Origin of the sequence: Pseudomonas brassicacearum, from assembly GCF_003732225.1 — a bacterium.
GTDB lineage: Bacteria > Pseudomonadota > Gammaproteobacteria > Pseudomonadales > Pseudomonadaceae > Aquipseudomonas > Aquipseudomonas brassicacearum_E.
Genome location: NZ_MOBJ01000011.1, coordinates 1 through 83,639, shown reverse-complemented (window position 1 = coordinate 83,639; position 83,639 = coordinate 1). Strand labels below are relative to the sequence as shown.

Annotated in this window: 75 protein-coding genes, 4 tRNA genes and 3 pseudogenes; 34 read left to right on the top strand and 48 right to left on the bottom strand. The window is 59.1% G+C overall.

Features of this window, described 5'->3' with window-relative positions; translation table 11 throughout:
• Nucleotides 1–484: 484 nt before the first annotated feature.
• Nucleotides 485–1,144, top strand: a complete 660-nt coding sequence (locus BK659_RS18345; RefSeq protein ID WP_123426404.1) for a methyltransferase family protein — start codon at nt 485–487, stop codon at nt 1,142–1,144.
• Between the two features lie 37 nt (nt 1,145–1,181).
• On the opposite strand, the gene BK659_RS18340 is transcribed toward BK659_RS18345, so the two are convergent.
• Nucleotides 1,182–2,279 (bottom strand): DUF1615 domain-containing protein, encoded by a 1,098-nt coding sequence (locus BK659_RS18340; protein WP_123426403.1) that lies wholly within the window; start codon nt 2,277–2,279, stop codon nt 1,182–1,184.
• A gap of 336 nt (nt 2,280–2,615) precedes the next feature.
• Between BK659_RS18340 and BK659_RS18335 the strand changes: the two genes are divergently transcribed.
• A complete protein-coding gene (locus BK659_RS18335) occupies nt 2,616–4,145 on the top strand; it encodes an FAD-dependent oxidoreductase (RefSeq protein WP_123426402.1) in 1,530 nt (509 codons plus the stop codon).
• An 18-nt stretch (nt 4,146–4,163) separates the two neighbouring features.
• Here the strand turns inward: BK659_RS18335 and hemB are convergent, their stop codons facing one another.
• From hemB to BK659_RS18320, 3 genes are all read right to left on the bottom strand, one after another.
• The gene (gene hemB / locus BK659_RS18330; RefSeq protein WP_123426401.1) at nt 4,164–5,138 is read right to left on the bottom strand and encodes a porphobilinogen synthase; all 975 of its coding nucleotides are present in this window, start codon (nt 5,136–5,138) and stop codon (nt 4,164–4,166) included.
• 215 nt (nt 5,139–5,353) lie between these two features.
• Nucleotides 5,354–6,196, bottom strand: coding sequence for a PhzF family phenazine biosynthesis protein (locus BK659_RS18325; RefSeq protein WP_123426400.1), 843 nt, complete (start codon nt 6,194–6,196; stop codon nt 5,354–5,356).
• A gap of 48 nt (nt 6,197–6,244) precedes the next feature.
• On the bottom strand, nt 6,245–6,943 hold the full coding sequence (locus tag BK659_RS18320) for a glutathione binding-like protein (RefSeq protein WP_123426399.1): 699 nt from the start codon (nt 6,941–6,943) through the stop codon (nt 6,245–6,247).
• Between the two features lie 324 nt (nt 6,944–7,267).
• Here BK659_RS18320 and BK659_RS18315 point away from each other — a divergent pair, with 324 nt between their 5' ends.
• Together BK659_RS18315 and BK659_RS18310 are read left to right on the top strand one after the other, a co-directional pair.
• Complete coding sequence (locus BK659_RS18315; RefSeq protein ID WP_123426398.1) at nt 7,268–7,942, top strand: histidine phosphatase family protein; 675 nt, start codon at nt 7,268–7,270, stop codon at nt 7,940–7,942.
• A gap of 94 nt (nt 7,943–8,036) precedes the next feature.
• Nucleotides 8,037–9,092 (top strand): permease, encoded by a 1,056-nt coding sequence (locus tag BK659_RS18310; protein ID WP_123426397.1) that lies wholly within the window; start codon nt 8,037–8,039, stop codon nt 9,090–9,092.
• Nucleotides 9,093–9,262: 170 nt separating this feature from the next.
• On the opposite strand, the gene mnmH is transcribed toward BK659_RS18310, so the two are convergent.
• Nucleotides 9,263–10,366 (bottom strand): tRNA 2-selenouridine(34) synthase MnmH, encoded by a 1,104-nt coding sequence (mnmH, locus tag BK659_RS18305; RefSeq protein WP_123426396.1) that lies wholly within the window; start codon nt 10,364–10,366, stop codon nt 9,263–9,265.
• A complete protein-coding gene (gene selD, locus BK659_RS18300; RefSeq protein WP_123426395.1) occupies nt 10,366–11,400 on the bottom strand; it encodes a selenide, water dikinase SelD in 1,035 nt (344 codons plus the stop codon). Before selD ends, mnmH begins: the two co-directional genes overlap by 1 nt.
• A gap of 267 nt (nt 11,401–11,667) precedes the next feature.
• Here selD and BK659_RS18295 point away from each other — a divergent pair, with 267 nt between their 5' ends.
• Complete coding sequence (locus tag BK659_RS18295) at nt 11,668–12,624, top strand: nucleoside-specific channel-forming protein Tsx (protein ID WP_123426394.1); 957 nt, start codon at nt 11,668–11,670, stop codon at nt 12,622–12,624.
• Between the two features lie 237 nt (nt 12,625–12,861).
• Nucleotides 12,862–13,896 carry a purine-nucleoside phosphorylase gene (locus BK659_RS18290; protein ID WP_123426393.1) on the top strand — a complete coding sequence of 345 codons (1,035 nt, stop codon included), beginning with the start codon at nt 12,862–12,864 and terminating at the stop codon, nt 13,894–13,896.
• Between the two features lie 150 nt (nt 13,897–14,046).
• On the opposite strand, the gene BK659_RS18285 is transcribed toward BK659_RS18290, so the two are convergent.
• The 4 genes from BK659_RS18285 to BK659_RS18270 form a co-directional block, all read right to left on the bottom strand.
• Complete coding sequence (locus BK659_RS18285) at nt 14,047–15,003, bottom strand: quinone oxidoreductase family protein (RefSeq protein WP_123426392.1); 957 nt, start codon at nt 15,001–15,003, stop codon at nt 14,047–14,049.
• A 30-nt stretch (nt 15,004–15,033) separates the two neighbouring features.
• Nucleotides 15,034–15,207, bottom strand: coding sequence for a DUF1427 family protein (locus BK659_RS18280; protein ID WP_123426391.1), 174 nt, complete (start codon nt 15,205–15,207; stop codon nt 15,034–15,036).
• Nucleotides 15,208–15,299: 92 nt separating this feature from the next.
• Nucleotides 15,300–16,088 (bottom strand): AraC family transcriptional regulator, encoded by a 789-nt coding sequence (locus BK659_RS18275; protein ID WP_123426390.1) that lies wholly within the window; start codon nt 16,086–16,088, stop codon nt 15,300–15,302.
• A gap of 117 nt (nt 16,089–16,205) precedes the next feature.
• Nucleotides 16,206–16,373 (bottom strand): metallothionein, encoded by a 168-nt coding sequence (locus BK659_RS18270; protein WP_019689605.1) that lies wholly within the window; start codon nt 16,371–16,373, stop codon nt 16,206–16,208.
• Nucleotides 16,374–16,541: 168 nt separating this feature from the next.
• Here BK659_RS18270 and BK659_RS28320 point away from each other — a divergent pair.
• Both BK659_RS28320 and BK659_RS18260 read left to right on the top strand, forming a co-directional pair.
• A pseudogene (locus BK659_RS28320) lies at nt 16,542–16,762 on the top strand (hypothetical protein); the annotation flags it as partial.
• Nucleotides 16,763–16,947: 185 nt separating this feature from the next.
• Nucleotides 16,948–17,526, top strand: a complete 579-nt coding sequence (locus BK659_RS18260) for a DcrB/PsbP domain-containing protein (protein ID WP_123426388.1) — start codon at nt 16,948–16,950, stop codon at nt 17,524–17,526.
• Between the two features lie 8 nt (nt 17,527–17,534).
• Here BK659_RS18260 and BK659_RS18255 read toward each other — a convergent pair whose 3' ends face one another.
• From BK659_RS18255 to BK659_RS18245, 3 genes and pseudogenes are all read right to left on the bottom strand, one after another.
• Nucleotides 17,535–18,245 carry an alpha/beta hydrolase gene (locus tag BK659_RS18255; RefSeq protein ID WP_123426387.1) on the bottom strand — a complete coding sequence of 237 codons (711 nt, stop codon included), beginning with the start codon at nt 18,243–18,245 and terminating at the stop codon, nt 17,535–17,537.
• A 715-nt stretch (nt 18,246–18,960) separates the two neighbouring features.
• Nucleotides 18,961–20,073 (bottom strand): succinylglutamate desuccinylase/aspartoacylase family protein, encoded by a 1,113-nt coding sequence (locus BK659_RS18250; protein WP_123426386.1) that lies wholly within the window; start codon nt 20,071–20,073, stop codon nt 18,961–18,963.
• Nucleotides 20,074–20,260: 187 nt separating this feature from the next.
• Nucleotides 20,261–20,524 (bottom strand): annotated as a pseudogene (locus tag BK659_RS18245) (transporter substrate-binding domain-containing protein); the annotation flags it as partial.
• 204 nt (nt 20,525–20,728) lie between these two features.
• On the opposite strand from BK659_RS18245, the gene BK659_RS18240 reads away from it, so the two are divergent.
• Entirely contained in the window at nt 20,729–21,376 is a 648-nt protein-coding gene (locus BK659_RS18240) for a type 1 glutamine amidotransferase (protein ID WP_123426385.1), read from the top strand.
• A gap of 170 nt (nt 21,377–21,546) precedes the next feature.
• Here BK659_RS18240 and BK659_RS18235 read toward each other — a convergent pair whose 3' ends face one another.
• The gene (locus tag BK659_RS18235) at nt 21,547–21,981 is read right to left on the bottom strand and encodes a rhodanese-like domain-containing protein (protein ID WP_123426384.1); all 435 of its coding nucleotides are present in this window, start codon (nt 21,979–21,981) and stop codon (nt 21,547–21,549) included.
• 100 nt (nt 21,982–22,081) lie between these two features.
• Here BK659_RS18235 and ftrA point away from each other — a divergent pair, with 100 nt between their 5' ends.
• Nucleotides 22,082–23,059 carry a transcriptional regulator FtrA gene (gene ftrA / locus BK659_RS18230; protein WP_123426383.1) on the top strand — a complete coding sequence of 326 codons (978 nt, stop codon included), beginning with the start codon at nt 22,082–22,084 and terminating at the stop codon, nt 23,057–23,059.
• 87 nt (nt 23,060–23,146) lie between these two features.
• Here ftrA and BK659_RS18225 read toward each other — a convergent pair whose 3' ends face one another.
• Nucleotides 23,147–24,376: an acyl-CoA dehydrogenase gene (locus BK659_RS18225; protein ID WP_123426382.1), complete on the bottom strand. Its 1,230-nt coding sequence runs from the start codon at nt 24,374–24,376 to the stop codon at nt 23,147–23,149.
• A gap of 174 nt (nt 24,377–24,550) precedes the next feature.
• On the opposite strand from BK659_RS18225, the gene BK659_RS18220 reads away from it, so the two are divergent.
• The 3 genes from BK659_RS18220 to BK659_RS18210 all read left to right on the top strand — a co-directional run bounded on the left by BK659_RS18220 (nt 24,551) and on the right by BK659_RS18210 (nt 26,994).
• On the top strand, nt 24,551–25,486 hold the full coding sequence (locus BK659_RS18220) for a LysR family transcriptional regulator (RefSeq protein ID WP_123426381.1): 936 nt from the start codon (nt 24,551–24,553) through the stop codon (nt 25,484–25,486).
• A gap of 148 nt (nt 25,487–25,634) precedes the next feature.
• A complete protein-coding gene (locus BK659_RS18215; protein ID WP_123426380.1) occupies nt 25,635–26,033 on the top strand; it encodes a MerR family transcriptional regulator in 399 nt (132 codons plus the stop codon).
• A gap of 61 nt (nt 26,034–26,094) precedes the next feature.
• Nucleotides 26,095–26,994, top strand: coding sequence for a hydroxymethylglutaryl-CoA lyase (locus BK659_RS18210; RefSeq protein WP_123426379.1), 900 nt, complete (start codon nt 26,095–26,097; stop codon nt 26,992–26,994).
• 617 nt (nt 26,995–27,611) lie between these two features.
• Here the strand turns inward: BK659_RS18210 and BK659_RS18205 are convergent.
• Nucleotides 27,612–29,306, bottom strand: coding sequence for an AMP-binding protein (locus BK659_RS18205; RefSeq protein WP_123426378.1), 1,695 nt, complete (start codon nt 29,304–29,306; stop codon nt 27,612–27,614).
• A 251-nt stretch (nt 29,307–29,557) separates the two neighbouring features.
• On the opposite strand from BK659_RS18205, the gene BK659_RS18200 reads away from it, so the two are divergent.
• Genes BK659_RS18200 through BK659_RS18185 form a run of 4 tightly spaced genes read left to right on the top strand, consistent with a single transcriptional unit; the run spans nt 29,558 to nt 35,118 of the window.
• Nucleotides 29,558–30,721 carry an isovaleryl-CoA dehydrogenase gene (locus BK659_RS18200; RefSeq protein WP_123426377.1) on the top strand — a complete coding sequence of 388 codons (1,164 nt, stop codon included), beginning with the start codon at nt 29,558–29,560 and terminating at the stop codon, nt 30,719–30,721.
• 11 nt (nt 30,722–30,732) lie between these two features.
• Entirely contained in the window at nt 30,733–32,340 is a 1,608-nt protein-coding gene (locus tag BK659_RS18195) for a carboxyl transferase domain-containing protein (RefSeq protein WP_123426376.1), read from the top strand.
• A 13-nt stretch (nt 32,341–32,353) separates the two neighbouring features.
• The gene (locus tag BK659_RS18190; protein ID WP_123426375.1) at nt 32,354–33,169 is read left to right on the top strand and encodes a gamma-carboxygeranoyl-CoA hydratase; all 816 of its coding nucleotides are present in this window, start codon (nt 32,354–32,356) and stop codon (nt 33,167–33,169) included.
• Nucleotides 33,169–35,118, top strand: a complete 1,950-nt coding sequence (locus tag BK659_RS18185) for an acetyl/propionyl/methylcrotonyl-CoA carboxylase subunit alpha (protein ID WP_123426374.1) — start codon at nt 33,169–33,171, stop codon at nt 35,116–35,118. The genes BK659_RS18190 and BK659_RS18185 overlap by 1 nt, the downstream gene beginning before the upstream one ends.
• Nucleotides 35,119–35,216: 98 nt before the next feature.
• On the opposite strand, the gene BK659_RS18180 is transcribed toward BK659_RS18185, so the two are convergent.
• Nucleotides 35,217–35,882: a LexA family protein gene (locus tag BK659_RS18180; protein WP_123426373.1), complete on the bottom strand. Its 666-nt coding sequence runs from the start codon at nt 35,880–35,882 to the stop codon at nt 35,217–35,219.
• A gap of 129 nt (nt 35,883–36,011) precedes the next feature.
• Here BK659_RS18180 and BK659_RS18175 point away from each other — a divergent pair, with 129 nt between their 5' ends.
• Nucleotides 36,012–36,353, top strand: coding sequence for a DUF6124 family protein (locus tag BK659_RS18175; RefSeq protein ID WP_123426372.1), 342 nt, complete (start codon nt 36,012–36,014; stop codon nt 36,351–36,353).
• 517 nt (nt 36,354–36,870) lie between these two features.
• On the top strand, nt 36,871–38,022 hold the full coding sequence (locus BK659_RS18170) for a M14 family metallopeptidase (protein ID WP_123426371.1): 1,152 nt from the start codon (nt 36,871–36,873) through the stop codon (nt 38,020–38,022).
• Between the two features lie 42 nt (nt 38,023–38,064).
• Here BK659_RS18170 and BK659_RS18165 read toward each other — a convergent pair whose 3' ends face one another.
• On the bottom strand, nt 38,065–38,511 hold the full coding sequence (locus tag BK659_RS18165) for a winged helix-turn-helix transcriptional regulator (protein ID WP_123426370.1): 447 nt from the start codon (nt 38,509–38,511) through the stop codon (nt 38,065–38,067).
• Between the two features lie 101 nt (nt 38,512–38,612).
• Here BK659_RS18165 and BK659_RS18160 point away from each other — a divergent pair, with 101 nt between their 5' ends.
• Nucleotides 38,613–39,827 (top strand): MFS transporter, encoded by a 1,215-nt coding sequence (locus BK659_RS18160; RefSeq protein ID WP_123426369.1) that lies wholly within the window; start codon nt 38,613–38,615, stop codon nt 39,825–39,827.
• Here BK659_RS18160 and BK659_RS18155 read toward each other — a convergent pair.
• Nucleotides 39,821–40,363 (bottom strand): cytochrome b, encoded by a 543-nt coding sequence (locus tag BK659_RS18155; protein WP_123426368.1) that lies wholly within the window; start codon nt 40,361–40,363, stop codon nt 39,821–39,823. The two genes, BK659_RS18160 and BK659_RS18155, sit on opposite strands and share 7 nt — an antisense overlap.
• On the bottom strand, nt 40,360–41,454 hold the full coding sequence (locus BK659_RS18150; protein ID WP_123426367.1) for a catalase family peroxidase: 1,095 nt from the start codon (nt 41,452–41,454) through the stop codon (nt 40,360–40,362). Before BK659_RS18150 ends, BK659_RS18155 begins: the two co-directional genes overlap by 4 nt.
• A gap of 158 nt (nt 41,455–41,612) precedes the next feature.
• On the opposite strand from BK659_RS18150, the gene BK659_RS18145 reads away from it, so the two are divergent.
• On the top strand, nt 41,613–42,119 hold the full coding sequence (locus BK659_RS18145; protein WP_123426366.1) for an RNA polymerase sigma factor: 507 nt from the start codon (nt 41,613–41,615) through the stop codon (nt 42,117–42,119).
• A complete protein-coding gene (locus tag BK659_RS18140; protein ID WP_123426365.1) occupies nt 42,116–42,868 on the top strand; it encodes an anti-sigma factor family protein in 753 nt (250 codons plus the stop codon). Before BK659_RS18145 ends, BK659_RS18140 begins: the two co-directional genes overlap by 4 nt.
• A gap of 36 nt (nt 42,869–42,904) precedes the next feature.
• Here the strand turns inward: BK659_RS18140 and BK659_RS18135 are convergent, their stop codons facing one another.
• The 7 genes from BK659_RS18135 to BK659_RS18105 form a co-directional block, all read right to left on the bottom strand.
• Nucleotides 42,905–43,849 (bottom strand): Csu type fimbrial protein, encoded by a 945-nt coding sequence (locus tag BK659_RS18135; protein ID WP_123426364.1) that lies wholly within the window; start codon nt 43,847–43,849, stop codon nt 42,905–42,907.
• A gap of 75 nt (nt 43,850–43,924) precedes the next feature.
• Entirely contained in the window at nt 43,925–46,282 is a 2,358-nt protein-coding gene (locus BK659_RS18130) for a fimbria/pilus outer membrane usher protein (protein WP_123426363.1), read from the bottom strand.
• An 87-nt stretch (nt 46,283–46,369) separates the two neighbouring features.
• Nucleotides 46,370–47,158, bottom strand: coding sequence for a fimbrial biogenesis chaperone (locus tag BK659_RS18125; RefSeq protein WP_123426362.1), 789 nt, complete (start codon nt 47,156–47,158; stop codon nt 46,370–46,372).
• Nucleotides 47,159–47,202: 44 nt separating this feature from the next.
• Nucleotides 47,203–47,700 carry a Csu type fimbrial protein gene (locus tag BK659_RS18120; RefSeq protein WP_123426361.1) on the bottom strand — a complete coding sequence of 166 codons (498 nt, stop codon included), beginning with the start codon at nt 47,698–47,700 and terminating at the stop codon, nt 47,203–47,205.
• Between the two features lie 4 nt (nt 47,701–47,704).
• Nucleotides 47,705–48,247, bottom strand: coding sequence for a Csu type fimbrial protein (locus tag BK659_RS18115; RefSeq protein ID WP_123426360.1), 543 nt, complete (start codon nt 48,245–48,247; stop codon nt 47,705–47,707).
• Between the two features lie 20 nt (nt 48,248–48,267).
• On the bottom strand, nt 48,268–48,804 hold the full coding sequence (locus BK659_RS18110; protein WP_123426359.1) for a Csu type fimbrial protein: 537 nt from the start codon (nt 48,802–48,804) through the stop codon (nt 48,268–48,270).
• Between the two features lie 106 nt (nt 48,805–48,910).
• Nucleotides 48,911–49,411, bottom strand: coding sequence for a Csu type fimbrial protein (locus BK659_RS18105; protein WP_123426358.1), 501 nt, complete (start codon nt 49,409–49,411; stop codon nt 48,911–48,913).
• 343 nt (nt 49,412–49,754) lie between these two features.
• Between BK659_RS18105 and BK659_RS18100 the strand changes: the two genes are divergently transcribed.
• Nucleotides 49,755–51,068 (top strand): leucine-rich repeat-containing protein kinase family protein, encoded by a 1,314-nt coding sequence (locus tag BK659_RS18100; protein ID WP_123426357.1) that lies wholly within the window; start codon nt 49,755–49,757, stop codon nt 51,066–51,068.
• Between the two features lie 64 nt (nt 51,069–51,132).
• On the opposite strand, the gene BK659_RS18095 is transcribed toward BK659_RS18100, so the two are convergent.
• Nucleotides 51,133–51,837: a YebC/PmpR family DNA-binding transcriptional regulator gene (locus BK659_RS18095; protein WP_123426356.1), complete on the bottom strand. Its 705-nt coding sequence runs from the start codon at nt 51,835–51,837 to the stop codon at nt 51,133–51,135.
• A gap of 219 nt (nt 51,838–52,056) precedes the next feature.
• On the opposite strand from BK659_RS18095, the gene BK659_RS18090 reads away from it, so the two are divergent.
• Nucleotides 52,057–53,940, top strand: coding sequence for a type VI secretion system Vgr family protein (locus BK659_RS18090; RefSeq protein ID WP_123426355.1), 1,884 nt, complete (start codon nt 52,057–52,059; stop codon nt 53,938–53,940).
• A gap of 553 nt (nt 53,941–54,493) precedes the next feature.
• Nucleotides 54,494–54,865, top strand: a complete 372-nt coding sequence (locus tag BK659_RS18085; RefSeq protein WP_123426354.1) for a DUF6124 family protein — start codon at nt 54,494–54,496, stop codon at nt 54,863–54,865.
• Nucleotides 54,866–54,934: 69 nt separating this feature from the next.
• Here the strand turns inward: BK659_RS18085 and BK659_RS18080 are convergent, their stop codons facing one another.
• On the bottom strand, nt 54,935–55,801 hold the full coding sequence (locus BK659_RS18080; RefSeq protein ID WP_123426353.1) for a LysR substrate-binding domain-containing protein: 867 nt from the start codon (nt 55,799–55,801) through the stop codon (nt 54,935–54,937).
• A 111-nt stretch (nt 55,802–55,912) separates the two neighbouring features.
• On the opposite strand from BK659_RS18080, the gene BK659_RS18075 reads away from it, so the two are divergent.
• The 3 genes from BK659_RS18075 to BK659_RS18065 all read left to right on the top strand — a co-directional run bounded on the left by BK659_RS18075 (nt 55,913) and on the right by BK659_RS18065 (nt 58,756).
• Nucleotides 55,913–57,022: a 2-aminoethylphosphonate--pyruvate transaminase gene (locus BK659_RS18075; RefSeq protein WP_123426352.1), complete on the top strand. Its 1,110-nt coding sequence runs from the start codon at nt 55,913–55,915 to the stop codon at nt 57,020–57,022.
• A gap of 149 nt (nt 57,023–57,171) precedes the next feature.
• The gene (gene phnX, locus BK659_RS18070; protein WP_123426351.1) at nt 57,172–57,999 is read left to right on the top strand and encodes a phosphonoacetaldehyde hydrolase; all 828 of its coding nucleotides are present in this window, start codon (nt 57,172–57,174) and stop codon (nt 57,997–57,999) included.
• Nucleotides 58,000–58,198: 199 nt separating this feature from the next.
• The gene (locus BK659_RS18065) at nt 58,199–58,756 is read left to right on the top strand and encodes a cytochrome b (protein WP_123426350.1); all 558 of its coding nucleotides are present in this window, start codon (nt 58,199–58,201) and stop codon (nt 58,754–58,756) included.
• Here BK659_RS18065 and BK659_RS18060 read toward each other — a convergent pair.
• Both BK659_RS18060 and BK659_RS18055 read right to left on the bottom strand, forming a co-directional pair.
• Nucleotides 58,743–59,675 (bottom strand): 1-aminocyclopropane-1-carboxylate deaminase/D-cysteine desulfhydrase, encoded by a 933-nt coding sequence (locus tag BK659_RS18060; protein ID WP_123426349.1) that lies wholly within the window; start codon nt 59,673–59,675, stop codon nt 58,743–58,745. The two genes, BK659_RS18065 and BK659_RS18060, sit on opposite strands and share 14 nt — an antisense overlap.
• Nucleotides 59,676–59,849: 174 nt before the next feature.
• A complete protein-coding gene (locus tag BK659_RS18055; RefSeq protein WP_123426348.1) occupies nt 59,850–61,889 on the bottom strand; it encodes an NADPH-dependent 2,4-dienoyl-CoA reductase in 2,040 nt (679 codons plus the stop codon).
• Between the two features lie 210 nt (nt 61,890–62,099).
• Here BK659_RS18055 and BK659_RS18050 point away from each other — a divergent pair, with 210 nt between their 5' ends.
• Nucleotides 62,100–63,230, top strand: coding sequence for a nitrilase-related carbon-nitrogen hydrolase (locus tag BK659_RS18050; protein WP_123426347.1), 1,131 nt, complete (start codon nt 62,100–62,102; stop codon nt 63,228–63,230).
• A gap of 3 nt (nt 63,231–63,233) precedes the next feature.
• Nucleotides 63,234–64,274 carry an AraC family transcriptional regulator gene (locus tag BK659_RS18045; RefSeq protein WP_123426346.1) on the top strand — a complete coding sequence of 347 codons (1,041 nt, stop codon included), beginning with the start codon at nt 63,234–63,236 and terminating at the stop codon, nt 64,272–64,274.
• A gap of 24 nt (nt 64,275–64,298) precedes the next feature.
• On the opposite strand, the gene BK659_RS18040 is transcribed toward BK659_RS18045, so the two are convergent.
• The 13 genes and pseudogenes from BK659_RS18040 to BK659_RS17980 form a co-directional block, all read right to left on the bottom strand.
• Nucleotides 64,299–64,481, bottom strand: coding sequence for a hypothetical protein (locus BK659_RS18040; RefSeq protein ID WP_123426345.1), 183 nt, complete (start codon nt 64,479–64,481; stop codon nt 64,299–64,301).
• Nucleotides 64,482–64,628: 147 nt separating this feature from the next.
• Nucleotides 64,629–65,507: a DUF2242 domain-containing protein gene (locus BK659_RS18035; RefSeq protein WP_123426344.1), complete on the bottom strand. Its 879-nt coding sequence runs from the start codon at nt 65,505–65,507 to the stop codon at nt 64,629–64,631.
• A gap of 91 nt (nt 65,508–65,598) precedes the next feature.
• A pseudogene (locus BK659_RS28055) lies at nt 65,599–65,697 on the bottom strand (LysR family transcriptional regulator); the annotation flags it as partial.
• 83 nt (nt 65,698–65,780) lie between these two features.
• Nucleotides 65,781–67,640 (bottom strand): SurA N-terminal domain-containing protein, encoded by a 1,860-nt coding sequence (locus BK659_RS18025; RefSeq protein WP_123426343.1) that lies wholly within the window; start codon nt 67,638–67,640, stop codon nt 65,781–65,783.
• A 101-nt stretch (nt 67,641–67,741) separates the two neighbouring features.
• Nucleotides 67,742–67,819, bottom strand: a tRNA-Asp gene (locus tag BK659_RS18020).
• Nucleotides 67,820–67,872: 53 nt separating this feature from the next.
• Nucleotides 67,873–68,145, bottom strand: a complete 273-nt coding sequence (locus tag BK659_RS18015; RefSeq protein ID WP_002552737.1) for an HU family DNA-binding protein — start codon at nt 68,143–68,145, stop codon at nt 67,873–67,875.
• Between the two features lie 147 nt (nt 68,146–68,292).
• Nucleotides 68,293–70,689, bottom strand: coding sequence for an endopeptidase La (gene lon, locus BK659_RS18010; protein ID WP_123426342.1), 2,397 nt, complete (start codon nt 70,687–70,689; stop codon nt 68,293–68,295).
• A gap of 183 nt (nt 70,690–70,872) precedes the next feature.
• Nucleotides 70,873–72,156: an ATP-dependent Clp protease ATP-binding subunit ClpX gene (clpX, locus tag BK659_RS18005; protein ID WP_054596541.1), complete on the bottom strand. Its 1,284-nt coding sequence runs from the start codon at nt 72,154–72,156 to the stop codon at nt 70,873–70,875.
• Between the two features lie 106 nt (nt 72,157–72,262).
• Nucleotides 72,263–72,904, bottom strand: a complete 642-nt coding sequence (gene clpP / locus BK659_RS18000; protein WP_019692758.1) for an ATP-dependent Clp endopeptidase proteolytic subunit ClpP — start codon at nt 72,902–72,904, stop codon at nt 72,263–72,265.
• A 92-nt stretch (nt 72,905–72,996) separates the two neighbouring features.
• The gene (tig, locus tag BK659_RS17995) at nt 72,997–74,307 is read right to left on the bottom strand and encodes a trigger factor (protein WP_123426341.1); all 1,311 of its coding nucleotides are present in this window, start codon (nt 74,305–74,307) and stop codon (nt 72,997–72,999) included.
• Nucleotides 74,308–74,762: 455 nt separating this feature from the next.
• Nucleotides 74,763–74,847, bottom strand: a tRNA-Leu gene (locus BK659_RS17990).
• 56 nt (nt 74,848–74,903) lie between these two features.
• Nucleotides 74,904–74,979, bottom strand: a tRNA-His gene (locus BK659_RS17985).
• A 40-nt stretch (nt 74,980–75,019) separates the two neighbouring features.
• A tRNA-Arg gene (locus BK659_RS17980) sits at nt 75,020–75,096 on the bottom strand.
• A gap of 280 nt (nt 75,097–75,376) precedes the next feature.
• Between BK659_RS17980 and folD the strand changes: the two genes are divergently transcribed.
• Nucleotides 75,377–76,231, top strand: coding sequence for a bifunctional methylenetetrahydrofolate dehydrogenase/methenyltetrahydrofolate cyclohydrolase FolD (folD, locus tag BK659_RS17975; protein ID WP_123426340.1), 855 nt, complete (start codon nt 75,377–75,379; stop codon nt 76,229–76,231).
• A gap of 260 nt (nt 76,232–76,491) precedes the next feature.
• Nucleotides 76,492–77,433: a D-alanyl-D-alanine endopeptidase gene (gene pbpG, locus BK659_RS17970; protein WP_123426339.1), complete on the top strand. Its 942-nt coding sequence runs from the start codon at nt 76,492–76,494 to the stop codon at nt 77,431–77,433.
• Between the two features lie 82 nt (nt 77,434–77,515).
• Here pbpG and BK659_RS17965 read toward each other — a convergent pair whose 3' ends face one another.
• From BK659_RS17965 to BK659_RS17955, 3 genes are all read right to left on the bottom strand, one after another.
• The gene (locus tag BK659_RS17965) at nt 77,516–78,193 is read right to left on the bottom strand and encodes a peptidase C39 family protein (protein WP_123426338.1); all 678 of its coding nucleotides are present in this window, start codon (nt 78,191–78,193) and stop codon (nt 77,516–77,518) included.
• Between the two features lie 466 nt (nt 78,194–78,659).
• Complete coding sequence (locus tag BK659_RS17960; protein WP_123426337.1) at nt 78,660–79,415, bottom strand: TerC family protein; 756 nt, start codon at nt 79,413–79,415, stop codon at nt 78,660–78,662.
• A gap of 29 nt (nt 79,416–79,444) precedes the next feature.
• Nucleotides 79,445–79,699: a hypothetical protein gene (locus BK659_RS17955; protein ID WP_123426336.1), complete on the bottom strand. Its 255-nt coding sequence runs from the start codon at nt 79,697–79,699 to the stop codon at nt 79,445–79,447.
• A gap of 135 nt (nt 79,700–79,834) precedes the next feature.
• On the opposite strand from BK659_RS17955, the gene nhaR reads away from it, so the two are divergent.
• Nucleotides 79,835–80,734: a transcriptional activator NhaR gene (gene nhaR / locus BK659_RS17950; protein WP_123426335.1), complete on the top strand. Its 900-nt coding sequence runs from the start codon at nt 79,835–79,837 to the stop codon at nt 80,732–80,734.
• A 4-nt stretch (nt 80,735–80,738) separates the two neighbouring features.
• On the opposite strand, the gene BK659_RS17945 is transcribed toward nhaR, so the two are convergent.
• Nucleotides 80,739–81,893: an MFS transporter gene (locus BK659_RS17945; RefSeq protein WP_123426334.1), complete on the bottom strand. Its 1,155-nt coding sequence runs from the start codon at nt 81,891–81,893 to the stop codon at nt 80,739–80,741.
• Nucleotides 81,894–82,218: 325 nt separating this feature from the next.
• On the opposite strand from BK659_RS17945, the gene sstT reads away from it, so the two are divergent.
• Nucleotides 82,219–83,451, top strand: coding sequence for a serine/threonine transporter SstT (sstT, locus tag BK659_RS17940; protein ID WP_123426333.1), 1,233 nt, complete (start codon nt 82,219–82,221; stop codon nt 83,449–83,451).
• Nucleotides 83,452–83,639 lie beyond the last annotated feature (188 nt).

Genomic DNA, 83,639 nt, shown 5'->3' with positions numbered 1-83,639 from the left:
GGTTGGTTAAGATCTTTCGTCTCAACCGAGGCGCGCATTCTACAGCAGCCTCTGTTGCTGTCAAGCGGTTATTTTCAGAAGTTTTCAAAGTTTCCTTTGCAACTTCAACCACTTGCGCTTCCGATCTCTCGTTAGCGGGAGGCGAATTCTACAGCGTTACTCGCTGCTGTCAACACCTCTTTTTCTCCGCTTTCGACCGAGAAGATCGAACCGTCAACAAGGCGAAAACACACTGCCTTATCAACTCCTTCGGACTTCGATGAACTGAAGCGTAACCGCTGTCGAAAACTGCATAACTCTTTGTTTACCAAGGAGTTTTCCGTTTCGACTGCGCCGGAAGTGGGGCGAATTATAGACAGATTTAATTCGCCGTCAACACCTAATTCGGTCTTTCTATACTAAAAGGCGAAAATGGTAGATCAAGCATCGCAATCAGCCTGATCCCACTACGCTTAATTGAGTCTGCCCAACGAACCCCACCACCATGAAGATCTCCCTGAAGCTGGCCGCGTTCAGCATTGCAGCAACCTTGTTCTATCTTGGACTCGCAATTCTGGGACTGGGCGGCTTTGCTGCGTTTTTCTCTCATCCGGCCCTGGTGGTCATTGTCCTTGCGACGCTGGTGATGACGGGACTGGCGCTGCTGACAGAAGGCAATTTGAGTTCCGGGGTACGTGAAGACCGGGCCAACCGCTGGGTGCTGCCGGTATTTGGTGTGATTGGTCTGTTGTCCGCGTTTGTACCGGCCTATACCGACCGAGTGGACTTCTGGACCTTCGGTGGCGAAGGCATGCGCTGGGTTGGCGCGCTTCTATTCATTGCCGGTGGTGCGTTGCGGATGTGGCCAGTGTTCGTACTCGGCAAGCGCTTCAGTGGGCTGGTCGCCATTCAGCCTGGGCATACGCTGGTGACTGACGGCATCTACCGAACGCTGCGCAACCCAAGTTATCTCGGGATGCTGGTTAACGCGCTGGGCTGGGCGCTGGCCTTTCGCTCCAGTGTCGGGGTCGTGCTCACCGCCCTGCTGCTCCCCGCCCTGATTGCCCGTATAAATGCAGAGGAAGCCTTGCTGCGCAGTCAGTTTGGTGCTGAGTACGAGGCTTACTGCGCGAGGACCTGGCGGCTCATCCCCGGGCTCTATTGAGATCAGAGCTCGGTATTCGTACAGCCAACGCTTACCTCTACCCCGCCGACGCACGCGTCATACAACGCTGATAGCGCTCGTCGACTCGCTTGGCGAACCAGGCCGTGGTGAGCTTTCGGGTGATTTTCGGGCTTTGCAACTGGATACCCGGCAGGACCGCTCTGGGCAGTGGTTTACCTTCAGCCTTTTCCGCCAGTTCGAACACCCGCTTATATAGCTTGCTGTCTTCAAATTTGAGGCTGTTACCCAGCTCCAGTTGATCCCTGATGGTTGTATTGCGCATGTCCAGCTGTTTACCCAGCGCGCGCACTGCCTGTTCCGTCGAACCCGGCATGATCGAATCGTAGCGAATCAGGTCGCCATCCAGTGCCAAAGTGCTACCCGAGATGCGGTTGAGCGCTCTCTGAAACGCGGCATTGCGGCTGGCGTACCAGCCTGCGTTGAAATCCGCGAAGCGGTACAACGGCTGGCGGTAACTCACCGGGTAGCCGAGTAAATGCGCAATCCCGAAATACATGCCGCCACGTCGGCTGAACACCTCGTGGCGAATCGAGCCGTCTACAGGATAGGGATAGTTACGGGCCTGCTTCTCGGCAAATGCGACGCTGACCTGCATCGGTCCACCGGTGTGCACCGGATTGAAGCCACCGAACAGGGTGTTGCCCATCGGCACCCTACCGATGAAATCGTCGAAAATCGCGCTGAGTTCTTTCTCGCTGCGAGCCGCATTCAAGCGGTCGCTGTAACTTTTGCCAGTGGTTGAACTGACCTGCAACGCACCGCGCACCAACAGATTGGGGATGTGAGCCCTGGCAGCACGTCGATCGATTTCATCTCTGGCGATTTTACCCAACCCCGGAACCGTCGGGTCAGCCTGAAAGGTCGACTCCTGTTCGGTCACCGCTAGCACCGAACACAGGTTCTGCGTAGTGGCCGGGATCGCTTGCGCCGAAAACGCTACATAAATGTCGGCGGCCCAGCCTTCACGGTCTGTGATGCTGGCCGGCAACAAATGGACGATCTGCGCTTTCACCTGTGCGGGCGTAGGTTGAGCCGCCTGCCGAGTGGCCTGATTCGCGCAGCCGGCCAGTATCAGCAGCACCGCAACACTCATGATCAATAGATGGGATCGCATTTTCACATGGGTCCTTTTGAGTTCCCTGACCGCCGGGGATATCGCCCCTTGAGCCGATGCACCGGGGGAGCAAGCACCTCGCCCAATCGGATCTAAACTGGATACACCCTGGTTCGCAATGTTTTGTCGAGCTGCTCTGAGCCTTCATGAACGCTTTGCAACCATGATAAGAGTTTCTTTCCTCCATTCACGGCGACGTGGCCGCCGGATTGTTGGGTACCCGAATTCGATTCAGTCAACCGACCGGAAGGTAACGGCCTCAGCGTTAATCTGACATTGGCGTTCTTCTAAGCGCAACATCACCGTTGCGCGGGACTCTCGACCGAGGGCAATGACATGAACCGTAGCGATGTACTGATCATCGGCGCCGGCCCCACGGGACTGGTCCTGGCGCTTTGGCTCAGCAAGCTGGGAATCCGCGTGCGCATCCTCGACAAGACCAGCGCACCCGGCACCACTTCGCGCGCCCTGGCGGTTCAGGCGCGCACGCTGGAGTTGTACCGCCAGCTCGACCTCAGCCAGGCCGTGGTGCAGAACGGTCATAAGGTGCCGGCGGTGAATCTGTGGGTCAAAGGCGAACCGGTTGCGCGGTTACCCTTCGAAGATATCGGCAAAGACCTCACCCCTTACTCGTTCCTGGAAATGTACCCGCAGGACCAGCATGAACGGTTGTTGATCGAACGCCTGGAACAATTCGGCGTGGTGGTCGAACGCGACACCGAACTGACCGGGTTCAGCGAACATGGCGGCACCATCACCGCGCTGTTACTCATGCCCGACGGGCAGGAGCAAACCTGTCAGACCTGCTACCTGGCGGGTTGTGACGGCGCTCGCTCGGCCGTGCGCAAGACACTCGATATCGGTTTTCCTGGCGGCACCTACCAGCAGGTGTTTTACGTTGCCGATGTCGAAGCCTCCGGCCCGGCGCTCAATGGCGAGTTGCACGCAGACCTCGATGAAGCAGACTTTCTGGCAGTCTTTCCATTAGCCGGCGAAGGCCGGGCGCGCCTGATAGGAGTCGTGCGCGACGAACGCGCGGAACAGGCCGAAACCCTCAAGTTTGAAGACGTCAGCAGCCGGGCCATCGAACACCTGAAGGTTCAGGTACACAAGGTCAACTGGTTCTCGACCTACCGGGTCCATCACCGGGTAGCGGACACCTTCCGCTTCGGGCGCGCTTTTTTGCTGGGCGATGCCGCACACGTGCATAGCCCCGCAGGCGGCCAGGGCATGAACACCGGCATTGGCGATGCGATCAATCTGGCCTGGAAACTCGCCGCGGTACTCAACGGCGCAGCCAACGACAAACTGCTCGACAGTTATGAAGTCGAACGCATGGCCTTTGCCCGGCGACTGGTGGCAACCACCGACCGGGTGTTCAATTTCGTCTCTGCTGAAGGCCCAATGGCCGATCTGATACGCACCCGCGTTGCACCGTTTCTGTTGCCGAAAATGGTCTCATTTGAATTGGCGCGCGAGTATCTGTTTCGTACGGTGTCGCAAATCACCCTGAACTATCGCGGGATGCCCCTGAGCGAGGGTCACGCGGGCCATGTTTTCGGCGGTGATCGCCTGCCCTGGGCGCATGACAGTGAGACCGATAATTTCGACAGCCTGGCCAGCCTGGACTGGCAGGTTCATGTGTACGGCGACACCAGCGAAGAAATGCTCGCGTGGTGCGCCGAACATCATCTGGCCCTGCATATTTTCGACTGGCATCCAACCCACGAAGCCGCCGGGCTGGCGCGCAACGGCTTCTATCTATTAAGGCCCGACAGTTACGTGGCCGTCGCCGACCTGACCGCCGACCCGAAAGTCATCGAGCGTTACTTCCGGGACCATGGGATCAAACCGTTTCTCTGGTAACAACGGCACGCCAACGACTTAAATCCCGCTCAACGCCAGGTCCATCGCAAAGTAGGTGAAGATCAGGTCCGCACCCGCACGCTTGATCGCACCTAAACTCTCGCGTACCACGCGGTCTTCATCGATGGCACCGGCGGCGGCGCCAAACTTGATCATCGCGTACTCACCGCTCACCTGATAAGCCGCCAACGGCAAACGTGACGCTTCGCGGATATCTCGGATGATGTCCAGGTACGCACCGGCCGGTTTGACCATCAGCGCATCGGCGCCCTCCTGCTCGTCGAGCAACGATTCGCGCACCGCTTCGCGGCGGTTCATCGGGTTCATCTGGTAACTTTTGCGATCACCTTTGAGCGCACTGCCGCCGGCTTCACGGAACGGACCGTAGAGCGCCGAGGCAAATTTGGTCGAATAGGCCATGATTGAGGTCTGGCTGAAACCGGCTTCATCAAGCGCCCGGCGAATAGCCTGGACCTGCCCGTCCATCGCTGCTGAAGGTGCAATCACGTCGGCCCCGGCACGTGCAGCGGCGACGGCTTGCCTGCCGAGGTTGATCAGGGTTTTGTCGTTGTCCACCTCCCCCGCGTGTATCACCCCGCAGTGGCCATGATCGGTGTACTCGCAAAAACAGGTGTCGGACATCACGATCATCTCCGGCACCGCGTCCTTGCAGATCCGCGCCATGCGCGACACCAGACCGTTTTCATTCCAGGTATCGCTGCCGCTGCCGTCCAGGTGATGAGAAACCCCGAAGGTCATTACCGACTTGATGCCCGCCCGTGCATAGCGCTCGATTTCGCCTGCCAGTTTCGACTCTGGAATCCGCCGCACGCCGGGCATGCTGGTAATCGGCACAAAATCGTCGATTTCTTCTTCGACAAAGATCGGCAGCACCAGATCATTGAGGGTGAACTCGGTTTCCTGGAACAGGTTGCGCAACTGCGGATTGCGGCGCAAACGGCGTGGACGGGCTTCGGGGAACTGGCTGGACATGGGATTTCCTGACAGGAGGCCAACGGCCTGGACAAGGCAAAAGTCGTAAAGGAAGGGAGCTTATGCCCCTCTCCCCCAACGATACAAACGTAACTTCGGGAAGAGTTTATTTCCGATTCGGTAACAGTCTGGCGCTTGTCAGCGAAACACCCCACTGTTAAGCCGGTAGACACTCAATCGCCAACCCGTTGCTGTTTCAGAAGGGCTCGCCAGCGTTACAGATTCAAACTGCCGTCGATACAGGTCACGACCGAACCGCCGATCCAGATATCATCGCCGATCCGCTCGACCTGAATTCTCCCGGCGCGCCCCATGGTCAGCCCCTGGCTGACCACGTAAACATCCGGCGCCAGCCCCTCGGCCAACAACCATTGGGCAACGCCGGCATTCAGGCTGCCGGTGGCCGGGTCTTCGGGCATGCCGTCCCCGGAAATGAACGCGCGCACCTCAAACTGCGCCTCGTCACCATCACGTTCAGGGCACCACGGCGCGATAACGCCGACCGCCAGCCCGAGCATCTGTGAATGATCAGGCTGCAGCGCCAACACTTGCTCGCGTTCAGCGAGCATCACGGCCAACCAGCCTGCGCCGTTATCAACCCATTGCGCGTCAACAATTGCGCCTTCTTCCAGCCCAAGCCCAAGGCGCACCCGCTCCACCAGTGCAGCGTCCAGCGGACCGGACTTGAGCAACGGTGGCGCGAGGAACGCAAGGTCGGTGCCACGGCGACGAATGCGCACCAGACCAACGCCACATTCCTGAATGATCTCTTCGCCCTTGGGAATACCACCGGCCTCCAGCCAGGCATGACAACTGCCCAGGGTCGGATGACCGGCGAACGGCAGTTCCTGCAAGGTGGTGAAGATTCGTACCCGATAATCTGCTCGCGAATCGCCTGGCTCCAGCAAAAAGGTGGTTTCGCTGAGGTTGGTCCAGGTCGCGAAGGCCGCCATGCGTTCGTCGCTCAGCTCGTCGGCACCCAAGACCACGGCCAACGGGTTGCCCTTCAGTGCAACACGGCTGAAGACGTCCACTTGTTTGAAGTCAAATCGAGGCATTGCTCTTCCTTAAGCCTGGCTAAATCGAGGGAGTAGCATTATTTGCCGTTACTTGGGGATTTCGAGGCCGCGAATCACTGCCGGCCGTGCCAGGAAGCGCTCCAGCACACGCAATACATTCGGGAAGTTCTTGATCCCGACCAGGTCCCCCGCCTCGTAGAAGCCGATCAGGTTGCGCACCCAAGGGAAAGTCGCGATATCGGCAATGGTGTAACGCTCGCCCATGATCCAGTCGCGGTTTTCCAGGCGGCCGTCGAGGACTTTCAGCAAGCGCTTGCTCTCGTCGACGTAGCGATCACGCGGGCGCTTGTCCTCATAGTCCTTGCCGGCAAATTTATTGAAGAAGCCCAACTGGCCAAACATCGGTCCGATGCCGCCCATCTGGAACATCAGCCACTGAATCGTCTCGTAACGCGCGGCTGATTCCTGCGCCAGCAGTTGCCCGCTTTTGTCGGCGAGGTAGATCAGAATCGCCCCTGACTCGAACAACGCCAGTGGCCGATCATCCGGCCCGTGGGGGTCCAGGATCGCCGGAATCTTGTTGTTGGGGTTCAGCGACAAAAACGCTGTAGACAGCTGATCATTGGTGTCGAAACCCACCCGGTGCGGCTCGTAAGGCAAACCGGTCTCTTCGAGCATGATCGAGACTTTGACACCATTGGGCGTCGGCAAGGAATAGAGCTGTATCCACTCGGGAAACTGCGCGGGCCATTTTTCAGTGATCGGGAATGCAGACAGATCGGTCATGGTGAACATCCAGTGACAATTGAATGGCGATGATGGGTCTAGGTCGCGGCAGATGCCCGGCCGGCGGCTAGATTATAAGCACGGCGCTGATCGGGACAGGTTAAATCAGAAACATTCTGTCGATAACTTCCCGGCAGCCAGCCCGGTCCCGCAGATAAAGTAATGCGCGCCGTTTCGAATCGAACCAAAGGCTGCCAACGGACTCTCAAGGCTGCCCTTGTGTTAGACAAATCGGCCCCACGACATGAAAAGCACTTGAAGCCGAGAGCGCTCAATGTGATGTTTTGTCAGCCTTAATCAAATGAGCTGAAGAATAATAACTCAATGAAAAAGCACCTGAATTTCGTTAAAAACCTGAAGCCGCGCGCCATTGTATTCTGTGCGGCCTTACTCATGGCTTGCGTCCTGTTCCTGTCGCTGGAAGTCAGCAAGCGTTTCGCTCGACCGGCTGACGGCACCCAAACCCTGGTGTTTTTACGTCACGCAGAAAAACCAGCCGGTGGTCTAGGCCAGTTGAACTGCCAAGGCCTGAACCGTGCGATCAACCTGGCACAGCTACTGCCTGAGAAGTTCGGCAAGGCCAATTACGTGTTTGCCGCCAATCCGACACGCAATGTAGAGGAAGGCGAGTTCGACAACTCCTACAGCTACCTCCGACCACTGCTGACCATCAGTCCCACCGCGATCAAACTCGGGCTGCCGGTGAACATCGAGTTTTCGGCCAACGACATCAGCGAACTGGCCAACGAGCTGCTTCACGACAAGTACCACAACTCGATTATCTACACGGCCTGGTCCCACGGCTATCTGCCGGATCTGATTAACAAGGTGGCTGAAAAGGCCTCCGGTGAAACACGCCCCCTCATTGATGACTGGCCATCCAACGATTTCGACTCGCTGTACGTACTGACTCTGACCTGGCACAACGGCAAGGTCACCTTGCTCAGCCACAGCTACAAGCAGGAACTGAACAACGGCCCGCAGACATGTCCGACATAACGGGTCGACTTGTGGCCATCGTTTCCGGGTCTCTGGACTAGACTGCACTGGAGTATGATGCCCCACTGTCCCCTATGTCCGGAGCCTCTTCTGTATGTCCAACTCCTTAGCGGCCCCCAACCGGGGCCTGGTGCTCTGGTGGAAACCCGCGCTGTTCCTGCTGGTCGCCTGTATCGGCCTCTACTACGTCAAGTGGTCGCCCTACTACCTCAAGGCTTTCGTGGCCGCCGACAGCCACAGTATCGGCGCCTCGATCCTCAACGATGAACAAACCGCGCCGCTCGCAGCTGCACTGACGTACGCCAAGGTGTACTTCCTGGCGATCTGGAAAGCAGCCGTACTGGCGGTAATTCTGGGTTCGCTGTTGCAGGTGTTGATTCCGCGAGACTGGCTGCTGCGCCTGTTCGGTCGTGCCGGTTTTGCTTCGACCTTGCGCGGCGGGTTGTTCGCCCTGCCGGGCATGATGTGCACCTGCTGCGCCGCGCCCGTGGTGTCAGGCATGCGCCGTCAAAACGTCTCGGTGGGTGCCGCGTTGGCGTTCTGGATTGCCAACCCGGTACTCAACCCGGCAACGCTGGTGTTCATGGGTTTCGTACTCGGCTGGGGCTTTACCGCTCTGCGGCTGGTGGCGGGGATTGTGCTGGTGCTGGGTGTTTCGTTGGTCGCCCAACGCATCTCACGCCCCGAGTACATGCCGGAGGCGGCGCTGGAAGCGGTAGCCGAAGCCACCCGCACAACCGACGCACAACCCTTCCTGAGCCGTTGGGCGCGGACCTTGTGGCAACTGTTCTGGACCACTATTCCAATCTACGTGCTGGCAGTACTGGTTCTGGGCGCCGCTCGGGTCTGGCTGTTCCCTCACGTTGACGGCGCGATGGCTGACAGCTTGCTATGGCTGATACCGCTGGCCATCGTCGGCACGCTGTTCATGATCCCCACCGCCGCGGAAATCCCCATCGTGCAAACCATGATGTCCCTGGGTTTGGGGACCGCACCGGCCGTGGCGCTGCTCATGACCTTGCCGAGCATCAGCCTGCCGTCACTGCTGATGCTGCGTAAGGATTTCGACACCCGAGTACTGGTGACAGTCGCCGGGCTGACCATGTTGATTGGCGTGATTTGCGGGCTGGTCGGGACTGTACTCCTGTAGGAATACCGATCCGTAGCAGCTGCCGCAGGCTGCGTTCGGGCGCGAAGCGAACGTAATCCGGCTGACGGGTTCTATCATGAGAACGCGGTTGCAGGATTTACGACTGCTACGCAGCCGAACGCAGCCTGCGGCAGCTGCTACGGGGAATGTGGCGAGCCTGCCCCCTGAAATCAGCCGCGCCGGTTACCGCGCTCACGCAAATACTCGAGCACCGCAGCCTGCTCACCGACGAACTCGATTCGGGCGCCTTTCTTCTCGCGCTGGAAGGCGTACATCGGGTCGTAATACTCGCTCAACAACAGCTCAGTCCAATGACGGAACAATTCCACCTGGCCAGTACGGGCCATCTGTGCCAGAGCCTCTTCCATCAGTGTCATCAGTCGCTGATAGCGCTCGCCCCCCAAGCGTCTATGGATGTTGCTCAGACTCGATAGCAAACGTTCTGAAAACAGCGCAAAACCCTGCTCTGCGTACTCGGCAACAAACTCCGCATGCAAGTCGATCACGTAATCCTGAAGAATGCGCTCGACCCTGTTATCCATGCTGTCTTCCAGCCAAACCATCGGAAACCGTTGCATGCCTTGATACAGCGGGAGCGGTAAGGCACAGCTGCCGACCATGCGGCTTTCATCTTCCAGCACGAACTGCTCGATGCCCTTGGCGCGCTTCTTCAGCACATCCACCGCAAGACGGTTTTCGAAATCGATATTGGTGGGCTGCCCGGTTGCGCGTTTGCCAAAGCTGGAGCCACGGTGATTAGCATGACCTTCCAGGTCAAGACCGTTGTTCAGCTGGACGAGCACTTCGGTTTTTCCCGAGCCAGTCATACCGCCCAGCAAAACGAAGTCGCACTGTTCGACCGCCTGATCAACTGTCTCCAGCAAAAAAGTACGCATCGCTTTGTAACCGCCGCCGACCCGCGGGTAATCGATGCCGGCTGCTTCCTTGAGCCACTGCTGGACGATCTGCGAACGCAAGCCACCTCGAAAACAGTAGAGAGCGCCCTGCGGATGGGCGTGGGCAAATTCAGTCCAGGCCTGAATGCGAGCATCTTTGACGTCACCGGACACCAGCTGCTGCCCCAAGGCAATCGCCGCCTGCTGGCCTTGTTGTTTGTAGCAAGTACCAATGCGCTCCCGCTCGTTGTCGTTCATCAGCGGCAGGTTGATCACCCCAGGGAACGAACCCTTGCTGAACTCGACTGGCGCACGGGTATCCATCATCGGCCGATCATTGAGGAAGATGTCGCGGTAATCAGTGATATAGACGGGCATCAAATCACCTCTACCGCGTTGCTCTGTCGCTCAACCAATTCACCGATTGGCGCAAGGTTCAGCCCCAGCTCGGCGGCAAGCGCCAGGAACTGCTCGTTACCCTCGGGCGTCACGGCGACCAGCAAACCGCCGCTGGTCTGCGGATCGCACAGCACGCGCTTGTGCAGCTCCTGCACACGTCCGACCTTGTCGGCATAGCTGTCGAAGTTACGCAGAGTACCGCCTGGCACGCAGCCTTGATCGAGGTAGTACTCGACGCCCGGCAGACGTGGCACCCGGTCGTAATAAATACGTGCGGTCACAGTACTGCCATCGGCCATTTCCACCAGATGCCCCAGCAACCCGAAACCGGTGACGTCGGTCATCGCGGTCACCCCGTCGAGTTTGCCGAAGCGGCTACCGGGCTTGTTCAGGGTGCACATCCAGTCACGGGCCAGTCCCACGTCGCTGGCGCGCAGCTTGCCCTTCTTCTCGGCGGTAGTGAGGATGCCGATGCCCAGCGGTTTGGTGAGGTACAGCAAGCAACCGGCGGTGGCAGTGTCGTTGCGCTTCATGTGGCGCTTTTGCACGAGCCCGGTGACCGCCAGGCCAAAGATCGGCTCCGGCGCATCGATCGAATGCCCGCCGGCCAACGGAATACCCGCCTCATCGCAGACCGAACGGCCGCCGCGAATCACTTCCCGGGCAATCTCCGGCGCCAGCACGTTGACCGGCCAGCCAAGGATCGCAATCGCCATCAACGGATCACCGCCCATGGCGTAGATATCACTGATGGCATTGGTGGCAGCGATGCGGCCGAAATCGAACGGATCATCGACAATCGGCATAAAGAAGTCAGTGGTCGATACCACGCCTCGCTCGTCGTCGATGGCGTACACCGCCGCGTCGTCGCGCGATGCATTGCCCACCCAGAGTTTTGGATCGAGATTCTGCGCACCGCTACCGGCCAGAATCACCTCCAGCACCTGAGGCGAAATTTTGCAGCCACAGCCTGCGCCGTGGCTGTACTGGGTCAGGCGGATCGGCTCACTCATGGGGGCACCTCTGGAATTCAGTTTGAACGATTCTATCAGAGCACGGTGCATGCGCTGACAGAGCCTGCCCCACTTTCGAACAGACGCGCTCGCTGAGGGGGCAAATTGCTAACCAAAACGTCAGCTAATTCACAAAATTTCCCTTTATTTCAATCGCCTGTTCCAAGTTGGTCCGCAACATGCAAACGTTTGCGCCAGTAACGTGAACGCTTCATCGATGCATGAGCGCTCACGTTCGGCCAACTACTGCACGAACAGGGATTTTCAATGCACGCTACTTCCAGACGCACCGCGTCCTGCCCCACTGTTGCTGTTTCCTTGCTACTAAGCGCCGTTACGGGACTACTCAGCCCGTTTGCCCTGGCGCAGGAAAAAACCATTGATGAATCCGCCCAGGGCGAGACCCTGAGCGCTGAAGCCAGCCCACCGAAAAAGGGCGCGTACCTGTCGGACTGGTTCAATCAAGACCTGACGCTGATCGGCAGCAAGGACATCAGCTTCGGCCCCCGGCCGGCCGATGACGTTTACCTGGAGTACGAGTATTTCGGGCGCAAGGGGCCGTTCGAACTGTATGGCTACATTGACGCGCCGAAGATCCTCGGCATCGGCAACAGCCACGACAGAGGCGCCTGGGATCACGGTTCGCCGTTGTTCATGGAGCACGAGCCACGTATTTCCATCGACTACCTGGCCGGTCGCAGCCTGGCGGTCGGGCCGTTCAAGGAATGGTATGTCGCGTTCGACTGGATCTACGACCACGGCAGCAGCACCGCCAATCGCGCCAACACGCTTTACAGTGGCCTGGGCACCGACATCGACACCCATTCGCGGGTCAACCTGTCGGCCAACTTCTACGGGCGCTACCAGTGGGAAAACTACGGCGCCAGCAACGAATACTCGTGGGATGGTTATCGCGCCCAGTTGAAGTACATCGTGCCCATCGACCACTTCAGCAATGGCGCATCACTGACCTACATCGGTTTCACCAACTTCGACTTTGGTTCGGACCTGCATAAAGACAATCCGGCGCGCACGGCCAACGCCACCGTGGCCACCAACGTATTGCTCTATTCATTCACACACCTGCGCTTCACGCTGGTCGGGCGTTATTTCCATAACGGCGGTAACTGGGAGGATGGCAGCGAGTTGAACTTCGGTGACGGCAACTTCCGCGCTCGCTCCAATGGCTGGGGTTACTACGCGGGTGTCGGGTATCAGTTCTAGGCTCCGTACGAAAACTGCCTGCGCGTCGACCAGGCTGCGTTAAAAACAGGCTCGGACGAGCGGAGTGAGAACGTCCGAAGGACGGCCCGAAGGGGCCGCGCAGCGGATAATGCTCATTTAGGGGCCTAAACTCCGCTTCCTCGCCTGTTTTTGCCTTGCCTGATCGCCGCTCGGCGAGTTTTCGTACGGACCCAGGTGGCAAGCGGGTTCGTTATCAACATCTACCAAGGAGGTTCCATGCACACAGTTATACGTCTTTCTCTGTCAGCCGGTCTGGCCTGCAGCGCCCTGCTCTCTTTCAGCGGTTGGGCGGCCGAGGCGCCGATCACGCCGAAAGTCATGCTGATCAGCATGTTCGCCCCGGAAGCGCAAAACTGGATTGATCGCCTGGAACTCAAGCAGGAAATCCGCGTGCCGGGGCTTTCTGCCGAGTACCCAAGCATTCGCTGCAATACGCAGCAGGTGTGCCTGATGGTCACCGGCATGGGCCAGACCAACGCCGCGGCCTCCACGCTGGCATTGGCCCTGTCGCCGAAATTCGACCTGCGCAAAAGCTATTTCCTGATCGCCGGAATTGCCGGCATCAACCCGCACCACGGCACCATTGGCACTGCCGCCTGGGCGCATTATCTGGTGGAGTTCGGCACGCAATGGGAACTGGACTCGCGGGACGCCCCCAAAGAGTGGCCAACCGGTTACATCGGCATCAACACCAAAGGTCCGAACGAAAAGCCACCGCTGGACTACAAGACCGAAGTCTTCGAACTCAATCCGAAACTGCAAGCCAAGGCCTTCGCCCTGAGCGCGAACGTTGCACTGAGCGAAAGCAAAGAGTCCGCCGCGTGGCGGGTGAAATACCCCTACGCCCCGGCCAATCAGCCGCCGGCGGTCACGCAATGCGACACGCTGGCAGGCAATACCTGGTTTTCCGGAACACGCCTGAGCGAACGCGCCGAAGTCTGGACCCGCTTGCTGACAGACAACAAAGGCGTTTACTGCACGACTCAGCAGGAAGACAACTCGACGTATGAAGCGCTGTTGCGCGCCAGCCGTGAAGGTCTGGTGGATATACAGCGCCTGGCGGTAGTGCGCGCCGGTTCCGACTTCGACCGTCCGTATCCGGGTTACAGCGAAGTAGACAACCTGCTCAAGTACGCCGATCAGGGCGGGTTCGTGCCGGCCCTGGAAAACCTCTTCCGTACCGGCAACCCGCTGGTGCAGGAGATTCTGAAGAACTGGTCGGCGTGGGAGAACGGTGTGCCTGAGGCGTAACGCTACGCCGCCCGTGTACACCCGGGTCTTACGGATGCACATCGCCCCTCCGTAGGAGCTGCCGCAGGCTGCGATTTGTTGATCCTGCTCCTCGGCATTTTCTGGCACCGCCAAAAGATCGCAGGCTTCGCCAGCTCCTACGGGGCAGGGTCAGGGCAACAAAATCACCTTGTCGCCGCTACCCTGATTCACCTCGGCATAACGCTCAAGACCCTCGGCCAGTGGCGACTCCACCAGCCCTTCCGGCAACGGCAACAATCCGTCATCGAAGAATCGACCAAACTGCTCAAGCATCGCCGCGCAGGCTTCAACGCCGTACAGCAGCGAGTTGATTCCGACCACCGAGCCACCTCGGCGATACAACGCCAGCGCCGGCAGTTGCACATGCCCGTCGAGCGGAGCCGCAATAATTGCGATACGGCCGAAGGTGGCCAACGCCGCGACAGCCGCCGGCAGCCAGAAACCTGTGGTGTCGAAAATCACGTCGGCACCGCCCGCGAAAACCGCATTGACCTGAGCGCCCAGCGCTTCCGGGGTTTCCAGTTGAATTGTGTTAAAGCCCTGCGCCTGCAAGGCCTTGACCTGCTCCGGACGTCGCGCCGCCGCCAATACCTGGGCGCCGCGAATTTTCGCCAGCGCCAGCGCCGCGCTCCCTACCGCACCACCACCGATCACCAGTAAACGGGTTTGCGCGGTCACCAGGCTGCGCTCCAGCGCATCCCACGCCGTGGTGTATGGCACGCCAAGGCTGGCAGCCTGGGCAAAGCTCAAATGCGTCGGTTTGAGGGCGACGCCCTTGGCCGGTAGCTTCACGTATTGCGCATGAGAGCCATCGGCGAAAAAACCCAACTCGCGCCCCGTGCCCCAGACTGCCTGACCGATCAGCGCCTGCGGCCCTTCAATCACCACGCCGGCGAAGTCGCGGCCGGGAATCCGTGGCAGCGTGGTGTAGGGGAAACGTCCGAGCACGTTCTTCACATCGCTGGGATTCAGACCAGCAGCCTTGATTTGCACCAACACCTCATTGGCGCCCGGAACCGGGGTCGGTACCTCAACGTAACGCAGGGCCGCCAGATCACCGGTTTTATCGAATTGCAGTGCTTTCATGGGAATGTCCATCTGACAAATGAAGGGATTTCAGGAGATCCAGCTAGCGACCAGTTGCCGCCCCATCGGCCACAGCTGCTCGCCGGCCAACATGCCCAGCAACCCCACCAGCGCAATGGCCGGTGGTGCGGGCGAGCGAAAATCCAGCGCGCCGTAGAGCAGGCCGACGCCAAGACCAATCGCCAGTGAAATGAGGTAGTTCATGCTGAACTCCGTGCAATGGGGATGCATGGAGTCTAGAGAGTCGCCGCTAAAGCGATCGGCCAAGTACTTCAGGATTTCGGCCAAAAGCCCTGCTACGGAGCTGAGTTGAAATCGCCTTCGCGGGCAAACTGCGAGGGCGCAACGCCCAGCTCGCGGCGAAACATGTCGCTGAAACTGCTCGGCGAATAGCCCAGTTCGCGGGCGATTGCGCTGACTGGCACGCCCTGGATCAGCTCGGCGACCGCAATCGCCAATTGCACCTGACGTCGCCACTCGGCAAAGCCCATGCCCAATCCATCCTTGAACAACCGCGCCAGGGTGCGCACGCTGGCGCCGGCATTTTCGGCGTGCTGCTCGAAGGGGATATCCAGCGACGGTGCAGCCATGACCGCCTGACAGAGATTGACCAAACGCCGCTCGCTGTTGCCCGGCATAGGAATTTTCAGCAACGAACGTTTCGCCCGTTTCAGCTCCAGCAACGCCAGTCCTACCAGCGCCTCGTAGTACTCCGCCGGCCCACTGTCGCCCTGCTCCACCAACCCGAGAATCAACTCGCGCAGCAAACCGCCCACCTCGATCACCTGAACGCTGCTGTCCAGAGTCGCGGCCAACGCCGGACGCAGGTAGATATTGCGCATCTGCAAGTCCGACACTACGCGAATCCCGTGCACCACCCCCGGCGGCAACCAGACCGCCCGTTGCGGCGGTACCACCAGCGCTTCAGCGGGTGTCTCGACCCACATCACCCCGCTCATCGCATACAGCAACTGCCCCCAGACGTGTTCGTGCGGCTCGATATACAAGCCACGCGGATAGGTGCGCGCCAACGGCTGCACCGGCACATCGGTGTCGCTGAGATCAGGCGGAGCGGCAAGGGCCATGGGCGTGAATCGCGATAGAGGGCGAAGACCTCATGGTAACGATGCACTGTGATTGCCGCCAGTTGACGCGCCGCCTGAACGTGGAGCGCAACAGGCTCCACGTTCAGGCAGGGGTTTTCAGCCGTGAGCCCCCTTGGCGCATTGGCAACCCGCCGAGGTGCAGGCTTCGCCGTGTTCGTGATGTTTGGCGCAGCCCTCACAGCAATAGTGTTTACCGTGGCGGACGATAGAGTGCTCACCCAGTTTGCAGTTGCAGTTGGGGCAGGCGCAGGTCGTTGCTTTCATCAATCTGACTCCATACGTGTGGTCGTCCAGACGCGGCACCAATGCCGCACCTGAGCAGTGACCGCACCCGACGACGTGATACGCGGCCCTCGCTCACCCTTTAGGGTAGTCGATGGCGAGACGAAGCCGGGTATGCTGTGGCGACTGCCATTGACCAAGGATTTGTCTGTGCTGCTTCTGAAACTGTCGCTGATCCCGGGTTTTCTCTTGTTGATTTCTCTCGCAGGTAAACGCTGGGGACCCAGCGTTGCCGGCTGGCTGTCAGGATTGCCAGTGGTGGTTGGGCCGATTCTGTTTTTTCTCGCGGTTGAGCAAGGTCCACATTCACCGCCGCGTTACTGCGGGCCACAGCCACCGGCATGTACTCGTTCACCGCGTTCTGCCTGACGTTATAGAACGAACCAACCCTGAGTCACGGTAACCAGCGAACGCCCAGTCCATCACACTGGACGAGGATCTTCGCCCCACATGACCTCACGTCGCCTCTCCCGCCATGACTCAAGATCGCGCTGGAGTGTTCAAGGTTGGCCGTGGGATGATCGCGCCCACAGCGCGATTACCCCGGAGAGTTTGCATGTCGTTCAGTAAAAAAGCCGTTGTCCTGTTCCTGACAGCGGTGACCAGCTTCGCCGCCGTCAGCGTATACGCCGCCAAGCAACCGACCGCGAAAACCGCACCCGCGCAAAAAATCTCGGCGCTGGGCGGGAAATTCGCTTTCACCCTGCCCCAGGGCTTTATCGCCAACCCACTGTCTGGTGGGGATGCCGCCAAGGGCACCGCTGGCGCAACGGGCACCATGTACACCAATCAGGCGAGCAAAACCGTACTGATCATTGCTGAAAACACGCTACCCAATGGCCTGAACGTCAAAGACAACGACACTGCGTTTCTGGACGAATCAGTGTCCGGTTTCGCCACTCAGCAACGCGAAGCCTTGCCTGACTTCAACAAGCAAAGCGAGAAAAGCCTGACCGTCAAAGGCCTTGGCCTGCGCCAGATCGACAGCACCGCCACCCAGGGCGGCGGTCTGACGCTCGACACCAGCCTGCTGGCCGGCTCCGGCACGCACATGATGCTGATCCAGATCATCTCCCGCGCCGACGACAAGACTGGGCATGCGGCACTGGTCAAACAGATCCTTGGCGATAAATAAGCCCCCTGCTACTGATTGATCCGCAGCAGCCAAGCGTTCAAATCCTGCATTTCGGCCGCACTGATGGTGTGGCCGACGCCCGGATAAGCATGAAACTCCGGCATGAGCGCAATGCTCTGCAACAGACTGTTGGCCTCGCTGCCATCGCTGTAGGGCAGTTTCATGTCGGCCGTCCCGTGACCGATGAAAATCGCCAGTGGCTCAAGCGCCTTGTCGACCTTGAGCTGCGACCTCAATACCGGCAGAACCTTGCCACTCAATGCGGCAATCCCGCGCACCGTCTCGGGATGACGTAACGCGACTTCATACGACATGATCGCGCCCTGACTGAAGCCCACCAGAAACACCTTGTCGGCCTCGGTGTGATACTTCTTCGCCGCCTGCGCCACGAAATCGACAATCAGCGCGCTGCTGCTGTTCAGGTCATCGATATCACCGTCATAAGCGCCTTCGCCCTTCTTGCGAAACCACTGATAACTGTCCGCCTCCACCGCCTGCGGCGCCCGCACCGAGAGGTATGTGTACTGCGCCGGCAACTCATCCTTGATGTCGAACAGGTCCTCTTCGTTACTGCCGGAACCGTGGAGAAAAATCACCAACGGCTGATTACGCGAATCAGGATTGGACTGCTCAAGATACGGCAACGGCAAATCATCGTTGAGCGCCGCATGGGCAACGGAAGACACCAGCAACATCAACACAGCAAAAAAACGGAACATGGACCTTCCCAGAAATACGGCGAATTCGCCCCAGAGCCTAACACCACAAGAAGCACACCCGAAAACCGCCCCTCAACCACTCAGGCCGACTGTCAGACCGCCAAGATCAAAAGATCGCAGCCTGCGGCAGCTCCTACGAAGATCACCAGTGGCGCGCCCCTACCACTCAACAGGCCGAGCGTTAGCTCGCCTGCCGTTGTTGATCTTGATCCACCCGCCCCATCGGGAGGCCGAGTGGAGGTGTTCATCAGGGGGTTGGCGCGCAGCGCCGTACGGCGCAGCCGAACACATCGAGAGGAGGTCGTCGCGCAGCAGACCGTAGGCGATGCCCCCTGATGGACACCGGAGCGAGGGAACGCCGAGCCTAGGCGAGGGGCCGGACGCTTGGGGCGAGCGTTTTTTTGCTTACTTTTTTTAGGCGCTTGTAAAAAAAGTGAGTCGCCGTCAGGCGAAACCCCAAGTGGCCGTTACCGCAGGAATGGATATGTACACCTGCAAGAGATTAGTCGGCTATCAGGCCGCTATCGCGAGCAAGCTCGCTCCCACAGTTGAACTGTGTACACCTGCGGGAGATTGGTCAGCTGTCAGGCTGCCTTCGCGAGCAGGCTCACTCCCACAATTTTGATTGGTGTACGTCTGCGAGAGTTTGGCCGGCTGTCAGGCCGCCATCGCGAGCAGGCTCACACGCAGGAGATGGATCGGCCAGACCAAAAGCTCAATCGTTGACCAACTTCCCAACCCGAATCGCCTCCCGCCCCGCCACTTTCGCCTGCCAGGTACCCGGCTGCGTATAGCGCCCACGGTCCAGCGCAAACAACACCCCACTGGTCCCGGCACACACCACCGTGACCCGATCACTCAACGGATCGACCACCTCGAACAACGCATCCCCCTTCTCGACCCACTCACCCGCCTCACGCAGAAAACTCACCACCCCATGATGCGGCGCAAACAGATACTCCGTCCCCTCGAACGGCATCCCCTCGCAACACTCGCTCGGCGCCTGCGGCCACTGCCCGACAATAAACCCCTGCTCCGCCAAAAACCCGAGTATCGCCTCACAATTGGCTTGAGCCTGATCGACCCGCGTGTCGCCCATGCTCCCCAGTTCCAGCGTCGTCGCCAGGTTGGCCGGTGGAATCGCCGCCTCTGGAAACGCCTTGGCCAGCCGCAACCACGGCGACGAACAGGACTCATCGAACGAACTGCCACCGGAGTCTTCGCACAACAACGCAACGCCAGCCTTCAATCGCGCCGCCAAAGACTGCCACCGCGGCCAGTGCTGCGGCAGCGCATAAAGATGGATCGCAGCCTCGAAATCGCAATGCAAATCCAGGGTGATGTCGGCTTCACAGGCATGACGCAACAGCAACCGGTGCAAGGCATCCAACTGCGAAGCAGGTGCTGGCAACCGATCGAGAACCTGGCCCATGGTCTTACGGATCAACGCAATGTTAGCGTCGGCGTCGCTACCCAACTGCGAACCGATCAACTCACCCACCGGCCCGCTGAGTTCGTAGAAAGCCCGGTTGAAATTCTTCCCGCTGCCCAGCTCGAAACGGCCCATGTGGGCACTTTGCAGATGCTGGTCAAGGCCAATCGGATTGGCCACCGGCACCAGCTCGATAACGCCCTTGAGCTGACCCTGGGCTTCGAGTTCGGTGAGACGCTTTTTCAGCTCCCAGGCCGTGCGCATGCCCGGCAGCTCATCGGCGTGCAGGCTGGCCTGTATGTAGACCTTGCGCGAACCCGCGCCAAAACGAAACACACTGAGGCTGCGCTCGGTGCCGAGGTGGCTCCAGGGCAATTGATGGTCGATACGTTGCATGGCAGGCTCCTGTGTTGAACCTCGTAGGCGCTGCCGCAGGCTCGGGCCGCGTTCGGACGATCTTTTCAATTCAAAGGATCGCAGCCTGCGGCAGCTCCTACAGAAAATGTGTCAGGCAGGGTAAATCAAAGGTGCATAAAAAAGGTGGCCACCGCATCAACGGTAGCCACCTGTTTGAACAGTGAAATTACTTGCCGTAAACGTCGAACTTGAAGTACTTGTCCTGCACTTGCTTGCACTTGCCGTTGGCGCGAATTTCGTTGATGGCGGTGTTGAATTTGTCCGCCAGCTCTTTATCGCCTTTGCGCACCGCAATACCGGCACCACCGCCGAAGTACTTGGCGTCTTCGTATTCCGGGCCGACGAACGCGAAGCCTTTGCCGGCGTCGGTTTTCAGGAAGCCGTCGTCGAGGTTGACCGAGTCAGCCAGCATCGCATCGAGGCGGCCCGAGGTACGGCAGCCTAGAGCTGCACTCGGGACGCGAATTGTGTTTATGCGACAAATAGTTATAAAAAAGTAATCAAGGTATTTCACCCGGTAATTACCTGCGCCAGCGCGGTGCAGTGACCTTCAGAAACGCCTGGTTTTCCGTCAAGATGCCGCACGATCCGACGGAAAAGACCGACCGTCCCCCCTCCACCAGAGAGCAGCGCCATGCCCGAGCATTCGACTTCGTTGAACCTGATCCAGCACCACCCCGCCGAAGGTCCGGGTGCGATTGACGATTGGGCCGAGTCCCGGGGGCTGACGCTTAAGGTGTTTCGCGCTGACCTTGGTCAGCTTCCACCCGCAGGCGCTGCGCCAGTGATCATTCTGGGCGGGCCCTATGAAGCCAACGCAGGTCCCGAGTGGCTGGCCGAGGAACGTCGGTGGCTGGCCGCCAGCCTCGCGCAGGGTGCACCGGTGTTCGCGATTTGCCTGGGCGCACAGTTGCTGGCGTTGAGCCTGGGTGGGAAGGTGCGGCGAATGGCCCGGACCGAAACCGGCTGGACCCAGGTTACGTTCGCCAACGGACACGCACTGAACGTAATGGAATGGCATGAGGATGCGATTGATCTGCCGCCAGATGCGCAATTGCTGGCCAGCAGCGCCTTGTGTGAGCAACAGATGTACGCAGTGGGCTCGACCCACGTGGGATTGCAGTTTCATCCGGAATGGAACGCCGAGTCAGTAGCGCTACTCAACGCCCACTTTGGCGAAGAGTCGCCCCTGCCCCGGGATCAGGACGACAGCGCCGCTTACCGCCAGGTGTTCGACTGGTTGCAAGCGACGCTGGATGAGTGGCACGCAAAAAACCCGTAGCAGCTGTCGAGCCCGCGAGGCTGCGTTCGAGGACGAAGTCCTCGTAAATCCTGAACTCGCGGTTTGCCTGGATGAGCGCATTGCCTGATTCAACGACTGCTTCGCCCGAGCACGGACCGAGCCGAACGCAGCCTCGCGGGCTCGACAGCTGCTACGGGGGCATCAAAGGCTCAGCACTCGCATCCGATTGCGGCACTGACAGGCCGTTCAACCGCACGGCTCAACTCAAAGCCTTCATCCAGCCATCCGGTCACTCCACCGATCATTTCCTTGACCGGGTATTCCAGCGCCGCGAGCTTCACCGCAGCCTTGTTCGCGCCGTTGCAATGCGGACCGGCGCAATACACCACAAACAGCGTGGTTTTCGGGTAAGCCGCCAGTACCTCAGCGCTGATCAAGCGCCCAGGAATGTTGATCGCGCCCGGCACATGACCACGCTCGAAAGCCAGTGGACCACGCACATCCACCAGAACGAAGTCCACATCACCGGCCTGCTGACTGCCAAATACGTCGGAACAGTCGGTTTCAAAGGTCAGACGGTTGCTGAAGTGCATCAGGGCAACGGCGGATGGGGCAGCAGGAATTTCGCGAACCAGACTGGTCATGGGTGTTCTCCAAAGCGTTTGTGGGCGTGAGAGGACTGTATCCAATTCGCCGATACCGCTACAGTGGCGCACAAGACACTCACTGGGAACTTTCCGCCAAATGCACACTGAACCCGGATTAGTCGCGGTTCTGGCCTACGACGGTCTCTGCACCTTCGAGTTCGGGATTGCCGTGGAGATCTTCGGGCTGGCGCGGCCGGAGTTCGATTTTCCCTGGTACGAACACCGGATCGTCGGCGTCGATCAGGGACCGATGCGCGCCATGGGCGGTATTCAGGTATTGGCCGACGGCGGCATGGAGCTGCTGGAAACCGCGCGGACCATCATCATCCCCGGTTGGCGCAGCCGCAGCGAGCCGGTGCCGCAAGCGCTGCTTATCGCTCTGCGCCAGGCCCATGCCCGAGGCGCGCGGCTGCTGTCGATCTGCTCCGGGGTATTTGTACTCGCGGCCACGGGGCTGCTCGACGGGCTGAGCGCAACGACACACTGGCGTTATACCGAGGAACTGGCCGAGCGCTTCCCGAACATTCTGGTCGACCCCGACGTGCTGTACGTCGACGCGGGCCAGGTGATCACCTCCGCCGGGAGTGCCGCGGGTATTGATGCGTGCCTGCATTTGGTGGCGCGGGACTTCGGCACTCAAGTCGCCAACTCGGTGGCACGCCGACTGGTGATGTCGCCGCAACGCACCGGCGGCCAGGCACAGTTCATTCCCGCCCCCGTCAGTCGCACGCCACGCAGTGATCTGTCGCGAGTCATGCAGTGGGCACGCGAACGCCTGCATGAACCGCTGGGCGTACGCGAACTGGCGAGCCAGGCAGCGATGAGCGAGCGAACTTTTTTACGACGGTTCAGCGAAGCCACCGGTGCCTCGCCCAAATCCTGGCTGCAACAACAACGGCTGGCGCGCGCGCGGGAATTGCTGGAAAGCAGTGCCCACAACACCGAGTCCATCGCGTTGCAATGCGGTTACCGTTCGGTGGAGAGTTTCCGCGTGGCGTTTCGCAGCGTGGTCGGGCTACCGCCGTCAGTGTATCGGGAGCGGTTTGGCCGCGAGGTGAAAGCGCTGTCGATCTGATCGCGCTCGATTGAGGGGGAAGCGGAAAATGCGATCACCCGCAAATGGCGCAGCACGCCGTTTGCGGGTGAGGTACAGCACCAGGACTTAGTGCCCGCTGCGCAGCATTTCTTTCGGCACGTATTTACCGATTTCGAACTTGCCGATCGCCGCACGGTGCACTTCGTCCGGGCCATCGGCCAGGCGCAGCGTACGTTGCATGGCGTACATGTAGGCCAGCGGGAAATCGTTGGAGACACCCGCGCCACCGTGGATCTGAATCGCCCGGTCGATGACCTTCAAGGCGACGTTCGGCGCCACCACCTTGATCTGCGCGATTTCGCTTTTCGCCACTTTATTGCCCACGTTGTCCATCATGTAGGCGGCTTTGAGGGTCAGCAGCCGCGCCATGTCGATTTCCATCCGCGAGTCGGCGATCTTGTCGATATTGCCGCCCAAGCGCGCCAGCGGTTTACCGAAGGCGGTGCGGTTGATAGAACGCTTGCACATCAATTCCAGTGCCCGCTCCGCCATGCCGATCGAGCGCATGCAATGGTGAATCCGGCCTGGGCCAAGGCGCCCCTGGGCAATCTCGAAGCCACGGCCCTCACCCAACAGTACGTTCTCGTAAGGTACGCGGACGTTCTCGAACAGCACTTCAGCGTGACCGTGAGGCGCGTCGTCGTAACCGAACACCGGCAGCGGACGGACGATCTTCACGCCAGGCGTATCCACCGGCACCAGAATCATCGAGTGCTGCTGGTGGCGCGGTGCGTCGGGGTTGCTCAGGCCCATGAAAATCAGGATTTTGCAGCGTGGATCGCACGCGCCGGAGGTCCACCACTTCTTGCCGTTGATCACCCACTCGTCGCCATCGCGCACCGCACGGGCGGCCATGTTGGTGGCGTCGGAAGAAGCTACGTCCGGCTCGGTCATGGCGAACGCCGAACGGATCTCGCCGCGCAGCAGAGGTTCCAGCCAGCGTTGCTTTTGCTCTTCATTGGCGTAGCGCACCAGCACTTCCATGTTGCCGGTGTCCGGTGCCGAGCAGTTGAACGGCTCAGGCCCGAGCAAGGAGCGACCCATGATTTCCGCCAATGGCGCGTATTCCAGGTTCGTCAGGCCGGCGCCCAGTTCGGACTCCGGTAAAAACAGGTTCCACAAGCCTTCAGCCTTGGCCTTGCTTTTCAGCTCTTCCATGATTGCGGTCGGCTGCCAGCGATCGCCTTCGGCGACCTGGCGTTCGAACACCGCTTCGGCTGGATAAACGTAAGCATCCATGAACGCAGTCACGCGTTCACGCAGTTCCTGGACCTTGGGGGAATAAGCGAAATCCATGGGCAGCTACCTTTTTTGACGAGGTGTTGGAGACGTTGTTGAGGTCATGAATCGATGCTAGATCAGCGTTGATAATTTACCTAGCCTATTCTCGGCGTGTATTAACATTCATCACCGATATATGATCGACTGATCGAGCCCCCTCCCTATAACAAGAGCCAAGAGCGAATCGCCATGAATCTGAGCAAGGTCGACCTCAACCTTTTCATCGTCTTTGACGCGATCTACACCGAAGCCAACCTGACTCGCGCCGGGCAGATTGTCGGCATTACCCAGCCGGCGGTGTCGAACGCTCTGGCCCGCCTGCGCGAGACCTTCAACGACCCGTTGTTCGTGCGTACCGCCCAGGGCATGGTGCCGACGCCCATGGCGCAAAACATCATCGGCCCGGTGCGCAATGCCCTGTCGCTGCTGCGGGTATCGGTGCAGGAAAGCCGGATTTTCAACCCGTTGCAGGCGGTCAAGACCTACCGCATCAGCATGACCGACCTCACCGAAGCGGTGATCCTGCCGCCGCTGTTCCAGCGCCTGCGACGTCTGGCGCCGACGGTGATCATCGAAAGTTTTCTGTCCAAACGCCGCGAGACCACCAAGGAGCTCGCCGCTGGCCGCCTGGACTTTGCCGTCGATGCACCGCTCAACACCGACCCGCAAGTACGCCACGTCAAGCTGATGGAAGACCGTTACGTGTGCGCCATGCGTAAGGGTCATCCTCTGGCGAGCAAGGAAAAATTCACCCTCGACGACTACCTGTCACTGACCCATGTGCACATTTCCAGCCGTCGCAGTGGCCTCGGCTATGTCGATCTGGCGCTCGGCAAAATGGGCATCCAGCGCAAGATCGCCCTGCGTTCGCAGCATTACCTGATGGCCTCCCAGGTGTTGCAGCAGACCGACATGGTGATGACCGTGCCGGAACGTTTCGCCCGCCGTCATGACCTGCACGCCTTCCATCTGCCGGTCAATGATGTGCCGCCGGTGGAAACCCACCTTTACTGGCACGAAAGCACCGACCAGGACCCGGCCAACCGCTGGATGCGCGAGCAGATGATCGAGTTGTGCCAGCAAGTGACTGCGCATGAGAAGAAGCTGGATAAGCCGTTGGCTTGAGAAGATCAAAAGATCGCAGCCTGCGGCGGCTCCCACGTTGGAATACGATCCCCTGTAGGAGCTGCCGCAGGCTGCGATCTTTTCCTCCTTGACGTTCACGTCAACCTGACATTAGCTTAACGCCATGACCTCTTTTTCGAGCGCGCCCATGAGCAGCCAGACCTACAGCATTTCCGACCTCGCCCGCGAGCTCGACATCACTACCCGCGCCATTCGCTTTTACGAAGAGCAAGGCCTGCTCAGCCCCGAGCGTCGCGGCCAGGAACGCATCTATTCGCCACGCGACAAAGTCAGCCTGAAGCTGATCCTGCGTGGCAAGCGCATCGGCTTTTCCCTGGCCGAATGCCGCGAACTGATCGAACTCTACGACCCCACCAGCGGCAATCAGAAACAGCTGCACAGCATGCTGGCGAAAATCACCGAACGCCGTGAACAGCTCGAGCAGCAACTGCTGGACATCGAACAGATGAAACTGGAACTCGATACCGCCGAAGAACGCTGCGTCCAGGCGCTGGAACAGACGATCAAGAGCCAGCAGGTCGTTTAGCAGGTATACCCAATCCACAAGGTTCTCTGAACATTCAAGCAATCACAACAGGTCCATTGCCATGCCCCTCCCCACCCACGTACGCCTGATCGAAGTCGGCCCACGCGATGGTCTGCAGAACGAAGCCCAACCCATCAGCGTCGCGGACAAGGTGCAGTTGGTCGATGCACTGAGTGCCGCTGGCCTTGGCTATATAGAAGTCGGCAGTTTCGTATCGCCCAAATGGGTGCCGCAAATGGCCGGTTCGGCCGAGGTTTTCGCGCAGATCCAGCGCAAGCCCGGAGTGACTTACGGCGCACTGGCACCGAACCTGCGCGGGTTCGAAGATGCGATCGCTGCCGGGGTCAAGGAGGTCGCGGTGTTCGCCGCAGCGTCCGAAGCCTTCTCGCAACGCAACATCAATTGCTCGATCAGCGAAAGTCTGGAGCGTTTCGTACCGATCATGGACGCCGCCAGACAACACGGTGTCAGCGTGCGCGGTTACGTGTCCTGTGTACTCGGCTGCCCTTACGAGGGTGACGTGGCGCCTGCGCAAGTCGCCTTGGTCGCGCGCGAGTTGTACGCCATGGGCTGTTACGAGGTCTCCCTCGGCGACACCATCGGCACCGGCACCGCTGGCGCAACGCGCAAGATGTTCGAAGTGGTTTCAGCCGACGTGCCACGGGACAAACTGGCCGGGCACTTCCACGACACCTACGGTCAGGCCATGGCCAACATCTATGCCAGCCTGCTGGAAGGGATCGCGGTGTTCGACAGTTCCATCGCCGGCCTCGGCGGCTGCCCGTACGCCAAGGGCGCCAGCGGTAACGTTGCCACCGAAGACGTCTTGTACCTGCTCAACGGCCTGGGCATCGAGACCGGCGTCGACATGGAGCGCTTGATCCTCGCCGGCCAACAGATCTGCAACGTGCTTGGCCGGCCGACCGGTTCACGCGTGGCCAAGGCCCGTAGCGCTAAATGATGTATCCGGGTGTTACCGCGCCCGCAACAAAACGAGTAACACGGAAACAACCTGACCGAATTTTTCTGAACGAATTGTCCGACAAAATACTAAATGCTTGATTTTAAAGGGCTTTAAAAAGTTGGCATGGCTTCTGCTATCGCTATGGCATAACAAGAATAAAAAGCAGCAAACCTAATAAAAATAAGACGTAACGACTCTGACATAACAAAAACAACACGGCAGAGACGCAGCTAACAGATTTTTTTGGAGAAGGTGTGCTTTTCAGGGTGCTGCTTGCAGTAACCCGCAACCGGGCAGAGAACAATAAAACTACCTTCAGGTAGCTCCCGAACTGGTTGGATCGCTTGGCGAAAAAGCAGATCAGCGCTCAAAAAAATACGTTTGCTCTTGACCCCGGATGGGGGTCGCCCAAAACAGCTGTAAAGGGCCACGGTTGCCAAAAACAACAACAGACCGCCCCTTAATAATAAAAAAAGAGCACGCAACGACAAATTAAAGGGGAGCTTCGGCTCCCCTTTGTGCTTTCTGGCGTTTGGGTTTCCCCTAAAAGATCGCAGCCTTCGGTGTTTTGTGTACACCTGTAGGAGCCGCCGCAGGCTGCGATCTTTTGATCGTCAACGCGTCGCTTTCAACTCCTCGATACTGATCTCGCGCATCCGGAATTTCTGGATCTTGCCGGTCACGGTCATCGGAAATTCCTCGACGAACTTGAAGTAGCGCGGCGTCTTGAAGTGCGCGATGCGTTCCTTGCACCAGGCTTGCAGCTCTTGCTCAGTGGCGCTGTGGCCCGGATGAAATTTGATCCAGGCGACGATCTCTTCACCGTACTTCTCGCAGGGAATGCCGATGATCTGCACATCGGCTACTGCTGGATGGGTGAAGAAGAACTCTTCCAGCTCTCGCGGGTAAATATTCTCGCCACCGCGAATGATCATGTCCTTGTTACGTCCGGCGATGCAGACATAACCGTCTTCGCTCATGGTCGCCAGATCGCCGGTGTGCATCCAGCCCGCCTGATCGATCGCCTCGGCCGTGCCTTGCGGGTTGTTCCAGTAACCGAGCATCACGCTGTAACCGCGAGTGCACAACTCACCGATAGTCCCACGGGGCACCGGATTGCCCGCTTCATCGATGATTTTGCTTTCCAGCTGCGGCTGGGTACGGCCGACGGTGGTGACGCGCAGTTCCAGATCATCTGACGGACCAGTCTGTAACGACACCGGACTGGTCTCCGTCATGCCGTAGGCAATCTGAACTTCGCTCATGTGCATCTCGCTGATGACCCGGCGCATGACTTCAATCGGACAGGTCGCCCCTGCCATGATCCCGGTACGCAGCGTCGACAGGTCGAACTCGGCACGGCGCGGTTGATCGAGCATGGCGATGAACATGGTCGGCACACCGTACAACGCGGTGGCTTGCTCTTGTGCAACGGTGGTCAGCGTCAGCAATGGGTCGAACGCATCGTTGGGGTAAATCATGGTACTGCCATGGGTAACGCAACCCAAATTGCCCATGACCATGCCGAAGCAGTGATACAGCGGCACCGGAATCACCAGACGATCGTTGGCGGTCAGCCCAAGGCTTTCGCCGACCATGTAACCGTTGTTGAGGATGTTGTAGTGACTGAGGGTCGCGCCCTTGGGAAAACCGGTGGTGCCCGAGGTGTATTGAATGTTCACCGCCTGATCGAAATGCAGGCTGTTTTGGCGCGCCTTGAGCTGCTCGACCGGCACCCCGGCGCCGAGATCCGCCAGTTGCGACCACGGCAGGAAACCTGATGGCGGCTGCGCGTCGAGGCTGATCACACCGCGCAAATCCGGCAGGCGTTCGGACTGCAAGCGACCAATGGATTGCTCGGCCAGTTCCGGCACCAGGCCTTGCAGCATCGCGTGGTAATCGGACGTCTTGAACGAGCCGGCACACACCAGCCATTGGCAGCCGGATTGCTTCAGCACGTATTCAAGTTCGGAGCTGCGATAGGCCGGATTGATGTTGACCAGAATCACCCCGACCTTCGCGCTGGCGAACTGGCTGATACACCACTGCGCACAGTTTGGCGCCCAGATGCCTAGACGGTCACCGGTCTGCAAGCCCAGCGCCAGTAACGCTCTGGCGTGCAAATCGACCGCTTCGGCCAATTGCGCCCAGCTGTAGCGAAGTTGCTGATGACGCACCACCAATGCATCGCCCTGAGGGTACTTCGCGACTGTGTTATCGAACGCCTGACCAATGGTCATCGCCAGCAAGGCTTTGTCCTGCGAACCGCGGCTATAGCTGTGCTGTGGGTGAGCACTGTGTTGATCCATGACGACCCCTATTGTCTTTTTTAGTGGGTGAGACGGTTGAACCTTTGCCGGTGACAGACTTAGCTGTTCCTACGCAAACGGTTCGATTTTCAACCTCGAAACTGCCTCTACTCTCTCTCAAGTTGACGTTAACGTAAAGGGTGATTGACAGCCATTCGTCACAGGCTTACGTTAACGTAAAGGTGACAGCCGATTCGGCGTACTTTGCAGGCCGATTCTCCATTTATAAAAACAAGTTTGAAGGTGCCCCCATGAGCTATCCGACCCTGAACTTTGCCCTCGGCGAAACCATCGACATGCTGCGTGACCAGGTGCGCGCCTTCGTCACCAAAGAGATCGCCCCGCGCGCAGCACAGATCGATATCGACAACCTGTTCCCTGCTGACCTGTGGCGTAAATTCGGCGACATGGGGTTGCTGGGGATTACCGTTCCAGAAGAATACGGCGGTGCCGGCCTGGGCTATCTGGCGCACGTGGTGGCCATGGAAGAAATCAGCCGTGGCTCGGCCTCGGTTGCCCTTTCCTACGGCGCGCATTCCAATCTCTGCGTCAACCAGATCAACCGCAATGGCACCCACGAACAGAAAACCAAATACCTGCCCAAGCTGATCAGCGGCGAACACATCGGCGCTTTGGCCATGAGCGAGCCGAACGCCGGCTCCGACGTGGTATCGATGAAACTGCGCGCCGACAAACGTGGCGACCATTACGTGCTCAACGGCAGCAAGACCTGGATCACCAACGGTCCGGACGCTAACACTTACGTGATCTACGCCAAGACCGACCTGGAAAAAGGTCCGCACGGCATCACCGCATTTATTGTCGAACGCGACTCGAAAGGCTTCAGCCGCAGCAACAAATTCGACAAGCTGGGCATGCGCGGTTCGAACACGTGCGAGCTGTTTTTCGACGACGTTGAAGTCCCGGAGGAGAACATCCTCGGCGTGCTCAACGGTGGCGTGAAAGTGCTGATGAGCGGCCTCGACTACGAGCGCGTGGTGCTCTCCGGCGGACCAACCGGGATCATGCAGGCCTGCATGGACCTCATCGTTCCGTACATCCACGACCGCAAACAGTTCGGCCAAAGCATCGGCGAATTCCAGCTGATCCAGGGCAAGGTCGCCGACATGTACACCCAACTCAACGCCAGCCGCGCGTATCTGTACGCCGTGGCCCAGGCCTGCGAGCGTGGCGAAACCACCCGCAAGGACGCTGCCGGTGTGATCCTCTACAGCGCCGAACGCGCTACGCAAATGGCCCTCGATGCGATCCAGATTCTGGGCGGTAACGGCTACATCAACGAATTCCCGGCAGGCCGTCTGCTGCGTGACGCCAAGTTGTATGAAATCGGCGCGGGCACCAGTGAGATCCGTCGCATGCTGATCGGTCGCGAACTGTTCAACGAAACCCGCTAACGGAGCTGTCCATGGCAATCCTGCACACCCAGCTCAATCCCCGTTCGGCGGAGTTCGCCAGCAACAGCGCGGCGATGCTTGCTCAGGTCGACGCGCTGCACACCCTGCTCGCTCAGGTCCAGCAAGGCGGCGGCGCCAAGGCCCAGGAACGGCATACCTCACGCGGCAAACTGCTGCCCCGTGAGCGAATCAATCGCCTCCTCGACCCAGGCTCACCCTTTCTGGAAATCAGCCAACTGGCGGCTTACGAGGTCTACGGTGAAGATGTTCCCGCCGCCGGAGTGATTGCCGGCATTGGCCGGGTCGAAGGCGTCGAATGCATGATCGTTGCCAACGACGCGACGGTAAAAGGCGGTTCGTACTACCCGCTGACGGTGAAAAAACACCTGCGCGCCCAGACCATCGCCCAACAAAATCGCCTGCCGTGCATCTACCTGGTCGACTCGGGCGGTGCAAATCTGCCGCGTCAGGATGAAGTGTTCCCGGACCGCGAACACTTTGGTCGAATCTTCTTCAACCAGGCCAATATGAGCGCAATGGGCATCCCGCAGATCGCTGTGGTCATGGGCTCCTGCACCGCCGGTGGCGCTTATGTGCCAGCCATGGCCGATGAAGCGATCATGGTCCGTCAACAGGCGACGATTTTCCTCGCCGGCCCGCCGCTGGTGAAAGCCGCGACCGGTGAAGTGGTCAGCGCCGAAGACCTTGGCGGTGCCGATGTGCACTGCAAGATTTCCGGCGTGGCCGACCACTATGCCGACAGCGACGAACACGCGCTGGCCCTGGCTCGACGCAGCGTTGCCAACCTCAACTGGCGCAAACTCGGTGAACTGCAGCAACGCACACCGATCGCCCCGCTGTTCGCCAGCGATGAGCTGTACGGCGTAGTGCCGGCCGACGCCAAGCAGCCGTTCGATGTACGTGAGGTCATCGCGCGCCTGGTCGACGGCTCGGTGTTCGATGAATTCAAAGCACTGTTTGGTACGACGCTGGTTTGTGGTTTTGCGCATCTGCACGGCTACCCGATCGCGATTCTCGCCAACAACGGCATCCTCTTCGCCGAAGCCGCGCAGAAAGGCGCGCACTTCATCGAACTGGCTTGCCAGCGCGGGATTCCACTGTTGTTCCTGCAAAACATCACCGGCTTCATGGTCGGTCAGAAATACGAAGCTGGCGGCATTGCCAAGCACGGCGCAAAACTGGTCACCGCCGTGGCCTGCGCCAAGGTGCCGAAATTCACCGTGATCATCGGCGGCAGCTTCGGCGCCGGTAACTACGGCATGTGCGGGCGGGCCTACGATCCGCGGTTCCTGTGGATGTGGCCGAACGCGCGAATCGGCGTGATGGGCGCCGAGCAAGCTGCGGGCGTGCTGGTACAGGTCAAGCGCGAGCAGGCCGAGCGCAGTGGTCAGGGCTTCAGCGCCGAGCAGGAAGCCGAGATCAAGCAACCGATCCTCGACCAGTACGAAGAACAGGGCCACCCCTACTACTCCAGCGCGCGGTTGTGGGACGACGGCGTCATTGACCCGGCGCAAACCCGCGACGTACTGGCCCTGGCCTTGTCCGCATCGTTGAATGCACCTATCGAACCGAGCCGCTTCGGCGTGTTCCGGATGTGATCTGGAGAAAACCATGAGCGACTTCAACACCCTGGAACTGCTGACCGACCCGCGTGGTTTCGCCACGCTGTGGTTGAGTCGCGAGGCAAAAAACAACGCCTTCAACGCCGAAATGATCCGCGAACTGATCCTTGCACTGGACAAGGTCCAGAGCGACCCGAGCCTGCGTTTTCTGCTGGTGCGCGGGCGTGGCAAGCATTTCAGCGCTGGCGCTGACCTTGCGTGGATGCAGCAATCGGCCGAACTCGATTACCACACCAACCTCGACGACGCCCGCGAGCTGGCAGAACTGATGTACAACCTGGCCAAGCTGAAGATCCCGACGCTGGCGGTAGTCCAAGGCGCGGCCTATGGCGGCGCACTGGGCTTGATCAGTTGCTGCGACATGGCGATTGGTGCCGATGACGCGCAATTCTGCCTGTCGGAAGTGCGCATCGGCCTGGCGCCAGCAGTGATCAGCCCGTTCGTTGTGCAAGCCATCGGTGAACGGGCCGCACGTCGTTATGCGTTGACTGCTGAACGTTTCAGCGGCCAACGCGCTCAAGAAATCGGCCTGCTCAGCGAAAGTTATCCGAGCACTGAGCTTGAACCGCAGATCGAGCGCTGGATCAGCAATCTGTTGCTCAACAGCCCCCAGGCCATGCGTGCCAGCAAGGACTTGCTACGCGAAGTCGGCAACGGTGAGCTGACCCCGGCGCTGCGGCGCTATACCGAAAACGCCATTGCCCGAATTCGCGTCAGCCCTGAAGGGCAAGAAGGCCTGCGGGCGTTCCTGCAAAAACGTCCGCCAAGCTGGCAGCCCGAAACTACCACCAAGGAGCCGCGTTGATGAGCGCCCCAGTTCTCACCACCCTGCTGGTGGCCAACCGTGGCGAAATCGCCTGCCGAGTGATGCGCACCGCCAAGGCATTGGGCCTGACCACCGTGGCCGTGCACAGCGCCACCGATCGCGATGCGCGGCACAGTCGCGAGGCAGACATCCGTGTCGACCTGGGTGGCAGCAAAGCGGCTGACAGCTACCTGCAAATCGACAAACTGCTCGCTGCCGCCAAGGCCAGCGGCGCCCAGGCAATTCACCCAGGTTATGGCTTTCTCTCGGAGAACGCCGGATTCGCCCGCGCGATTGAAGCCGCTGGTTTGATTTTCCTCGGCCCACCCGCTTCGGCCATCGACGCCATGGGCAGCAAATCCGCCGCCAAAGCCTTGATGGAAACCGCAGGTGTACCGCTGGTGCCGGGTTACCACGGCGAAGCCCAGGACCTGGAAACCTTCCGCGACGCCGCCGAGCGCATCGGCTATCCCGTGCTGCTCAAGGCGACTGCCGGCGGCGGCGGTAAAGGCATGAAAGTGGTCGAGGAGGTCAGCCAGTTGGCCGAAGCTCTGGCGTCGGCGCAGCGTGAAGCGCAATCCTCGTTCGGCGACTCGCGGATGCTGGTGGAGAAGTACCTGCTCAAACCGCGCCATGTGGAAATCCAGGTCTTCGCTGATCAGCACGGTAACTGCCTGTACCTCAACGAACGTGATTGCTCGATTCAACGTCGCCACCAGAAAGTCGTCGAAGAAGCCCCGGCGCCCGGCCTGAGCACGGAACTGCGCAAAGCCATGGGTGAAGCGGCAGTCCGTGCGGCGCAGGCTATCGGTTATGTCGGCGCAGGTACCGTTGAGTTTCTGCTGGACTCGCGCGGCGAGTTCTTCTTCATGGAAATGAATACGCGGTTGCAGGTCGAGCACCCTGTCACGGAAGCCATCACCGGCCTCGATCTGGTCGCCTGGCAGATTCGCGTCGCCCAAGGTGAGCCGCTGCCAATGACTCAGGCGCAGGTGCCGTTGCTCGGCCATGCGATTGAAGTGCGCTTGTACGCCGAAGACCCGAGCAATGATTTCCTGCCGGCCACCGGACACCTGGCGTTGTACCGCGAGTCAGCGGCAGGCCCGGGCCGACGCGTCGACAGCGGTGTCGAGGAAGGCGACAGCATTTCGCCATTCTACGATCCGATGCTTGGCAAACTCATCGCCTGGGGCGAGGACCGCGAGCAAGCACGCCTGCGGCTGCTGAGCATGCTCGATGAATTCGCTATTGGCGGGTTGAAGACCAACATCAGCTTTCTGCGAAGAATCGTCGGTCACCCAGCCTTCGCTGCAGCTGAACTGGATACCGGATTCATCCCACGCTATCAGGAACAATTACTGCCAGCGCCAAACGAATTCAGCGATGAGTTCTGGCAAGCCGCCGCCCAAGCCTTCGCGCAAAGCCAGGCACACACCGTACGCACTGATGACCCAAGTTCGCCATGGGCCGTTGGTAACGGTTTCCGTGCCGGGTTGCCGGCAGAAATCACGCTGCACTTGAGTTGCGAAGGGCAAGACCGGGCAATCACCCTGGCCCCGGCCGACACGCGCAACGCCGAGCTCATCGGTGAGCAATTGCTGGTCGAGCATCACGGTTTGCGCCGTCAGCATCGCGCGATCCGTCATGGCGAAAGCCTCTACCTGCAATGGGAAGGTGAGCTGCGCTGCATCAAGCCTTACGACCCTATCGCCGAAGTGGAAGCCAGCCATAGTCATCACGGCGGCCTGACGGCTCCGATGAATGGCAGCATCGTGCGAGTACTGGTGGAACCGGGGCAAACGGTCGAAGCCGGCGCGCAACTGGTGGTACTGGAGGCGATGAAAATGGAGCACAGCATTCGTGCGCCCCATGCTGGCGTGGTCAAAGCCTTGTATTGCCAGGAAGGCGAGATGGTCAACGAAGGCAGCGCGCTGGTGGAGTTGGAATAGCCGCGGCCTGATGACAGGTCCTACGCCGTAGGACCTGTCTGACTTGGGGTCTGTACGAAAACTCGCCGAGCGGCGATCAGGCAGTTTTCGTACAGAGCCTAGAACTTGGCCGTTGCCTGCACCACCACACCAATGATTCGGCACTCGTCGGTAAACAGGGCCTTCGGGTACGTCGGATTCAGCGGCACGAGATAGCGTTGCCCGCCCTCTTCGATCAGCATGCGGAAAGTCGCTTCGGCGCTGTCAGACCATTGTGCAATCACCAGTTTGCCGGGCACGGCTTCAACCGCCGGGTCGACCAGAATGAGCATGTCTTGCGCAATACTGATACCGCTCGGTGCAGTCATCGCATCGCCGACCACGACCAGCCAGAACGCCGGACCTTGAGCGTGATAATCCGATAACTCGTAGCGACCCTTGGCGTAAGCGGTCGGTGCAGGCTCGCGCACTTCGCCAATGCCACGCCAATCACTGACCGGGTAGCGGAAGTACGGGTTGTACTTTTGCGCTAGCGACACTTCGTAATCGCCCTCTTGTGCATCGTCCTCCGCAATCTCGGGCTCCCTGATCACCAGGGCGACTTCGAGAAACCCCAACCCCAACTCCTGAAGCACCCGGTTCATGTCCTCAAGGCTGGGCTGACGACGTTTGTTCAGCCAATGGCCGATGCCGCCCTGAGACATTGCGAGGCGCTCTGCGAGCTTTTCCTGAGTGATTTTGAGTTCACTCATCTTGGCTTTGACCAACTCAATCCATTTATCCATGGGCGGAACAATACTTCGCGTGGCCGGACCCTCAACACACACATTGTAGTATTTAATTTTTCGTCATGAATACATTTAGTACTAGGATTCAGTTTATTCATTCGCCCCACCCACGGAGCAATACCCAGCATGGATATCACCCGCAAAGACACGACAGAACCGGAAATCGACGCGAACTTCACCTCACTCAAAGGCTGCGCGGCAGCCCAACGCGCCCTCGACTATTACTTGAAACCAACTGTTTCAGAATTCGAAGTCGCAGAACGATTCTTCGATGTAAACCGTAACATCAGCAGCGAGGAAGCCCTGGTCCATGCATCGGACTTGCTGCGTTGTGCAGCAGCGACCGCTTATGAGTCGGCGGATAACCTGCATGGCGCAAGCCGTGATCTGGCGTTTTCAGTGGTACACATGATCGATATGGCCAAGGCCATGGTGGACAGATCCCTGGACGGTGACCAGAAAGACTGAACAGGGAAAATCGAAGTGAACGCTGCGATTCGACTCAAGCCGCAGACGTTTGGGAAAGCCACAGGAAAAATTTTCCAATAAGGCGGATGAAAACATTTGACTTGCAAATGATAATGATTATTATTGCAAGCAACTGATCGCGAGATCAGTGATAGACCAAGAGACCTTAGGTCGGACTCCTGGAATATCTCCTCATCAGGCTAATCACGGTTTTTGACCCGGCTTTTTGCCGGGTCTTTTTTTTGCCAGTTATTCTGGCTATGGCTTCAGGCTAATGAAGACTGGTGTTGCTAAATTCGATGGCGCGGATGATATCAAAAGAGCATCTTTTTGCAACAGACCGCTCAAGCACGGGCTTGAGGCAACAAAATAGCACTTGAGAATCAATCGCATAAACACTAAGCTGCGGCTGCGTCAAGGACGACGCCCCCCCTGTTTTATCCCCCGCAAATTGCCCTCGGTTTCCCCCCCTTGCGTGTAAAGTAGCAGCCATAAAAATCATACTCAGGAATAGATTATGACCGTGGCTCACCGCTCCTTTGAAATCACCGCCAACTTCGACAGCGGCAACATCGAGGTGCTGGACCTCAGCAATCCGTTGCAGGCCTTGCTGGCCATCAAACCAGACACCCGCAGTCAGCATTTCCAGTGGTTTCACTTCAAGGCCAGTGGTCTGCACGTCGGCCAGGAACATTGGTTTCGACTGAACAACGCCAGTAAATCTTCCTACAGCAAGGCATGGGACGGTTACCAGGCGGTGGCCTCATATGACCACGTGAACTGGTTCCGCGTACCGACGATCTTTGAAGGTGACTGCCTGCGCTTCAGCCTGGAAGCCACCGAGACTCACGCCTGGTTCGCCTACTTTGAACCCTACAGCCGCGGACGCCATGACTGGCTGATCGAGCAAGCGCTGAGCAAAGCCGGCACCGAACTGCTGGCCACCGGCAAAAGCGTCGAAGGTCGCGATATTCAACTGCTGCGCAAAGGTAGCGGCGCCGAAGGCCAGCGCAAGGTCTGGATCATCGCCCAGCAGCATCCTGGCGAACACATGGCCGAATGGTTCATGGAAGGTGTCATCGAGCGCCTGCAACAGCACATTGACCCTGAATTGAACAAACTGCTGGCCAGTGCCGATCTGTACCTGGTCCCGAACATGAACCCGGATGGCGCCTTCCATGGCCACTTGCGCACCAACGCCATGGGCCAGGACCTCAACCGCGCCTGGCAGAGCGCGAGCCAGGAAGTCAGCCCGGAAGTATTCTTCGTTCAGCAGCAGATGGAGAAGTACGGCGTCGACCTGTTCCTCGATATCCACGGCGATGAAGAAATCCCCTACGTATTCGCCGCTGGCTGCGAAGGCAACCCGGGTTACACGCCACGGATCGCGAAACTCGAAGAGCAGTTCCGCAGTCATCTGAAACACCTGACCCGCGACTTCCAGACCACCCACGGCTACACCCGTGACCTCCCGGGCCAGGCCAACATGAAACTGGCTTGCAATAGCGTCGGGCAGAAGTTCGATTGCCTGTCGTTGACTCTGGAGATGCCCTTCAAAGACAACAATGATGCACCGAATGCGCGCACCGGCTGGTCCGGCAAACGTTCGATGCAGTTGGGTAAGGATGTGTTATCGACGGTGGCGGAGATGGTTGGCATGCTGCGCTGATGCCGCTCAATGGCTGCATGCCCATAGGCGTGCAGCCATTTTTCACTCGACGGCGATACGCCGACAATCCTCTGGCCCGAGCAAACGCCCATCCTCGGAACGCAACTCCAAAAGCCTGATTGGCTGACCCTTCTCGCGATCCACCATCCGCGAATGCGGCTCCCCCGCCTCAAAGAAAAACGCCTCGCCCCACTGTCGCAAGCCGATGATCAGGGTGAACAGGCCCTGCCCCTTTTCCGTCAGCACATATTCCTGATAGGCGCTACCGTCCGATGCCGGGACCACTTCAAAAATCCCGTGGGCCACCAGCGAGCGCAGGCGCGCAGACAGGATGTTCTTGGCCATGCCGAGGCTGCGCTGGAACTCGCCGAAACGCCGAATGCCGTCGAAGGCATCGCGCACGATCAGTAATGACCACCAGTCGCCGATGGCGTCCAGCGAACGCGCGACCGGGCACTCGGCATCGGTAAAGGTTGTGCGTTTAACCATGATTGAACTCGCAGGCTGACAGCAAAAATGTGGTTGCAATATAAAACCAGCCTCTCTACCGTACAACTGGTTTTAATTTGAAACCACATTCGGAGCCCGGCATGAAATCCTCTCATCCCTCTACGCACCTCAGCAGCGGCGTCGTTCTACTGTTTGCCATCGCCTGCGGGCTGGCGGTCGGCAATGTCTATTACGCCCAGCCATTACTGGACGCCATGGCCCAAGCGTTTGACATGGATCCGGCGACTATCGGCATCGTCGTGACACTGACCCAAATCGGTTACGGTCTTGGCCTGCTGTTGCTGGTGCCGCTGGGCGACTTGCTTAACCGCCGACAGTTGATCGTGACTCAGACGCTGCTCTCCTCCATCGCCTTGCTGATGATCGCCCTGGCCCCGAGCAGCCTCTGGCTGTTGATCGGCATGGCCCTGACCGGTCTGTTGGCGGTGGTCACTCAGGTGTTGGTGGCTTACGCAGCCACACTGGCGGTGCCTGATGAGCGCGGCCGGGTGGTGGGCGTGGTGACCAGCGGGATCGTGGTCGGTATTCTGCTGGCCCGAACGGTTTCCGGTGCGATGGCGGATCTGGCCGGCTGGCGCTCGATCTATGTGTTGTCGGCCGCTCTGACACTGCTGATGGCGCTGCTGTTGTTTCAGGTGCTGCCCAAACACGAACAAACCCAACCGGCCAGTCGCTATTGGAAGCTGATCGGCTCAGTGTTCGTACTGTTTAAAGAAGAAGCCGTGTTGCGCCAGCGCGCCACTCTCGCCCTGTTGACGTTCGCCAGCGCCATGGTCCTGTGGACCCCGATGGTGCTGCCGCTGAGCGAAGCGCCGCTGTCACTGTCCCACAGTGAAATCGGCTTGTTTGGACTGGCCGGTGCCGCCGGTGCCCTGGCCGCCGCCCGCGCCGGGCATCTGGCCGATCGCGGCCTGGGCCACTGGACCAGTGGACTGTCGCTGTTGTTGATGCTCGCCTCATGGCTGCCGATCGGTCTGACCCAGTCGTCACTCTGGGCATTGCTGCTGGGAGTGATCACCTTCGATCTCGGCTTGCAGGCCGTGCACGTGACCAGCCAAAGCATGATCTACAGCGTACGGCCCGAAGCCCAAAGTCGGCTGACCGCAGGCTATATGCTGTTCTACTCGATAGGCAGCGCACTGGGTTCCATCGGTTCGACAGCGATCTATGCCTGGGGTGGCTGGCTGGGCGTCTGCTGGCTCGGCGCGGGGATCAACGCCGTGGCGCTGGTCTATTGGCTGCTGACACTGAAAAGCGGCGCACCCGAGCGCTGCGCCGTGCCGGCCGATCAGTGATCCTTGCCATGCAGCATGCTGTCCAACACCCCGTCACGCCGCACCCAACCATGGAACAGCGCCGCCGCCAGGTGCAACAGAACGGTCAGAAACAGCAGGTACGCCAGATAACCATGAGCCGTGCGCAGGAAGGCGAACAGCAGCGCATTCGCCGGCACAATCGCGGGTAATTGCCACGAACTGCCGAGCATCACCGGATCCCCCGCTGCCGAAATCATCGCCCAACCCAGCAACGGCAGGATCAGCATCAAGGCGTAAAGCAGCACATGCGACGCCTTGGCCGCCAGCACTTGCCAGCCCGGCAAGTCTGTCGGCAACGGCGGTTGGCGGGTCGAGAAGCGCACGAACAGCCGCGCAATCACCAACAACAAAATCGCTATCCCCAATGGTTTGTGCAGATGGATCAGCCATTCATGGCGCTCGGACACTGACGCGACCATGCCGGCACCGATAAACAGCATGGCGATAATCATCACGGCCATCAGCCAGTGCAGCAGCCGCGCCAGTGGAGCGAAATGATGAGGGTGCGCGCTCATTGTGGCGACTCCTGTTTGGCGGTGGGCAACTGCTCGACTTCATGGGTACGACGCAGGTAAGAACTGGCATAAGCTGCTGAACGTGCGGCCAGCAACGGGTCATCGGATCCCTCGATACCACTTGGCAGTACCAACGGGTCGTAGTTGATGTCGCGGCATTCGCCAGCGTTTTGCGCCTGGGTGCTTTCCAGCACCAGCGTCCCGGCGTTCAAGACCTTGCGCTCACCCAGCCAGGCCTTGCTGGCATCATTGGTCGGGTCAACAGGAGCCGCCAGCGTGATACTCAGCTGCCAACGCAACGGCCCGCTCTTCAACAAGCGCTGGAGCAGGTCCTTTTCGAGAAAGTCCGCACCTTCAGGGGCACTGGCGCCGGCCGCATCTTGCGCCACGGGCACCACGCTCCAGCGCACCGCCTGACGCTGGCCTGCCGCGTTGACCAGATAAAAAGCATTGATGCCGTTGTAGGTCTCGGTCGCGTAACTCGCCGACGGCTTGGCGGTCTTCACCCATTGCAGAAAAGGCGCGGTTTCCGGGTGTGCGGCAAAAAACGCCGGGACGCTGGCGGGATTGGGTTTGCCGGTGGCCGGATCGGGTGTCTGGGCTTGTTGCAACTGATAGAACGCCTCGGGTGTGCCCACCGGGAACACCGGCATGCTGTTCATCCCCGTGCGCCATTGCTGACCGTTGGCCTGCTTGAAGCGCAACGCCAGGCTGCGAATCGGTACGCTATTGTCCGGCGCGTAGGGGTTGCCACTGGGCAGCGCAAAACGCCCCACGACCGGCGTTCGCGCCGCGCTGAAGACCTGGGCGGTTGAATACGGACGCGCCTCGTTGCTGCTTTCGAAATACCCGATCACGCACACGCCTTTGGCGTGATTGCGCCGAAACCCCGGGTGTACGCCGTTATTTTTCTCCAACACGTCGACCAGCGCCTTCGGCGTCAGCCGCTGCGGGTCAAACGTTCCATTGACGTAAGCGAAGGCCCCGGCCAGTGCGGCGACCACCGCGCCGATACCGGCCAGACGCAAGGCCAGACTCGCGCTGCTCAGGGGGATTTTATCGGGCCGTGGCGGTGGTGAACGATCAACCATGACTATCTCCAGGGCCGTGGGCCACCGGTGGGAAGGATCAATCAGACGAAGCCCACAGAGGTTTATTCCATGGCCCGGTATTTATTTTTTCAACGCTGGAATAACCTCCAATGCCGGGCGTCTCCCTAGTCCAACGCGTAAAGACTAGCCAGCATTCCATGAACGATCTCGACGAACTGTTACGTGAACTCATCCCCAGGCTACGGCGGTTTGCCGTGTCGCTGACGCGCAACCCCAGCAGCGCAGACGATCTGGTGCAGTCGTGCCTGGAGCGGGCGCTGTCGGGTTGGGGCGACAAACGCCCGGACGGTGATCTACGTGCCTGGCTGTTTTCGATTCTGTATCGGCAGTTTCTCGACGCCCATCGACGCTCAAGGCGTTATGCGCGAATGCTTGAGTTCTTCACCGGTCGCGACGATGCGCAGCCCTCGGTCGAGCGCACGGTGTTGGCGCAATCGACGCTGCAAGCCTTCGACAAACTGACCACCGAGCAACGTGCGCTGTTGCTCTGGGTCTCGGTGGAAGGCTTGAGTTACAAGGAGGTCGCCGAGATCCTCGACGTCCCCACCGGCACCGTGATGTCTCGCCTGTCCCGCGCCCGCCAGGCCTTGCGCCAGCTCAGCGACGGCGAAATCACCAGCCCCTCTTTGCGGATACTCAAATGATCAGCATGCCCCCAAGCGTCAATGACCTGCACGCCTACGTCGACCATCAACTCAACGACGTGGATCGGCGCCTGGTGGAAACGTACCTGACAGCCAATCCGCACGTTGCCGAGCAGGTTCAGGCCTGGCAACAGGACGCCCAGCAACTGCGTGCAGCCTTGAGCGGCGCCTTGCAGCAACCTGCCAACCCGGACCTCGATCCCGGCGTGATTCGCCGGCGCCTGAAACGTCAGTCACGCCGCCACTTGGCCAGCGCCGCCGTGCTGCTGATCGCGGTCAGCGTCGGCGGCTTGAGCGGCTGGCAAGCACGGGAAATGACCATGGCTGGCGCGCCGCCGCCGATGACCGACGCGATGCAGGCGTACCGGATGTTCGCCCAGCAAGGCATCCTGCCGGCCGATTACACGGTCACCGATGACGGCGATATGCAGGGCTGGCTCGACCATTACTTCTCCCAGGCCAATCGTCTGCCGAACCTCGCCAACTCGGGGTTCAAACCGGTCAGTGGACGCTTGCTAAGCACCGAACAAGGGCCCGCAGCGATGGTGATGTACGAGGACCAGAGCGGCCGCAAAATCAGTTTTTACATCCGCCCGCCAGGCCCGAAGAACAACCTGCTGCCACGCGGCAGTCGAAGCGACGGCGAGTTGCAGGCTGAGTACTGGTCGGGGCCCGGGTACAACTATGCGATGGTCAGCGAAGCCCGGGATCCGGCGACGCAGATGCTCAAGCAGATGCAGAGGTTTTAACCCTTGAACACTGAGTGGCAGGGCTACCAGCGCCGGCTAAAACCCCACATCCAGCACCACATTGTCCAGGTAGGTGCCGGCTGGAGGGGTGGTCTGGTCGGTGTAGATCTTCGCGTTGTAGTTGAAGATCTGACTGCCGTTCCCCAAGCCGTTGCCGGGATTGACCTCGGCATCGGAACTGGCCCGTCGCGCAGTGGTGACACTGCCCCAGCGGGTGGTGCCGGCACTTTTGAAAATGTCATAAGCCAGGTAATTGCTGCCTGAAATCATCCGCCGGCGTCCGCCCGTGCTGACCGCGTGCTGGCCATCGTCGAGGCCCACGGTGTAGGCGCTGCCCTTGGTGCAGGTGAGATTGACCGTCTGGTTGGTGACCGCCGCGAACCCACTGATGACCGGGGCGCTACCAAAACTGATATTGGGTGCGGTGATCAGGCAGTCGTTGGTGACCGTCATCGTGACTGTCAGGCTGGTTGTCCCGCTGTTGATGTCGCGCAACGCACAGAGACTCCCCACACTCAGGAGGTAACAGTAGTTCCAGTTCCAGGCAACGCTCAGGGTTTCCGAATAGACACCGGCAGCGACATTGCTGCCGATGATGCTATCCAGATAGATCGGCACCGTCTTGGCCACTGTCGGACTGCTCAGCAGGCCCAGGTTATCGGCGATCGAGTTGCGGGCGAAGTCGAACGCCGTGCCGCGTGTGATCGGATAACTGGTGCTGTTATTGCCATACAGCGTGTAGCTGATCACGTCTCCGGTAGGCCCGACCAGTCCCGAAGTCGCCGCAGTAAAAGTGGCGTAGATGTGGTCAGTGGCCGTCAGCTGTGACGCCAGCGATCCCGTGCAGCTCAACCCGGCATTGGTGGTCGAACTGGGTTGCGAGGTGGTCCGCACCGTGATTGAACTGACCGAGCCGAAGCCGGCGGGCACGGTGCTGACCACCGAACACAGCGCCCAGCCGTGCCCCGACAGGACAAGCATAAGCAACCCCAGCGCTCTGCCGATCCATCGACTACCTTCACGCACGCCCCACCTCCGTGTTGCTTGCCTGGCCGCTCATTGGCACACCAAAGGCCCGATCAACGGCACCTGCTCCTGCTTCATGTCCACGCTGAACTGCGTCCCGCAAGTACGCCCGTCGGCCAGGGTCACGCGCAAGGTGTTGTGCGCTTGCAGGTTATCCAGGTACACCAGACCGTCCCACCCCACGACCGCGTTCACTCCGCTCTGCTCGTGCAACACGTTACTGCCCAACGGCAACTCCTGTTGCCGAGCGTCCACCAATACCACGCTGGCGGCAATAATCCGGGTCAATGGGAACTCCAGCAGATACCCGCTACCACGCCGGACCGCGACACGCTGCTCGACATTCGGGCTTTGCACGTTACTCGGCAGATTCAACGGATCGATTTCGTATTTAGCGCGGTAATAGGCGCTGCTCCACGGCACCAGGAGATGACCTTTGCTGTCCGTCTGACCGACCAGCTGGTTTTCATAGCGCACCGGAATGTCGGCAAAACCCTCGGTGCTGACCACCACAAAAGCGTCGTCGATGCGATTGGCGGCAAACACCTGACGGTCCATCCACACCAGCGATCCGCTGGCATCGGCCCAACGGGTCTCCGAATTGCTACTGCCATACACACCAGCCTGCAACTGTACCGATTGCAAGCGCCAGGTCAGGTCGGCCTGGCGGTAATCCGGGCCTTGGCCGTGGGCGTATCCAAGATTGAAACCCAGTCCACCTTGCGTGGACACGGCCTGGCTGTAGTTGACTCGCTGACGGTTTTCACCGGTTTTGCTGCGCTCTGTACTCAGGGCAAGACTGCCGCGCAGGTCGAATGGAATCACCAGTTGCGCCTGCATCGCCCAGTTGCTGTCGCCGATTTCGCGGTTGGCCGACAGGTAGAAACTGGTGTTGCGCCATAACGGTTTGCTCCAGGTCAGATTGAGCAATCGCGTGCGCGAGTCATCGCCGGCGCGTACATCGAAATAACCGGCACCCACACTGCCCCAGGTGTCGAGGTTGAGACTCAGCGTGACTTGTTCGCTGCGCTGGCTGAGGGTCGCGAAGGGGCTGTCGATCACCGTCAGGTCAGCGTATTGATCACGGCGTTGCATGCGCTGATACGACAGGCTGTAACGCTGGCTGCTGTACTGATAACCCACGCTCAATTGCTGGCCACGGGTACCGTCGAACTGACTTTGACTGAGCGCCGTATTGAGCACCCCGAAGTTGCCCAGCCGCAGGTTGCCGCCAACACCGCCGAGGGTCAGCGAGTTCGAGGCTTCGGCGTGGCTTTCCAGGGTCAGACTGTCCGTCAGGCCATAACGCAGGCTGCCGGACGTGACACCGGGGCCGTAGCCAAAATCGCGTATCCCGAAGTCACGACGCAAGGTACCCGCCGCCACCGAAAAATCCGTCAGACCTTGTTGCAGCAGACTGCTGGTCACGTAAAACGGTACCGTGGTCGAAACTTGCCGACCGAGGGCGTCAGTGGTCACCACCACCGCCTCACCGGCGCCGTTGATGAACGGAATGTTGGTCAGGGTGTAAGGGCCGGGCTGCAGATCGGCGCTGCTGGATTTGTAGCCGTTGATGAACAGATCGACCGATGAAGGCACCGCCGCCTCACCGGCAAACTGTGGCAAGGGGTACGTCACCAGGTCTGGCCGCACGCCGAAATCCCGCGACAACTGCACGCCCCCCAGGCGCACCGAACTGCTCCAGGGCAAGGCGCTGCTGACCAGATCACCCGCCTCGTAGGTCAGTAACCGATCGTCATCGGAGTAGCGCCATGTGGTGTCGTAACGCAGATAACCGTTGTTCAGCGTATGACTGACTTCGCCGGATAGCGTCCGTCGGTACTGCCCGGTGTTGGACAACGTGCCCCAGCTGTCGAAGAACCGCACTTCGTTCCAGGCAGCCAGGTAGGTGCCACCGTCATCAGTGTCGTTAAGGTAAAGGTCGTAATTGAGCAACGCGCCGAAACTGCTCAGCGCCGGCGTGCGCGGATAGGCTTCGCGGTTACCGATCAATTGCTCCGGCAACCACTCCGGCGGAACGCTCAGGAGCAAGCGCTGGCCCTGGCTGTCGTACTCGCTGTGCAAGCCAGGCAGGCTGTCGAGATCCACTTCCGCGCTCGGATGCTCGGGCAATTTCATGCCGGTCTCGCGCAACACTGTGGCCGGCAGGAACAACCGTCCGGCCCGCTGCTCGACTGCCACCACCCGTCCGGTATTCATCTGGTTGACCACCAATTCCAGAAACAACTGCGCGTCCGCCACTGCCTCCATGCCAGTGGGAGGTGGCGGCAAATCACCGGCCGTGCTGTGAGGAACACCTGCCAGCCAGCAAAATCCGACCACGGCCCACGACAGACGCTGGATACTGCGAGCCTGATCCTGGCTCATCACCGCTTTACGTCCATCTATGGACATATCCCTCCTGTTCGCGGGCTTTCTCTCTATCTGCCCGTCACCCCCTCCCGGCTAACCCCATCAACGCGCCGGGGCAACACTCTGCACCTGCGGCGCACCGTTGACCCGCACCTGCAACGCCGGGTCACCGGCAATCGCCTCGGGTGCTGGCCAGCGCATGATCGCACCAGGCAACACATAACCAAGCAACCCCTCCACCAACGGCCGGGTCTGGCCGCCCTGCTTGAAGGCCACATCGGTCAGGCGCGCATGCACCGCGCCCTGGTTGCGGACCTCTACATAGGAACGACCGTCCACCGCAACTTTGCGCCAGCTCAGATCAGGTACCCCGGCACCTTTCGGATCGCGCTGGCGGCTGGTGTCTTCCTTGCTCCACAGACCTGCGCCGTACGCGAACAGCGGCACCGAATAACGCATCTGGAAACGGATCGCCGCTGCCGTCTTGCCGCCTTCAGCAATGGGCGGTGCGGCCGAAGGGATTTCATCGATGATGATTCGGTAGGCCAATTCCTGGCCGGGGGGCACGTCACGGGTGCGGGTCAGGCGCACCAGTTGCTTCTGGCCGGGTTCGATCTTCGCCACCGGTGGGCTGCCAATCACGTCGCGCTGGTTCTGGTACTGATCGTCGAAACCGCTCTGGCTCCAGGCGAACACCCGGATCTGCAGGTTGGCAGTTTCCGTTCCGCGATTCTCCAGCCACAACGCGCTGGCCTGTTGGTCCGCTTCCAGCACCGGATCGATCGGCCAGATCAGCACCGAGCTGGCGGCCTGTGCCGTGACCGTGCCCAGCATCAACATGGCCAGCACCGCGCAACGCACGGCACACAGCCGCTGCGAAGGTAAACACATACGCCTACTCCTTATGCCTCACGGGCCTGATCAAAAACGCCGCATTACCACGACAGCTGCACTTGCAGCACATCGCTGTACGTCCCCCCAGGCTGATTGCCCGGCAATTGCACTTGCCCATAAATCGGCAAGCTGATGTTGTTTGCATCGCTGTAAGCCACGGCCACGCTTTGACCGATCCCCAGGCTCTGGCTGTAGGCCGCATCACTAAACAGCGAATAAGCCACTCGGGCACTGCCGCTATTGAGCTGCATGTGCCGACCGCTGCTGTTATACAACCCGCCATCGACCGTCATATTCAGGGTCACGCCCGGCGTGCATTGCAGCTGTACACCGCCGGTCAATGCCACCTGCACGGTGCTGGTCGCCAGCGCTGAACTGCTGCCAAAGTTCAGGCTGCCGTAATTCGACACCCCGCCCACCACCAGACACCCTGCCACCACCGTCGCACTGACCTGAAAGCTCTGGCTGGTTACCGCCGCCAGCGGCATCGGCAGGCAACTGGCACCTATCAGCACCAGCCACCAGCCATGACGGGCCATCGTGCTAGAACGCCAATTCAACGGCAACGGTGTCGGTGTAGGCGCCCGCCGGCAGGCCCGCCTTGCCCACGGCTTTACCGTAGATGTTCACCGTTTGCGCTACGCCAGTGCTGGTGCCGACGCTGATAACACCGTCGATCGCCAGTAACGTCGTGTGCCCGGAGTCGGTGTAAAGGTCGTATGGCACGAAATTGCCGCTGCCATCGGCCAGCGCCCGGGTGCCACCGGACGATTGCCCGTCATTGGTGCCCGCACGAACCTTGACCGTAGGGCTGGTGCCACTGGAGCACAGAATCGACAGTGCCCCGCCTCCGCCAGCAAGCACCTGACCACTGGCGGTGGTAAACAGACTGGTCGTTGAACCGAAGCTCAAAGTACCGAAGTTGATGCCAGTCCCTCCCCCCGTACCGGCACCGTTGACCTGACAGGCCGTGGTCAGGGTCAGGTTGGCGGAAATCTGCCCGGTGACGGTGGTGACGGCCTGCGCACTGGTGACCAGCGCCAGACCGAGCAACGACAAGGCAATCCGAGATACAAGCATGTGCATGACATTCGCCCTCTTGAGGTTTACCAATCCAGCCGTACCTTCAGGGTGTCGGTGTAGACCCCTGCCGGTACTGCTCGGGTATTCACGACCACTGAACCAAACACCGGGATCGGCACCTGGACGCCTTGGGCAACCGCGAAATTGCGTTGCTGTCCGATGCTGTAGCTGTCACTGCCGGCAGCATCGAGAAACAGTCGATAAGGAATGGTCTGGCGGCCGTTGCTCAGACGTCGGGTGGTGCCGTCGCCATGAGCGCCGCCATCAATGGTCACGGTGAAACCGGTGACCGACGGATTACAGGAGACTTCCAGCTTGCTGTCGACTGCGTCGCCGAGCCCCGCCTTAAGCGGATGGGTCCAGGTTGGCCCCTGCTCACCGAAGTCCAGCAGAGCAGAGCCTGCGACCGGGTTAGTGAGGTCGATGACATCCTTGGTCACTTCACAGCCGGCAATGATCAGCAGGCGTACGTGAATTTGCCCGCTAACCGTCGCGCAAGCGTCATCCGCCAACAAGAGCAAAGCACCCAAGGCCAACAACGCCCGGTTTTGTCTTTTCATTGCATCGACCCTAATTCCATCAGGATTGAAACCAGCGACCTTTCGCCTGCGAATGGCCCTTCCCTGCACTGCCCGGCTCCACCAGGCAGGTCATGCACAATCGTCGCTACCAGGTGACCGTGACCTTCACCAGGTCGGAATAGCGGCTCACCCGCGGCACTTCGGCCAGACGCTCAATGCGCCCGTATAAAGGCAAATCCACCAAACCTGAATCCGGCACACGCCCGCTCAACGGAACATTCACCGGCAGCGGCACCCGCCGCGCGGCGTCCTGAAAGAGTCGGTAAGGAATGGGTTTGCCGTGTTCGGCACTGGCGGCCAGATAGCGCACCTCGCCGACACCGCCATGCAGGCCACCGTCGACGCGTAACTGATAAGGAGTATCGGGATTGCATTCCAGCCGTGGCAGACGTCCGCTGACCAAGGCTGCGCTCAGGGGGCCTGCCGGGTCGTCGAGGCGCGCGGTGTTGCCGAAGTCCAGCACTCCGAGCTGTTCGATGCCGGCGCCATGCTGTTGCCCCACCAACTGGCAGCCACGCTGCACATTGACGCGCACCTCCATCTGGAGCTCTGCGGCCAATGCCGTCGCACTGAGCATCACGCTCATGGCTGCCAGTGCTAAAGATCTCTTCACGGCCTCAATCCTTTTGAGGGTGATTTATTTAAGGTCAGGTTAGCAACGCAGGACAAATCCGCCAGTAACACAGGTATTGGCCACGTTCACCGCATGTCGTGACACAGAAGCCTTTGAAAGTCCAAGCGACTTTCAAAGGCAAAAGCTCTACTGCCCGCCTGTTTTTGTCGAACAATTCGTGACTTTCATCCGGAGGCAACGGGTGGACGTCGGGCCGACGCTATAAAGCGTCCAGCGCAGCGGGTTTTGTCGTTATCATGGCGGCGCTTTTTTTGTGGGCTACACGCCGTTCTCTTCTCATTGGTTGGATGTGTTCATGCATACCCTTGCACAACTGCGGGCCGGCGCGCTTGCGGGGCTCAAACGTCTGGATCTGTCGTGTGGGCTGACCGAGTTTCCCCGGGAAATCTTCGACCTGGCAGACACGCTGGAGGTGCTCAACCTCAGCGGCAATGCCTTGAGCAGCTTGCCGGATGACCTGCATCGCCTGACGCATCTGCGCGTACTGTTTTGCTCGGACAATCAGTTCCGCGAACTGCCGACCTGCCTCGGCCAGTGCGCGCAACTGACGATGATCGGTTTCAAGGCCAATCGTCTGGAGCGAGTGCCAGCCGCTGCCCTGCCGCCGCTGCTGCGCTGGCTGATCCTGACCGACAACTGCATCAGCGAGTTGCCGAGCGAATTAGGCGAACGGCCGCACCTGCAAAAACTGATGCTGGCCGGCAACCACCTGCAAAGCCTGCCCGCGAGCTTAAGCCAGTGCCATCGGCTGGAACTGATCCGCATCGCCTCCAACCGCCTGACCGAGCTACCGCAGTGGCTGCTGACATTGCCGGGGCTGGCATGGCTGGCCTACGCCGGCAACCCGCTGGAAACCGAGGCCGATGCCGCCGCCCTTGAAGCCACGGTGAACATTCCCTGGTCGCAACTGCACCTGCAGCAACAACTGGGCGAAGGCGCTTCCGGGGTGATTCACCAAGCATTGTGGGAACAGCCGTCACAACCTGAGCGCAAGGTCGCGGTGAAACTCTACAAAGGGCACATGACCAGCGACGGTTCACCGCTGCATGAAATGAATGCCTGCATCACCGCTGGCATTCATCCCAATCTGATCAAGGTCGAGGGCCGGATCGTCGGGCATCCGCAGGCGCAGGCTGGCCTGGTCATGCACTTGATCGAGCCGAGCTATCGCAACCTGGCAGCGTTGCCGAGCCTGGCCTCTTGCAGCCGTGATGTGTACGCAGAGGACACGCGCTTCAGTGCAACAGTGGCGCTGCGGATCGCCAGCGGCATTGCCTCGGCCGCTGCGCACCTGCATCAGCAAGGCATCACCCACGGCGACCTGTATGGCCACAATACGCTGTGGAATGAGCACGGCGATTGCCTGTTGGGCGACTTTGGCGCGGCGTCCTTCCATGCCACCTCAGACACGCTAGAGACGCGCGCGCTGCAACGCATCGAAGTGCGGGCGTTCGGGATTCTGTTGGGTGAGTTGCTGGAGCGGATCGACTCAGGCTTGAGTGTTGAACGCCATGAGCGATTGATCGACTTGCAGAGCCGCTGCTGTCAGCCGGATGTGCTGGCGCGGCCCGGTTTTGAGGAAGTCGAAGCCGCGTTGCGCGCGGCCTGAAACAAACGCGGGCATCGCAATGATGCCCGCGAAGACAGCCTGTCAGACGACAGTAGCCGCCGGCTTAACCCGCCAACCCGACAAACATGTCCTGCACGTCGTCGTGGTTATCGAGGCCTTCGAGGAAGGCTTCGACTTCTTCCATTTGCGCGTCGGTCAAACCGCTGACCGGGTTCTTCGGCTTGTAACCAAGTTTCGCCGACAACACCGTGAAACCCTGCTCAGGCAAGGCTTTCTGTACCGAGTCGAGGTCGGTGGCTTCGGTGATGAACAGGGTCGCGCCGTCTTCGCCCGGCTCGAAATCCTGTGCACCGGCTTCGATGGCGGCCATTTCCGGATCGGCATCCGGGGTGTCCGGGGACGCCTCGATCATGCCCACGTGGTCGAAGTCCCAGGCCACGGAGCCGGAAGCGCCCAACTGCCCTTTACGGAACGCTACGCGGATTTCCGCCACGGTACGGTTGATGTTGTCGGTCACGCACTCAACGATCAGCGGCACCTGATGCGGGGCGAAACCTTCGTACGTCACGCGGTGGTACTGCACAGTTTCGCCGAGCTGGCCCGAACCTTTCTTGATGGCACGCTCCAGGGTTTCACGCGGCATCGAGGCTTTCTTGGCCTGTTCGACCACCAGTCGCAGGTGCGCGTTGGTGCTGATATCAGCGCCGTTACGTGCAGCAATGGTGATTTCCTTCACCAGTTTGCCGAAGATCTTGCCCTTGGCGTTGGCTGCCGCTTCTTTGTGTTTAACCTTCCACTGTGCGCCCATTACTCACTCTCTTGATCTGTGGCGCCGAGACATCTATTGGCCGACGCTTTGCGCAAGTTTATACGGCAAAAAGTTGGCAATCGACCAAAAAGTGTTGTGAGCGATCGACATCGTCACAACCTGTTGTAGGGCTTTTCTGAAATGTCGGTTTACCGTGACTATTGAGCGCCAGTGTTTCGTAACCTCTGTGCCCCGTACTTCAAGGCAGAAGAGTGTTTGATGCGCAACGACATGGAAAGTCCCTTCACCCTGACGCTCACCGAGTTCGCGTCAAGCTTTCAGGTCCGACAGTTCAGCGGTCGCGAAGCCCTCAACCAGGTCTATCGATTCGACATCGAAATGCTCGGCCCACTGCCCGCAATGAATCTGGATCAACTGCTACATCAGCCGGCATTTCTGCACCTGAGCCACAACACTGGCATTCACGGCATCATCCACAGCGCCGGCCTGCAGTACTGCGGCGCGCAGCAGATCGGCTACACCCTGAACCTGGCCCCCCGCCTGCTTGCGCTGGAGCAACAGCGCTGTCGACGGGTATTCCAGCAACTGAGCGTGCCAGAGATCCTGCGCCAGCTGCTGGCAGAGCATCGACTGCCGCCCGACAGTTATCGTTTTGAGCTATCAAACGGTGAGTATCCGCGGCGCCCGTTTTGTATTCAGTACGATGAAACCGATCTGCACCTGTTGCAACGACTGTGCGAAGAGGAAGGCATCCACTATCACTTCGAACACCAATGCGAGGGGCATGTGCTGGTGTTCGCCGATGACTGTGAAAGCTTTGCGCAGCAGCCGGTCGAGAGTGCTTTTCACCCCAGCGCGTTGAATGCCCAACAGCCACGGATCAGCCAGCTCTTTCAATGCCATAGCCGGCTGACCACCGGGCCGCGAACAACACTCCAGCAGCACGCCAGAACTCACCTCGCGGCAACCGAACCTGGAGACTCTGCAAACCAGACAGACCTCGACAGCCTGCACCCAACGGGCCGAATCACTCCCCAAAAGGCCCGGCGCAACCAGCTCGGTCGCCGCGAGCTCGAGCGGCTGCGCAGCCTGCATCGCCAGATCCAGGGCCACAGTACGCTGCCCGAACTGCTCAGCGGCCGGCTGCTGCAAGTCACCGCGCATCCCGTCCCGGCGTTCAACGATCAATGGTTATTAAGTGAAGTGCTGCATCAGGGCAAAAAGCCTGATGTCGACACGGCGTTGCCTGAAACTGAGGGTTATCGCAATCAGTTCAAGGCCATTCCCTGGTCAACCGCGTTCCGACCGGCCCTCAAACATTCCAGGCCGTGTATCAGTGGTTACCAGATGGCTCAGGTCCTCGGTCCGGCCGGTAAGCCGCCGCACGTCGACGAACACGGGCGAATCAACATCTGCCTGTGGCCTGAGCCGCAATCCGGCGGGCAAGGCTCCTCAAGCATCTGGTTGCCGATTGCACACGCCGGGACGGGGCGCTCGAGCTTGCCACTGGCTGGCAGCGAGGTGCACGTGAGTTTCCTCGATGGTGATCCTGATCGGCCGGTGCTCTGCACAGGTTTCGCTGGCGTACAACCGGGCGAGCCGCTGCAAAGGGCCGATGATCAACCCATGAGCCCCAGCGGCAATGGCGATTTCCTGAACGTGAATCCTGCAAGCATCCCCCCGTCAGAGCCTCAGTTGGTTACCACTGAACAGGCGCCACCACCGGCCTCTAGCTGGAGCGGCGAGATCTACCTGTTCGAACGGCCTCCCGCCACCACCGAACGTCTGGCCGACACCACGTGGTACATCGTGCGCATGCCGCGCCCCGGGCTCAAGGAGCTGGGGAGCCTCAACCGTGACGATGTGGTGATGACCGGTAAAAGCCGGGCACTGGGTAACCTGTCGCTGACGAACGAACAGAAACAGCGCCTGGCCAGCGAGTTCGCCCGTACCCCCGAACAACTCTGCCTGCTGTATCCGGGGCAATGTGTGGCGCTGGCCGATTACTTCCAGCAATTCTGGAACAGCGAGCAGCGTCTGAGCTTTATCAACAGCGCCAACACCGCCAGCGCTCAGTGCCAGCCTCGTGAAACCCGTCTGCTGTTCGATTGGCTGGTGAACCGTCCGGACGCTACTCCCTAGGTTCTATTGACGTTTGGTGATTACAGGGCCGAGCCCGTAGCAATTGTCGAGCCCGTAGCAGCTGTCGAGCCCGCGAGGCTGCGTTCGAGGACGCAGTCCTCGCAAATCCTGCGTACTCGGTTTACCTGACAGAACGTGTTGCATGATTTTACGACCGCTTCGCGGCCGGACGCAGCCTCGCGGGCTCGGCAGCTGCTACGGGTGTTTATGTTTGCCGACTCAGCCTTCGTCGCGGGCTACAGCACCTTGCGTAGCGGCCTACACCTGCGCCAGAATCCGCCGGCTTGTGCGTCTTGGGCCTGGCCCCTATTGTTTCCGTGTCGCTGCCCATTCAGCGACCGGGTTTCGCAGCCCGGGTAATCTCTAGACGCACAACGTCCCCGTTCGTGAGCAGGTGTCCTCTATGCCTGTCAGTTCATGTTATGGCGGTTGTGCGTGGGAGACCTTCGGGTCTGCCGGTTCTAGAGTCCCGGTCTGCGAACCCGCGTACAGCTGCCACCCCCCTTTGCTTCGCAGCAAATCGTGGCAGCTCCATGACTCTAGGAGCATCAGCATGTTCAAAGCCACACCCAATCCGCCCGAAACCGACCCCGTTTCCCCTTACGCCTCCCTCGATTCAAAAGAACTCCACGCCGCCGCGCACCGTGCGCTCGATCATTACCTGGTACTGCCTGAGACCAAGGCACTGTTAGCCGACCGGCGTCCCGGCTGCATTTTCGTCATTGCCCCCGACGTCGACAGTGAAACCCTGCTGGCCCACGCCTGCGAAACCCTTGCCTCGGCCAATGTCATGGCCAGCGATCTGGCGTTTGACCTCGAAGGCCCCAAGCGCAATACCGCGCTGGCGATTCAACAAATGATCTCTTTAGCCGAACTGGCGGTGAATCGCGCACTGGATCACCTCGATACACCTGAACCTGCGTAGGAGCTGCCGCAGGCTGCGATCTTTTGACGTTGTTTTTCAAGATCAAAAGATCGCAGCCTGCGGCAGCTCCTACGCGGAATTTGGTGCGAGGTCGAAAAACGCCTGTATCAAGCGCAAATCCCGGCGCCGCTCCATGCAGCCGATCATGTGCCGGTTGAGCAGTCCGTCGCCAATAATCGGCACCGCCCGCACACGCGGGTCGTGGCTGACTTCCACTGAAGACACCACGCCCACCCCCAACTCGGCCGCCACTGCTTCGGTCACCGCCTCCCGGCTGTCCAGTTCCAGCAGCACCCGCGGACTGACCCTGGCCTGAGCGCAGGCCGCATCGAACGTGCGACGGGTGATCGAACTCAGCTCGCGCAACACCATGATCACCTGATCCAGTTGCTTGAGCGCCACGCCTTCGCGCAGCGTCGACCATGGGTGCCCCTCCGGCACCAGCGCGCAGATCCGTGACTCGCTCAAGGCTTGCAGGTGCAGGCCTTTACGCGGCTCGACCTCGGTCAGCACCGCCACGTCGGCGTGCTCGGACAACAATGCCGCGAGGGTTTCCTGGGCATTGCCCAGCCGCAGATTCACGGTAATCCCCGGATACCGCGCACGCAGGCTGGCGAGCATCGGCATGACCAGGTGCGGACCATCCGCCGCCACCTCCAAACGACCGGTCAATAACTGCCGATTGGCCTCAAGCATCACTTGCGCCTCTTCGGCCAGGCCGAACATCGCCCGGGTAATCGCCGCAAGCTTGGTGCCCTCCTCCGTCAGCTCGACCCGCCGCGCAGTGCGCCGCAGCAGGGTGATCTGATAGTGCTCCTCCAGCGCCTTGATATGCCCGGTGACCGCCGGTTGGCTGATGAACAGACGGGCAGCGGCGCGGGTGAAACTGCCTTCACGGGCCACTGCATCAAATGCGCGGAGTTGGAACAGATTCATAGCTATCGGCCTTACTGATGGTTGGCATAACAACAAACAATTTGATTGATGGAACGGCAAATTGCAATTTATCTCCCGCAGCTTCATCCCACTGATTGCGAGGACACCCGAATGAGTACCGCCGAACCCATCCTGCTGACCCCCGGCCCATTGACCACGTCGCAGCGCACCCGTCAGGCGATGATGGTGGACTGGGGTTCATGGGATGACCGCTTCAACCAATTGACCGCCAGCCTCTGCGAACAGCTGTTGGCAATCATCAATGGTGCCGATAGCCACCACTGCGTGCCGTTGCAGGGCAGCGGCACCTTCGCTGTCGAAGCGGCCATCGGCACCCTGGTGCCCCGCGACGGCAAAGTGCTGGTGCTGATCAACGGCGCTTACGGCAAACGCCTGGCGAAGATCTGCGAAGTGCTCGGCCGGTCCTTCAGTACGTTCGAAACGGCTGAAGACGAGCCGACCACCGCCGCCGACGTCGACCGCCTGCTACAAGCCGACAGCAGCATCACCCACGTGGCGCTGATCCACTGCGAAACCAGCACCGGGATACTTAATCCCTTGCCGGAAATCGCCCACATCATCGCCCAACACGGCAAACGTCTGATCATCGATGCCATGAGTTCCTTTGGCGCACTGCCGATCGACGCTCGGCAAGTACCGTTCGACGCACTGATCGCCGCCTCGGGCAAATGCCTGGAAGGCGTACCAGGCATGGGTTTCGTCTTCGCCAACAAATCCGCCCTGGCGAATGCCGCCGGCAACTCCCATTCGCTGGCGATGGACCTGTTCGATCAATACGCCTACATGGCCAAGACCGGCCAATGGCGCTTCACCCCGCCGACCCACGTGGTCGCGGCGCTGCACGAAGCGCTGCTGCAATACAACGAAGAAGGCGGCTTGCCGGCGCGGCATCAGCGTTACGCGAACAATTGCCAGGTGCTGCTCGATGAAATGGCCAAACTCGGCTTGCGCAGCTTCCTGCCTGCCGCGATCCAGGCGCCGATCATCGTCACCTTCCATGCGCCGAAAGATCCGCGTTACCAGTTCAAAGCGTTCTACGAACGCGTGAAGGCCAAGGGCTTCATCCTCTATCCGGGCAAGTTGACCCAGGTCGAAACCTTCCGCGTCGGCTGCATCGGCCACGTCAATCAGGCCGAGATGCGAGCGGCTGTGGCCGCGGTCGCCGAAGCACTGCGCGAAATGGAAGTCCTCGATATCTGAAACACCACAGCACCCTGTGGGAGCGAGCTTGCTCGCGATGAGGCCATGTCAGTCGACATCAATGTTGAATGACTGTCCGCTATCGCGAGCAAGCTCGCTCCCACAAAAAACGCTCTCCAATAGCCAGTTGCCACAGGATCTTGATCACCATGCACTACAACAATCCAACCAAGCTGCAAGCCGCCATCCTCGACTGGGCCGGCACCGTGGTCGATTTCGGCTCTTTCGCGCCGACCCAGATCTTCGTCGAAGCCTTTGCCGAATTCGACGTCCAGGTTTCCATCGAAGAAGCCCGCGGGCCGATGGGCATGGGCAAGTGGGAGCACATTCGCACGCTCTGCGATCAGCCAGAAGTTGCCGAGCGTTATCGCAAGGTTTTCGGTCGTACGCCGACCGACGATGACGTAACCGCCCTCTACAAACGCTTCATGCCGCTGCAAATCGAAAAAATCGCCGAGCACTCGGCGCTGATCCCGGGGGCTTTGGAGACCATCGCCAACCTGCGCCAGCAAGGGATAAAAATCGGCTCGTGCTCCGGTTATCCGAAGCAGGTCATGGACAAAGTCGTCGAACTGGCCGCCACCAACGGCTATGTGGCTGACCACGTGGTCGCCACCGACGAAGTGCCGAATGGCCGCCCATGGCCGGCTCAAGCCCTGGCCAACGTGATCGCCCTGGGCATTGACGATGTCGCCGCCTGCGTGAAGATCGACGACACCGTGCCGGGCATTCTCGAAGGTCGCCGTGCCGGCATGTGGACCGTCGCGCTGATCTGCTCGGGCAACGCGCTGGGCCTGACCTACGACGATTATCGAGCGCTGGGCAGCGACCCCCTCGCCAGCGAACGCAAACGCATTCACGCGATGTTCGAAAGCTCGCGCCCGCACTACATGATCGACACCATCACCGACCTGCCGGAAGTTATCGCCGACATCAACAGGCGCTTGGCCAACGGTGAGATGCCGCAAAGCAGTTGATTGCCGCGCAGTAAAGCAAAAAAGCGCCAGCCCTTGAACGGGGCTGGCGCCGTTTTTTGCCCAAGCATCTGTCGCAGAGCGCTCGATGAGGCAGAAAAGCCTGATCTGACTCAGGCAAATCCACGCAAACAGGATTACAGTTAAAGCACTCCGTCGCATAAGAACGGAGACTTCAGACCTGAAAAGCGAGGAAAACCGTATGCCCTGGAAGAATTCCGAATCACGCTACAGCACCGTATCAATCGCGCTGCACTGGTTGATGCTGGTACTGCTGGCGGTGGTCTACGCCTGTATCGAACTGCGCGGGATCTTTCCCAAGGGCAGTGGCGGGCGGACCCTGATCACGGAAGCGCACTACATGCTCGGCCTGACGGTGTTCGTACTGGTCTGGTTGCGGCTGTTTGCCCGCAGTCTGGGCAGCGCTCCAAAAATCTTCCCGGCCTCACCCCAATGGCAAACCGTGCTTGCCCGGTTGATGCACTGGGCGCTGTATATATTCATGATTGCCACGCCGATTCTCGGCTGGCTGGTTACCAGCGCCAAAGGTCAGCAAGTGATGTTCTACGGCGTCGACCTGCCGTTGCTGATCGGGGAAAACAAGCCGCTGGCCAAGCAAATCCAGGGCTGGCACCAGCTCGCGGGCACCATCGGCTATTGGTTGATCGGCCTGCACGCCGTGGCCGGGCTGTATCACCATTACGTGGTGCGCGATAACACCCTGCTGCGGATGATGCCCAAGCGCATCAGCCCTGACTGAGAGGCGCAAAACCCCGGCGCCCCTGCAAGCCGCCGGTGTGCACAAAGATCAAGCGTGTGCCGGGGGCGAAACGCCCGGCTTCGCTCTGTAGTTTCAATGCCAACAGCGCCTTGCCGGTGTATAGCGGTTCCAGTGGCATACCACAGGCCTGCTCGGTCTCGTCGATAAACCCCAACAACACGGGATCGACTTTGGCGAAGCCGCCACGACTGCCGTCAAACAGCTCATACCCCCGGTCCGGCAAGCCGCATTCATCGAGAATCGCTTCGACCTGCTGCGCCACACCATGATCATCGGGCACCGCCAGCACGCCATACACCGGATGCCTTTGGGTCTCGGCCAGCACCAACCCCGCCAGCGTAGTGCCGGTTCCACAGGCCAGCCACCAGCCGTCGTGGTCATTCCAACCCAACTCGCTCAACTGCTCGCCGACCTGCGTCAGCAATTGCCCACAACCGCGCGCGCCGAGCAAACCGCCACCGCCTTCGGGGACTGGGTGCAGATGCGGGTATTGCGCCTGCCATGGCTGCCAGAAACCCGGTTCGTGGCGTGCGCGATAACCGCCGTAACCCAACCAGTGCAAGTGCATGCCAAAGGCCTGCAAGTCCTGCACGGTCGAGGTGTCTTGCGGATGCCCGCGCAGCAGGCCGACGGTCGGAAAACCAAAGCGTTTACCCGCCGCCGCCAGCGCGTGCAGATGATTGGACCAGGCGCCGCCCAGACTGATCACCCCTTCGGCACCCGCCTCGCGAGCCACCCTCAGGTGTTCAATGAGCTTGAACCATTTGTTACCGGAGATCAGCGGGTCGATCCGGTCCAGCCGCAATACCGCCACCTCGATACCGGACTGTGTGAGCCAGTCCAGGTGAAGACGTTCAAGCGGGGCATGGGGGAGCCAGTCGAAAGGAGGAGAAAGCATTGATGCCGGCTCTTTGGGAAAGAACCGGCATCTTAGCAGCAGACAGGACGCCATCGCGGGCAGACCCGCTCCCACAAGTGTTCAGAGTTGAACCACCATTCAGTGAACAACACAGAACCTGTGGGAGCGAGCCTGCTCGCGATGGCCATTGGCACGCCTAACCTGCGGTCACTATCAGAGCTCAGCAGCCAGACGCGACCCCTGATTGATCGCACGTTTGGCATCCAGCTCTGCCGCCACATCCGCACCACCGATCAAATGCACGTTCTGCCCGGCCGCCACCAGGCCATCGTGCAACTCGCGCAACGGGTCCTGTCCAGCGCAGATCACAATGTTGTCCACCGGCAGCAGCTGCGGTTCACCGGTTTCACCAATGCGGATATGCAGACCTTCATCATCGATCTTCAGGTACTCGACGCTGTTGAGCATCTGTACGTGCTTGTTCTTCAGCCCCGTGCGGTGAATCCAGCCAGTGGTTTTGCCCAGACCGTCGCCGACCTTGGATTTCTTGCGCTGCAACAGGAACACCTGACGTGCCGGTGCGTGAGGCTCGGCCTTGATCCCGGCGACACCGCCACGGGCCTCAAGGTGAGTATCGATGCCCCACTCTTTCCAGAACGCTTCACGGTCCTGGCTGGTGGCGACGCCTTGATGCACGAGGAATTCCGAGACATCAAAACCGATACCGCCAGCACCGATCACCGCAACGTTCTTGCCGACCGGTTTGCGCTCGAGGATCACGTCCAGGTAGCTCAGCACCTTGGCATGCTCGACGCCCGGAATCGCCGGCACACGCGGCGCAATGCCGGTGGCCAGAATCACCTCGTCATAACCGCCGTCCACCAGTTGCGCGACATCGACCCGCGTATTCAGGCACACCTCGACATTCGTGGTCTGCAACTTGCGTTTGAAGTAGCGCAAGGTTTCGAAGAACTCTTCCTTGCCCGGCACACGCTTGGCGACGTTGAACTGGCCGCCGATTTCGCTGGCGGAATCGAACAGCGTCACTTGATGTCCACGCTCGGCGGCCACGGTTGCCGCGGACAACCCCGCGGGACCTGCGCCAACCACGGCGATTTTCTTGATCTGCTGCACTGGCAGGTAGTTGAGTTCGGTTTCATGACAGGCCCGCGGGTTCACCAGGCACGAGGTCAACTTGCCGCCAAACGTGTGGTCCAGGCAGGCCTGGTTGCAACCGATGCAGGTGTTGATTTCATCAGCGCGACCGGCGGCGGCCTTGTTGACGAACTCCGGGTCGGCGAGGAATGGCCGCGCCATCGACACCATGTCGGCGTCACCTTCGGCGAGGATCTGCTCGGCGACCTCCGGGGTGTTGATGCGGTTGGTGGTGATCAGCGGAATACCGACTTCCCCACGCAACTTGGCCGTGACCTTGCTGAACGCGGCACGCGGAACCTTGGTGGCAATGGTCGGAATCCGCGCTTCGTGCCAGCCGATCCCGGTGTTGATGATAGTTGCGCCCGCTTTTTCGATCGCCTTGGCCAACTGAACGATTTCTTCCCAGGTGCTGCCGCCTTCCACCAGATCGAGCATCGACAGACGGAAGATAATGATGAAATTCGGACCCACCGCTTCGCGTACACGACGAACGATTTCCACCGGCAGGCGCATACGGTTTTCGTAGCTGCCGCCCCAACGGTCGGTGCGGTGGTTGGTGTGGGCAGCGAGGAACTGGTTAATGAAATAACCTTCGGAGCCCATGATCTCGACGCCGTCGTACTCGGCTGTTTGCGCCAGCGTCGAACAGGTGACGAAGTCGCTGATCTGCTTCTCGATGCCTTCCTCGTCCAGCTCTTTAGGCTTGAACGGGTTGATCGGTGCCTGGATCGCACTCGGCGCGACCTGCTTCGGGCTGTAGGCATAACGCCCGGCGTGGAGAATCTGCATGCAAATCTTGCCACCCGCCTCGTGCACGGCACGAGTGACGATCTGATGCTTGAGCGCCTCATCGACAGTGGTCAGCTTGGCGGCGCCGGAGTAAACCCCGCCCTCATCGTTCGGCCCAATACCGCCGGTGACCATCAGGCCAACCCCACCGCGAGCACGTTCGGCGAAGTACGCCGCCATGCGCTCAAAACCGCCGGGCTTCTCCTCAAGGCCAGTGTGCATCGAGCCCATCAGGGTACGGTTGCGCAGCGTGGTAAAACCCAGATCCAGCGGGGCCAACAGGTGCGGGTAATGAGCGGCGGTCATCGATAGCTCCACAACGAACAATCACGGAAAAAGTGCGGGCGCTCTTTGGCGTCCATCGGTTATGTGCCACAGACTAAAAGCAGGCCGGTCATCGCTCAATGACCGTAACTGACAACTTATTGATCCAAACGCGCAGCGCCTCTTGGCATTCGTCGGCATGGCGCCTACCCTTGTCGACGAATCCTGCACACGGCCACTTATTGTTTCCCCATGCGCAAACTTCTTTACCTGACCGCTTCCATGGCGTTGATCGCCGTCATCGCCGCGTACGCGATGTGGACCGCTGATCGCCCGGAAGGCCATTACCTCTCGGACCTGCGCATCAAACTCGCCGTTGACCAAGGCGTTCCGGCCGACCGTGGCAACCTGCTGGGCATTCAGCCCGAGCTGTTTCCCACCGACTATCAAAGCCCCGAGCACCTGCACCGCAAGCTCGCGGCCTATTTGCAGCAGGCTCACGAACAGGGCCTGCTGAACGAAAAAACCATCGTTGTGCTGCCGGAACACATCGGTACCTGGTTAATGCTCAGCGGTGAAAAAGACGAGCTGTATCAGGCCAGCACACAGGACGAAGCCATGAACTGGCTGGCGGTGAGTAATCCCCTGTCCTTTCTGCGCGCGTTGATCAGCGCCAAGGGCGACAGCCGCCTGGATGACGCACACCTGCGCATGAAAGCCAAAAGCATGGCCAAACAGTACCAGGCACTGTTTGGCGGGCTGGCCAAAGAGTTCGACATCACCCTGGTGGCGGGCAGCATCGTGTTGCCCGAGCCGAGTGTCAGCGACGGTATGCTGAAAATCGGCCGTGGCGCGCTGTACAACAGCAGCCTGGTGTTCGGTCGCGATGGCTTGCCGATCGGCCAGCCACAGCGTCAGCTGAGCCCGACCTTCGATGAACAGGGCTTCATCCAGCCAAGCACCGATCAAAGGGTCAATGTCATTGACACCCCCGCCGGACGTCTGGCCGTATTGATCGGTAACGACAGTTGGTATCCGGACAATTACCGCAAGCTCAATGACCAGGGAGCTCAGTTGATTGCCGTGCCTGCCTTTATCAAAGGCCGTGGGACCTGGGACAAACCCTGGCGCGGTTACAAGGGACCATCGACTCCGAGTGAAATCAGCTTCAAGCCCGGCGAGCTCAGCGAAGGCCAGGCCTGGCATCGCCTGACGCTGACCAGTCAGCGTTCGGTAAGTCAGGCCAGCGCCGGGGTCAGCGTGTTCCTGCGCGGACAATTCTGGGATCAGGGCAGCGCCGGCCAGAGCTTTCTCAGCAGCAACGGCCAACACTTCGCCGACCGCGAAGCCCATGGTGCACGTTTGCTCAATATCTGGTTGTAAGTGATGAAACCACAGCCGATGCGCCTCGGGGATCTGTCGGTCGGCTTCGTCCATAGCCTGGCTGACGCCGTACGCAGCCACGGTCTGGACCCGCAACCGCTGCTGGAACAATACGGTCTCGACTCGGCGCGGTTAGCCGAAGCCGGCGCCCGGCTGTCGATTCCGCGCTACATGCGCCTGGGCCATGCGGCGATTCAACTGACCGGCGACCCGGCACTGGGTCTGCGCATGGGTCAGCTCAGCCGCCTCAGCCAGGTCGGGCTGGCCGGGATCACTGCCGCTCAGGCACCGACGGTGCGCGAAGCGGCGCGCTGCCTGATTCGCTTCGAAGCCTTGTACGGCTCCAATTACCGCGGCCAGTCGAGTTTCCATGAAGATGCCCAGGGCGCGTGGCTACGGTTCTATTCCATCAGCCCGTACAACGCCTATAACCGCTTTGTGGTGGATTCGATCATCGCCAGCTGGTTGCAGCAGTTGTCCAGCCTGAGCCCTGAGCCGCTACGCGCTGAACGCATCGACATCGAGTTCGCCGAGCCGGATTACCGCGAGCGTTACGCGCTGCTGGGCGACTGCCCGATCCAGTTCGGCGCCGAGCACAATCAACTCAGGCTGAGTCAGGCCAACCTGGCGCTGCGCAACCCCGAGCACTGCCCGAGTACCTGGCGTCTGATGCTCAAGCTATGTGAACGGGAACTGGAGCAATTGACCCGCACCCGCAGCCTGCGTGAACGCATCACTCAGTTGCTGGGGCCTTTGCTCAATGGTGGTCGTGAACCCGACCTGGAGGAAGTGGCCGCACGCCTGAAGCTGCCGACCTGGACCTTGCGTCGCAAGCTCGCCGAAGAAGGTACGCAATTTCGCGCCATTCTCAACGACACCCGCCGCGATCTGGCCATGACCTATATCCGTGACACGGAACTGGCCTTTGGCGAGATCGCCTACCTGCTGGGTTTTGCCTCGGCCGAAGCCTTTCAGCGCGCCTTCAAACGCTGGAACAACCAGACACCTGGCGAATTCCGTCGCAGTCACAGGCAATCAGCCTGACGCGGCATGCCTGCAGCTGCTTTGTTACAACTCTGTGGCGTCTTCGGCTGGTTCCAGTGGGTCCAGTTCAAATGCCTGATATTCAAGCAGCTCTTCTTGATAATCGTCCATCGGGATGTCCTTCTGAGTCGAGTTAAAACCGCTGTACCAATGACCTTCGTCATCAGCATAAAGTGCCCGCATGAAAGAAAAATGACGCAGGTACACGCAAGCGTCCTGCTAATAAAACGTAGCAGGCACTCAAGAATTTATCACGGGAGACTTTGAATAAAAGCTGACGAAAATCAGCCTTTGGTGGCGCAGATGATTCTGAACAACCGCTGCGGGACTCGCCCCGCAGCGCTCGGATTCAGATTACTTGCCGGACGATGGCAATGCCGGAATCGGCTCGGTCGGCGCCGGCAACGAGCTCGGATTCGCCGGTGGCGTGATAACTTCAGAGGCCGGTGTCGGCTCGACATTGCTCGCAGGTGCAATCGACGACGCCACAGGCGCCGATGCGGCAGAGACCGGCTCTATCGGCGCACTCACCGCTGGAGCTGGCGCTGGTGCAGCCGTCACCGGCTCGGCCGCCGCTGGTGCGACCGGCGCTGGAGTTGGCGCGGGTGTTGGCGTCGCTGCGGGCTCGGGTGCTGGCGCTGCAGGGGCTGGCGTGGGTTCAGGCACACCCAGATCGGTCTTTGGCTTCTCGACGATATGCGCCTCTTTCTTCGCTTCAGGTGGCAGGAACAGTTCGACCAGCGTGAAAAACCGCTCGTAGAACTTCCCGGACGACACGGTTTCACTGGCAACCTTGACCATCGAGTCATCGGAAGAACCAATCGGCATCGACACCGAGCCCAACACACCGACGCCCAAGCTGGCGGAGTTGTTGGTTTTCTTCAATGCATAGCGGTCCTGCAAGGCATTGGCGAACATCGTCGCATGATGCTTGCTGTCTTCGGCGCAGACCACGTTGAAGCTGATCTCCATATGCGTGTCGCCGGTCTGCTGAAAGCTCTTGTGACCGCTGACCAGTTTCGGGTCAGTGCTGGTGATGATGTAGCCCTGGCTCAACAACGCCCGACGAGCGGCCTCGCAGGAAGCGACATCGGTAACCGGGTATTTGCGTGAAAACGTCCCGGAATCATCGAAATTTTCATGCTCATAGATGGCCTGTTCCTTGGTACAACCGGCTGCAGCCGCCAGTACCAACGCCAGCCCGGCGGCACGCACGTGGAATGATTTGAACATTGAACATCCTGAATAAAACGATCCGGGGTGTATTGTGCAACAGATCACCCCGTAACGGCGCATGGATTAGTGTCTTGTAAACGATACAAGTCTACTGACCATCGTTTACCGGAAAAAGTCGTACGCACAAATGATCGATAAACACCCGCAATTTGGCCACCGCGTGGCGACTGGATGGCCACAGAATCCAGCCAGCCCTTGAACCGCACAAAACAAAAGACCCCGGCCTTTCGGCCAGGGTCTTTGTTTACCACCAACGGAGTCAGTCAGGCATCAGTAACGCTTGATGTCTGCCTGGCTTTCCAGCTGCTTGCGATAGGCAGCAAAGTCTTGCTGGCCAATGCGCGATGCGAGGAAGCGACGATACTGAGCCTTCTCTTCTTCAGAAGGCGCAGCGGCTTCGTTCACCCCGTTCAGGCGTACGATCACCAGACTACCATCGGTCAGGGTCACGCTGCTGAATGTCGGCTTGTCCTTGGCGGCAGGCTTTGGCATGCGGAACAACGCTTGCAGCACGGTTGGGTCAACCCCTTCCTGAGCGCGAGTCGCCGCGTTGGTGACTTTCCAGCTTTGACCGGCGAGCGGCGTCTTGCCATCGCGCAGGCTGGCGATCAGCTCATCAGCCTTGGTCTTGGCAGCAGCACTGGCGTGCTCCTTGGTCAATTGCACGCGGATGCTCGCAGCGACGCTTTCCAGCGGCAGCTGTTCAGGCTTGCGATGCTCTTTGGCACGCAGCACCACGACAGTTTCCGGATCCAGTTCGATGCCGGTGCTGTTGGCACCTTCATCCAGTACTTCCGGGCTGAATGCTGCAGTGACCACGGCGCGGTTGGCCGCGATACCTTCGCCACCTTCACGGCCAAACGGCGCGGACGTGTGAACGGTCAGCTTCAGGTCCTGAGCGGGTTGAACCAGATCGGAAGCTTCGAACGCGGAGTCTTCCAGCTGTTTGGTCGCGTCAACAAAGCGCTGCTCGACCTGCTGGGTTTTCAGTTCCTTGGTCAGCTTGTCTTTCAGGCTGGCGAAGCTTGGCACTTGAGGTGCTTCAACACCCAACAGCTTGATCAAGTGGAAACCGAATTCAGTGCGCACCGGCACCGATACCTGATCCTTGTTCAACGCATACAGCGCTTTCTCAAAGAGCGGATCGTAAACACCTGGGCCAGCGTAACCGAGGTCACCGCCATTGGCTGCCGAACCCGGGTCCTGCGAGAACTCCTTGGCCAGGGCCTCGAAGCTTTCACCTTTGGCCAGACGTGCCTGAATCTCTTCGATCTTCGCCTTGGCTTGCGCCTCGCTCACCTTGTCATTCACTTCGATCAGAATGTGCGCAGCCCGACGTTGTTCGGCCAGGTTCGCGGTTTCTTTCTGATACAGCGCTTGCAGGTCTTCGTCCTTGACGGCGACCTGATCAAAGAAGGAAGCCTTCTTCAACTCGAGGTAATCGATGACCACCTGATCCGGTGTCATGAACTCTTTGGCGTGCTCGTCGTAGTAAGCCTTGACCTCTTCGTCGGTCAGTTTCACCGCCGCTGGATCTGCCTTGACGCTCAGGGTGGCGAAGTCGCGGGTCTGTTTTTCCAGACGGGCGAAAGCCTGAACCTGTGCATCAGTGACGAAACCGCTACCTGCCAGACCGGCACGCAGTTGGCCGATCAGCATTTCCTGAGCCAGCATCTGGCGGAACTGCATACGGCTGTAGCCCAACTGACGAATCACCTGATCGAAACGCTCAGGACTGAACTTGCCGTCGACCTGGAATTCAGGTGTTTGCAGGATCACTTGGTCCAGTGCAGCTTCGGAGAAAGCGAATTTCGATTTTTCTGCGCCTTGCAGCAACAGTTTGCGGTCGATCAGCCCTTTCAGAGCCGCTTCGCGCAACATTTTTTCGTCCAGCAAGGAAGCATCGAAATCCTTGCCCAGCTGTTGCATGAGCTGACGGCGTTGCATATCAACCGCCTGGCTCAGCTCGTTCTGGCTGATTTCCTCACCATTCACCTTGGCCGCATCGTTGCGGTGGGTAGTGGCTTTGAAAATGGCGTCGAAACCGGTCAAAGCCATCAGTGCAACGATGACCCCGATAATGGTCTTGGCAATCCAGCCTTGTGAATTGTCCCTGATATTCTGCAGCATGCGTCCCCCAGAAACGGTTGAACTTCAATTTAGGCAACCGTGGAGCGTGGGTAGAATCCGGATAGAAGAAAGGCGCATCCGAGGATGCGCCTTCTCGTAACTGGCGGAGCGGACGGGGGCTCGAACCCGCGACCCCCGGCGTGACAGGCCGGTATTCTGACCGACTGAACTACCGCTCCGCTGCCAAGTCAGGAATGACCCCGACCCGGATAGGCAAAAAACCGAGTGAGGCTTAGTTAACAGCTTCTTTCAGTGCTTTACCGGCTTTGAAACCTGGTTTTTTGGCTGCTGCGATTTCCAGCGTCTTACCGGTCTGTGGGTTACGACCAATACGAGCTGGACGATCAGTGACGGAGAAAGTACCGAAACCAACCAGAACAACAGAGTCGCCAGCCTTGAGAGCGCCAGTGACGGATTCGATTACAGCGTCCAGCGCACGGCCAGCAGCGGCTTTCGGGATATCAGCGGATGCAGCGATAGCATCAATCAGTTCCGACTTGTTCACTCTAAGTCCCCTTATATCTATTTGAGATGATTCTAAGTTTTTTGGTGAAAGCAAAAACGAGTGCTGAATGGCCTACAGACACTTAAGAGCCGCTTTATAACAAGGGCTCTAAAAAGCTGTCAAGAAAGCCCCCCAGGCTAATACGTACTAGTGCGTGCTAATTCTTTCCTTAGAGTCAGACTCGCGCTTCTCATCCTTTGCAACTATCTCGGGAGCCACATCCGGCAAGGGCTCCGGCGCGTATTGCAGCGCAATTTGCAGGACTTCGTCAATCCATTTAACCGGTTTAATCTGAAGATCTTGCTTGATATTGTCAGGAATTTCCTTCAAATCGCGAACATTCTCTTCAGGAATGATCACCGTCTTGATTCCGCCGCGGTGGGCCGCCAGCAGTTTTTCCTTAAGACCACCGATCGCCAGAACCTGGCCGCGCAAGGTGATTTCACCGGTCATGGCAACATCGGCACGCACAGGAATCCCGGTCAAAGCTGACACCAGCGCTGTGCACATGCCTACACCCGCACTAGGACCGTCTTTGGGCGTCGCCCCTTCCGGCATGTGGATGTGGGTGTCGCGCTTCTCGTGGAAGTCCAGCGGGATCCCCAGGCTTTTCGCGCGGCTGCGAACAACCGTCAGCGCTGCAGTGATCGATTCGACCATGACATCGCCCAGCGAACCGGTCTTGATCAACTGACCTTTACCCGGCACTACCGCAGCTTCGATGGTCAGCAACTCGCCGCCCACCTGAGTCCAGGCCAGACCCGTCACTTGACCGATCTGGTCTTGTTGCTCGGCCAGCCCGTAGCGGAACTTACGCACGCCGAGGAAGTGTTCCAGCAGCTCGGCAGTGACCTTCACCGAGAAGCGTTTTTCCATCGCGTGCTCTTTTACCGCCTTGCGGCAAACCTTGGCAATCTGGCGCTCAAGCCCACGTACACCGGCTTCCCGGGTGTAGTAACGAATGATGTCGCGGATCGCCTCGGCGTCGAATTCCAGCTCGCCTTTTTTCAAGCCGTTGGCCTGAATCTGCTTGGGCGAAAGGTACTTGACGGCAATGTTGATCTTCTCGTCTTCGGTGTAACCCGGCAGACGAATCACTTCCATCCGGTCGAGCAGCGCCGGTGGAATGTTCATCGAGTTCGAGGTGCAAAGGAACATCACATCGGACAGGTCGTAGTCGACTTCCAGATAGTGATCGTTGAAATTGTGGTTTTGCTCAGGATCGAGCACTTCCAGCAAAGCCGACGCCGGATCGCCACGCATGTCGCTGCCCATCTTGTCGATTTCGTCGAGCAGGAAAAGTGGGTTGCGCACGCCAACCTTTGTCATCTTTTGAATCAATCTTCCTGGCATCGAACCGATATAAGTCCGGCGATGACCACGAATTTCCGCCTCGTCGCGTACGCCGCCGAGGGCCATGCGTACGAATTTGCGGTTTGTTGCGTGAGCAATCGACTCCGCCAGGGAGGTTTTACCAACCCCTGGAGGACCGACCAGGCACAACACCGGGCCGCGAATTTTCTTCACGCGTTTTTGCACGGCGAGGTATTCGAGAATCCGCTCTTTGACTTCCTCCAGACCATAGTGGTCGGCGTCGAGAATGTCTTCTGCGCGCGCAAGATCCAGGCGAACCTTGCTTTGCGCCTTCCACGGCACCTGCACCAGCCAGTCGAGGTAGGACCGCACAACGGTCGCTTCGGCAGACATCGGTGACATTTGCTTGAGCTTGTTCAGCTCGGCCTGGGCCTTGATCAGCGCGTCTTTTGGCAAACCTGCGGCATCGATGCGCTTTTTCAGCTCTTCGACTTCGTTATGGCCTTCTTCGCTATCGCCCAGCTCTTTCTGAATGGCCTTCATCTGCTCATTCAGGTAGTACTCGCGCTGGCTGCGCTCCATTTGCTTTTTGACGCGGCCACGAATACGTTTTTCGACTTGCAGCAAATCGATTTCGGCGTCCAGCAATGCCAGAACGTGCTCGACCCGAGCCGACAAATCGATGATTTCGAGGATTTCCTGCTTCTGCTCGATCTTCAGCGCCATGTGCGCGGCCATGGTATCGACCAGGCGGCTTGGCTCATCGATGCTGTTGAGCGACGACAGGACTTCAGCCGGAACCTTCTTGCCCAACTGAACGTATTGCTCAAATTGCGACAGCAAGCTGCGGACAAACACTTCCGACTCGCGCTCGGGAGCTTCGACTTCGTCAATCAGCGAAACCTCGGCACGGCAATGGCCGTCGACTTCACTGAAACGCTCGACCGCGCCCCGTTGCTCGCCTTCAACCAGCACTTTGACCGTGCCGTCAGGCAGCTTGAGCAGCTGCAGAACCGTCGCGATGGTACCTACGCGATAAAGTGCGTCTTCACCGGGATCGTCGTCAGCAGGGTTTCTCTGAGCCAGCAGAAGGATCTGCTTGTCGCCCGTCATCGCGGCCTCGAGGGCTTCGATAGATTTCTCGCGCCCCACGAACAGCGGGATAACCATGTGCGGATAAACCACAACATCACGCAATGGCAGGAGAGGCAATTCGATGGTTGTCTTCATGATTTCGCCTCTACGGCGGCCATAAGGCCGGAAACAGATGGAAGTAAGCTTGAAACCAAGATGGGGGCTGCTTTCGAAAAAAACAAGCTGATTAGAAAACCACTTAAAAGATCACAGCCTGCGGCAGCTCCTACAAAAGCAAAGGGGCCCGAAGGCCCCTTCTTTAATCCAGCAGTGCGACGCTTACGCGTCTGGCGCTGCCTTGGCAGCCGGCTCACTGTTTTCGTAGATATACAGTGGCTTGGACTTGCCTTCTATAACGCTTTCATCGATCACTACTTTACTCACCTCGGACTGCGAGGGGATTTCATACATAGTGTCGAGCAGCACACCTTCGAGGATCGAGCGCAATCCACGAGCACCGGTTTTACGTTCCAGTGCGCGCTTGGCGACCGATTTCAGTGCGTCGGCCCGGAACTCCAGGTCTACGCCTTCCATCTCGAACAGCTTGGCATACTGTTTGGTCAGAGCATTTTTCGGCTCGGTGAGGATCTGCATCAGCGCAGCCTCGTCGAGCTCGTCCAGCGTCGCAAGAACCGGCAGACGACCGACGAATTCCGGGATCAGACCGAACTTGACCAGATCGTCAGGCTCGACTTCACGCAGGGACTCACCCACCTTCTTGCCTTCTTCCTTGCTGCGAACTTCTGCGTTGAAGCCAATGCCGCCACGGGTGGAACGGTTTTGAATAACCTTTTCCAGACCGGAGAACGCACCGCCGCAGATGAACAGGATGTTACGGGTGTCAACCTGAAGGAATTCCTGCTGCGGGTGCTTGCGACCACCTTGAGGCGGAACGGAAGCGACCGTACCTTCGATCAACTTGAGCAGGGCCTGCTGCACGCCTTCACCGGAAACGTCCCGGGTGATCGACGGGTTGTCGGACTTGCGCGAAATCTTGTCGATTTCATCGATGTAGACAATGCCCATTTGGGCCTTTTCTACGTCGTAATCGCACTTCTGCAACAGTTTCTGAATAATGTTTTCAACGTCTTCACCTACGTAACCCGCCTCGGTGAGGGTGGTTGCGTCAGCGATGGTGAAAGGCACATTCAGCAAACGGGCCAGTGTTTCAGCAAGCAGGGTTTTACCCGAGCCTGTAGGGCCGATCAGCAAGATGTTGCTTTTGCCGAGCTCGACATCGTCATTCTTTTTGTCACGCTGGTTGAGGCGTTTGTAGTGGTTATATACCGCTACGGCCAAAACCTTTTTCGCACGCTCCTGACCAATCACGTACTGATCAAGGATGCCACTGATTTCTTTAGGCGAAGGCAATTTATGCGCGCTGCTTTCTGCCTGTGCTTCCTGCACCTCCTCGCGGATGATGTCGTTGCACAGGTCGACGCACTCGTCGCAGATAAAGACCGAGGGGCCGGCAATCAATTTGCGCACTTCATGCTGGCTTTTGCCACAGAAGGAGCAATAGAGCAGCTTGCCGTTGTCCTCGCCGTTGCGGGTGTCAGTCATTCGATCGATCCAAATCCGATAGGCTTGCAACACAAGATGAAGGCAATTGCGGGCTTTTTCAAGCCCGCTGGTGGCCAGTTAAACCAACCACCTGCATTTGAGCTGCTTAGGCGGGCATTTTACGTTTGTCGATCACCGAGTCGATCAGGCCGTATTCAGCCGCACGCTCTGCGCTCATGAAGTTGTCACGCTCGGTGTCGCGCTCAATGGTTTCGAGGCTTTGACCGGTGTGATGAGCCAACAACGAGTTCAGGCGCGAACGGATATGAAGGATTTCCTTGGCATGGATGTCGATGTCCGACGCCTGACCCTGGAAACCGCCCAATGGCTGGTGAATCATCATGCGCGAGTTCGGCAGGCAGTAACGCTTGCCCGCAGCACCACCGGCAAGCAGGAAAGCACCCATGCTGCAGGCCTGACCGATACAGGTGGTGGAAACGTCAGGTTTGATGAACTGCATGGTGTCGTAGATCGACATGCCCGCAGTCACCGAACCGCCTGGTGAGTTGATGTAAAGATGGATGTCCTTGTCCGGGTTTTCCGCTTCAAGGAACAGCAGTTGCGCCGCGACCAGGTTGGCCATGTAGTCTTCTACCGGACCGACAAGGAAGATCACTCGTTCCTTGAGGAGGCGCGAGTAGATGTCATAGGCACGTTCGCCACGGGCGGACTGCTCGATAACCATCGGGACCAGACCACCTGCGGCCTGGATGTCAGAGCTCTGCTGATAATAAGAATTGCGGGACATGTCTCGCAGTCACTCCCAAATAGTTATGTCTTGAATACGCATAAGCCAGCTCGAAAGCTGGCTTATGGTGTGTGCTTCTAACGCAAAAACAATCAGTCGGCTTGTGGAGCTTCTACCGGCTTGACCGCTTCTTCGTAAGAGACCGATTTATCGGTCACGCTAGCTTTCTGCAGAACAGTATCCACAACTTGCTCTTCCAGCACAACCGAACGGACTTCGTTCAGTTGCTGGTCGTTCTTGTAGTACCAGGACACGACTTGCTCAGGCTCCTGATAAGCCGAAGCCATTTCCTGAATCAGCTCGCGAACGCGGGTTTCGTCAGGCTTGAGGTCGTATTGCTTGACCACTTCAGCCACTACCAGACCCAGCACAACGCGACGCTTGGCTTGTTCTTCGAACAGCTCGGCCGGCAGTTGATCAGGCTTGATGTTGCCACCGAACTGCTGAACAGCCTGAACGCGCAGACGATCAACCTCGTTGGACAGCAGAGCCTTTGGCACTTCGATCGGGTTGGCGGCCAGCAGACCGTCCATTACCTGATTCTTGACCTTGGATTTGATCGCCTGACGCAGCTCGCGCTCCATGTTCTTACGAACTTCGGTACGGAAACCGTCGATGCCAGACTCTTTGATACCGAACTGAGCGAAGAATTCTTCGGTCAATTCAGGCAGTTTCGGCTCGGAAACAGTGTTTACAGTCACGGCGAACTCGGCTGCTTTGTTAGCCAGGTCGAGGTTCTGATAGTCCTCAGGGAAGGTCAGGTTCAAAACGCGCTCTTCGCCCGCTTTAGCGCCAACCAGGCCTTCTTCGAAGCCAGGGATCATGCGGCCGGAACCCAGAACCAGCTGAGTACCCTTGGCGGAACCACCGGCGAACACTTCACCGTCAACCTTGCCAACGAAATCGATGTTCAGTTGGTCTTCGTTCTGAGCTGCACGATCGGCAATTTCAAAACGAACGTTCTGCTTGCGCAGGATTTCCAGCATTTTGTCCAGATCGGCGTCCGCCACGTCAGCGCTCAGGCGCTCGACAGCGATGGATTCGAAACCGGCAACGGTGAACTCAGGGAACACTTCGAACGTTGCAACGAATTCCAGATCCTTGCCCTTCTCCAGGACTTTAGGCTCTACCGAAGGAGCGCCAGCCGGGTTCAGCTTTTGCTCGACAATAGCTTCGTAGAAAGAAGCCTGGATCACATCGCCTACAGCTTCCTGACGCGCATCAGCTTCATAACGCTGACGGATCACGCTCATTGGCACTTTGCCAGGACGGAAGCCTGCAATTTTGGCCTTTTGGGCAGTCTGCTGCAGACGCTTGTTGACTTGAGTCTCAATGCGCTCAGCTGGCACGGTGATGCTCATGCGGCGCTCAAGAGCAGAAGTATTTTCAACAGAAACTTGCATGGATATTCCTCGTTGCACAGACGTTAGCCGGCCGTTTCCGACCCCAGAATCAAGGGCATGCATTCTAGTGGGTCAAACTCAAGAAGTCACCCTACTGAAAACGGGTAAAAAAGCAGCAGGCAATTTATCGGCGGGGACAAGCGGTTGAGCCTCGCCATGGGAGCAAATACAGCGAATCACGCCAGGTCTCTGCGCCAGCCCTTCCATGCCTTCTATATATAAGCAGGAAGGGTCCGGCAGTCACATCCCTGACTGCCGACCTCACAAGGAGACCGACGGGCATATCGGGCATCATCGAGAAACACATTATCGAGAAAAACGCGTTGTCGACGAACCGAGCACCCTACCAGCACAAAATCTGCGACCGCCTGGAAAACCACGGCCGACTGAAACAAAAACGGCGCAGACCCTTTCAGGTTCTGCGCCGTTTTCTGCTATTAACATAGCGACTTAACTGGTGCGGACGGAGAGACTCGAACTCTCACACCTTGCGGCGCTGGAACCTAAATCCAGTGTGTCTACCAATTCCACCACATCCGCGTATCAAGCTTTTAAAGCAAAGGCGCCAGATTATTAATCTGGCGCCTTTCTAAATATGGGGTGGACGAAGGGGATCGAACCCTCGACAACGGGAGTCACAATCCCGTGCTCTACCAACTGAGCTACGCCCACCATATTGCCATGTTGCGTTACTTGTGCCAAAGCTGCCTAATGGCGCACCCGGCAGGACTCGAACCTGCGACCATCCGCTTAGAAGGCGGATGCTCTATCCAGCTGAGCTACGGGCGCCTTGTTAATCTGTATTCTTGGACGATTACAAACTAAGTGCTTTCAGTCTCACCGAATTAGACATCAACTCTGCTCGACCTTCTTAACCAGTGCTAGGCTGTGCCCGACAAGTGCGACGAATGTTATAGGTGAGCCTGAAGGTCGTCAACTCTTTTTTGAAAAAAATTCATTTAATTAAAGGGCTTAGGGGAATTTGCAGACCAAGCGCCTTTGCCCTCACGTTCTGACATGCGAGAATGCGTTCTCTTTTCTTCCCCCTCTCGATGGTTAATCACGCGCAATGACTGCACAACTAATCGACGGCAAATCGATCGCCGCCAGCCTGCGCCAGCAGATCGCCAAACGTGTCGCCGAGCGTCGCCAGCAAGGTCTGCGCACGCCAGGCCTCGCGGTGATCCTGGTCGGCAGCGATCCCGCCTCTCAGGTTTATGTCTCGCACAAGCGTAAAGACTGTGAAGAGGTCGGCTTCCTCTCCCAAGCCTATGACCTACCCTCCGATACCACCCAGCAAGCCCTGGCCGAGCTGATCGACCGTCTGAATGACGACCCGAACATCGACGGCGTACTGCTGCAGCTTCCTCTGCCTGAACACCTGGACGCCTCCAAATTGCTGGAGCGCATTCGTCCGGATAAAGACGTTGATGGATTCCATCCTTATAACGTCGGCCGCCTGGCACAACGTATCCCTTTGCTGCGTCCGTGCACCCCTAAAGGCATCATGACCTTGCTGGAAAGCACCGGTGCCGATCTTTACGGGATGGATGCAGTGGTCGTCGGCGCTTCCAACATCGTCGGTCGTCCGATGGCGATGGAACTGCTTCTGGCCGGCTGCACCGTAACCGTCACCCACCGCTTCACCAAGGATCTGGCCGGCCACGTCGGTCGCGCCGATCTGGTCGTAGTCGCCGCCGGCAAGCCAGGTCTCGTTAAAGGCGAGTGGATCAAGGAAGGCGCCATCGTCATCGACGTCGGCATCAACCGCCAGGAAGACGGCAAACTGGTGGGCGATGTGGTCTACGAGACCGCCCTGCCCCGCGCCGGCTGGATTACTCCAGTACCCGGCGGTGTAGGCCCGATGACTCGCGCCTGCCTGCTGGAAAACACCTTGTACGCAGCGGAAACCCTGCACAGCTAAGTGCAGATTTCCCCTGAAGCCAGACAAAAAACCCTGCCATTTGGCGGGGTTCTTTGCTTAAGGCATCACGCCGAGTCTCAGCCGAACCGTCAGACGACGTCAGTTCGTCGTAAACCCCCGTTTTTTAGACGAAAACAGGGAGTTTCATCTGCGCACCGAAGAACATTCGACAGTTCCTCAACTACGCTCATAAAATGTAACGCTTTTCTGGAAACAGCCCGTTGCAAAACGGTATACCCACATTTATCGAGTCTACTCGCGTGAAAATCCGTCTTTCCATCCTGAGTCTTCTTTTTGCATTATCAGGCAGTGTCATCACGTCGAACGTCGATGCTCGTGAAACCATCGCAGCCCCCCGAGACACCTCAAATCTGCGCATCGCTTCCGGCAGCGCAATGCTGATCGATCTGCAAACCAACAAAGTCATCTATGCCAGCAACCCGGACGTGATCGTGCCGATCGCCTCGGTGACCAAATTGATGACCGGGCTGATCGTGCTGGACGCCAAGCTGAACATGGACGAGTACATTTCCGTATCGATCAGCGACACCCCGGAAATGAAAGGCGTGTTCTCCCGAGTCAAACTCAATAGCGAACTGTCGCGCAGGGAAATGCTGCAGATTGCGCTCATGTCCTCGGAAAATCGCGCCGCCGCGAGCCTGGCCCACCACTACCCTGGCGGTTACGCGGCCTTTATCGCCGCAATGAACGCCAAGGCCAAGGTGCTGGGCATGACCAGCACCCATTACGTCGAGCCGACCGGCCTGTCGGTCAACAACGTTTCCACGGCCCGCGACCTGAGTAAATTGCTCCAGGCGGCACGCAAGTACCCGATGCTGAGTCAACTGAGCACCACCAAGGAAAAAACCGTGACGTTCCGTAGGCCCAGCTACTCCTTGGGCTTTCACAACACCGACCACCTGATCAACAAAGCCAACTGGGACATCGAGCTGACCAAGACCGGCTTTACCAATCAGGCTGGCCACTGCCTGGTATTGGTGACGAGCATGGCTAATCGCCCGGTGTCGTTGGTGATTCTCGATGCTTTCGGCAAATACACCCACTTCGCAGACGCCGGACGGATTCGTCAATGGGTCGAAACCGGCAAGAGCACTTCTGCGCCGAGTGTTGCCCTGCACTACAAAGCCGAGAAAAACCTGCAACATCGTCAAGGTAGCGGCATGGCGCAGACCGGCAAATAAGCGTACGAAAAAAGGCCCGCGACGTGAGTCGGGGCCTTTATCGATGACGGCGCCTCAAGGCGCCGTTTTTTATTCGGCTCGATTAATGGACTGTCAGCGCTTTGGTCGCATTGGCTGCGGCCTGCTCCTGTCCGGCCCGTGCCAGATCTTCAGCGGCTTTGAGCCAGCGCTGCTGGTCAACCCTGGCCGGAATCTGGGTCGGCGCCTGAATCAGCACCGCCCAACCACCAGCGTTCTGGAAAGCGGATTCAAACGACTTGAAGTCCATCAACAAGCGGCGATCCATTCCAGAACGCAACAGCACTGTCTGCTTGTGACGGTTGTAGCCGGCAAGAATGGCGTACCTCGGCTCTTTCCAGAATGCCGAGCCCTCACTGAAGCGCAGCAGCACCGGGTAACCCGCCGCGACCTGGGTCAACAACGCCGGCAGATTGCTGTCCAGCGGATACACGACCATCCCGTATTCACGCGCCAGGTCCTGCATGTTTTGCTGCAACTGTGCCTCGGCGCCCGGCAAATGCAGCGGCTTGTCGAGTAGCCCCGGAGTAATCACGATGCCTTGCTGGGACAGCATGCTCGCCAGGGATTGCGGCCCGCTTTGGTAGGCTTCGCCACGGTAAAACGGCATACCACTGAGCTCGACGCGCTCTGGCAGACGCTGGATTTCAGGTTGCACGCTCCCGGCACAACCGGCCAGGCTCAAGACGCAGGCCGCTGCCAGCAAGGCGAAGCGGGATCGGGAAAATACCGGCAACATCATCACTCACTTGTTCAGGCGCCAGGCAATTGGTCTCCCGGCTTCGACTATGATCATAGCAGCGGTATAGCCTTTAACGGCAGTTGCGTGCAGCTGATAGAGCGAACTGGTTGATGACTCACGACTATTGGTCAATTGCCTGCAACACATCAGCGACTAGACTGCCCCTCACAAAGAGTAAGTGCTCGAAGCAGGGTAAGGAGGAGGCACGGATGAGCCTGACGATGATAATCCTGATGCTGATCGGGGGCTGGCTAGCCGTAGCGGCCGCGATGCTGTGGGGGGTATTGCGCATAACCCGCAGACACCATCACGCGCCTGTTCAACCTGCGGCCGCCGCCAAAGCCGGGAAACCTGTGCAACACCACGCTACGGCGCACTGATCGATCCGGTTGAAATCCCCCCCCAAAAAAAACGGCCGCCTGCACGCTTTCGAGTGCAGACGACCGCTGTGTTTTTACCTTACCGCTTACGCTTCAGCTTGCGCAGCGAGCCGTTTCTCCCGAACCCGGCGCGACAGTATGTTCAGGCTTTCAATCGTTGCCGAGAACGCCATGGCCGCATAGATGTAGCCTTTCGGGACGTGGGCGCCGAAGCCTTCGGCGATCAGGGTCATGCCGATCATGATCAGGAAGCCCAGAGCCAGCATCACCACCGTCGGGTTGTCGTTGATGAATTTGGCCAGAGGTTCAGCGGCCAACAACATCACCAGCACCGACACCAGCACCGCGATGATCATGATCGGCAAGTGCTCGGTCATGCCGACAGCGGTAACGATGCTGTCGATGGAAAACACCATATCGAGCATCAGGATCTGACCGATTGCCGCGGCAAAGCCCAATGTCACGCCAGACGTTTGCGACTTCGGGTCCTCCGGCGACGGGCTCATGCTGTGATGGATTTCGCTGGTTGCCTTCCACAACAGGAACAGACCGCCCGCGATCAGGATCATGTCTTTCCAGGAGAACGCATGGTTGAACAGTTCAATCACCGGCTCAGTCAGCTGCACGATGAACGCGATGGTGCTCAGCAAGCCCAGACGCAGAACCAGGGCCATGCTGATACCGATGCGGCGTGCCTTGGCACGGTGTTGCACGGGCAGTTTGTTGGTCAGGATCGAAATGAAGATCAGGTTGTCGATGCCCAGCACGATTTCCATCACGATCAACGTCGCCAGGGCGACCCAGGCGGTGGGGCTTGCAGCAAGTTGTAAAAGATATTCCATGGGTCAGTCCTGGCTCGGTGGTAAACGAATTAGATTTCCTGCGACGAACTTTCTTTCTTCTCGCTGTCATCGCCAGCCGGCTTTTCCTTGTTGCCGACGATGTTCGAGGTGGCATCGTTCAGCGCTTGTTCTGCCGCCTTATGCGTATCGTCGATCGCCTGCTTGGCAGTTTCGGCGGCTTTACCCATCAGTTGCTGGGCGCTTTTCTCGGCTTGATCACAGCCCGTCAGCACCAGTGCAGAGAGGACCAGCAACGAAGCGGCGGTCAGGGAGTTGAGTTTCATCATGCTTTCCTCGATAGAACGGACTTGGCCAAGGCAATGGCCCGTCGATAGCGAGGCATTCTAAGGAGACAAACACTTCAGGAAAATTCGTATTTTTAGCAGCTATACTTCGGTTTTTACGAATCGGCAGCGCACATGCTCAATTATCGGCAATTGCATTACTTCTGGGTCGTGGCCAAAACCGGCAGCATCGTGCGTGCCTGTGAGCAGCTGAACCTGACCCCACAGACCATCAGCGGACAGATCAGCCTGCTGGAGCAAACCTACGGGATAGAGTTGTTTCAGCGGGTCGGTCGGCAACTTGAGCTGTCCGAGGCCGGGCGTCAGACGCTGCCCTACGCCGAGCAGATGTTTCAGTTGGGCGGCGAACTGGAGGCCATGCTGCGGGCACAACCCAATGAACAGCAGATTCTGTTTCGGGTGGGCGTCGCCGATGTGGTGCCCAAATCCATCGTCTATCGCCTGATCGCGCCGACCATGGAATTGAGTGAGCCGCTGCGCATTACCTGCCGCGAGGACAAACTGGAACGCTTGCTGGCCGACCTGGCCATTCAGCGGCTGGACCTGGTGATCTCCGACAGCCCGATGCCGTCGCATCTGGACATCAAGGGCTACAGCCAGAAGCTCGGTGAATGCGGTATCAGTTTTTTCGCCACGAAGGAGCTTGCACAACGCTACGGCAAAGACTTCCCACGCTGCCTGCACGGCGCTCCGCTGCTGATTCCAGGGCAGGAAACCGTAGTGCGCAATCGCTTACAGCGCTGGTTCGCCGAACAGCAGATTCAGCCGCGCATAGTTGGCGAGTTCGATGACAGCGCACTGATGCAGGCGTTTGGCCAATCCGGCAGCGGGATTTTCATCGGTCCGAGCGTGATTGCCGACGAGGTGAAACGCCAATACGGCGTCGAGTTGATCGGGCAAACCGACGCGGTGACCGAGTCGTTTTACGCGATCTCGGTGGAGCGCAAGGTCAAGCACCCCGGCATTGTTGCCATTACCGAAGGTGCCCGACGCGAGTTGTTTACCGCTCTTTAATGCCTCAGGCGCAAACAGCCGGGGCTTTGACCTTCATCAACAACAGCGCCAATACAATCGACACCAGGATAAAACCGGCTGCCGCAAACCCCAGGCTACCGAGGCCCAAGGTGTCGATCACGTGCCCACCGACCATCGCCCCCAAGCCAATCCCCAGATTGGCCCCGGCAATATTCAGCGACGCGGCAAAGGCCGGCGCCTGCGGAGCGGCTTTCATCAAGCGCACATGGCTGACCAGGAACAATGCGGCCTGAGTCACGCCCCAGATGCCCATCGCCGCCGCCAATCCCAACGTCGAGTGAATACTCGGTACCAGCGCCACCATGCCGCCGATCATGAAGCCACAGAACACCATCGACGCGATCAGCGGATGGCGGTCGACCATGCGCCCACCCAGCGAGTTACCAATCAACCCGACCGCGCCAAAGCCCATCAGGCACCAGCCGACCACCGTGCCGTTGAAACCGGCCAGTCGCTCAAGGATGTCGGCCAGGTAGGTGTAAGCGGTAAACATCCCGCTGAAGACCAGAATCGACAACAACACATGCCCTTGCATCAGCGGGCTGCGCAGAATCTTGAACTGCGAACGGAAGCTCACCTGCTGGTTGTGCAGGTTGGTTTTCGGCAAATAGATAAACAGCAGCAGCGCCTTGGCAAAGGCAATCACCGCGAGAATGCCGAAAGCCGTGCGCCAGCCGAACGCATCGGAAATCAGCGTACCGACGGGGATCCCGAACACGGTCGCGCAGACAATCCCGAAACCAATCTTGGCAATCGCCCGTCCAGCGTAGTCCGGCCCGACGATATCCACTGCCGTTTCACTGGCCAACGCCCAGAACACCGGCAACCCCAATGCCGAAATCAGCCGCGCCACAGCCATCACGCCAATATTCGGCGCCATGGCGGCCAGGGTGTTCGCCAGCCCGAACATGATCAGCACGCTGATAAACAGACGCCGACGCTCAAAGCGCGCGAAGTACGCGGTCAGGAACGGTCCGAAAGCAGCGACGGTAAACGCAAACAAGGTCACCAGCAGTCCCGCCTGGGACACGCTGACGTCGAGGTCGCGAGCAATCGACGGCAACAGACCGACAATGATGAATTCTGTGGTCAGCACGGTGAAACCGGCAGCTGACAACAACAGGATGGGCAACAGCATGGGTAACTCCAGAAAACAACAACGCCAGCGACAGCCCAAGGGCTCACTGAGGGGAGATGAAAAAGAGGATGGCGAAGCTTAACAGACTGTGCCCGACAGCGCGGCACGAACCTGACATATCCGCTTAAACACTCGGGCGGCAGATCGTCACAGGCCTGAAGGATCCAGCCTACGCTGTGATAAAGTCCGCGCCCGCAAAAAAATTCAACCTTGCTCACCCGCCGATGCTGATGACGCAATGTGCTCTTGCCCGGTCAGCCTGCCCGTTTTTTGTTGACCGGGTTTCTCGACTCTCAGCACCTTAAAAAAAATCAGAGATACCGCTATGACTGCTGTTCCGCCTGCTCTTTTGCAACGACTCAAACGCACCAGCCTGGTCACGCAAATCGTTATTGGCCTGATCGCCGGTATTGCTTTGGCGCTGTTCGCGCCTGACGTGGCGAAGTCCACCGCGTTCATCGGCAAAGTGTTTGTCTCGGCACTGAAAGCCGTCGCGCCGATTCTGGTGTTCGTGCTGGTGATGGCCTCGATTGCCAATCACAAGCATGGCCAGGAAACCCACATCAAGCCGATTCTGTTCCTGTATCTGCTGGGCACCTTTGCCGCTGCGGTGGTCGCGGTGGTGGCCAGCACACTGTTCCCTTCAAGCCTGGTGCTATCGACCCACGACGTAGCGATCAGCGCTCCCGGCGGGATCACCGAGGTCTTGCAAAGCCTGCTGCTGAGCGTGGTCGACAACCCGGTCAGCGCACTGATGAATGCCAACTTCATCGGCATTCTGGCCTGGGCGATCGGCATGGGCGTCGCCATCCGTCATGCCGGAGAAACGACCCGCACTGTGCTGGGTGATCTGTCCAACGGCGTCACCGTGATCGTGCGCCTGGTGATTCGTTTTGCTCCGCTGGGGATCTTCGGTCTGGTCGCCTCCACGCTGGCCACCTCGGGCTTCGGCGCGCTGATCGGCTATCTGCACCTGCTGGCGGTACTGCTGGGCTGCATGCTGTTCGTGGCGTTGGTGATGAACCCGGCCATCGTGTTCTGGAAGCTGCGCCGCAACCCTTATCCGCTGGTGCTGACCTGCCTGCGGGAAAGCGGAATCACCGCGTTCTTCACCCGCAGTTCGGCGGCGAACATTCCAGTCAACCTGGAGCTGAGCAAGCGTTTGGGTCTGCATGAGGACACCTATTCGGTATCGATCCCGCTGGGCGCGACCATCAACATGGCCGGTGCGGCGATTACTATCACCGTGCTGACCCTGGCGGCCGTGCACACCCTGGGGATTGCCGTGGACATCCCGACTGCCGTGCTGCTCAGTGTGGTGGCGGCAATCTGCGCCTGCGGTGCTTCGGGCGTAGCCGGCGGTTCGCTGCTGTTGATTCCGCTGGCGTGCAGCCTGTTTGGCATTCCGAGCGAAATTGCCATGCAAGTAGTGGCTGTCGGCTTCATCATCGGCGTGCTGCAGGACTCGGCGGAAACCGCGTTGAACTCCTCCACTGATGTGCTGTTTACTGCGGCGGCGTGTTTGGGTGAAGACGAGAAGGCGCAGCGTCTGGCGTAGCGAAGATCAAAAGATCGCAGCCTTCGGCAGCTCCTACGCGGGAATTGCGTACCCCTGTAGGAGCTGCCGCAGGCTGCGATCCTGGCGATAGACCGAACAATGCAAAAACAAAAGCCCGCCAAGGCTCACACCTTGGCGTAATGCTGTTCACTTAAGCATTTGAGTCCACGCCGGGCTTCCTAGAAAAT

What these genes read in the sequence shown, in the direction of transcription:
- BK659_RS18345 (WP_123426404.1), top strand. Translation starts at nt 485, where the DNA reads ATGAAGATCTCCCTGAAGCTGGCCGCGTTCAGCATTGCAGCAACCTTG.
- BK659_RS18340 (WP_123426403.1), bottom strand. Translation starts at nt 2,279, where the DNA reads ATGCGATCCCATCTATTGATCATGAGTGTTGCGGTGCTGCTGATACTG.
- BK659_RS18335 (WP_123426402.1), top strand. Translation starts at nt 2,616, where the DNA reads ATGAACCGTAGCGATGTACTGATCATCGGCGCCGGCCCCACGGGACTG.
- hemB (WP_123426401.1), bottom strand. Translation starts at nt 5,138, where the DNA reads ATGTCCAGCCAGTTCCCCGAAGCCCGTCCACGCCGTTTGCGCCGCAAT.
- BK659_RS18325 (WP_123426400.1), bottom strand. Translation starts at nt 6,196, where the DNA reads ATGCCTCGATTTGACTTCAAACAAGTGGACGTCTTCAGCCGTGTTGCA.
- BK659_RS18320 (WP_123426399.1), bottom strand. Translation starts at nt 6,943, where the DNA reads ATGACCGATCTGTCTGCATTCCCGATCACTGAAAAATGGCCCGCGCAG.
- BK659_RS18315 (WP_123426398.1), top strand. Translation starts at nt 7,268, where the DNA reads ATGAAAAAGCACCTGAATTTCGTTAAAAACCTGAAGCCGCGCGCCATT.
- BK659_RS18310 (WP_123426397.1), top strand. Translation starts at nt 8,037, where the DNA reads ATGTCCAACTCCTTAGCGGCCCCCAACCGGGGCCTGGTGCTCTGGTGG.
- mnmH (WP_123426396.1), bottom strand. Translation starts at nt 10,366, where the DNA reads ATGCCCGTCTATATCACTGATTACCGCGACATCTTCCTCAATGATCGG.
- selD (WP_123426395.1), bottom strand. Translation starts at nt 11,400, where the DNA reads ATGAGTGAGCCGATCCGCCTGACCCAGTACAGCCACGGCGCAGGCTGT.
- BK659_RS18295 (WP_123426394.1), top strand. Translation starts at nt 11,668, where the DNA reads ATGCACGCTACTTCCAGACGCACCGCGTCCTGCCCCACTGTTGCTGTT.
- BK659_RS18290 (WP_123426393.1), top strand. Translation starts at nt 12,862, where the DNA reads ATGCACACAGTTATACGTCTTTCTCTGTCAGCCGGTCTGGCCTGCAGC.
- BK659_RS18285 (WP_123426392.1), bottom strand. Translation starts at nt 15,003, where the DNA reads ATGAAAGCACTGCAATTCGATAAAACCGGTGATCTGGCGGCCCTGCGT.
- BK659_RS18280 (WP_123426391.1), bottom strand. Translation starts at nt 15,207, where the DNA reads ATGAACTACCTCATTTCACTGGCGATTGGTCTTGGCGTCGGCCTGCTC.
- BK659_RS18275 (WP_123426390.1), bottom strand. Translation starts at nt 16,088, where the DNA reads ATGGCCCTTGCCGCTCCGCCTGATCTCAGCGACACCGATGTGCCGGTG.
- BK659_RS18270 (WP_019689605.1), bottom strand. Translation starts at nt 16,373, where the DNA reads ATGAAAGCAACGACCTGCGCCTGCCCCAACTGCAACTGCAAACTGGGT.
- BK659_RS18260 (WP_123426388.1), top strand. Translation starts at nt 16,948, where the DNA reads ATGTCGTTCAGTAAAAAAGCCGTTGTCCTGTTCCTGACAGCGGTGACC.
- BK659_RS18255 (WP_123426387.1), bottom strand. Translation starts at nt 18,245, where the DNA reads ATGTTCCGTTTTTTTGCTGTGTTGATGTTGCTGGTGTCTTCCGTTGCC.
- BK659_RS18250 (WP_123426386.1), bottom strand. Translation starts at nt 20,073, where the DNA reads ATGCAACGTATCGACCATCAATTGCCCTGGAGCCACCTCGGCACCGAG.
- BK659_RS18240 (WP_123426385.1), top strand. Translation starts at nt 20,729, where the DNA reads ATGCCCGAGCATTCGACTTCGTTGAACCTGATCCAGCACCACCCCGCC.
- BK659_RS18235 (WP_123426384.1), bottom strand. Translation starts at nt 21,981, where the DNA reads ATGACCAGTCTGGTTCGCGAAATTCCTGCTGCCCCATCCGCCGTTGCC.
- ftrA (WP_123426383.1), top strand. Translation starts at nt 22,082, where the DNA reads ATGCACACTGAACCCGGATTAGTCGCGGTTCTGGCCTACGACGGTCTC.
- BK659_RS18225 (WP_123426382.1), bottom strand. Translation starts at nt 24,376, where the DNA reads ATGGATTTCGCTTATTCCCCCAAGGTCCAGGAACTGCGTGAACGCGTG.
- BK659_RS18220 (WP_123426381.1), top strand. Translation starts at nt 24,551, where the DNA reads ATGAATCTGAGCAAGGTCGACCTCAACCTTTTCATCGTCTTTGACGCG.
- BK659_RS18215 (WP_123426380.1), top strand. Translation starts at nt 25,635, where the DNA reads ATGAGCAGCCAGACCTACAGCATTTCCGACCTCGCCCGCGAGCTCGAC.
- BK659_RS18210 (WP_123426379.1), top strand. Translation starts at nt 26,095, where the DNA reads ATGCCCCTCCCCACCCACGTACGCCTGATCGAAGTCGGCCCACGCGAT.
- BK659_RS18205 (WP_123426378.1), bottom strand. Translation starts at nt 29,306, where the DNA reads ATGGATCAACACAGTGCTCACCCACAGCACAGCTATAGCCGCGGTTCG.
- BK659_RS18200 (WP_123426377.1), top strand. Translation starts at nt 29,558, where the DNA reads ATGAGCTATCCGACCCTGAACTTTGCCCTCGGCGAAACCATCGACATG.
- BK659_RS18195 (WP_123426376.1), top strand. Translation starts at nt 30,733, where the DNA reads ATGGCAATCCTGCACACCCAGCTCAATCCCCGTTCGGCGGAGTTCGCC.
- BK659_RS18190 (WP_123426375.1), top strand. Translation starts at nt 32,354, where the DNA reads ATGAGCGACTTCAACACCCTGGAACTGCTGACCGACCCGCGTGGTTTC.
- BK659_RS18185 (WP_123426374.1), top strand. Translation starts at nt 33,169, where the DNA reads ATGAGCGCCCCAGTTCTCACCACCCTGCTGGTGGCCAACCGTGGCGAA.
- BK659_RS18180 (WP_123426373.1), bottom strand. Translation starts at nt 35,882, where the DNA reads ATGGATAAATGGATTGAGTTGGTCAAAGCCAAGATGAGTGAACTCAAA.
- BK659_RS18175 (WP_123426372.1), top strand. Translation starts at nt 36,012, where the DNA reads ATGGATATCACCCGCAAAGACACGACAGAACCGGAAATCGACGCGAAC.
- BK659_RS18170 (WP_123426371.1), top strand. Translation starts at nt 36,871, where the DNA reads ATGACCGTGGCTCACCGCTCCTTTGAAATCACCGCCAACTTCGACAGC.
- BK659_RS18165 (WP_123426370.1), bottom strand. Translation starts at nt 38,511, where the DNA reads ATGGTTAAACGCACAACCTTTACCGATGCCGAGTGCCCGGTCGCGCGT.
- BK659_RS18160 (WP_123426369.1), top strand. Translation starts at nt 38,613, where the DNA reads ATGAAATCCTCTCATCCCTCTACGCACCTCAGCAGCGGCGTCGTTCTA.
- BK659_RS18155 (WP_123426368.1), bottom strand. Translation starts at nt 40,363, where the DNA reads ATGAGCGCGCACCCTCATCATTTCGCTCCACTGGCGCGGCTGCTGCAC.
- BK659_RS18150 (WP_123426367.1), bottom strand. Translation starts at nt 41,454, where the DNA reads ATGGTTGATCGTTCACCACCGCCACGGCCCGATAAAATCCCCCTGAGC.
- BK659_RS18145 (WP_123426366.1), top strand. Translation starts at nt 41,613, where the DNA reads ATGAACGATCTCGACGAACTGTTACGTGAACTCATCCCCAGGCTACGG.
- BK659_RS18140 (WP_123426365.1), top strand. Translation starts at nt 42,116, where the DNA reads ATGATCAGCATGCCCCCAAGCGTCAATGACCTGCACGCCTACGTCGAC.
- BK659_RS18135 (WP_123426364.1), bottom strand. Translation starts at nt 43,849, where the DNA reads ATGCTTGTCCTGTCGGGGCACGGCTGGGCGCTGTGTTCGGTGGTCAGC.
- BK659_RS18130 (WP_123426363.1), bottom strand. Translation starts at nt 46,282, where the DNA reads ATGAGCCAGGATCAGGCTCGCAGTATCCAGCGTCTGTCGTGGGCCGTG.
- BK659_RS18125 (WP_123426362.1), bottom strand. Translation starts at nt 47,158, where the DNA reads ATGTGTTTACCTTCGCAGCGGCTGTGTGCCGTGCGTTGCGCGGTGCTG.
- BK659_RS18120 (WP_123426361.1), bottom strand. Translation starts at nt 47,700, where the DNA reads ATGGCCCGTCATGGCTGGTGGCTGGTGCTGATAGGTGCCAGTTGCCTG.
- BK659_RS18115 (WP_123426360.1), bottom strand. Translation starts at nt 48,247, where the DNA reads ATGCACATGCTTGTATCTCGGATTGCCTTGTCGTTGCTCGGTCTGGCG.
- BK659_RS18110 (WP_123426359.1), bottom strand. Translation starts at nt 48,804, where the DNA reads ATGAAAAGACAAAACCGGGCGTTGTTGGCCTTGGGTGCTTTGCTCTTG.
- BK659_RS18105 (WP_123426358.1), bottom strand. Translation starts at nt 49,411, where the DNA reads ATGAGCGTGATGCTCAGTGCGACGGCATTGGCCGCAGAGCTCCAGATG.
- BK659_RS18100 (WP_123426357.1), top strand. Translation starts at nt 49,755, where the DNA reads ATGCATACCCTTGCACAACTGCGGGCCGGCGCGCTTGCGGGGCTCAAA.
- BK659_RS18095 (WP_123426356.1), bottom strand. Translation starts at nt 51,837, where the DNA reads ATGGGCGCACAGTGGAAGGTTAAACACAAAGAAGCGGCAGCCAACGCC.
- BK659_RS18090 (WP_123426355.1), top strand. Translation starts at nt 52,057, where the DNA reads ATGCGCAACGACATGGAAAGTCCCTTCACCCTGACGCTCACCGAGTTC.
- BK659_RS18085 (WP_123426354.1), top strand. Translation starts at nt 54,494, where the DNA reads ATGTTCAAAGCCACACCCAATCCGCCCGAAACCGACCCCGTTTCCCCT.
- BK659_RS18080 (WP_123426353.1), bottom strand. Translation starts at nt 55,801, where the DNA reads ATGAATCTGTTCCAACTCCGCGCATTTGATGCAGTGGCCCGTGAAGGC.
- BK659_RS18075 (WP_123426352.1), top strand. Translation starts at nt 55,913, where the DNA reads ATGAGTACCGCCGAACCCATCCTGCTGACCCCCGGCCCATTGACCACG.
- phnX (WP_123426351.1), top strand. Translation starts at nt 57,172, where the DNA reads ATGCACTACAACAATCCAACCAAGCTGCAAGCCGCCATCCTCGACTGG.
- BK659_RS18065 (WP_123426350.1), top strand. Translation starts at nt 58,199, where the DNA reads ATGCCCTGGAAGAATTCCGAATCACGCTACAGCACCGTATCAATCGCG.
- BK659_RS18060 (WP_123426349.1), bottom strand. Translation starts at nt 59,675, where the DNA reads ATGCTTTCTCCTCCTTTCGACTGGCTCCCCCATGCCCCGCTTGAACGT.
- BK659_RS18055 (WP_123426348.1), bottom strand. Translation starts at nt 61,889, where the DNA reads ATGACCGCCGCTCATTACCCGCACCTGTTGGCCCCGCTGGATCTGGGT.
- BK659_RS18050 (WP_123426347.1), top strand. Translation starts at nt 62,100, where the DNA reads ATGCGCAAACTTCTTTACCTGACCGCTTCCATGGCGTTGATCGCCGTC.
- BK659_RS18045 (WP_123426346.1), top strand. Translation starts at nt 63,234, where the DNA reads ATGAAACCACAGCCGATGCGCCTCGGGGATCTGTCGGTCGGCTTCGTC.
- BK659_RS18035 (WP_123426344.1), bottom strand. Translation starts at nt 65,507, where the DNA reads ATGTTCAAATCATTCCACGTGCGTGCCGCCGGGCTGGCGTTGGTACTG.
- BK659_RS18025 (WP_123426343.1), bottom strand. Translation starts at nt 67,640, where the DNA reads ATGCTGCAGAATATCAGGGACAATTCACAAGGCTGGATTGCCAAGACC.
- lon (WP_123426342.1), bottom strand. Translation starts at nt 70,689, where the DNA reads ATGAAGACAACCATCGAATTGCCTCTCCTGCCATTGCGTGATGTTGTG.
- clpX (WP_054596541.1), bottom strand. Translation starts at nt 72,156, where the DNA reads ATGACTGACACCCGCAACGGCGAGGACAACGGCAAGCTGCTCTATTGC.
- clpP (WP_019692758.1), bottom strand. Translation starts at nt 72,904, where the DNA reads ATGTCCCGCAATTCTTATTATCAGCAGAGCTCTGACATCCAGGCCGCA.
- tig (WP_123426341.1), bottom strand. Translation starts at nt 74,307, where the DNA reads ATGCAAGTTTCTGTTGAAAATACTTCTGCTCTTGAGCGCCGCATGAGC.
- folD (WP_123426340.1), top strand. Translation starts at nt 75,377, where the DNA reads ATGACTGCACAACTAATCGACGGCAAATCGATCGCCGCCAGCCTGCGC.
- BK659_RS17965 (WP_123426338.1), bottom strand. Translation starts at nt 78,193, where the DNA reads ATGATGTTGCCGGTATTTTCCCGATCCCGCTTCGCCTTGCTGGCAGCG.
- BK659_RS17960 (WP_123426337.1), bottom strand. Translation starts at nt 79,415, where the DNA reads ATGGAATATCTTTTACAACTTGCTGCAAGCCCCACCGCCTGGGTCGCC.
- BK659_RS17955 (WP_123426336.1), bottom strand. Translation starts at nt 79,699, where the DNA reads ATGAAACTCAACTCCCTGACCGCCGCTTCGTTGCTGGTCCTCTCTGCA.
- nhaR (WP_123426335.1), top strand. Translation starts at nt 79,835, where the DNA reads ATGCTCAATTATCGGCAATTGCATTACTTCTGGGTCGTGGCCAAAACC.
- BK659_RS17945 (WP_123426334.1), bottom strand. Translation starts at nt 81,893, where the DNA reads ATGCTGTTGCCCATCCTGTTGTTGTCAGCTGCCGGTTTCACCGTGCTG.
- sstT (WP_123426333.1), top strand. Translation starts at nt 82,219, where the DNA reads ATGACTGCTGTTCCGCCTGCTCTTTTGCAACGACTCAAACGCACCAGC.